The organism is Micromonospora sp. NPDC047557, from assembly GCF_043205095.1.
Lineage (GTDB): Bacteria > Actinomycetota > Actinomycetes > Mycobacteriales > Micromonosporaceae > Micromonospora.
The window spans coordinates 430,481-543,501 of sequence record NZ_JBIDDK010000002.1; the positions used below are offsets into that span (position 1 = coordinate 430,481).

General features: G+C 72.7%; 105 protein-coding genes and 1 riboswitch (1 of these 106 cut by a window edge). Of the genes, 87 read left to right on the forward strand and 18 right to left on the reverse strand.

The features are described from left to right. Positions 1 to 469, forward strand: the 3' portion of a protein-coding gene (locus ACGGAQ_RS09765; RefSeq protein ID WP_393046502.1) for an RBBP9/YdeN family alpha/beta hydrolase. It extends 68 nt beyond the left edge of the window; the window shows 469 of its 537 coding nt (coding positions 69–537); its start codon lies beyond the left edge, outside the window; the stop codon is at positions 467 to 469. 6 nt (positions 470 to 475) lie between these two features. On the opposite strand, the gene ACGGAQ_RS09770 is transcribed toward ACGGAQ_RS09765, so the two are convergent. Next, positions 476 to 1,213 (reverse strand): phosphotransferase family protein, encoded by a 738-nt coding sequence (locus ACGGAQ_RS09770; RefSeq protein WP_393046505.1) that lies wholly within the window; start codon positions 1,211 to 1,213, stop codon positions 476 to 478. A 131-nt stretch (positions 1,214 to 1,344) separates the two neighbouring features. Between ACGGAQ_RS09770 and ACGGAQ_RS09775 the strand changes: the two genes are divergently transcribed. The 4 genes from ACGGAQ_RS09775 (at position 1,345) to ACGGAQ_RS09790 (ending at position 5,256) form a co-directional block, all read left to right on the forward strand. Then, positions 1,345 to 1,710 (forward strand): PadR family transcriptional regulator, encoded by a 366-nt coding sequence (locus ACGGAQ_RS09775; protein WP_354856007.1) that lies wholly within the window; start codon positions 1,345 to 1,347, stop codon positions 1,708 to 1,710. Next, entirely contained in the window at positions 1,707 to 3,083 is a 1,377-nt protein-coding gene (locus ACGGAQ_RS09780) for a permease prefix domain 1-containing protein (protein WP_393046508.1), read from the forward strand. Before ACGGAQ_RS09775 ends, ACGGAQ_RS09780 begins: the two co-directional genes overlap by 4 nt. Positions 3,084 to 3,416: 333 nt before the next feature. Next, on the forward strand, positions 3,417 to 3,980 hold the full coding sequence (locus ACGGAQ_RS09785; protein ID WP_393046511.1) for a TetR/AcrR family transcriptional regulator: 564 nt from the start codon (positions 3,417 to 3,419) through the stop codon (positions 3,978 to 3,980). Then, positions 3,973 to 5,256: an FAD-dependent oxidoreductase gene (locus tag ACGGAQ_RS09790; RefSeq protein ID WP_393046513.1), complete on the forward strand. Its 1,284-nt coding sequence runs from the start codon at positions 3,973 to 3,975 to the stop codon at positions 5,254 to 5,256. Before ACGGAQ_RS09785 ends, ACGGAQ_RS09790 begins: the two co-directional genes overlap by 8 nt. Before the next feature lie 15 nt (positions 5,257 to 5,271). Here ACGGAQ_RS09790 and ACGGAQ_RS09795 read toward each other — a convergent pair whose 3' ends face one another. Then, positions 5,272 to 6,129 carry an SPFH domain-containing protein gene (locus ACGGAQ_RS09795; RefSeq protein WP_393046515.1) on the reverse strand — a complete coding sequence of 286 codons (858 nt, stop codon included), beginning with the start codon at positions 6,127 to 6,129 and terminating at the stop codon, positions 5,272 to 5,274. A 224-nt stretch (positions 6,130 to 6,353) separates the two neighbouring features. Between ACGGAQ_RS09795 and ACGGAQ_RS09800 the strand changes: the two genes are divergently transcribed. From ACGGAQ_RS09800 to ACGGAQ_RS09835, 8 genes are all read left to right on the forward strand, one after another. Beyond that, positions 6,354 to 7,115 (forward strand): ABC transporter ATP-binding protein, encoded by a 762-nt coding sequence (locus ACGGAQ_RS09800; protein WP_393046517.1) that lies wholly within the window; start codon positions 6,354 to 6,356, stop codon positions 7,113 to 7,115. Beyond that, positions 7,102 to 7,794, forward strand: coding sequence for an ABC transporter ATP-binding protein (locus ACGGAQ_RS09805; protein WP_393046520.1), 693 nt, complete (start codon positions 7,102 to 7,104; stop codon positions 7,792 to 7,794). Before ACGGAQ_RS09800 ends, ACGGAQ_RS09805 begins: the two co-directional genes overlap by 14 nt. A 51-nt stretch (positions 7,795 to 7,845) precedes the next feature. Next, positions 7,846 to 9,096: an ABC transporter substrate-binding protein gene (locus ACGGAQ_RS09810; protein ID WP_393046522.1), complete on the forward strand. Its 1,251-nt coding sequence runs from the start codon at positions 7,846 to 7,848 to the stop codon at positions 9,094 to 9,096. Continuing rightward, complete coding sequence (locus ACGGAQ_RS09815; protein WP_354856017.1) at positions 9,093 to 9,974, forward strand: branched-chain amino acid ABC transporter permease; 882 nt, start codon at positions 9,093 to 9,095, stop codon at positions 9,972 to 9,974. The genes ACGGAQ_RS09810 and ACGGAQ_RS09815 overlap by 4 nt, the downstream gene beginning before the upstream one ends. After that, entirely contained in the window at positions 9,971 to 10,984 is a 1,014-nt protein-coding gene (locus ACGGAQ_RS09820) for a branched-chain amino acid ABC transporter permease (RefSeq protein ID WP_355065744.1), read from the forward strand. Before ACGGAQ_RS09815 ends, ACGGAQ_RS09820 begins: the two co-directional genes overlap by 4 nt. A gap of 76 nt (positions 10,985 to 11,060) precedes the next feature. Next, positions 11,061 to 11,690 carry a transcriptional regulator gene (locus ACGGAQ_RS09825; protein ID WP_393046526.1) on the forward strand — a complete coding sequence of 210 codons (630 nt, stop codon included), beginning with the start codon at positions 11,061 to 11,063 and terminating at the stop codon, positions 11,688 to 11,690. 119 nt (positions 11,691 to 11,809) lie between these two features. Beyond that, positions 11,810 to 13,378, forward strand: a complete 1,569-nt coding sequence (locus ACGGAQ_RS09830) for an MFS transporter (protein ID WP_393046529.1) — start codon at positions 11,810 to 11,812, stop codon at positions 13,376 to 13,378. 11 nt (positions 13,379 to 13,389) lie between these two features. Further along, positions 13,390 to 13,998, forward strand: a complete 609-nt coding sequence (locus ACGGAQ_RS09835) for a TetR/AcrR family transcriptional regulator (protein ID WP_393046532.1) — start codon at positions 13,390 to 13,392, stop codon at positions 13,996 to 13,998. An 80-nt stretch (positions 13,999 to 14,078) separates the two neighbouring features. Here ACGGAQ_RS09835 and ACGGAQ_RS09840 read toward each other — a convergent pair whose 3' ends face one another. Together ACGGAQ_RS09840 and ACGGAQ_RS09845 are read right to left on the reverse strand one after the other, a co-directional pair. Continuing rightward, entirely contained in the window at positions 14,079 to 15,998 is a 1,920-nt protein-coding gene (locus ACGGAQ_RS09840; RefSeq protein WP_393046534.1) for a helix-turn-helix domain-containing protein, read from the reverse strand. Positions 15,999 to 16,012: 14 nt separating this feature from the next. Beyond that, the gene (locus tag ACGGAQ_RS09845) at positions 16,013 to 16,795 is read right to left on the reverse strand and encodes a 3-hydroxybutyrate dehydrogenase (RefSeq protein ID WP_354856023.1); all 783 of its coding nucleotides are present in this window, start codon (positions 16,793 to 16,795) and stop codon (positions 16,013 to 16,015) included. A 321-nt stretch (positions 16,796 to 17,116) separates the two neighbouring features. Here ACGGAQ_RS09845 and ruvC point away from each other — a divergent pair, with 321 nt between their 5' ends. The 8 genes from ruvC (at position 17,117) to ACGGAQ_RS09885 (ending at position 26,579) form a co-directional block, all read left to right on the forward strand. Then, positions 17,117 to 17,644: a crossover junction endodeoxyribonuclease RuvC gene (ruvC, locus tag ACGGAQ_RS09850; protein ID WP_234583505.1), complete on the forward strand. Its 528-nt coding sequence runs from the start codon at positions 17,117 to 17,119 to the stop codon at positions 17,642 to 17,644. Next, a complete protein-coding gene (gene ruvA, locus ACGGAQ_RS09855) occupies positions 17,641 to 18,243 on the forward strand; it encodes a Holliday junction branch migration protein RuvA (RefSeq protein WP_354856024.1) in 603 nt (200 codons plus the stop codon). Before ruvC ends, ruvA begins: the two co-directional genes overlap by 4 nt. Positions 18,244 to 18,271: 28 nt before the next feature. Next, positions 18,272 to 19,339 carry a Holliday junction branch migration DNA helicase RuvB gene (gene ruvB, locus ACGGAQ_RS09860; RefSeq protein ID WP_393046539.1) on the forward strand — a complete coding sequence of 356 codons (1,068 nt, stop codon included), beginning with the start codon at positions 18,272 to 18,274 and terminating at the stop codon, positions 19,337 to 19,339. Between the two features lie 138 nt (positions 19,340 to 19,477). Further along, a complete protein-coding gene (gene yajC / locus ACGGAQ_RS09865) occupies positions 19,478 to 19,816 on the forward strand; it encodes a preprotein translocase subunit YajC (protein ID WP_354856026.1) in 339 nt (112 codons plus the stop codon). Between the two features lie 278 nt (positions 19,817 to 20,094). After that, positions 20,095 to 22,014: a protein translocase subunit SecD gene (gene secD / locus ACGGAQ_RS09870; protein ID WP_393046542.1), complete on the forward strand. Its 1,920-nt coding sequence runs from the start codon at positions 20,095 to 20,097 to the stop codon at positions 22,012 to 22,014. 1 nt (position 22,015) lies between these two features. Further along, entirely contained in the window at positions 22,016 to 23,209 is a 1,194-nt protein-coding gene (gene secF / locus ACGGAQ_RS09875; RefSeq protein ID WP_393046544.1) for a protein translocase subunit SecF, read from the forward strand. A 105-nt stretch (positions 23,210 to 23,314) separates the two neighbouring features. Then, positions 23,315 to 23,881 (forward strand): adenine phosphoribosyltransferase, encoded by a 567-nt coding sequence (locus ACGGAQ_RS09880; RefSeq protein ID WP_354856029.1) that lies wholly within the window; start codon positions 23,315 to 23,317, stop codon positions 23,879 to 23,881. 169 nt (positions 23,882 to 24,050) lie between these two features. Continuing rightward, the gene (locus ACGGAQ_RS09885) at positions 24,051 to 26,579 is read left to right on the forward strand and encodes a RelA/SpoT family protein (RefSeq protein WP_393046547.1); all 2,529 of its coding nucleotides are present in this window, start codon (positions 24,051 to 24,053) and stop codon (positions 26,577 to 26,579) included. Between the two features lie 69 nt (positions 26,580 to 26,648). Here ACGGAQ_RS09885 and ACGGAQ_RS09890 read toward each other — a convergent pair whose 3' ends face one another. Further along, positions 26,649 to 27,488 carry a peptidylprolyl isomerase gene (locus tag ACGGAQ_RS09890; protein ID WP_393046550.1) on the reverse strand — a complete coding sequence of 280 codons (840 nt, stop codon included), beginning with the start codon at positions 27,486 to 27,488 and terminating at the stop codon, positions 26,649 to 26,651. A gap of 59 nt (positions 27,489 to 27,547) precedes the next feature. Then, positions 27,548 to 28,438 (reverse strand): peptidylprolyl isomerase, encoded by an 891-nt coding sequence (locus ACGGAQ_RS09895; protein WP_393046552.1) that lies wholly within the window; start codon positions 28,436 to 28,438, stop codon positions 27,548 to 27,550. 266 nt (positions 28,439 to 28,704) lie between these two features. Between ACGGAQ_RS09895 and ACGGAQ_RS09900 the strand changes: the two genes are divergently transcribed. From ACGGAQ_RS09900 to ACGGAQ_RS09910, 3 genes are all read left to right on the forward strand, one after another. Continuing rightward, positions 28,705 to 29,415, forward strand: coding sequence for an MBL fold metallo-hydrolase (locus ACGGAQ_RS09900; RefSeq protein WP_355065755.1), 711 nt, complete (start codon positions 28,705 to 28,707; stop codon positions 29,413 to 29,415). Positions 29,416 to 29,487: 72 nt separating this feature from the next. Then, entirely contained in the window at positions 29,488 to 30,816 is a 1,329-nt protein-coding gene (hisS, locus tag ACGGAQ_RS09905; protein ID WP_393046555.1) for a histidine--tRNA ligase, read from the forward strand. Between the two features lie 71 nt (positions 30,817 to 30,887). Then, positions 30,888 to 31,829 carry an acyl-ACP desaturase gene (locus ACGGAQ_RS09910; protein ID WP_393046559.1) on the forward strand — a complete coding sequence of 314 codons (942 nt, stop codon included), beginning with the start codon at positions 30,888 to 30,890 and terminating at the stop codon, positions 31,827 to 31,829. A 126-nt stretch (positions 31,830 to 31,955) separates the two neighbouring features. Here the strand turns inward: ACGGAQ_RS09910 and ACGGAQ_RS09915 are convergent, their stop codons facing one another. Beyond that, complete coding sequence (locus ACGGAQ_RS09915; protein WP_354856036.1) at positions 31,956 to 32,471, reverse strand: PaaI family thioesterase; 516 nt, start codon at positions 32,469 to 32,471, stop codon at positions 31,956 to 31,958. Between the two features lie 55 nt (positions 32,472 to 32,526). Between ACGGAQ_RS09915 and ACGGAQ_RS09920 the strand changes: the two genes are divergently transcribed. Both ACGGAQ_RS09920 and ACGGAQ_RS09925 read left to right on the forward strand, forming a co-directional pair. Continuing rightward, on the forward strand, positions 32,527 to 33,000 hold the full coding sequence (locus ACGGAQ_RS09920) for a winged helix-turn-helix transcriptional regulator (protein ID WP_393046562.1): 474 nt from the start codon (positions 32,527 to 32,529) through the stop codon (positions 32,998 to 33,000). Between the two features lie 277 nt (positions 33,001 to 33,277). Next, a complete protein-coding gene (locus ACGGAQ_RS09925; protein ID WP_393046565.1) occupies positions 33,278 to 34,321 on the forward strand; it encodes a S1 family peptidase in 1,044 nt (347 codons plus the stop codon). Between the two features lie 96 nt (positions 34,322 to 34,417). On the opposite strand, the gene ACGGAQ_RS09930 is transcribed toward ACGGAQ_RS09925, so the two are convergent. Continuing rightward, positions 34,418 to 35,134, reverse strand: a complete 717-nt coding sequence (locus ACGGAQ_RS09930) for a DUF998 domain-containing protein (protein ID WP_393046567.1) — start codon at positions 35,132 to 35,134, stop codon at positions 34,418 to 34,420. A gap of 185 nt (positions 35,135 to 35,319) precedes the next feature. Between ACGGAQ_RS09930 and aspS the strand changes: the two genes are divergently transcribed. The 4 genes from aspS to ACGGAQ_RS09950 all read left to right on the forward strand — a co-directional run bounded on the left by aspS (position 35,320) and on the right by ACGGAQ_RS09950 (position 40,059). Further along, on the forward strand, positions 35,320 to 37,125 hold the full coding sequence (gene aspS, locus ACGGAQ_RS09935) for an aspartate--tRNA ligase (protein WP_393046569.1): 1,806 nt from the start codon (positions 35,320 to 35,322) through the stop codon (positions 37,123 to 37,125). 103 nt (positions 37,126 to 37,228) lie between these two features. Continuing rightward, positions 37,229 to 38,038: an SDR family oxidoreductase gene (locus ACGGAQ_RS09940; protein ID WP_393046572.1), complete on the forward strand. Its 810-nt coding sequence runs from the start codon at positions 37,229 to 37,231 to the stop codon at positions 38,036 to 38,038. Positions 38,039 to 38,102: 64 nt separating this feature from the next. Next, on the forward strand, positions 38,103 to 38,720 hold the full coding sequence (locus ACGGAQ_RS09945; RefSeq protein WP_393046575.1) for an ArsR/SmtB family transcription factor: 618 nt from the start codon (positions 38,103 to 38,105) through the stop codon (positions 38,718 to 38,720). A 55-nt stretch (positions 38,721 to 38,775) separates the two neighbouring features. Beyond that, positions 38,776 to 40,059, forward strand: coding sequence for an MFS transporter (locus ACGGAQ_RS09950; protein WP_393046577.1), 1,284 nt, complete (start codon positions 38,776 to 38,778; stop codon positions 40,057 to 40,059). Between the two features lie 39 nt (positions 40,060 to 40,098). On the opposite strand, the gene ACGGAQ_RS09955 is transcribed toward ACGGAQ_RS09950, so the two are convergent. Further along, positions 40,099 to 40,839: a GNAT family N-acetyltransferase gene (locus ACGGAQ_RS09955; protein ID WP_393046579.1), complete on the reverse strand. Its 741-nt coding sequence runs from the start codon at positions 40,837 to 40,839 to the stop codon at positions 40,099 to 40,101. A 141-nt stretch (positions 40,840 to 40,980) separates the two neighbouring features. Here ACGGAQ_RS09955 and ACGGAQ_RS09960 point away from each other — a divergent pair, with 141 nt between their 5' ends. The 8 genes from ACGGAQ_RS09960 to mltG all read left to right on the forward strand — a co-directional run bounded on the left by ACGGAQ_RS09960 (position 40,981) and on the right by mltG (position 51,385). Next, positions 40,981 to 41,193 (forward strand): hypothetical protein, encoded by a 213-nt coding sequence (locus ACGGAQ_RS09960; RefSeq protein ID WP_007458297.1) that lies wholly within the window; start codon positions 40,981 to 40,983, stop codon positions 41,191 to 41,193. Positions 41,194 to 41,268: 75 nt separating this feature from the next. After that, positions 41,269 to 42,852, forward strand: coding sequence for an AAA family ATPase (locus ACGGAQ_RS09965; RefSeq protein WP_393046582.1), 1,584 nt, complete (start codon positions 41,269 to 41,271; stop codon positions 42,850 to 42,852). Positions 42,853 to 45,335: 2,483 nt separating this feature from the next. Further along, on the forward strand, positions 45,336 to 46,031 hold the full coding sequence (locus ACGGAQ_RS09970) for a hypothetical protein (RefSeq protein WP_354862952.1): 696 nt from the start codon (positions 45,336 to 45,338) through the stop codon (positions 46,029 to 46,031). 148 nt (positions 46,032 to 46,179) lie between these two features. Beyond that, positions 46,180 to 46,644, forward strand: a complete 465-nt coding sequence (locus ACGGAQ_RS09975) for a DUF948 domain-containing protein (RefSeq protein WP_354862941.1) — start codon at positions 46,180 to 46,182, stop codon at positions 46,642 to 46,644. Positions 46,645 to 46,673: 29 nt separating this feature from the next. Then, positions 46,674 to 46,979, forward strand: a complete 306-nt coding sequence (locus ACGGAQ_RS09980; protein ID WP_393046584.1) for a hypothetical protein — start codon at positions 46,674 to 46,676, stop codon at positions 46,977 to 46,979. Continuing rightward, entirely contained in the window at positions 46,976 to 49,654 is a 2,679-nt protein-coding gene (gene alaS, locus ACGGAQ_RS09985) for an alanine--tRNA ligase (protein WP_393046586.1), read from the forward strand. Before ACGGAQ_RS09980 ends, alaS begins: the two co-directional genes overlap by 4 nt. A gap of 73 nt (positions 49,655 to 49,727) precedes the next feature. Continuing rightward, positions 49,728 to 50,186, forward strand: coding sequence for a Holliday junction resolvase RuvX (gene ruvX, locus ACGGAQ_RS09990; protein WP_393046588.1), 459 nt, complete (start codon positions 49,728 to 49,730; stop codon positions 50,184 to 50,186). Then, the gene (gene mltG / locus ACGGAQ_RS09995) at positions 50,186 to 51,385 is read left to right on the forward strand and encodes an endolytic transglycosylase MltG (RefSeq protein WP_393046590.1); all 1,200 of its coding nucleotides are present in this window, start codon (positions 50,186 to 50,188) and stop codon (positions 51,383 to 51,385) included. Before ruvX ends, mltG begins: the two co-directional genes overlap by 1 nt. 88 nt (positions 51,386 to 51,473) lie before the next feature. On the opposite strand, the gene ACGGAQ_RS10000 is transcribed toward mltG, so the two are convergent. After that, entirely contained in the window at positions 51,474 to 51,905 is a 432-nt protein-coding gene (locus ACGGAQ_RS10000) for a peptidoglycan-binding protein (RefSeq protein ID WP_393046592.1), read from the reverse strand. A gap of 243 nt (positions 51,906 to 52,148) precedes the next feature. On the opposite strand from ACGGAQ_RS10000, the gene ACGGAQ_RS10005 reads away from it, so the two are divergent. From ACGGAQ_RS10005 to ACGGAQ_RS10070, 14 genes are all read left to right on the forward strand, one after another. Next, a complete protein-coding gene (locus ACGGAQ_RS10005; protein ID WP_393046594.1) occupies positions 52,149 to 52,991 on the forward strand; it encodes a shikimate dehydrogenase in 843 nt (280 codons plus the stop codon). A gap of 98 nt (positions 52,992 to 53,089) precedes the next feature. Next, positions 53,090 to 54,796, forward strand: coding sequence for a glycoside hydrolase family 26 protein (locus ACGGAQ_RS10010; protein WP_393046596.1), 1,707 nt, complete (start codon positions 53,090 to 53,092; stop codon positions 54,794 to 54,796). A 194-nt stretch (positions 54,797 to 54,990) separates the two neighbouring features. Continuing rightward, positions 54,991 to 56,958, forward strand: coding sequence for a hypothetical protein (locus tag ACGGAQ_RS10015; RefSeq protein WP_393046832.1), 1,968 nt, complete (start codon positions 54,991 to 54,993; stop codon positions 56,956 to 56,958). A gap of 95 nt (positions 56,959 to 57,053) precedes the next feature. After that, positions 57,054 to 57,605 carry an acyltransferase gene (locus tag ACGGAQ_RS10020; RefSeq protein ID WP_393046598.1) on the forward strand — a complete coding sequence of 184 codons (552 nt, stop codon included), beginning with the start codon at positions 57,054 to 57,056 and terminating at the stop codon, positions 57,603 to 57,605. Continuing rightward, complete coding sequence (locus tag ACGGAQ_RS10025) at positions 57,598 to 59,196, forward strand: lipopolysaccharide biosynthesis protein (RefSeq protein WP_393046600.1); 1,599 nt, start codon at positions 57,598 to 57,600, stop codon at positions 59,194 to 59,196. The genes ACGGAQ_RS10020 and ACGGAQ_RS10025 overlap by 8 nt, the downstream gene beginning before the upstream one ends. 2 nt (positions 59,197 to 59,198) lie before the next feature. After that, positions 59,199 to 60,560 carry an O-antigen ligase family protein gene (locus ACGGAQ_RS10030; protein ID WP_393046603.1) on the forward strand — a complete coding sequence of 454 codons (1,362 nt, stop codon included), beginning with the start codon at positions 59,199 to 59,201 and terminating at the stop codon, positions 60,558 to 60,560. Continuing rightward, the gene (locus ACGGAQ_RS10035; protein ID WP_393046606.1) at positions 60,557 to 62,182 is read left to right on the forward strand and encodes a lipopolysaccharide biosynthesis protein; all 1,626 of its coding nucleotides are present in this window, start codon (positions 60,557 to 60,559) and stop codon (positions 62,180 to 62,182) included. The genes ACGGAQ_RS10030 and ACGGAQ_RS10035 overlap by 4 nt, the downstream gene beginning before the upstream one ends. 8 nt (positions 62,183 to 62,190) lie before the next feature. Continuing rightward, positions 62,191 to 63,093 (forward strand): sulfotransferase domain-containing protein, encoded by a 903-nt coding sequence (locus tag ACGGAQ_RS10040; RefSeq protein WP_355067124.1) that lies wholly within the window; start codon positions 62,191 to 62,193, stop codon positions 63,091 to 63,093. Then, complete coding sequence (locus ACGGAQ_RS10045) at positions 63,090 to 64,352, forward strand: hypothetical protein (protein WP_393046610.1); 1,263 nt, start codon at positions 63,090 to 63,092, stop codon at positions 64,350 to 64,352. Before ACGGAQ_RS10040 ends, ACGGAQ_RS10045 begins: the two co-directional genes overlap by 4 nt. Positions 64,353 to 64,567: 215 nt before the next feature. After that, a complete protein-coding gene (locus ACGGAQ_RS10050; RefSeq protein WP_354863194.1) occupies positions 64,568 to 65,044 on the forward strand; it encodes a UDP-N-acetylglucosamine--LPS N-acetylglucosamine transferase in 477 nt (158 codons plus the stop codon). Then, positions 65,041 to 65,703 carry a glycosyltransferase gene (locus ACGGAQ_RS10055; protein WP_393046613.1) on the forward strand — a complete coding sequence of 221 codons (663 nt, stop codon included), beginning with the start codon at positions 65,041 to 65,043 and terminating at the stop codon, positions 65,701 to 65,703. The genes ACGGAQ_RS10050 and ACGGAQ_RS10055 overlap by 4 nt, the downstream gene beginning before the upstream one ends. Continuing rightward, positions 65,700 to 66,620 (forward strand): glycosyltransferase family 2 protein, encoded by a 921-nt coding sequence (locus ACGGAQ_RS10060; RefSeq protein WP_393046616.1) that lies wholly within the window; start codon positions 65,700 to 65,702, stop codon positions 66,618 to 66,620. Before ACGGAQ_RS10055 ends, ACGGAQ_RS10060 begins: the two co-directional genes overlap by 4 nt. Positions 66,621 to 66,723: 103 nt before the next feature. Then, positions 66,724 to 67,902 (forward strand): chorismate synthase, encoded by a 1,179-nt coding sequence (aroC, locus tag ACGGAQ_RS10065; RefSeq protein ID WP_393046619.1) that lies wholly within the window; start codon positions 66,724 to 66,726, stop codon positions 67,900 to 67,902. After that, positions 67,902 to 68,405, forward strand: a complete 504-nt coding sequence (locus ACGGAQ_RS10070) for a shikimate kinase (RefSeq protein ID WP_393046622.1) — start codon at positions 67,902 to 67,904, stop codon at positions 68,403 to 68,405. The genes aroC and ACGGAQ_RS10070 overlap by 1 nt, the downstream gene beginning before the upstream one ends. 69 nt (positions 68,406 to 68,474) lie before the next feature. On the opposite strand, the gene ACGGAQ_RS10075 is transcribed toward ACGGAQ_RS10070, so the two are convergent. Continuing rightward, on the reverse strand, positions 68,475 to 69,203 hold the full coding sequence (locus ACGGAQ_RS10075; protein WP_393046625.1) for an alpha/beta fold hydrolase: 729 nt from the start codon (positions 69,201 to 69,203) through the stop codon (positions 68,475 to 68,477). A gap of 79 nt (positions 69,204 to 69,282) precedes the next feature. On the opposite strand from ACGGAQ_RS10075, the gene ACGGAQ_RS10080 reads away from it, so the two are divergent. The 5 genes from ACGGAQ_RS10080 to nusB all read left to right on the forward strand — a co-directional run bounded on the left by ACGGAQ_RS10080 (position 69,283) and on the right by nusB (position 72,871). Then, positions 69,283 to 70,281 carry a helix-turn-helix transcriptional regulator gene (locus ACGGAQ_RS10080; RefSeq protein WP_393046628.1) on the forward strand — a complete coding sequence of 333 codons (999 nt, stop codon included), beginning with the start codon at positions 69,283 to 69,285 and terminating at the stop codon, positions 70,279 to 70,281. Between the two features lie 10 nt (positions 70,282 to 70,291). After that, entirely contained in the window at positions 70,292 to 71,371 is a 1,080-nt protein-coding gene (aroB, locus tag ACGGAQ_RS10085) for a 3-dehydroquinate synthase (protein WP_393046631.1), read from the forward strand. Continuing rightward, the gene (gene aroQ, locus ACGGAQ_RS10090) at positions 71,368 to 71,817 is read left to right on the forward strand and encodes a type II 3-dehydroquinate dehydratase (protein ID WP_387260709.1); all 450 of its coding nucleotides are present in this window, start codon (positions 71,368 to 71,370) and stop codon (positions 71,815 to 71,817) included. Before aroB ends, aroQ begins: the two co-directional genes overlap by 4 nt. Positions 71,818 to 71,879: 62 nt before the next feature. After that, on the forward strand, positions 71,880 to 72,437 hold the full coding sequence (gene efp, locus ACGGAQ_RS10095) for an elongation factor P (RefSeq protein ID WP_007458344.1): 558 nt from the start codon (positions 71,880 to 71,882) through the stop codon (positions 72,435 to 72,437). 23 nt (positions 72,438 to 72,460) lie between these two features. After that, a complete protein-coding gene (gene nusB / locus ACGGAQ_RS10100) occupies positions 72,461 to 72,871 on the forward strand; it encodes a transcription antitermination factor NusB (RefSeq protein WP_193376622.1) in 411 nt (136 codons plus the stop codon). A 74-nt stretch (positions 72,872 to 72,945) separates the two neighbouring features. Here the strand turns inward: nusB and ACGGAQ_RS10105 are convergent, their stop codons facing one another. After that, positions 72,946 to 73,434 carry a transcriptional regulator gene (locus ACGGAQ_RS10105; RefSeq protein WP_007458348.1) on the reverse strand — a complete coding sequence of 163 codons (489 nt, stop codon included), beginning with the start codon at positions 73,432 to 73,434 and terminating at the stop codon, positions 72,946 to 72,948. Between the two features lie 289 nt (positions 73,435 to 73,723). Here ACGGAQ_RS10105 and pyrR point away from each other — a divergent pair, with 289 nt between their 5' ends. The 15 genes from pyrR (at position 73,724) to ACGGAQ_RS10180 (ending at position 91,597) form a co-directional block, all read left to right on the forward strand. Then, positions 73,724 to 74,308 (forward strand): bifunctional pyr operon transcriptional regulator/uracil phosphoribosyltransferase PyrR, encoded by a 585-nt coding sequence (gene pyrR / locus ACGGAQ_RS10110; RefSeq protein ID WP_393046638.1) that lies wholly within the window; start codon positions 73,724 to 73,726, stop codon positions 74,306 to 74,308. Continuing rightward, on the forward strand, positions 74,305 to 75,231 hold the full coding sequence (locus ACGGAQ_RS10115; RefSeq protein WP_007458351.1) for an aspartate carbamoyltransferase catalytic subunit: 927 nt from the start codon (positions 74,305 to 74,307) through the stop codon (positions 75,229 to 75,231). The genes pyrR and ACGGAQ_RS10115 overlap by 4 nt, the downstream gene beginning before the upstream one ends. Next, complete coding sequence (locus ACGGAQ_RS10120; RefSeq protein WP_393046641.1) at positions 75,228 to 76,505, forward strand: dihydroorotase; 1,278 nt, start codon at positions 75,228 to 75,230, stop codon at positions 76,503 to 76,505. The genes ACGGAQ_RS10115 and ACGGAQ_RS10120 overlap by 4 nt, the downstream gene beginning before the upstream one ends. A 55-nt stretch (positions 76,506 to 76,560) precedes the next feature. Then, the gene (gene carA / locus ACGGAQ_RS10125) at positions 76,561 to 77,724 is read left to right on the forward strand and encodes a glutamine-hydrolyzing carbamoyl-phosphate synthase small subunit (RefSeq protein ID WP_393046644.1); all 1,164 of its coding nucleotides are present in this window, start codon (positions 76,561 to 76,563) and stop codon (positions 77,722 to 77,724) included. Then, a complete protein-coding gene (gene carB / locus ACGGAQ_RS10130; RefSeq protein ID WP_393046646.1) occupies positions 77,717 to 81,064 on the forward strand; it encodes a carbamoyl-phosphate synthase large subunit in 3,348 nt (1,115 codons plus the stop codon). Before carA ends, carB begins: the two co-directional genes overlap by 8 nt. Next, positions 81,061 to 82,119: a quinone-dependent dihydroorotate dehydrogenase gene (locus ACGGAQ_RS10135; protein ID WP_393046649.1), complete on the forward strand. Its 1,059-nt coding sequence runs from the start codon at positions 81,061 to 81,063 to the stop codon at positions 82,117 to 82,119. Before carB ends, ACGGAQ_RS10135 begins: the two co-directional genes overlap by 4 nt. A gap of 153 nt (positions 82,120 to 82,272) precedes the next feature. Then, positions 82,273 to 83,547: an adenosylmethionine--8-amino-7-oxononanoate transaminase gene (locus ACGGAQ_RS10140; RefSeq protein ID WP_393046652.1), complete on the forward strand. Its 1,275-nt coding sequence runs from the start codon at positions 82,273 to 82,275 to the stop codon at positions 83,545 to 83,547. Positions 83,548 to 83,615: 68 nt separating this feature from the next. Then, on the forward strand, positions 83,616 to 84,452 hold the full coding sequence (gene pyrF / locus ACGGAQ_RS10145; RefSeq protein WP_393046654.1) for an orotidine-5'-phosphate decarboxylase: 837 nt from the start codon (positions 83,616 to 83,618) through the stop codon (positions 84,450 to 84,452). A gap of 178 nt (positions 84,453 to 84,630) precedes the next feature. After that, positions 84,631 to 84,948, forward strand: coding sequence for an integration host factor, actinobacterial type (gene mihF / locus ACGGAQ_RS10150; protein ID WP_007458370.1), 318 nt, complete (start codon positions 84,631 to 84,633; stop codon positions 84,946 to 84,948). Positions 84,949 to 84,973: 25 nt separating this feature from the next. Continuing rightward, positions 84,974 to 85,507, forward strand: coding sequence for a guanylate kinase (locus tag ACGGAQ_RS10155; RefSeq protein ID WP_393046658.1), 534 nt, complete (start codon positions 84,974 to 84,976; stop codon positions 85,505 to 85,507). 64 nt (positions 85,508 to 85,571) lie between these two features. Then, positions 85,572 to 85,835, forward strand: coding sequence for a DNA-directed RNA polymerase subunit omega (gene rpoZ, locus ACGGAQ_RS10160; RefSeq protein WP_007075826.1), 264 nt, complete (start codon positions 85,572 to 85,574; stop codon positions 85,833 to 85,835). Between the two features lie 14 nt (positions 85,836 to 85,849). Next, positions 85,850 to 87,058, forward strand: a complete 1,209-nt coding sequence (coaBC, locus tag ACGGAQ_RS10165; RefSeq protein WP_393046661.1) for a bifunctional phosphopantothenoylcysteine decarboxylase/phosphopantothenate--cysteine ligase CoaBC — start codon at positions 85,850 to 85,852, stop codon at positions 87,056 to 87,058. 87 nt (positions 87,059 to 87,145) lie between these two features. Next, positions 87,146 to 88,339: a methionine adenosyltransferase gene (metK, locus tag ACGGAQ_RS10170; protein WP_354862956.1), complete on the forward strand. Its 1,194-nt coding sequence runs from the start codon at positions 87,146 to 87,148 to the stop codon at positions 88,337 to 88,339. A gap of 59 nt (positions 88,340 to 88,398) precedes the next feature. Then, positions 88,399 to 90,366, forward strand: a complete 1,968-nt coding sequence (locus ACGGAQ_RS10175; protein WP_393046665.1) for a primosomal protein N' — start codon at positions 88,399 to 88,401, stop codon at positions 90,364 to 90,366. A 247-nt stretch (positions 90,367 to 90,613) separates the two neighbouring features. Continuing rightward, positions 90,614 to 91,597: an AAA family ATPase gene (locus ACGGAQ_RS10180; protein WP_393046668.1), complete on the forward strand. Its 984-nt coding sequence runs from the start codon at positions 90,614 to 90,616 to the stop codon at positions 91,595 to 91,597. 79 nt (positions 91,598 to 91,676) lie between these two features. Here the strand turns inward: ACGGAQ_RS10180 and ACGGAQ_RS10185 are convergent, their stop codons facing one another. Next, entirely contained in the window at positions 91,677 to 92,957 is a 1,281-nt protein-coding gene (locus tag ACGGAQ_RS10185; protein ID WP_393046671.1) for a hypothetical protein, read from the reverse strand. A gap of 248 nt (positions 92,958 to 93,205) precedes the next feature. On the opposite strand from ACGGAQ_RS10185, the gene ACGGAQ_RS10190 reads away from it, so the two are divergent. From ACGGAQ_RS10190 to ACGGAQ_RS10210, 5 genes are all read left to right on the forward strand, one after another. After that, positions 93,206 to 95,689: an ATP-binding protein gene (locus tag ACGGAQ_RS10190; RefSeq protein WP_393046673.1), complete on the forward strand. Its 2,484-nt coding sequence runs from the start codon at positions 93,206 to 93,208 to the stop codon at positions 95,687 to 95,689. Positions 95,690 to 95,771: 82 nt separating this feature from the next. Next, a complete protein-coding gene (locus ACGGAQ_RS10195) occupies positions 95,772 to 97,040 on the forward strand; it encodes a cytochrome P450 (protein ID WP_393046675.1) in 1,269 nt (422 codons plus the stop codon). A gap of 45 nt (positions 97,041 to 97,085) precedes the next feature. Next, positions 97,086 to 97,643: a peptide deformylase gene (gene def / locus ACGGAQ_RS10200; RefSeq protein WP_393046678.1), complete on the forward strand. Its 558-nt coding sequence runs from the start codon at positions 97,086 to 97,088 to the stop codon at positions 97,641 to 97,643. Positions 97,644 to 97,648: 5 nt separating this feature from the next. Further along, positions 97,649 to 98,575 (forward strand): methionyl-tRNA formyltransferase, encoded by a 927-nt coding sequence (gene fmt, locus ACGGAQ_RS10205; RefSeq protein ID WP_393046681.1) that lies wholly within the window; start codon positions 97,649 to 97,651, stop codon positions 98,573 to 98,575. Continuing rightward, positions 98,530 to 100,008 carry an RsmB/NOP family class I SAM-dependent RNA methyltransferase gene (locus ACGGAQ_RS10210; RefSeq protein WP_393046836.1) on the forward strand — a complete coding sequence of 493 codons (1,479 nt, stop codon included), beginning with the start codon at positions 98,530 to 98,532 and terminating at the stop codon, positions 100,006 to 100,008. The genes fmt and ACGGAQ_RS10210 overlap by 46 nt, the downstream gene beginning before the upstream one ends. Positions 100,009 to 100,082: 74 nt before the next feature. Here the strand turns inward: ACGGAQ_RS10210 and ACGGAQ_RS10215 are convergent, their stop codons facing one another. Both ACGGAQ_RS10215 and ACGGAQ_RS10220 read right to left on the reverse strand, forming a co-directional pair. Next, positions 100,083 to 100,973 carry a septum formation family protein gene (locus ACGGAQ_RS10215; RefSeq protein ID WP_393046684.1) on the reverse strand — a complete coding sequence of 297 codons (891 nt, stop codon included), beginning with the start codon at positions 100,971 to 100,973 and terminating at the stop codon, positions 100,083 to 100,085. Positions 100,974 to 101,057: 84 nt separating this feature from the next. Next, a complete protein-coding gene (locus tag ACGGAQ_RS10220; protein WP_393046687.1) occupies positions 101,058 to 101,948 on the reverse strand; it encodes a septum formation family protein in 891 nt (296 codons plus the stop codon). A gap of 254 nt (positions 101,949 to 102,202) precedes the next feature. Here ACGGAQ_RS10220 and rpe point away from each other — a divergent pair, with 254 nt between their 5' ends. The 7 genes from rpe to ribH all read left to right on the forward strand — a co-directional run bounded on the left by rpe (position 102,203) and on the right by ribH (position 108,487). After that, entirely contained in the window at positions 102,203 to 102,883 is a 681-nt protein-coding gene (gene rpe / locus ACGGAQ_RS10225) for a ribulose-phosphate 3-epimerase (RefSeq protein ID WP_393046689.1), read from the forward strand. A 1-nt stretch (position 102,884) separates the two neighbouring features. Beyond that, entirely contained in the window at positions 102,885 to 103,841 is a 957-nt protein-coding gene (locus ACGGAQ_RS10230; RefSeq protein ID WP_393046692.1) for a response regulator, read from the forward strand. A gap of 78 nt (positions 103,842 to 103,919) precedes the next feature. Next, positions 103,920 to 104,090: riboswitch (FMN riboswitch) on the forward strand. A gap of 161 nt (positions 104,091 to 104,251) precedes the next feature. Continuing rightward, positions 104,252 to 105,313 (forward strand): bifunctional diaminohydroxyphosphoribosylaminopyrimidine deaminase/5-amino-6-(5-phosphoribosylamino)uracil reductase RibD, encoded by a 1,062-nt coding sequence (ribD, locus tag ACGGAQ_RS10235; protein ID WP_393046695.1) that lies wholly within the window; start codon positions 104,252 to 104,254, stop codon positions 105,311 to 105,313. A 1-nt stretch (position 105,314) separates the two neighbouring features. Further along, on the forward strand, positions 105,315 to 105,953 hold the full coding sequence (locus ACGGAQ_RS10240) for a riboflavin synthase (protein ID WP_393046698.1): 639 nt from the start codon (positions 105,315 to 105,317) through the stop codon (positions 105,951 to 105,953). Continuing rightward, positions 105,953 to 106,642 (forward strand): nicotinamide riboside transporter PnuC, encoded by a 690-nt coding sequence (gene pnuC, locus ACGGAQ_RS10245; RefSeq protein ID WP_354857812.1) that lies wholly within the window; start codon positions 105,953 to 105,955, stop codon positions 106,640 to 106,642. The genes ACGGAQ_RS10240 and pnuC overlap by 1 nt, the downstream gene beginning before the upstream one ends. A 76-nt stretch (positions 106,643 to 106,718) precedes the next feature. Next, positions 106,719 to 107,984 (forward strand): bifunctional 3,4-dihydroxy-2-butanone-4-phosphate synthase/GTP cyclohydrolase II, encoded by a 1,266-nt coding sequence (locus ACGGAQ_RS10250; RefSeq protein WP_393046701.1) that lies wholly within the window; start codon positions 106,719 to 106,721, stop codon positions 107,982 to 107,984. Between the two features lie 2 nt (positions 107,985 to 107,986). Beyond that, the gene (gene ribH, locus ACGGAQ_RS10255; protein WP_234589790.1) at positions 107,987 to 108,487 is read left to right on the forward strand and encodes a 6,7-dimethyl-8-ribityllumazine synthase; all 501 of its coding nucleotides are present in this window, start codon (positions 107,987 to 107,989) and stop codon (positions 108,485 to 108,487) included. Between the two features lie 137 nt (positions 108,488 to 108,624). On the opposite strand, the gene ACGGAQ_RS10260 is transcribed toward ribH, so the two are convergent. Genes ACGGAQ_RS10260 through ACGGAQ_RS10270 form a run of 3 tightly spaced genes read right to left on the reverse strand, consistent with a single transcriptional unit; the run spans position 108,625 to position 111,067 of the window. After that, positions 108,625 to 109,368 carry an amino acid ABC transporter ATP-binding protein gene (locus tag ACGGAQ_RS10260; protein ID WP_393046704.1) on the reverse strand — a complete coding sequence of 248 codons (744 nt, stop codon included), beginning with the start codon at positions 109,366 to 109,368 and terminating at the stop codon, positions 108,625 to 108,627. 2 nt (positions 109,369 to 109,370) lie between these two features. Further along, positions 109,371 to 110,216 carry an amino acid ABC transporter permease gene (locus tag ACGGAQ_RS10265; protein WP_393046706.1) on the reverse strand — a complete coding sequence of 282 codons (846 nt, stop codon included), beginning with the start codon at positions 110,214 to 110,216 and terminating at the stop codon, positions 109,371 to 109,373. After that, positions 110,213 to 111,067: a transporter substrate-binding domain-containing protein gene (locus ACGGAQ_RS10270; protein WP_393046709.1), complete on the reverse strand. Its 855-nt coding sequence runs from the start codon at positions 111,065 to 111,067 to the stop codon at positions 110,213 to 110,215. The genes ACGGAQ_RS10265 and ACGGAQ_RS10270 overlap by 4 nt, the downstream gene beginning before the upstream one ends. A gap of 133 nt (positions 111,068 to 111,200) precedes the next feature. On the opposite strand from ACGGAQ_RS10270, the gene ACGGAQ_RS10275 reads away from it, so the two are divergent. The 3 genes from ACGGAQ_RS10275 to ACGGAQ_RS10285 all read left to right on the forward strand — a co-directional run bounded on the left by ACGGAQ_RS10275 (position 111,201) and on the right by ACGGAQ_RS10285 (position 113,000). Then, positions 111,201 to 111,464 carry a phosphoribosyl-ATP diphosphatase gene (locus tag ACGGAQ_RS10275; RefSeq protein WP_030335709.1) on the forward strand — a complete coding sequence of 88 codons (264 nt, stop codon included), beginning with the start codon at positions 111,201 to 111,203 and terminating at the stop codon, positions 111,462 to 111,464. Positions 111,465 to 111,509: 45 nt separating this feature from the next. Further along, a complete protein-coding gene (gene hisG / locus ACGGAQ_RS10280) occupies positions 111,510 to 112,355 on the forward strand; it encodes an ATP phosphoribosyltransferase (RefSeq protein WP_393046714.1) in 846 nt (281 codons plus the stop codon). 171 nt (positions 112,356 to 112,526) lie between these two features. Then, on the forward strand, positions 112,527 to 113,000 hold the full coding sequence (locus tag ACGGAQ_RS10285; RefSeq protein ID WP_393046716.1) for a PH domain-containing protein: 474 nt from the start codon (positions 112,527 to 112,529) through the stop codon (positions 112,998 to 113,000). The last annotated feature ends 21 nt before the right edge of the window (positions 113,001 to 113,021 follow it).

The window sequence follows — 113,021 nt, forward strand, 5'->3', positions numbered from 1 at the left end:
GGCGCAGCGGCTCGAGGCTCGGGGCTACGCCGTCGAGGTTCCGCACCTCCCGGGCATCAACGTCGAGCCGATCGCGACGTTCCTGCCGACGGTGCTCGACGGGCACCGCTTCGACGAGGACACCGTCCTGGTGGGCCACTCCGGGGGCGCGGCCCTGCTGCTGGCGCTCCTGGAGCATGTCGAGGTGCCCGTCGCCCAGGCGATCCTGGTCGCCGGCTACTGCACCCGGCCCAACACCAGCGAGGAACCGGTCCTCCAGGAGAGCTACGACTGGGCCGCGATCCGGTCGCACGTGCGCGACATCGTCTTCATCAACTCCCGCGAGGATCCGTACGGCTGCGACGACCGACAGGGACGCGCCATGTTCGAGCGGCTCGGCGGCACCCAGATCGTGCGCGACGACGGGCACTTCGGCGACTACAACCAGCCGTACGAGCGGTTCGAGCTGCTTGACCGACTCATCCCCTGACGCTCGTCACATCCGCGCCCGCAGCACGTCGACCTCGCAGCCGGGCGCCGAGGGGTCGAAACCGTGCTCGGCCAGCCAACGGATCACCACCAGGCTGCGCCACGACCACCACGCCCGGATCACGTCGACGTCGACGTCGGCGCCGTAGCCGGCCACGACATCGCCGAGGTGGTCCTCGTGGCCGAGCGTCAACGTGGCGAGGTCGAACAGGGCGTCACCCCGGCCCGCCTCGGACCAGTCGAGCACGCCGGTGATCTCGTCACCGTCGACGAACACGTGGTCCACCTGTAGGTCCCCGTGCGTGAACACCGGTGTCCACGGCCGGAGCGCCGCCTCGGCGATCTGGCGGTTGCGGGTGACCAGGTCGGTGGGGAGAACGCCGTTCGCGACGAGCCACCCGCACTCGTGGTCGAGCCGCGTGGCCAGCTCGTCGAGGCTCCGACCGGGCCAGGGTGGCAGCGGCGCGTCGTGCAGCGTCCGTACGGCGGCGCCCGCCCCGGCCCACGCCGTCGGGGGCGCGGTCGACGGCTCGCCGAGGCGGCCGAGTGCCCTGCCGCGCAGGGCGGCGAGCGCGAGCACGGGCGGGTTGCGCCACAGGACCTCCGGAGTCGGCACGGGCGCCAGCGCCATTGCCGCGACCTCGACGTCCGCGTGACCCGGATCGGCGTCGATCTTGAGGAACACGTCGCCGACGCGCACGGTCGCCCGCTCCCGGTGGGCGACGACGACCTCGATCTCCTGCACGCCGGCGATTGTCGCGGGATCGACCACCGACCTGCCAGGGGTTTTCCGCGCACCCCCGGGGAGTCGTTGCGCCCGGGAAATACCTAGCAGTACTATGCCTTGTACTTCTAGGGTTGGGGGTGAGGGGCCTCGTGAAGGTCGCTAAGGATCTGGTGGCCGCGTCGGCCACACCGATGGTGCTCGGCATCCTGGCCGAGGGGGAGAGCTACGGCTACGCCATCCTGCGGCGGATCAACGAGCTGTCCGGAGGTGAGCTGGACTGGACCGAGGGGCTGTTGTATCCGCTGCTGCACCGGCTCGAGCGGCTGGCCTATGTGGAGGCGAGCTGGCAGTCGGTCGCCGGTGAGCGCAAACGCAAGTACTACCGGATCACCGACCGGGGCCTGGCCGAGCTGGCCGAGCAGCGCCGGCAGTGGGACACCGTCGTGGGCGCGCTCAAGGAGATCTGGCACGACCGTACGCCGCTGACGGTGCGCCCGCTGGGGGGCCTCGCATGACGGCGCACGACGGGCCGGAAGAGCTGGAGGCGCAGTTCGCGCAGTGGCGCCAATACGTGCTCCGGCGTCGGGAACTGCAGTCGGTGGACGCCGACGAGTTGGAAGACCACCTCCGCGGCTCGGTCGACGAGCTCGTCGCGGCGGGCCTGAGCCCGGACGAGGCGTTCCTGGTCGCGGTCAAGCGGATGGGCAGTCTCGACGAGCTCTCCCGCGAGTTCGCCCGGGAGCATTCGGAACGGCTGTGGAAGCAACTGGTGCTCACCGGTGACTCCGGCAACCCGGCCGCCGGCTCGCGTTCCCGGCGGGACCTGTGGGTCATGCTTGGCTGCGCGGCCGGCGCGGTGGCCTCGGTAAAGGTGCCCGCGCTGTTCGGGTTGACCTTCGACCACGACGGATCGTTCTACGCGCGCAACGCCACGCTGTTCGCGCTGCCCTGGCTGGCGGCGTTCCTGGCCTGGCGCCGGGGAGCCCGACCGGTGGTGATCGCGGTGCTGGCGGCGCTGTTCGCCCTCGGCGCCGTCGCGGCGAACGTCTACCCCCTGGCGGACGACTCGCAGTCCGTGGTCGTGACCGGCGTCCACCTTCCGATCGCCCTGTGGCTCGTGGTCGGTCTGGCCTACGTCGCCGACGACTGGCGCTCGTCGCGTCGACGCATGGACTTCATCCGCTTCACCGGCGAGTGGTTCATCTACTTCGTGCTGATGGCCCTCGGCGGTGGCGTGCTCGCCGCGTTCCTGTTCAACACCTTCGCGGCCATCGGGATCGTCCCGGAGGCGTTCATCTCGCAGTGGCTCCTGCCCTGCGGCGCCGCGGCCGCGGTCGTCGTGGCCGGGTGGCTCGTCGAGGCCAAGCAGAGCGTCGTCGAGAACATCGCGCCGGTCCTCACGCGACTGTTCACCCCGCTCTTCACCGCCGCCCTGCTCGCTTTCCTCGTCGCCGTCGTCTGGACCAGCCACGGCATCGACGTCGAGCGCGAGGCGCTGATCCTGTTCGACCTCCTGCTCGTCGTGGTGCTGGGGCTGCTGCTCTACTCGCTCTCGGCCCGCGATCCGCTGGCCCCGCCCGGCCCGTTCGACAAACTCCAGCTCGCCCTCGTGGTCAGCGCCTTGGCCATCGACGTGCTGGTGCTGGTGGAGATCACCGGGCGCATCACCGACAACTACGGCGGCACGCCCAACCGGGCGGCAGCGCTAGGCGAGAACGTGATCCTGCTGGTCAACCTCGCGTGGTCGGCGTGGCTCCTGCTGAGCTTCCTGCGTCGGCGTACGCCCTTCGCGGCGCTCGAACGGTGGCAGACCGGCTACCTGCCGGTGTACGCCGCGTGGGCCTGGATCGTGGTCCTCGTCTTCCCGCCGCTGTTCAGCTACGCCTAGACGAATAAGTCCCAACTCAAGACGGGGCTGAGGCTGCGGCGAAGGGCGCTGGTCCGCTGTGGCTGCCCGTCGTGTCGATGTGCTGTTGAGCGGTATTCCTCAGAGGTATGAATATGACTCTGAGGAATACCGCTTACCACCGCATCCGCCTCCACGGAGGTGAACGAGGGTCACTGCCGGCCGCCGGCTGCGTCCACCGCTTCAGCTCGCCGCTGTCATCCAGGTCGCAGTACCACCAGCCCGGACCGGGAGGTCATCCTCAACCATCTGGTTGACAGCTCGACACACAGATGCTGAACTATCAACCAACCACTTGGTTGGGGATGGTGGAGGATGACGGAACAGCTCGATCGTCGGCAGGCGCTGGTGCGCGCGGCCTTCTCGGCGATCGCCGAGGGTGGCTTCGAGGGGTTCCGGCTGCGGCCGATCGCCGCCGCTGCCGGCATCGATCACTCCACCCTGCACCACTACTTCCGGACCAAGGCCGACCTGATCGCCGCAGTGCTCGAGCACGTGACCAGCCAATTCGAGGCGACGATGCACGCCGACCTGGAACCCGCCGCCCGACTGCGGCAACACCTCAGCGAGATCGCCACCGCGGTCGCGCAACGGCCCGAATTGTTCATCGTGCTCGATGAGCTCGATCTTCGGGCTCGACGGGACGAGTCCACCGGGGCCGATATCGAGCGGGACGAACAGGGCTGGCGGGACGCGCTCGCGGCGATCTTCACCGAAGGCATCGCGCGACACGTCTGGTCGGTGGACCTCGACGTCGCTGCCAGCGTCGAGCTGGTGATCGCCACCGTCAAAGGCATTCGCCTGCGGCCCGACAAGGCCGAGTCGGTGGTCAACCAACTGTGCGACCTCTTCGCGCCAGAAAGTCTCTCCCATGACTGACGTGCTCATCGTCGGCGGTGGCATCGGCGGCCTCGCTCTCGCCCAGGGTCTGCGTCAACACGGCATCACCGTCGCCGTGTACGAGCGTGACCGACACCGCGACGACCGGGTGGACCGCTACCGGCTCGCGATCAACCCGGCGGGCAGCCGGTCGCTGCGTGCCTGCCTGCCCGACCGACACTGGCAGGCGTTCACCGACAGCGCGGGCCGGCCCGGCGGCGGTTTCGGCTTCCTGGGCACGGACCTGCGCACGCTGGTCCTGGTCGAGGACGCGGTCATGTATCCCGACGATCCCGACCCCGCCGAACGGGCCTACCCGGTCGACCGTCACACGCTGCGCGGCGTTCTCCTCGACGGACTCGACGACACCGTCCACTACGACAAGGCATTCGAGCGCTACGAACTCGCCGCTGACGGTCGCCCCACCGCGCGCTTCGCCGACGGGACGTCCGCCACCTGCGACGTCCTGGTCGGCGCGGACGGGATCAACTCCCGGGTGCGGGCGCAATATTTGCCGACCGCCACGCAGCGAGATGCCGGTGCGGTCGGCGTCGGGCTCAAGTTGCCGCTGAACGACGACACCCGAGCCTGGTTACCCGCCCGCCTGGCTGAGGGCATGAACCTCATCGTGACCGGTGCGCCGCACTTCCTGTTCACCTCCGTGTTCGAACGCCAGCAGCCGGTGGGGGACGACTATCTGCTGTGCGCGTTCGTCGCCCGCAGTGAGCTGTTCCCCTCGCGTCCGGAGCGCCTCGACGGCCCACAGTTGAAGGCCTACGTCGCCGGGCTGATCACCCACTGGCATCCGGCGCTCCGCCAACTGATCGACAGGTGCCCACCGAACGACCTGAGTGCGTTTCCGTTCCAGGCGTCCGACCGTCCGGCGCCCTGGGCGCCCTCGCGGGTCACCGTGCTCGGCGACGCCGTGCACGGCATGCCACCGGCCGGCGGCAACGGCGCGAACACCGCAGTGCGCGACGCTGCCCTGCTCACTCGCCAGTTGTCGCTGGCCGACGCCGGCCACCTGCCGCTGGTGCATGCGATCGGCGGATACGAGGCCGACATGCGCGAGTACGGATTCGACGCCGTCGAGCTGGCCATGAGGACCCTCCAGCAGGGCATGATGAGCAACCCGGTCAGCGTGGGTCTGACCCGTAGCTGGTTCAGCCTCTGCGGCATCGCGTCACCGCTGCGCCGGATGACGTTCGGCGCGAGCTGGGCCAAGATCAGCGCTCCCCGCCAGTGGGAGCGGTCCGCCCCCGATCTGACCAGCTGATCCATTCGGCGTCACTCACTTGCCGGTGACGATGCCCGGGTTGATGCACAGGCCCGGGTTGGCGCCGTTCTTCTCGGCGATCTCCAGGCAGCGGGTGACCTTGTCGACCTTCGCGTTGGTTTCGGTGATCTGCTTGGAGATCTCGGCGTTCTTGCGGTCCTGCTCCAGGTTGCGGGTCTGGGCCAGCTTGTCCTGGAACGCCTTGATGTTGCCCTCGGTCTTGTCGTCGTGGTTCACCCGGGTGATGGTCACCGAGAGGATGTCCACGTCGCTGGCGAGGCGGGTGTCCGCGCTGGTCTTGATGTTCGCCGCGAACGGCTTGAGGTCGACGTTGAGGTCACCGGTCCGGGCGTCGATCTTCTCCAGGGGGTTGTACGCGGCGAAGGCGTCGTTGACCGCGCTGTCGAGCTGCACACCCACCCGCTGGCCCCGGAAGCTGTCGAAGTCTCCCTTGTAGTCCATGAACTGCTTCGGCGCGTTCTCCGGCCTGACCTGCCACTCGATGAGCACCTCGACGCAGGCGTCGGCGAGCGTGCCGGTGCGGACGCGTACACAGTTGTTGCCGCCGATGTGGTCGTACTTCTGCCGGCCGGCGTCCCACTCGCCGACCTTCTGCCAGGGGGCGACCCACTTCAGGCCGGAGCCGGTCACCTTGCCGGTGGGCTTGCCGAAGCTGGTGACGATGCCGACCGAGCGGATGGGCACCGAGTGGGCGCTGGAGGTGACACCGACCAGCAGGGTGAGGGCGAGAAAGACGAGCGTCGCGAGGGCGGCCACCCGCTTCAGCGGCCGCGCGGGGGCGACGAGAGCCAGGACGGCGCTGACCGCCAGGGCGACGGCGAAGACGATCGCCATGGTGAAGCCGACGGGCATGGGGTGGGGACCTTCCGCTGGGCTGTGTGGATCATCAACCTAGGAGGTCCGGTCAAGTCGGCTGGACGGGGGAGTGGAGGCCGGGCACGTCCTCTGCCCGTCGAATATGGATGCGATCGACATGGCTCGACTCGCGCGAGCGGCCGTAGGTTTCCTCCACGCGACGGGCCTGTGACCGCGGTCACCGAATCGACCGTCGCCGCGACCGTGCGGAGGATGAGGCGATGGCCGGGCAAGCGCTCCTGTCGGCCCGCGGGCTGACCCGGGACTTCCGGGGCTTCCGGGCGGTCGACGAGGTCGACCTGGACGTCGCGCCGGAGAGTGTGCACGCGCTCGTCGGCCCGAACGGCGCCGGCAAGACCACCCTGTTCAACCTGCTCACCGGGTTCCTCGCGCCCAGCGGCGGGCGGATCGAACTGGCCGGGCGGGACATCACGGGGCTGCCGCCGGAGCGGGTCGCCCGGCTCGGCGTGGCCCGCTCGTTCCAGATCACCAGCCTCTTCCCGCAGCTGTCCGCCCGCGAGCACGTCGCGCTGGCGTTGCAGTCCTTTAGCGGGCTGGGCTGGCGGTTCTGGCGTTCGGCGAAGCTGCTGGACCGCTACACCGAACGGGCCGACGAGCTGTTGGCCATGGTGGGGTTGGCCGACCTGGCGCAGGCCCCGTCGGCGGCGCTGGCGTACGGCCGTAAGCGGGCCCTGGAGCTGGCCATCGCCCTCGCGCTGGACCCGAAGGTGCTGCTGCTCGACGAGCCGACCGCGGGGATGGGCCTGGAGGACGTCGACCGCACCGTCGAGCTGATCAGCCGGGTCCGGGCGGGCCGGACCGTGGTCATGGTCGAGCACAACATGAGCGTGGTCGGCCGGCTCGCCGACACCGTCACCGTCCTGCAGGCCGGCAGGGTCCTCGTCGAGGGCCCGTACGAGCAGGTCCGCGCCGACGAGCGCGTGATCACCGCCTACCTGGGAGCCGCTGATGCTGCGCATTGAGAACCTCTCCGCGTTCTACGGCGAGGCGCAGGTGCTGCGGGAGGTCGGCCTGGAGGTCGCCGCCGGCGAGGTGGTCACCCTCGTGGGCCGCAACGGCGCCGGCAAGTCCACTCTGCTGCGCTGCGTGATGGGGCTGCACTCCGGCCAGCGCGGCACGGTGGAGCTGGACGGGCGGGACATCACCAGGCTGCCCGCGCACCGCCGGGCCCGCCTCGGGCTGGGCTGGGTGCCCGACGACCGGGGCAGCTACGCCACCCTGACCGTCACCGAGAATCTCACCCTGCCGCCCACGGTCGGCCCCGACCCGTGGCCGCTGGAGCGGGTGTACGAGGCGTTCCCCGCTCTCTACACCCGGCGGGACTCGGCGGCCACCATGCTCTCCGGCGGCGAGCAGCAGATGCTGGCCCTGGCCCGGGTGCTGCGCATGGGCGCGCGGCTGCTGCTCTGCGACGAGCCCACCGAGGGGCTGTCACCGCTGCTCGTGCAGCAGGTCGGCGACCTGCTGCGGGAGGCCAAGCGCCACGGGGTGACCGTGCTGCTGGTCGAGCAGAACCTGCACTTCGCCACCGGCGTCGCCGACCGGCACTACCTGCTGGCCGAGGGACGTGTCGCGGAGGCGATGGACAACTCCGAGGTGCGCTCGCGCGAACGCGAGCTGCTCGCGTACCTCGGGATCTGAATCTTCTCAACGACGAGCCGCGCGACGGCGCGCGGAATGGATGGAGTGGGCATGCGCAGGACGGTGGGTGTGGCCGCGGCGTCGGCCGCGGTGGTGCTGGTCGCTGGTTGCGGCGGCGGTGGACCCCAGTCGGGCGGCGATCAGAAGCTGACCGGCGACAAGATCGTGCTGGGCGTGCTCAACGACCAGTCCGGGGCGTACTCGGAGTTGTCCGGCAAGAACTCGGTGACGGCGGTGGAGATGGCCATCGCCGACTTCACCGCGAAGTACGGCGACAAGGCGGTGACCAAGGACATCACCGTGGAGACCGCCGACCACCAGAACAAGCCGGACGTGGCCAACTCCAAGGCCCAGGAGATGTACGACCGCAAGGGCGTCGACCTGATCCTGGACGTGCCCACCTCGTCGGCGGCGCTGAAGGTCGCCGACGTGGCGAAGGAGAAGAAGAAGCTCTACTTCAACATCGGCGCGGCGACGACCGACCTGACCGGCAAGAGCTGCAACAAATACACGTTCCACTACGCCTACGACACGTACATGTTGGCCAACGGCACCGGGAAGACCACCACCGAGCAGATCGGCAAGAACTGGTACATCCTCTACCCGAACTACGCGTTCGGGCAGGACATGGAGAAGAGCTTCTCCACCGCCATCACGGCGGCCGGCGGGAAGGTCGTCGGGAAGGACGGGGCGCCGTTCCCGAACACCAGCGGCGACTTCTCCACCTTCCTGCTCAAGGCGCCGACGCTGAACCCGAAGCCGGACGTGCTGGGCACCATGCAGGCCGGCGCGGAGCTGGTCAACGTGGTGAAGCAGTACAACGAGTTCAAGCTGCGCGACAAGGGCGTCGGCCTCGCCGTGGGCCTGATGTTCCTCACCGACATCCACTCGCTCACCCCGGCGGCGCTGGCCGGCACCACGTACACCGACGCCTGGTACTGGAACTTCGACGCGAAGAACCGGGAGTTCGCCGACCGGTTCCAGCAGAAGACCGGCACCCGGCCGACGTTCGCGCACGCCGCCAACTACTCGGCGGCCCTGCAGTACCTGGAGGCGGTGCAGGCCGCCGGCACCGACGACGCGGACACCGTGGTCAAGGGCCTGGAGGGCAAGACGGTCGAGGACGTCTTCCTGCGCAACGGCAAGATCCGCGCCGAGGACCACCGGGTGGTGCACGACGCGTACCTGGCCCAGGTGAAGCCGCAGGCTGAGGTCACCGAGCCGTGGGACTACGTGAAGGTGCTCAAGACGATCCCCGCCGCGGAGGCGTTCCGCGCGCCGTCGGCGGACTGCAAGCTATGAGTGGTTTCGCGCAGAACACCTTCAACGGGCTGGTGAGCGGGGCGTTCTACGCCCTGCTCGCCCTCGGGCTCGCCGTCATCTTCGGCATGCTGCGGGTGGTCAACTTCGCGCACGGCGCGTTCTACATGCTCGGCGCGTTCGGCGCGTACGTGCTGCTCACCGAGGCGGGCGTGCCGTTCTGGGCGGCCCTGGTGATCATGCCGGTGGGGCTTGGTCTGCTCGGCATGGCCCTGGAGCGCGCGGTGATCCACCGGCTGACGAAGCTCGACCCGCTCTACAACTTCCTGCTCACCTTCGGTCTGACGCTGATCCTTCAGGACCTGGTGAAGCTGCGCTACGGCGTGCAGTCCAGCCCGTACGCCACTCCGGCGCTGTTGGACGGGACCGTGAACTTCGGCCTGTTCGACTTCCCGACGTACCGGGTGTTCATCCTCGGCTTCGCGGTGCTGCTCTGCGTGGCGGTGTGGTGGGTGCTCACCCGGACCCGGATCGGCATGGTCGTCCGCGCGGCCACCGAGCGGCCCGACCTGACCCGGGCGTTCGGGATCGACGTCGGGCGCTGGGTGACCCCGGTCTTCGGCTTCGGCATCGGCCTGGCCGGGCTCGCCGGTGTGTTGGCCGCGCCGATGCGCGCGGTCAACCCGCTGATGGGGGCCGACCTGATCATCGTGGTCTTCGCGGTGGTCGTGATCGGCGGTCTGGGTTCCATCTTCGGCTCGGTCGCCGCCGGCTTCGGCATCGGCCTGGTGCAGGCGTGGGGCGAGGCGTACCTGTCGAACTTCCCGATCGTGTCGCAGACGATCGTCTTCATCGTGATGGCCGGCGTCCTGCTCTGGCGTCCGGCCGGCCTGTTCGGTCGTGAGGAGGCCCCGGCATGACGAGCACCGTGGACACTCCCGCCGACGCGTCCCGCTCGACGCCGCCGTCCGGGCTGGTCGCCGTGGCCCACGCCCCCGGCTGGGTGCGGTACGCGCTGCTCGCCGTCGGGCTGGCCGTCGCGGCCTGGCTGCCCAACGGCCTCTACCCGGCCGTCGCGGTGGACATCCTCTGCTGGGCGCTGTTCGCTGTGGCGGTGGACCTGCTGCTCGGCTTCACCGGGCTGATGTCCTTCGGGCACGCCGCGTTCTGGGGCACCTCCGCGTACGTCACCGGGTTGGTGGCCATCCACGCCGGCCTGCCGTTCCCCCTGGCTGTGCTGGCCGGGGCTCTCGCCGCGGCCGTCCTCGCCGTGCCGATCGGCTATCTCGCGGTCAAGCGGACCGGCATCTACTTCGCCATGGTGACCCTCGCGTTCGCGCAGATGGTCTACTACGTGGCCAACGAGTGGCGCTCCGTGACGCAGGGGGAGAACGGCCTGCAGGGGGTGCCCCGTTCGTTCTTCGGCCTGGATCTGACCGACGACTACTACTTCTACTACGCGATCCTGCCGATCGTGCTGCTCGGGCTGGCCGCCGCCTGGCGGATCGTGCACTCGCCGTTCGGCCGGGTGCTCGTCGGCATCCGCGACAATCCGGCCCGCGCCCGTGCCCTGGGCTACCCGGTGCACCGCTACAAGCTCACCGCGTTCGTCCTGTCCGGGTTCATCGCCGGCCTCGGCGGCGGCCTGTTCGCGGTGGGGCACCGGTTCGTCTCGCTCGACGTGCTGCACTGGACCACCTCCGGCAAGGCGGTCATCGTGGTCGTGCTCGGCGGGATCGGAACGCTGTGGGGCGGGGTGCTCGGCGCCGCGGTCGTCGTACGCCTGGAGGACTGGTTGTCGTTCTCCGGATTCGAGGCGATCGGCCTGGTCACGGGCGGCATCTTCGTCCTCGTGGTGGTGCTCTTCCGGCGCGGCATCTGGGGCAGCGCCGCCGCGCTGGCCCGCCGGCTGGCGCTGCGCCGCCGGTAAATTCCCGCCGGGCGCATCCGCCGCGCGCGCTCGCGGCGAACCCCCGGGTAGAGAACGTCTACCCGGGGGTACGTCTGTGCTGACCGAGCCGATGCCGGCCGACGCCGTGCAGACCGCGCTCAAGCGGGTCTCGCTGGCGGCCGAGGACCTGGACGGTAACCGTGTCGCCGCGCTGACGCGGGAGTTGGCCGCCGAGTGGGGCGTGCCGGCGCTCTGGGAGCAGGTCTGTCGGCCGTTGCTGGGGCGGTTGTCGGGGCGTGGCGCCGCCGAGATCGCCGTCGAGCACGCCCTCGCCGAGGGTGTCCGGGTCGGACTGGACGTGTACCGCCGCGAGCCCGGCCGCTCGCTGCCCGTCGGCGGGGTGCTGCTGGCCGGGGCCGAGCAGGAGACCCACTGCCTCGGCCTGCACGCGCTCGCCGCCGCCCTGCGGGAGCAGGGCCGCGGCTGCCTGCACCTGGGGCCCGCGCTGCCCTGGCCCGCCCTGACCAGCGCGGTGCACCGGGCTCGCCCGCACACCGTCGTGCTCTGGTCGCAGACGCCGGTCACCGGCCGCGCGTACCGCCTCGTGCGCTTCGCCCGGGACTTTCCGCGCCTGCGGGTGTACGGCGCCGGGCCGGGCTGGATCGAGCCGCTGGCCGCGCCGGTGGGCTATCTGGGCGGGCTGCCGGCCGCCGTCGCCGCCTGTGTGGCGGCACAGCGGAGGTGATGCCCGCCACATACGATACGGATCGGTTCCGTATCGTTAATGCCCGCCCTTAGGCTGTCCGCAATACGAGTCTGGCTCGTATCGTATTGCGTGACGGTGCAACCAGGGGGGAACCGGGCATGGAACTGCACGAGAACACGGGACACCCGAGGAGGTGGGCGATCCTCGGGGTGCTGGTGATCAGCCTCCTCGTCGTCGTCCTCGACAACACGATCCTCAACGTCGCCCTGCGCACCCTGGCCGACCCGGTGCACGGCCTCGGGGCCAGCCAGGGCGAGCTGGAGTGGGCCATCAACTCCTACACGCTGGTCTTCGCCGGACTGCTGTTCACCTTCGGGGTGCTCGGCGACCGCGCCGGCCGCAAGCGCTTCCTGATGATCGGGCTGGCGCTGTTCGGCCTGGCGTCGCTGCTCTCCGCGTACGCTCACAGCCCCGCGCAGCTCATCGCGGCCCGCGCCCTGATGGGGGTCGGCGGCGCGGCCATCATGCCGGTGACGCTCTCGATCATCTCCAACGTGTTCGACCCGCGCGAGCGCGGCCGGGCCATCGGCGTCTGGGCCGGCGCGGTCGGCCTGGCCGTGGCGATCGGCCCGATCCTCGGCGGCACGCTGCTGGAGCACTTCTGGTGGGGCTCGGTCTTCCTGATCAACGTCCCGGTGGTCGTCGCCGGCGTTCTCCTGGTGGCGCTGCTCGTCCCCGAATCGCGTGACCCGCGCCCCGGCCGCGTCGACCTGCTCGGCGTCCTGCTCTCCGTCGTCGGCCTGGTGGCCCTCTCCTACGGCATCATCGACGGTGGCGAGCACGGCTTCGACCGTCCGGTGGCCTGGGGCTCGATCCTGGTGGGCCTCGCCGTGCTGGCCTGGTTCGTGCGGCACGAGCTGCGCTCCGACCACCCGTCGCTGGACGTCCGGCTGTTCAAGGTGCCGCGCTTCGCCGCGCCGGTGGCGATCGTCGGCCTGGTGTTCTTCGCCGCGATGGGCGTGATGTTCTTCAGCTCGTTCTACCTGCAGTTGGTCCGCGACTACAGCCCGCTGCAGACCGGCCTGCTCTTCCTGCCCTTCGCCGGCGCCCAGCTGATCTTCGCGCCGCGCAGCGCCGCGATGGTCCGCCGCTACGGCGGCCGGGCGGTCGCCGCCGTGGGGCTGGGGCTGACCGTGGTGGCGCTGGCCGCGTTCGCCTTCATCGGCGCGTCCACCCCGATCTGGATCGTGCTTGTCGTCTTCTTCATCCAGGGCGTCGGGATGGCCAACATCATGCCGCCGGCCACCGAGTCCATCATGTCGGCGCTGCCCCGCGAGAAGGCCGGCGTGGGCTCCGCGGTGAGCAACACCGTCCGCCAGGTGGCCGGCGCGCTCGGCGTGGCGGTCCTCGGCTCGGTGCTCTCCGCGGTCTACCGCAGTGACGTCGGCGACGCGTTGACCGGCCTGCCCGCCCAGGCCCAGGACGCGGCCAACGAGTCGATCTCCGGGGCGTACGCGGCGGCCGCGAAGCTCGGCCCGGCGGCGCCGACGCTGATCTCGGCGGCCAACGACGCCTTCGTCACCGCCATGCACTGGGCGGCGGCGCTGTCCGCGGTCGTCGCGGCCCTCGGCATGCTGGTGGTGCTGCGGTGGATGCCGGGTCGCGACGCGCTGGCTCCGGCGTCGGCGGCCCCCGCCGCCGAGCCCGAGCTGGCCGGGACGGCCTAGGTTCAGGGACAATGTCCGACATGACGTCCACCGCCGATGCTCCGCGGTCGCCCGGGCGACCGCGGAGCATCCGCGCCGACGAGGCGATCATCGAGGCGACCCTCGACCTGCTCGCCGAGGGCAGCACCATCGAGGCGCTCTCGATCGAGGCGATCGCCACCCGCGCCGGCGTCGGCAAGGCCACCATCTACCGCCGCTGGGCCGGCAAGGACGCGTTGCTGCTGGACGCGCTGCGCCGGCTCAAGGGCATCCTGCCGCAGCCGGAGGGGCACTCGCTCCGGGACGATCTGATCCTGCTGGTCGGCGCCATCGGCAAGAACGTCGACCCGCGGGCGTCGAAGATCATGCCGTGCCTGGTGCCGGAGGTGAATCGCAGCCCGGACCACTTCCGCCTGTACCAGAACATCATCTCCCCGCGCCGGCAGCTCATGCGGGAGGTGCTCCGACGGGGCATCAGCGAGGGGACGCTCCGGCCCGACATCGACATCGAGGTGACCATGGCGTTGCTCACCGGGCCGATGCTGATCCAGCGGGTGCTGCAGTGGAACCCGGAACTCGACGAGCAGGCCCTTCCGGAGCAGGTCGTCGACGCGGTGCTGGCGGGCATCCTGACCCGCTGACCCGGCCCACCTGGGGCGGACCGACCGGTCCGCGCCCGGTGGACCCGGGCTGGCGGGGGGCGGGCTGCGCCGACCCAAGGTCAGGCGCTCGATGCGCGCAGGCGGTGCAGGCGCAGCGCCAACTGCACCTCCAACGCCCGCTCGGGCCGCTGCCAGTCCGCGCCGAGCAGCTGCCCGACCCGCTCCAGCCGCTGGGTCACCGTGTTGACGTGCACGTGCAACTGCTCGGCGGCCCGGGCCAGGCTGCCGCCCACCCCGAAGTACGCCTCCAGCGTCTTCACCAGCGCCGTGCCGCGCCGCGCGTCGTAGTCGACCACCGGCCCGACCGTCGCGGTGAGGAACTGGGCCACGTCCCGCTCACCCCGGTCACCGACCGTGCCCAGCAGCAGCCCGACGAAGCCCAGCTCCGCGGTGCTGGCGCCCTGACCGGCGCGGCCCAGCGCGCCCAGCGCCGTCAGACAGCGGTCCGCCTCGTGGAACGTCCCGGCCAGCGTCCCCGGCCCGGTCGACGGGCCGCTCGCCCCGGCCGTCACCGGCCGGCCCGTCACCCGCGACAGGTCCCGCGCGACCGCGCGGGCGCTGCCACCGGCATCCTGGCCGGGCAGCATCAGGACCACCCGACCGTCGCGCGCCGCGGCCAGGCCACCGCGGGCCGAGGCGTACGTGGTGGCCCAGGAGAGCACCCGCTGCCGCGCCGAGCCGGTCGCCGCGATCGCGTCGTCGCCCACCGCCACCAGCACGTGCGGCGCGTCCAGGTCCACGCCGAGCCGGCGAGCCCTGCTGCGCAGCGCGTCGGTGTCGCGCAGCGGCCGGGCGATCAGGTCGTCCAGCAACTCGCCACGGACCCGCCCCTCCGCCTCGGCCACGGTCCGGCGGAACAACAGCAGCAGCGCGGTCACCAGCGCGGCCCGCTCCAGGATCCGCTGGTCGGCGTCGACCAACTCGTCGTCGGGACGCAGCACCAGCGCGCCCAGGTTCTCCGCGCCGGCCACGACCGCGGCGTACCAGAGCGGGCCGCGGCGCACGCTGCGTCCCTCCGTACGCGAGGCGGCCACCGCCTCGACGATGTCCGCCCGGTCCGGCTCGTCGATCTCGCCCACCCGGGCCAGCAACCGGCCCTGGGCGTCCAACGCCAGCAGCGCCCCGCCCAGCACCTCGGTCACCGCGGCGGCCACGTCCTCCACCCCGCCGCCGCGCAGCACCAGCGCCGTCATCCGGTCGTGCGCCGCCGCGGCCCGCTCCACCGAGCTGCTGTGCGCCCGGATGGTGGTGTTCGCCGCCGACAACTCCGCCAACGCCGAGCGGGTCTCGGCCAGCAGCCGGGCCGTGTCGATCGCCACCGCGGCGTGCGCGGCGAGGGAGACCAGCAGCGCCACCTCCTCGCGGGCGAACGGCCGGGCCGAGCGGTTGGCCGAGTAGAGCACCCCGATCGAGGTGGAGCCGAGCCGCAGCGGCACCCCGAGGATCGCCACCAGGCCCTCCTCGCCCACACCGGCGTCGATCTCCCCGGTGTGGTGAAAGCGCGCGTCCTCGCCGTAGTTGGCGGTCACGTACGGGGCGCCGGACTGGGCCACCAGGCCACCGAGGCCGGCGCCCATCGGCAGCCGCAGCCGCTGGAAGCGGGCCGAGACCGACCCGTCGGTCACCCGCATGTAGGTGTCGCCGCGCTCGTCGTCGTTGAGCGTCATGTACGCCACGTCAGCGCCGAGCAGGTGACGGGCCCGGTGCACGATCGCCCGCAGCACGTCGTCCAGGTCGCGCAGCCCGGCCAGGTCGCTGACCGTGTCGTACAGGCCGGACAACTCGGTCTCGCGACGGCGGCGGCGCTCCAGCAGCGCGCGAACCCGCAACGCCACCGTCTTGGCCTGCTCCAGCTCGGCCAGCCGGTCGGCGGGCATCCCGGCGGCGCGCGCGGCCACCAACGGGCCCTCGAACTCCACCGCGGCGGCCTCGCGAGCGAGCAGTTCGAGGAACTCCACCGGCGACGACATGGTCGACATTGTGCTCAGGCCCACTAGTTGGCCGTCCAGCCCCCGTCGAGCGCGATCGACGCGCCCGTGATGAAGGCCGCCGGCGGCGAACAGAGGTACGCCAACAGCTCGGCCACCTCCTCCGGCTCGATCAGCCGCTTGATGGCGGCCCGCGCCAGCATGACCTTCTCGATCACCTCGGCCTCGCCGATGCCGTGGCTGGCCGCCTGATCGGCGATCTGGCTCTCCACCAGGGCGGTTCGTACGTACGCCGGGTTGATGCAGTTGGCGGTCACCCCGTGCGCGGCCCCCTCCAGCGCCACCACCTTCGACAGCCCTTCGAGGGCGTGCTTCGCCGAGACGTAGGCCGCCTTGTACGGCGAGGCGCGCAGGCCGTGCACCGACGAGATGTTGACGATCCGGCCCCAGCCCCGGGCGTACATGTGCGGCAACGCGCGGCGGATCAGCAAAAACGGCGCCTCCACCATCACCCGCTGGATGTACTCGAAGCGCTCGACGGGGAAGTCCTGCAGCGGCGCCACGTGCTGGAGCCCGGCGTTGTTCACCACGATGTCCACGTCCACGTCGAGCGCGTCCACGGCCGCCGCGTCGGCCAGGTCCACGCCCTCGGCGCGTCCGCCGGCCTCGGCGGCCACCGCCTTGGCCGCCTCCAGGTTGCGGTCCACCACGAGCACCTTGGCGCCGGCCGCGCCCAACCGCAGGGCACAGGCCCGCCCGATGCCGCTGCCGCCCCCGGTGACCAGGGCGGTCCGACCAGCGAGGTCGACCTGTACGACGTGGGGGACCGCCACGGGTTCTGCCGTCATGGCGCAAGAAGTTACGAGCTGTGTGCCCTGCGGCACATGGGGCAGCGACACATACTCCGTACCCCTGCTGTGTGGCCCCCTGCCCCCATGGCCCGCGCCCGCCCCGCCGAGCCGCTCGCCGGAGATCGCGCAACCGCCAAGATCCGCGCAGTATCAGGGATGGTGCTGCCTCGCCGGGCGTCGGAGGCAGCAACATCCGGGAAGTTGCCCAGATCGTGGCGCGGGTGGGGTGGGGGAGGGCGTGTCCCGTGGGGCTGGTGGGAAGGCCGGCAGCTAGGGTGTCGAACACACGTACTGCTGACGGCTGGGGGAGGGGGCGGCGTGCGGGTGCTGGGGGTCGACCCGGGGTTGACGCGGTGTGGGGTGGGCGTCGTCGAGGGGGTGCCCGGTCGGCCGTGCACGCTCATCGCCTACTACGTGGTCTACACCGACCCGGCCGACGACCTGCCGCTGCGCCTGCTGCACCTGGACCGGTCGCTGACCAAGCTGGTCGCCGAGCACCAGCCGGAGAGCGTCGCCGTCGAGCGGGTGTTCAGCCAGCACAACGTCCGGACGGTGATGGGCACCGCGCAGGCCAGCGGCATCGCCGTGCTGGCCGGTGCGCGGGCGGGGCTGCCGGTGCAGACGTACACCCCGAGCGAGGTGAAAGCGGCCGTGACCGGTTCCGGTCAGGCCGACAAGGCGCAGGTGACCGCCATGGTGACCCGGCTGCTGCGGCTGGACGAGCCACCGAAGCCGGCCGACGCCGCCGACGCGCTCGCCCTGGCCATCTGCCACGTGTGGCGCGGCGGCACCCGTTCCAAGCTGGCCGCCGCGGCCGATCGGGCACGACGAGGAGGAGCACGATGATCGCCAGCGTGCGCGGCACGGTGACCGCGACAGGTCCGGATCTGGCCGTGATCGAGGTCGGCGGGGTCGGCCTGGCCGTGCACTGCGCGCCCGGGACCCTCGCCGAGCTGCGGGTGGGGCAGCCGGCGCGGCTGGCCACCAGCCTGGTGGTCCGGGAGGATTCGCTGACCCTCTACGGTTTCGCCGACGACGACGCCAAGGCGCTGTTCGAGCTGTTGCAGACCGCCAGCGGGGTCGGCCCACGGCTGGCCCAGGCGGTGCTGGCCGTGCACACGCCGGACGCGGTGCGAAAGGCCATCGCCAACGCCGACACCGCCGCGTTGACCCGGGTGCCCGGGATCGGCAAGAAGGGCGCCGAGCGCCTGGTGCTGGAATTGCGGGACCGGATCGGTCCGGTGTCGATCGGCGCCGACGGGGTGGGCGGCGTGACCGGCGGCGCCTGGCCCGATCAGGTACGGCAGGCGCTGGTCGGTCTGGGCTGGACGGCCGGGCAGGCCGACCAGGCGGTGGCCGCGGTGGCGGAGACCATCGACGGCGCCACCCCGCCGGTGCCGGTCCTGCTCAAGCAGGCCATCCGCCTGCTGGGTCGTACCCGATGACCGCCCAGGGGCGACGGGAGGCGGCACGGTGAGCGAGACCGACGGGCTCGTCTCGGCGTATGTCAGTGACGCCGACCGGGACGCGGAGGCCACCGTGCGGCCCCGGCGGCTGGCCGAGTTCATCGCCCAGGACCGGGTGCGCGATCAGCTCGACCTGTTGTTGCAGGGCGCCATGCGGCGGGGGTCGCCCCCGGATCACATCCTGCTCTCCGGCCCACCCGGGCTGGGCAAGACGAGTCTGGCCAACATCGTCGCCGCCGAGCTGGGCGCCGGCATCCGCGTGACCAGCGGCCCGGCGATCGAGCGTTCCGGTGATCTGGCGGCGATCCTGACCAGCCTCGCCGAGGGCGACGTGCTCTTCATCGACGAGATCCACCGGATCGCCCGGCCGGCGGAGGAGTTGCTCTACAGCGCGATGGAGGACTTCCGGGTCGACGTGGTGGTCGGCAAGGGGCCGGGCGCCACCGCGATCCCGCTGGACGTCGAGCCGTTCACGCTGGTCGGCGCGACCACCCGCTCGGGTCTGTTGACCGGGCCCATGCGGGACCGGTTCGGCTTCGTCGCGCACCTCGACTTCTACGCCCCGGCGGACCTGGAGACGCTGCTGCACCGTTCGGCGCGCATCCTCGGGGTGCCGATCACCGCCGACGGCGCCGCGGAGATCGCCGGCCGGTCCCGCGGCACCCCCCGGATCGCCAACCGGCTGCTGCGCCGGGTCCGCGACTACGCCGAGGTCCGGGCCGACGGCGTGGTCACCCTGGGCACCGCCCGCAAGGCCCTGAGGGTGTACGACGTCGACGCGCTGGGCCTGGATCGGTTGGACCGGGCGGTGCTGACCGCGCTGGTGGACTCGTTCCGGGGCGGCCCGGTCGGGTTGTCCACCCTCGCCGTGGCGGTGGGGGAGCAGCCGGACACGGTCGAGGAGGTCTGCGAGCCGTTCCTGGTGCGTGCCGGCTTGCTGGCGCGTACCCCACGGGGCCGGGTGGCCACGGAAGCCGCCTGGCGGCACCTGGGGCGTACTCCACCGAATGGTACATTTGGGATGGATGTCCCGTCTCCGCCCGATCTGTTCTCCTTGGACAGCGATCAGCCGTGATGTGAACGTGATCTGTGCCGCATTCGGTGTTCTCAGGTGCAGGGATTAGACTTCGCCGCGGTCTGTACAGGATGTGAGAATCCGCCTCCGCTCCGGCACTCCCGTGCCGGACAGGGGGCCAATGGGAAGGCAGTAACCGTGCAATACCTTGCAGCGGGTGGTGGGGCCGGCGGCTTCACGCCGATCCTGATGATCGTCCTGCTCTTCGGCGTCATGTACTTCATGATGATCCGTCCGCAGCAGAAGCGTCGCCGCGATGCGGAGGCCATGCAGTCCGCGTTGGGCCCGGGCGACGAGGTGGTCACCATCGGCGGGCTCTACGGCACGGTCACCGGCGTCGAGGACGACGCCGTGCTGCTCGAGATCGCTCCGGGCGTGCAGACCCGCTACGCCCGGCCGGCCATCGCCCGGGTGGTCACCCGCGCGGAGCTTCCGAGCGAGCCGGTCACCGAGGACGCGGACACCGTCAAGGAGTGACCCTCCCGCCGGGTTGACGGTTCCGGCGTACGGCCGGGTGACCGGATTCCCGGGCCACCGCGCCCAACGGGGCAGCGGACGTGACGTGAAAACTGGATAGTTGGGTCGACGCCGGGCGTCGGCACGTTCCCGTGGCCGTCGGCGTCCCCATGCCGGCGTGTCCGGCCACTGTGTCGGCACCCCGTCGGCCCAGGTCAGACCCGTTGGCCGGGACCCCCGGCCCGACACTCGCCGCCGCCGCGCGCAGCGGCGCGACCGTACAGGGAGACAGGACAACCGTGGCACCACCTCAGGGACAGATGCGACCCGGCCGGCAGCTCGCCGTGCTCGGGTTCATCTTCGTGGTCCTCTACCTTCTGGTGTTCTTCGCGGGCGGTGCCAGCGGCAGCTTCAAGGACCGGCTGGAGCCCAAGCTCGGCCTGGACCTGATCGGCGGCACCCGGATGACGCTGCAGGCGACCAACAGCGTCGATGGCAAGCCCCCGACGGCCCAAAACCTTGAGGAGGCCCGGCAGATCATCGAGAACCGGGTCAACGGGCTCGGCGTGGCCGAGGCCGAGGTGGTCACCGAGGGCAACCGGAACATCGTCATCTCCCTGCCCGGTGAGAACCGGAACCTCGACGAGGTGGGCAGCGCCGCCGAGCTGCGTTTCCGCAAGGTGCTCAAGGCCGCCGACGGCAGCGGGACGGCCGTCGCGCCGCCGGCCGCCACGGCGGCCCCTCCGGGCAGCGTCACCCCGTCCGGAGCCCCCTCGGCGACTTCGTCCGGTAGCGCCGCGCCGAAGGTGACCCCCAGCGGCGCGGCGAAGGTCAGCCCGTCGCCCAGCGGCGGGCAGGGTGGGATGGCGCCCGCGCCGAGCGCCACGCCGACCCCCTCCGCCCCGGCGAGTGCCGCCGCGCCGTCGGCGAGCGCCAGCGCCGAGCCGGTGCCGGCGAGCATCGAGGAGCAGCGCAAGGCCGTCGAGCAGAAGGTCGGCGCCGCCGCCTGGCAGGCCGCCAGCGGTCTGCAGGCCCCCGCCGACCTGAGCGCCGACCCGTCGCTGGGCGACAAGCTCAAGCCGTTCAGCACGCTGAGCCCGCAAGAGGTTGCCGTGCTGCCGGCGCAGATGCAGTTCAACGTGCCGACGATCGGCTGCGCCCAGCTCGACAAGCGCCCCCCGGCCTCGATCTCCGACCCGAAGCAGCAGGTCGTGTCCTGCGAGGACGGCGCCTCGAAGTACCTGCTCGACCAGGCCAAGGTGCTGGGCACCGACGTGGACGACGCCAACGCGGTGCTCGACCAGACCAACGCCTGGGTGGTCAGCCTCGACTTCACCGGCGACGGCCAGGGCAAGTGGACCGCGTTGACCCGTGAGGCGTTCAACAACGAGGGCCAGGCCTGCGACGCCACCGCCCTCGGCCAGGACGGCAAGTGCCGGGTGGCCGTCGTGCTGGACAACGAGATCGTCTCCTCCCCGGAGATCCAGGGCGTGCTGACCGGCAACTCCCAGATCACCGGCAACTTCACCCAGAAGGACGCCAGCGCGCTCGCCGGTCAGCTCCGGTACGGCGCGCTGCCGGTGACCTTCGAGCCGCAGGAGTCGCAGAACGTCACCGCGACCCTGGGTGCCAGCCACCTCCGCGCGGGTCTGCTCGCGGCCGGCATCGGCATGCTGCTGGTCATCATCTACGCGTTCTTCTACTACCGGCTGCTCGGCTCGGTGATCTTCCTGAGCCTGATCCTCTCCGCGCTGCTCGTCTTCGGCGCGCTGGTGGTGCTCGGTCGGCAGATCGGCTTCACGCTCACCCTCGCCGGCATCGCCGGCATGATCGTCTCGCTCGGTGTGGCGGCGGACTCGTTCGTCATCTACTTCGAACGACTCAAGGACGAGATCCGGGAGGGACGCAGCCCGCGTAGCGCGGTGCCCCGCGCCTGGGTCCGCGCCCGCCGGACGATCATCTCGGCCAACGCGATCACGCTGCTCTCCGCGGTGGTGCTCTACGTGGTCTCGGTCGGCACGGTCAAGGGCTTCGCGTTCGCCCTCGGCCTGGCCACGGTGCTGGACCTGGTCGTGGTCTTCCTCTTCCGGCACCCGATCATGACGATGTTCGCCCGGACCCGGGCGTTCCTGTCCCCGCGGGTCAGCGGCCTGGGTCGGGCACTCCCGGCCCGCAGCCAGCAGACTCAGCCCCGCAACCCGCGCGCCAAGGAGGCCTGAGATGGCTCAGAACGGTCTGGCGAGCCGCCTCTACAACGGCGAGGCCGGTCTCAACGTCGTCGGCCGGCGCAAGCTCTGGTTCGGCGTCGCCGGGATCCTGATCCTGATCGCGATTCTGAGCTTCTCGATCCGCGGGTTCAGCCTCGGCATCGAGTTCGCCGGCGGCAACTCGTTCCAGGTGCCGGCCAGCGTCGGCACCCTGAACCAGGCTGAGGAGCAGGTCGACGCCGCGCTCGCGGCCAAGGGCGGCGGCGCCGAGGTGGTGACCGCGCAGAAGGTCGGCGGCACGGGCGGCGACTCGTACGAGCTGCGTACCGGTCAGCTCAGCGCGGAGCAGGCCACCGCGGTCAAGGCCGACATCGCCCAGCGGTTCGGCCTCAACGCGGACCAGATCAGCGACAACCAGGTCAGCGAGGCGTGGGGCAGCCAGGTCACCTCGCGGGCCCTGCTCGGTCTGGTCATCTTCATCGCGTTGGTGATGGTCTACCTGATCCTGCGCTTCGAGTGGCGGATGGCGGTCGCCGCGGTGGCGTCGCTGTTCACGAACCTGATCCTCACCGCCGGCATCTACTCGCTCGTCGGCTTCGAGGTCACCCCATCGACGATCATCGGCTTCCTCACGATCCTGGGCTTCGCGCTCTACGACGTGGTGGTGGTCTTCGACAAGGTGCAGGAGAACACCCGGGGCATCACCGCCAACAACAACATGACGTACGGCGAGGCGGCCAACCTGGCCGTCAACCAGAGCCTCATGCGGTCGCTGAACACCTCCGTGGTGGCCCTGCTGCCCGTCGGTGGTCTGCTCTTCATCGGCGCCGGCCTGCTCGGCGCCGGCACGCTGAAGGACCTCGGCCTGGTGCTGTTCGTGGGTATGGCGGTGGCGTTCCTGACCTCCATCCTGGTGGCGACGCCGCTGCTGGCGCTGCTGAAGAACTACGACCCCCGCATCCAGGCGCACAACAAGCGGGTGCAGGCCCGTCGGGGTACGCCGGGCCGTGGCGAGGTCACCGGCAAGGGTGCCTCGGCCCCGGTCGAGGGCGAGGCGGCCGACGCGCCGCTCGATCCCGACTCCGCCGCGCTGGCCGGCGCCGCCCCGAAGGTGGGCGCGCGGCCGGCGGGCAAGCGGCCGACCGGCGCCCGGGGTGGTCGCCCCGGTGGCGGCGGTAACCGGCCCGGCGGCGCCAAGCGGCGCTGACCGGTCCCCGGGGCCGACCCGGGAGGAAACGCCCGAACGGCGTCCGGCATGCTGTGCGAGCAGCATGCCGGACGCCGTCGTCGTGGAAAGGGAAACGAGACAGCCGTGACGGAGACCCACAGCACCGCGGCACGCGGGGACAGCGGCCCGGAGGCCGCCCGGTTGGTGGCCAGCCGAGTGCTGGACGTGCCGGACTTTCCCCAGCCCGGTGTCCTGTTCAAGGACCTGATGCCGCTGTTCGCCGACGGGAAGGCGTTCCGCGAGGTGGTCGACGAGATCGTCGCGTACCACGGGCGGGACGGCTTCGACGTGGTGGTGGGCATCGAGGCGCGCGGCTTCGTCGTCGCGGCGGCTGTCGCGTACGCGGCCGGGGTGGGCGTGGTGCCCGTGCGCAAGGCCGGCAAGCTGCCCCGCCCGGCGCACTCGGTGTCGTACGCCCTCGAGTACGGCGAGGCCACCCTGGAGGTGCACGAGGACGCCTTCACCGCCGGCCACCGGGTGCTGGTCGTCGACGACGTGCTGGCCACCGGCGGCACCGCCGAGGCGACTCTCGACCTGGTCGAGCGGGCCGGTGGGACGGTCACCGGCTTCACCGTGCTGCTGGAGCTCGGCTTCCTGGGCGCGCGGGAACGGCTGGCGCCGCGTCCGGTCCATGCCCTGCTGACCGTTTGAACCCGGCCCGCCGGGCGGAGGTCGCGCCGACCGTCCGGCGGAGCGGCAGGGGACCGTCCGTGCGGGTAGCATTGCCCTTTGCTGACGCCGGCGGTACACCGTCCGGCGACGCGCGACCAGGCCGGCCGATGTTCGGCCGGTGTGTTTCCGGCGAGCGGTGAGGAGGCCGGTGTCCCACGATGTCGTCCCTCCGGCGGAGGGCACGGTGCACCCGACAGGCGACGCTGACGGCTCGGTGACCGACCGGAACGGCGACGCGCCGGCCCGGGTGACGGGCACCGACAACGGCTCCGGCAGGGCTCCTGCCGACGACGCGACGGCTCCGACCGGGGTCACGGCGAGCGTCACCACCGAGGCGTCCCCGGGCGCCGACGGGGTCGTGGTCCCGTTTCCGACCGACGCCGGCGTCGACCCGTCGCCGACCGGTGGCTTCGGGCTGTCCAACGCGCCCACCGGTCGGCGGGTGCGCGCCCGGCTGGCCCGGTTCAACGCGCCCTGGCAGACCTCGCAGGTCAGCGAGGTGCTGGAGCCGCTCATCGCGAGTCACCGGGAGAACCACCCGAAGGCCGACGCGCGGCTGCTCCAGCGCGCCTTCGACACGGCGGCGCGGTGGCACTCCGGGCAGTACCGCAAGTCCGGCGACCCGTACATCACCCACCCGCTCGCCGTCGCCACCATTCTCGGCAACCTGGGGATGGACACCACCACGCTGGTCGCCGCGCTGCTGCACGACACCATCGAGGACACCGAGTACACCCTCGACGCGATGCGCGCCGACTTCGGCGGCGAGGTCGCCCTGCTGGTCGACGGCGTCACCAAGCTGGACAAGGTCAAGCTGGGCGACGCCGCCAAGGCCGAGACGATCCGCAAGATGGTCGTGGCGATGGCCAAGGACCCGCGGGTGCTGGTGATCAAGCTGGCCGACCGGCTGCACAACATGCGCACCCTGACCTTCCTGCCCCGCCCCAAGCAGGAGCAGAAGGCCAAGGAGACGCTGGAGATCCTGGCGCCGCTGGCGCACCGGCTCGGTATGAACACGATCAAGTGGGAGCTGGAGGACCTGGCCTTCGGCACCCTGTTCCCGAAGCGCTACGAGGAGATCAACCGGCTGATCGGGGAGCACCAGCCGCAGCGGGAGTCGCTGCTGCGGCAGGTCACCCAGAAGGTCGGCACCGACCTGAAGGCCGCCAAGATCAAGGCGGAAACGACCGGGCGGCCGAAGCACCTCTACTCGATCTACCAGAAGATGATCGTGCGGGGTCGCGACTTCAACGACATCTACGACCTGGTCGGCGTCCGGATCCTGGTCGACACCGTGCGGGACTGCTACGCGGCGCTCGGCGTGATCCACGCCAACTGGCAGCCGGTGCCGGGGCGGTTCAAGGACTACATCGCGATGCCCAAGTTCAACATGTACCAGTCGTTGCACACGACTGTCATCGGGCCCACCGGCAAGCCGGTGGAGATGCAGATCCGCACGTACGCGATGCACCGCACCGCGGAGTTCGGCATCGCCGCGCACTGGAAGTACAAGGAGCACAAGGGCACCCAGATCGTCGGCCCGCCGGCGCACATCGACGAGATGACCTGGCTGCGGCAGCTGCTGGACTGGCAGCGGGAGGCGGCCGACCCGAGCGAGTTCCTGGACGCGCTGCGCTTCGACCTGTCCAGCCAGGAGGTGTACGTCTTCACCCCCAAGGGTGACGTCATCCCGCTGCCGACCGGGTCGACCCCGGTGGACTTCGCGTACGCGGTGCACACCGAGGTGGGCCACAAGTGCATCGGCGCGCGGGTCAACGGCAAGCTGGTGCCGCTGGAATCGACGCTGTCCAACGGCGACGTGATCGAGATCTTCACGTCGAAGTCCGAGACGGCCGGCCCCACGCAGGACTGGCTGGGCTTCGTCAAGAGCCCGCGCGCCCGCACGAAGATCCGCCAGTACTTCAACAAGGAGCGGCGTGAGGAGGCGATCGAGGCCGGCAAGGACGCGATCGTCAAGGCGATGCGCAAGCAGGGCATGCCCTTGCAGCGGATGCTCACCTCCGACGCGCTGATGTCGATCGCCCGGGACCTGCACCTCGCCGACGTGGCATCGTTGTACGCGGCGGTCGGCGACAGTCAGGTCTCCGCGCAGTCGGTGGTGCAGAAGCTGATGGCCGCGTATGGCGGCGAGGAGGGCGCGGCGGAGGACATCGCCGAGACCGCCGTCGCCACCCGGCCGCCGCGCAGCCGCCAGAGCAGCAGCGACCCCGGCGTGGTGGTCCGTGGCGTCAGCGACGTCTGGATCAAGCTGGCCCGCTGCTGCACCCCGGTCCCACCGGACTCGGTGTTCGGCTTCGTCACCCGCTCCGGCGGGGTGAGCGTGCACCGCGACGACTGCGCCAACGCCGAGGACCTGCGGGCCCAGGCCGAGCGGGTGGTCGAGGTGAGCTGGAAGCTCACGTCCGCCTCCACGTTCCTGGTGGCGATACAGGTCGAGGCATTGGACCGGCACAAGCTGCTCGCCGACGTCACCCGGGTGCTCTCCGACGAGCGGGTCAACATCCTGTCCGCCACCGTCACCACCACCCGCGACCGGGTGGCGGTGAGCCGGTTCAGCTTCGAGATGGCCGACCCGAAGCACCTGGGCCACCTGCTGGCCACCGTCCGCAAGGTCGACGGGGTCTTCGACGCGTACCGGGTCACCTCGGGCGCCTGAACCGCGTACCCCGCACACGAGAGCGCCCGCCGGCTCAGCCGGCGGGCGCTTCGTCGTCTCGTGCGGGTGTCAGCCCTGCGGCGCGCTCATCGTGAGGTCGGTGATCACGACCTCCTTCTTCGGGTGGCCGCCACCGGCCTGCTGCGCGAACGCCCCGTCGTCGCCGGCCTTGGCCACGTCCTTGACGATGTCCATGCCGCCGGTGACGGTGCCCAGCACCGTGTACGCCGGGTCCAGCGGCGAGTCGCCGTAGACGATGAAGAACTGGCTGCCGGTGCTGCCCGGCTGGCCGGAGTTGGCCATCGCGATGACGCCCTCCGGGTACGGCGGGCGCTTGTCGGTGGGCAGGTTCTCCTCCGGCAGCCGGAAGCTCGGGCCACCCGTGCCGTCGGTGTCCCGCCAGCCCTTGCCGGTGGCGCTCGGGTCACCGCACTGCAGCACCTTGATGCCCTCGGTCACCAGGCGGTGGCACTTGCTGTTGTCGAAGAAGTTCTTCTCCGCGAGGTAGGTGAAGGCGCCCGCCGTGCACGGCACCTGCGACCGGTCGACCTTGGCCGTGATCGGGCCCAGGTTGGTGGTGATCGTCATGGTCTGCACGCCCTTGGCGGACTGCTGGTTGCTGGGCACCCCGACGTCCCTGATCTGCGGGGGCCGCTGATCGGCGGGCATCGCGTTGTAGACGCACTCGCTGGCGCCGGGCGCCGAGGCGGTGGTGTCGCTCTTGTCGTCGTCGCCGCCGAGGGTCGTGGCCAGCCAGACGGTGCCGGCGACCACGAGCACCAGCACGGCCGCCGCGCCGACGATCGCCTGCGTCTGGCGGCGCTTGCGGGCCTTGGCCGAGCGCTCGGCCATCTCCTTTTCGAGTCGGGCGCGTGCCGCCGCGCGCTGCCGCTCTCTGGTGGACGTCACGCCTGGATCCTCCTGGCTGTTTGCTGCGGGGTGCCGCTCGGGTGGGGTGGGGCGACCGGTCAGCCGGCGCTCGGGCTGCTGGCCGGTGCACCGGACGGCGCACCGGACGACGCCGGTGCCGCGCCGGTGACCGGCTCGCCGACCGTGAGGCTCTGGATCAGCACGTCGGTCTTGGGCTTGACCTTGGCCCCGGTCCCATTGTCCACGGTCGGCAGGGCACCGATCTTCTCGACCACGTCGAGCCCACCGGTCACCTTGCCGATCACCGGGTACTTCGGGTCCGTGGTGGTGAAGTCCTTGAAGAAGATCAGGAACTGGCTGCCGTTGGTGCCGGGCGGGTTGGAGATCATCGCCACGGTCCCCTTGGGGTACGTCGGCGGCTGACCGGGCGCCGGGCTGGCCGACGGCGACGCCGACGGCACGGTCGGCACGTCCTCGTCGTAGAACGAGTAGGTCGGCCCGCCGAGGCCGGTGCCGCTGGGGTCACCGCAGCGCAGCGCGCCGTCGGCGGTGATCTCGTGGCACTTGGTGTTGTCGTAGAACGACCGGCTCGCCAGGTGGGCGATGCTCGCCGCGGCGCAGGGGGAGTTGGCGAGGTTCAGCTCGGCGGTGATCGGCGCACCCTGGTTGGTGGTGACCGTCATCGCCCGGGTGCCGTCGGTCGGCAGGCCCTTGGTCGCCGGCGTGCCGACGTCCTTGAGGTTGGTGTTGGCGGTCGCGTCCTGCGGCGTCCAGAGGCAGGTGTCCTCCGCGGCGGTGTTCTGCTTCGGATCGGAGTCGAACGCCCCGAGCGCCCAGGCCGAGCCGGCCACGATCACCGCGAGGACCAGGAAGGCGCCGACACCGGCCTGGATCTGCCGGCGGCGCCGCGTGGCGGCGGCCCGGCGAGCCATCTGCCGGTCGAGCTTGGCCCGCGCCAGTTTGCGCTGCCGGTCCCTGCTGGAAGCCACAGGTGCTCCCCTTTCCTCTGCCTGGTCGTCACCGGCGGCCGGGTACCCCGGCCCGTCCGGGCTCGCGTGTGCCACGCCACACGCCCGCCAGAGTGTACGGCTAGTGACTGGGAATGTGGTGTACGAGGTCCACCCCACCGCCAGCAGCCCATATCGTGCGATGTCACTGTGTCGGATGGGGCCTCGGGGGCGGACGCGGCAAACGCGCTCGCCCCGCCGGTTAGGCTGCTGAAAAGGACGACAGCTCGACGGAGAGGACAGCGCCCGTGCTCGTGGCCGGCTTTCCCGCGGACGCCTTCGGCACCAACTGCTATGTGGTGGCCACCGCGCCGGGGGAGCAGTGCGTGGTGGTCGATCCCGGCATCGGGGTGCTCGACCAGCTCGACGCGCTGCTCGCCGAGCACCGCCTGCATCCGGCCGCCGTGCTGCTCACCCACGGCCACCTGGATCACACGTTCTCGGTGGCGCCGGTCTGCGGTGCGCGCGGGATCACCGCGTACGTGCACCCCGGCGACCGGGAGATGCTCGCCGACCCGGCCAAGGGCCTGTCGACCGACCTGACCTCGCTCTTCGGTGGCCGGCTGAGCTACACCGAGCCGGAGGACGTGGCCGAGCTGACCGACGGCGCGACCCTCACGCTCGCCGGCCTGGAGATCGCCGTCGACCACGCCCCGGGCCATACCGGCGGGTCGGTGCTGTTCCGGCTGCCCGGCGCCGGGTCGGGCTGGGAGGCCGACGAGATCTGCCTCTCCGGCGACGTCCTCTTCGCCGGCTCGATCGGCCGCACCGACCTGCCCGGCGGCAGCATGCCGGCGATGCTCACCAGCCTGCGCGACAAGATCCTCCCGCTGGCCGACGACACCGTCGTGCTGCCCGGCCACGGCCCCAGCACCACCATCGGCCGCGAGCGCGCCAGCAACCCGTACCTCATCGAGGTGGCCGGCGCGGCGCCGGCCGCTCCCACCCGGGGCCTCTAGTTCTTCGTCCGCGCCGCGCGCGGACCCACGACACCACCGCGCCGCGGGCGCGGGATCGCAAGGAGTACGCCGATGAGCAAGCCCACGCCCATCTCCGGTTTCCCGGAGTGGACCCCCGGCCAGCGGATGATCGAGCAGTTCGTGCTCGGCAAGATCCAGGACACCTTCGAGCTGTACGGGTTCGCGCCGCTGGAGACCCGCGCCGTGGAGCCGCTGGACCAGCTGCTGCGCAAGGGCGAGACCTCCAAGGAGGTCTACGTGGTCCGGCGGCTGCACGCCGACGCCGAGGGATCCGGTGGCGACGACCAGCTCGGCCTGCACTTCGACCTGACCGTGCCGTTCGCCCGGTACGTGTTGGAGAACGCCGGCAAGCTGCACTTCCCGTTCCGCCGCTACCAGATCCAGAAGGTGTGGCGGGGTGAGCGGCCGCAGGAGGGCCGCTACCGGGAGTTCGTCCAGGCCGACATCGACATCATCGACCGGGACACCCTGGCCCCGCACCACGAGGCGGAGATGCCGCTGGTCATCGGGGACGCGCTGCGCGCCCTGCCCATCCCGCCGGTGACCATCCAGGTCAACAACCGCAAGATCTGGGAGGGCTTCTTCCGCGGCATCGGGGTGACCGACCCGGAGGCGGCGCTGCGCAGCGTCGACAAGCTCGACAAGATCGGCCCGGCGAAGGTGGCCGAGCTGCTGGCCCAGACCGCCGGGGCGAGCGAGGCGCAGGCCAAGGCGTGCCTGGCGCTTGCCGAGATCTCCGCCCCGGACGCCTCGTTCGCCGACGCCGTCCGGGCGCTCGGGGTGAGCGACCCGCTGCTCGACGAGGGCGTCGAGGAGCTGGTCCGGGTGGTGGACACCGCCGCCGAGCACTCGCCCGGCCTCTGCGTGGCGGACCTGCGCATCGCCCGTGGCCTGGATTACTACACGGGCACCGTCTACGAGACCCAGCTGCGTGGCTACGAGCGCTTCGGCTCGATCTGCTCCGGCGGCCGGTACGACAACCTGGCCAGCGCCGGCGCGACCTCGTACCCAGGGGTGGGCATCTCGATCGGCGTGACCCGGCTGCTCGGGCTGCTCTTCGGCGCGGGGGAGCTGTCGGTCTCCCGTTCGGTGCCCACCTGTGTCGTGGTGGCCGTGGCCGATGAGGAGCAGCGTCCGGCCAGTGGCCGGATCGCGTCGGCGCTGCGCGGGCGGGGTATCGCCACCGAGGTGTCGCCGAGCGCGGCGAAGTTCGGCAAGCAGATCCGCTACGCCGAGCGGCGCGGCATCCCGTACGTCTGGTTCCCGGGGGCCGACGGCGCTCCGGACGAGGTGAAGGACATCCGCTCGGGTGAGCAGGTCACGGCCGACGCCGGGGAGTGGGCGCCGCCCCGGGAGGACCTGAAGCCGAAGGTCGGTTGAGTGTCACGACTGGCGCTCACGGCCGCGGGGACCTACGGTAGCGTAAGTTACGCCACCGTAGGGAGTTACTCGTGACCGTGAGCACCACACTGAGCCAGACCGCCCTGCTCGTCGAGCTGGAGCCGGTCGTCGCGCGCAACCTGGACCGTCACCTCTCGCTGGCCAAAGAGTGGTTCCCGCACGAGTACGTGCCGTGGAGCGAGGGTCGCACGTTCGACGGGCCGCTGGGTGGTGAGGCGTGGTCGCCGACCGACTCGACCATCCCGGACGTCGCCCGCACCGCGCTGATCGTCAACCTGCTGACCGAGGACAACCTGCCCTCGTACCACCACGAGATCGCCACCCTGTTCGGCCGCGACGGCGCGTGGGGCACGTGGGTGCACCGGTGGACCGCGGAGGAGGGCCGGCACGGCACGGCCATCCGCGACTACCTGACCGTCACCCGGGCGGTCGACCCGGTGGCGCTGGAGCGCGCCCGGATGACCCACATGTCCGCGGGCTACGTCAACGTGCACGACGACGAGGTGCTGCACTCGCTGGCGTACGTCTCGTTCCAGGAGCTGGCCACCCGCATCTCGCACCGCAACACCGGCAAGGCCACCGGCGACCCCGCCTGCGAGGCGCTGCTGGCCCGGGTCGCCGCCGACGAGAACCTGCACATGGTCTTCTACCGCAACCTGCTCGCCGCCGCGTTCGAGCTGGCCCCGAGCCAGGCCATGCGGGCCGTCGCCGACGTGGTGGCCAACTTCCAGATGCCCGGCAACGGCATCGACGGCTTCGCCCGCAAGTCGGTGGCGATCGCCCTCGCCGGCATCTACGACCTGCGCCAGCACCGCGACGAGGTGTTGCAGCCGGTGCTGCGCCAGTGGGACGTCTTCAACGTGACCGGCCTCGACGCCGACGGCGAAGCCGCCCGCGAACAGCTCGCGGCCCAGCTGGAGGCCCTGGAGAACGCGGCGGCGCGCTTCGAAGAAAAGCGCGACGCCCGAGCAGCCCGCCTAGCCCTCCGCTAACCCACACCCCACCGCCCACCCCGTTGATCATGAAGTTATTGCCGCGACACGCCGACGAGGCGGGCAATAACTTCATGATCACCCGCCCGATCCGGGCCGTGGAGCGTGGTCAGGGGGGTCAGGGGGTCAGGGGGTTGGAGGGAGGGGGAACAGGAGGCAGGTGCTTGTCGCGTGGGCGATCAGGCGGGCGTTCGCGTCGGTGAGGCGGGCTTCGGCCAGGGCCGTGCGGCGACCGCGTTGCAGCACCGTGCCCTCGCAGCGCAGCGTGCCGCTGTCGACGGTGACCGGGCGCAGGAACTTCACGTTCAGGTCCAGCGAGGTGTAGCCGACCCCGGCGGGCAGCGTGGTGTGCACGGCACAGGCGGCGGCGGTGTCCAGCAGGGTCGAGATGACGCCACCGTGGACGGTGCCCAGCGGGTTGTAGTGGAACTCCTGGGGGACCAGCTCGACGGCGACCCGACCCTCGTCGGCCTCCATCCTCGCCATGTCGATCAGGTGCATCACCGGGGGTGCGGCCAGTTCTCCGGCGATCATCGCGCGGAGCAGGTCGATACCGCTGCGCCGACCGACCTGCGCGGCGTTGGCCGCCGGGTCGGACCAGGTGAAGGTGCGGCTGCGCGCCGGCTCCTGAGTCTGTGTCATGGACGCAGCGTCGCAGGACGTTGCTGAGTCTGTCAATGAGACCTAGCCTGGTCGGATGAGACCCGCGGCACTGGACTGGTCGGTGGAGAACTGCACCATCGCCCGCGCGATGGAGATCCTCGGCGAGCGGTGGACCATGGTGGTGCTGCGCGAGGTGTTCAGCGGCGTGCGGCGCTTCGACGACATGCGGGTCCGCACCGGTATTCCGCGGCAGGTTCTCACCAACCGGCTGGCCGTGCTCGTCGAGCGGGGTGTTCTGCGTCGTGAGCCGTACCGGGAGCCCGGCAGCCGGCTGCGCCACGAGTACCGGCTGACGGAGAAGGGTCTGGCCCTCTGGCCGGTGCTGGTCGCCGTGCTCGGGTGGGGTGACCGGTACCTGGCCGACGCCGAGGGCCCGCCGTTGAGCGTGGGGCACCGCGACTGCGGCGCCCCGGTACGCGTCGAGCTGCGCTGCGCCGAGGGGCACCCGGTGGATGATCGCGACGTGCTGCCCCGCCCCGGTCCGGGCGCGCGCCGCCGTACCCCCTGACGGGTTGTGGCGGCAACGGCGTCGGTCGACCGATGGTGTCCGAAACGGATCCGGCGGTCCTTCGGGGTGTGACGGCAGGTGCCCGCGAACGTGTCCGCGGTGTTGCGGCGGTGTGACCGGGGCGGGTCGACGAATTCGGGCGAAACCAGGTCTTGTCAATGATCTTAAGTATGTGAATACTTCTGTTCACTCGGCCGGTTTTCGCAGATCGGCCGGGTCGCCCTCGGGTCAGCCACCCCCGGCCAGACCCGTCTCCCCCGCCCAGGAGGTTTGTTACATGCGACCCACGAGGTCCTCATTCCGCGTTGCGGCAACTGTTGCCGTGAGCGGAACCCTGGTCGTCGGCTCGCTCATCGGCGCACCCGCCCAGGCCGCCCCCGCCGCCTCGCCCGACGCCGCCGCCGCCCTCTCCGCTCAGCTCGGCGACCGCTCCGCCGGCTCGTACATCGACGCCAGCGGCAAGACCGTCGTCACGGTGACCGACGCCGCCGCCGCGCGCACGGTCAGCAAGGCCGGAGCGAGCGTCAAGTACGTCACCCGCGGCGCCGCCGAGCTCAACCGGGCCACCGCCGAGCTGGAGCGCTCGGCGAAGATCCCGGGCACCGCCTGGTGGAGCGACCCGATCACCAACCAGGTGGTCGTGTCCGTCGACAGCACCGTCACCGGCGCCAAGCTGGAGCGGGTCAAGGCCGCAGCCGCGCGCGCCAACGGCGCGGTGCGGGTCGAGGCCGAGGCCGGCGTGCTCAGCACCCGGATCTCGGGTGGCCAGGCCATCTACACCGGCGGCTACCGCTGCTCGCTCGGCTTCAACGTGCGCAGCGGCAGCACCTACTACTTCCTGACCGCCGGGCACTGCACCAACCTCGGCACCAACTGGTACTCGAACTCCAGCCAGACGTCCCTGCTGGGCACCCGTGCCGGCACCAGCTTCCCGGGCAACGACTACGGCATCGTGCGGCACAGCAACTCCGCAAACGCCGCCGGTAACGTCTACCTCTACAACGGCAGCTACCGGGACATCACCGGCTCCGGCAACGCGTCGGTCGGCCAGTCGGTGCAGCGCTCCGGCAGCACCACCGGCCTGCGCAGCGGCACGGTGAGCGCGACCAACGCCACGGTGAACTACGCCGAGGGTTCGGTCTCCGGCCTGATCCGCACCAACGTCTGCGCCGAGGGTGGCGACAGCGGTGGCTCGCTCTTCTCCGGTAGCACGGCGCTCGGCCTGACCTCCGGCGGCAGCGGTAACTGCAGCAGCGGCGGGACGACCTACTTCCAGCCCGTCACCGAGGCCCTGAGCGTCTACGGCGTCAGCGTCTTCTGATCGATTCACCGCCCGCGGGTCGCCGGAATCCTCCGGCGGCCCGCGCCGCGCGTCCGGGGCCGGGCCGGGCCGTCCGACCCCGGCGCCCGCGGCGCCTCAGGCGAGGCGATCCGGCCCGTCCGTGGGAAGCAGGGGATCCGGGGGTACGACACCGGTCGTCGCCACGGCGGGTCCGAGCGGGACGCCGTCGGTGGCCCCGGCGAGGTGTGCCCGTCGGGCGGAGAGGACCGCCAGCAGCGGCCAGAGTGACACGCCCACCGCCGTCACCCGTTCGGCCAGGCCGGTCCGGGATCCGCTGGTCACCTCGAACGCGAACCAGCCGAAGAGGGCGAGCAGCACGATCGTGGCGCTCAGCGCCACGCCCCGCCGAAACGCCCAGGGCGGCTGCGGGGCTCGCGGATGTGCGGCGTCCGGGCCACGCGGCAGCCGCAGCGCCGACCCGGCCGGCCAGAGCGCCAGCGCCAGGACCGCGATCGTGGCCGCGACGCCGTGGCTGAGGGAGCCGCCGACCGCCGGCCGGGGAAAGGCGACAAGCGCGATGGTCGCCACGCCGCCGACGGCGAGCAGGAAACGGCTGGGCAGCCCGGCCGCGTGCAGCACCGCGGCGATCGCCAGGTAGCAGCAGCCGAGCAGCAGCAGACAAGTGATCATGATCCAGGAGTCGGTGGCGTCGTGCCCGGCCAGTTCGCTGATGGTGTCGCGGACCGGGTCGTACCCGGCCGGCTGGCGGGCGCCCGCGACCGTCCAACCGCCCACCAGCAGCACCGGCGCGGCCACCGCCGTGGCGACGCCCCAGTTCGGTACGGCGCGCATTCGGCCACGTTAACCGGCGCGACGGCCCGCCGAGCCGGGTTCGCCAGGCTGCCCACCGGCGCGGCGCGCGGCCTGCCGCCTGCCCACCTGCGAATCGTGCCCGCCTGCCGGGTGCCCCCGAGCGGGGCCGGCCACCCCTGACAGAATGCGGGTGAGGACTGTTCCACGATGAGGAGTTGCCAGCCGTGATCCGTACCCACAATGCCGGAAGCCTGCGCGCCGCGGACGCCGGCTCGACGGTGACGCTCGCCGGGTGGGTGGCCCGCCGGCGTGACCACGGCGGCGTCATCTTCGTCGACCTGCGCGACGGCTCCGGCGTGGTCCAGGTGGTGTTCCGCGAGGAGGACGCGCACGCGCTGCGCAACGAGTTCTGCGTGAAGGTCACCGGCGAGGTGACCCGCCGGCCGGCCGGCAACGAGAACCCGGAGCTGCCCACCGGCGACGTCGAGGTGACCGCCGTCGAGCTGGAGGTGCTCTCCGAGGCCGCGCCGCTGCCGCTCCCGGTGGACGACCAGGTCGAGGCCGGTGACGACCTCCGCCTGCGGTACCGCTACCTGGACCTGCGCCGCAGCGGCCCGGCGAACGCGCTGCGGCTGCGTTCGCGCGCCAGCCACCTCGCCCGGGGGGTGCTGCACGAGCGGGACTTCCTGGAGATCGAGACGCCGACGCTGACCCGCTCGACGCCCGAGGGCGCCCGCGACTTCCTGGTGCCCGTGCGACTCCAGCCCGGCAGCTGGTACGCGTTGCCGCAGTCGCCGCAGCTGTTCAAGCAGCTGCTGATGGTCGGCGGCATGGAGCGGTATTACCAGATCGCGCGCTGCTACCGCGACGAGGACTTCCGCGCCGACCGGCAGCCGGAGTTCACCCAGCTCGACATCGAGATGTCGTTCGTCACCGAGGACGACGTGATCGACCTCGGCGAGGCGATCGTCTCGGCGCTGTGGAAGGACCTGGCCGGGCACGAGATCAGCCGGCCGATCCCGCGGATCACCTGGCACGACGCGATGGCCCGGTACGGCTCGGACAAGCCGGACCTGCGCTACGGCGTGGAGCTGACCGAGCTGACCGACTACCTGCGCGGCACCGAGTTCCGGGTGTTCGCCGGGGCGATCGACGCGGGCGGCTACGTGGGCGCGGTGGTGATGCCCGGTGGCGCAGCGCAGAGCCGCAAGGAGCTGGACGGCTGGCAGGACTGGGCGAAGGCGCGCGGCGCGCGGGGCCTGGCGTACGTGGTGCTGGACGCCGAGACCGGCGAGGCGCGCGGCCCGGTGGCCAAGAACCTGTCCGCCGAGCACCTGGGCGGGCTCGCCGACGCGGTCGGCGCCAAGCCGGGCGACGCGGTCTTCTTCGCCGCCAGCGCCAACGCCCGCGAGGCGCAGGAGTTGCTGGGCGCGGCCCGCGTCGAGATCGCCAAGCGGGCCGGCCTGATCGACGAGAGCGCCTGGGCCTTCTGCTGGGTGGTCGACGCGCCGATGTTCGAGAAGACCGACGAGGGTGGCTGGACGGCGGTGCACCACCCGTTCACCTCGCCGAACGCGGAGTGGGTGGACCGGTTCGAGGAGGCGCCGGACCGCGCCCTGGCGTACGCGTACGACATCGTCTGCAACGGCAACGAGATCGGCGGCGGGTCGATCCGTATCCACCGGGGCGACGTGCAGAAGCGGGTGTTCGACCTGCTCGGCATCACCCCCGAGGAGGCGCAGGACAAGTTCGGCTTCCTGCTGGAGGCGTTCAAGTACGGCGCACCGCCGCACGGCGGCATCGCGTTCGGCTGGGACCGGGTCTGCATGCTGCTGGCCGGCGCGGACTCCATCCGTGAGGTCATCGCGTTCCCGAAGACCCGTGGCGGCTTCGACCCGCTGACCGGCGCGCCGACCCCGATCACCGCCCAGCAGCGCGCCGAGGCCGGCATCGACGCCAAGCCCAAGCCGGCACCGGCGGCCCACGCCGGCACGGCAGGCCCGGCAGCCCCGGTAGCCGACCCGGTCTGACCGCACCCCCCCGGCCCCTGCTTGGTTGATCAAGAGGTTTGCGTCATCATCGCCCCGCGAGATGACGCAAACCTCTTGATCATCGGTGGGGGAGTGGGCGGGGATGCGGGTGCTTGTTGTCGGGGGTAGCGGGTTTCTGGGTCGGGAGGTCTGTCGGCGGGGCGTCAGCGCCGGGTTCTCGGTGGTGGGGACATTTCACTCCGGCGTTCTCGGGGTGCCGGGTGTTGTGGGGCGGCGGCTGGACGTGACCGACCGCGCCGCCGTGCGCGCGCTGGTCGCCGAGGTGCGGCCGGACACCGTGGTCGCGACCCCCTATCGGTACGACGACTGGACGGTCACCGCCGACGGGGCCGCGCACGTGGCCCTCGCCGCCGCCGAGGTAGGGGCCCGGCTGGTGCACCTGTCCAGTGACGCGCTGCACGGCGGCCGTCCCACGCCGTACGCCGACGACGATCCGCCCAGCCCGATCAACGCGTACGGGGCGGCGAAGGCGGCGGCGGAGACCGCCGTACGAGCGATCGACCCCGGTGCGGCGCTGGTGCGTACCTCGCTGATCCTCGGGGAGGGCAGCAAGCAGATCGAGCTCTGCCGAGAGGCGCTGGCCGGTCGGGCCGTCCTGTTCACCGACGAGTTCCGCTGCCCGGTCGACGTCGGCGACCTGGCCGACGCCGTGCTGGAGCTGGCCTGCTCGTCGTATGCCGGACTGCTCAACGTGGCCGGCCCGGACGCGGTCAGCCGGGCCGAGCTGGGTCTGCTGGTGGCCGAGCGGTTCGGTCTGGACGCGACGGGCCTGAAGACCACCACGGCCGCCGCCGCTGGAGTGGTCCGCCCCAGCGACGTACGCCTCGACTCCGCCCGCGCCGCCGGTCTGCTGCGGACGCGGCTGCGCGGGGTGCGGGAACTCCTGGCCTGACATCCTGCACACTTCCTGTGCACAGCTATTGTGCATAGGAAGTGTGCAGAGGTAGTGTGCAGTCATGGCCAATGACGAAGCGACCCCGCGGCCCGCCCCGCGGGAGGTGCGGATCGACAAACGGCAGGTCCGGGTGCTCGCGCACCCACTGCGGATGCGGCTGGTCGGTGCCCTGCGGGTGAACGGGCCCGCCACCGCCACCACCCTCGCCGAGCTGCTCGGCACCAACACCGGCGCGACCAGCTACCACCTGCGCCAACTCGCCGAGGTCGGGCTGGTCACCGAGGATCCCGACCGGGGCAGCGGACGGCAGCGCTGGTGGCAGGCCGCGCACGACGTCACGAGCTGGGAGCCGAGCGACTTCGACGACGACCCCGACGCCCGTGCCGCGATCGAGTGGATCCAGGGCGACCAGGTGCGCCTCCTCGTCGAACACGCCGACCGCTGGTTCGCCACCCAGCACGAGTGGTCCCCCGCCTGGCGGGACGCCTTCGGCATGGGCGACGTCTTCCTGACCATCCCGCCGGAGCGGCTGGAGGCGCTCAAGGCGGAGGTGTGGCAGGTGCTGCAGCGGTACCACCGGGAGGCCGAGCCGGTGGACACGGCCGAGCCGGTCGACCCGCAGGCCCGCCCGGTGCAGGTCTTCCTGGCCGCCTACCCGCTGCTGGACGGTCCCCGATGAGCGCGAGGAGTGAGCCGGGTTTGCGAGCCCCGCGGTCGCGAATGGAGGTGGCGTCGTGAGCGCGCTGACCGTACGCCAGGTCCGGCGTCGTTACCTCACCCTCTACGGCCTGCGCTGGCTGCCCACGGGGTTGATGATCCCGGTGATGATCCTGCTGATGCAGGAGCGCGGCCTGTCGCTGCCGCAGATCGGCCTGGTCGGCACCGCGCAAGGGCTGCTGGTGCTGGCGCTGGAGCTGCCCACCGGCGGCCTCGCCGACGCACTCGGGCGCCGACCCGTCCTGCTCGCCGCCGGAGCGCTCAACCTCGCCTCGCTGGCGCTCTTCGCGGTGGCCGACTCGTTCGCGCTGTTCTTCCTGGTCTGGGCGTTGCAGGGCGTCTACCGGGCACTGGACAGCGGCCCGCTGGAATCCTGGTACGTCGACGCCACCCTGGCCGCCGACCCGCAGGCCGAGTACGAGCGGGGCCTCGGGTACGCCGGCACCGTCATCGGCGGGGCCATCGGCGGCGGCGCGCTGCTCAGCGGTGGCCTGGTCGCGCTGGGCCCGCTCGGGCCGGTCAGCGCGCTCACCGTGCCGGTGCTGGCCGCGATCGTCGCCCAGGCGGCGGCGCTCGGCGCCTTGCTGTTCCTGCTGGTCGAGGAGCGGCCAGCCACCGGGGTCGCGGCGGTGCGCGCATCGGTGGTCCAGGCGCCCCGGATGATCGGCCAGGCGGTCGGCCTGCTGCGGCGGTCCCGGGTGCTGCTCGCCCTGGTGGCGGTGGAGCTGTTCTGGGGCTTCGGCATGGTCACCTTCGAGTCGCTGCTGCCGGTGCGGCTCGCCGAGGTGATCGGCAACCCGGAACGGGCCGCCGCGCTGCTCGGGCCGGCCAGTTCGGCGGCCTGGATCGCGAGTGCGGCCGGCGCGGCACTGACTCCGCTGCTGCTGCGCTGGTTCGGGGCGGCTCCCGGCGCAGCTCTGCTGCGCATCCTGCAGGGCGTCACGGTGGTCGGGATGGGGCTGTTCGCGGGGCCGGTCGGAGTGCTGGTGGCCTACCTGGCCTGCTACGCCGTGCACGGCGCGTCGAATCCACTGCACAGTGGTCTGTTGCACCGCCAGGTCGACGGCCCGTACCGGACCAGCGTCCTCTCGCTGAACTCGATGATGGCGCAGCCGGCCGCCGCCCTCGGCGGGGTGGTCCTGACCGCGATCGCCGCCGCCGCCAGCGTCAGCGCCGCGATGGTGGTCGGCGCGGTGGTGCTGGCCGTCGCCGCGCCGCTCTACCTGCCCGCCTGGCTGGCCGACCGTCGGCCCGCTCCCTCCAGCGAGCCGACCGTGGTCCCCGTACCCGCCGACCGGTAGGCAGGGCCGCTCATCGACGCCCGGTGTCGATGAGCGGTCTCAGCCGAGGCGGATCGCGGTGCGGGACAGGGTGTCGGTGAAGCCGAGCCGGCGGTAGAGCCGCACCGCCCCGACGTTGTCCGGGTAGACGCCGAGCCCGACGGTGTCGTGCCGGGCCAGCAGCGCCCGGGTCATGCCGGCGGTCAGCGCCGCGCCCAGCCCTCGGCCGCGCTGGTCGGGGGCCACGGTCAGGCCGGCCAGGAACCCGACGTCGCCCCGGCTGCGGTCCGCGCCGCACGCCACCAGCCGGTCGCCGGCCCGGATGCCGTACCAGTCGATGACCCGCGGATCGTCCGGGTGCGTGGTGGTGTCCGGGAACGCCTCGTCGACAAGCGCCGCAAGCGCCGGGCGGTCGGCGTCGGTGAGTCGTACGACCCGCTGCTCGTCCGGCTGCGTCGGCGGCGCGACGGTGGTCCAGTGGAAGTCCCAGTCGACGAACTCGGCCACCGCTAGCCGGCCCGCCACCTGGGCGGGGTCGAGCCGGGGCAGGTGCATTCGGTGCCCCGGGCGCAGCACCCCGTCGGCGACCAGCGCGGCGCAGATCTCCAGCACCGGCTCGGTGGGGCCGATGGCGTCCGCGCCCAGCCCGCGCTCGGGCGGCAGCAACCACAGCACGGCGCCGTCGCGCCGGTAGCCGCGCGCCGGCACCCCCGGCGAGAGCGAGTGCCGGACGAACGGGTGGTCACCGGCGGCGGCCAGGATGGCGGCCCGGTCGTGGATCGCCTGGTCGTCGATGATCATGACGGTCAGCCTAGGAGCCGCCGTACGGCCGACCGCGCCGGGTCCGGCAGCCCGCGTGCCGATCCACGGTGGAGATTGACGAGTCGACCGATTGGGTACATCACGCGCCGACCTACTGGGAACCCCCACCGGAGGACCGACATGCTCGCCATTCTCGCGGCCATCGTCTTTGGCTTCGCCCTGCTGCTCGACCTGCTCAACACCGACTTCGGCGCCCCCGACCTGTTCAACTGGAACACCCTCGTGCTCATCGGCCTGCTCCTGCTCTCGCTCTACCTGGCCGGCGTCGGCAGCGGCCCGCGCGGCGGTGGCGGCGGCCGCTGGTACCGGGGCCGTCGTCCCGGCCGTGGCTGACCGAGACCGATCAGCGGTAGCCCGGCCCGCAGCGCGATTCCGGCGTCGCGGGTCGGGCCCGGTACTGTCTTCGTGATGGAGTCCGACGCTCTCTTCTCCCTCGGTGCCCCCACCGGGCCGCGCAGCGCGCCCGAGGGCCCCGCCGGTGTCGACGGCTTCACTCCGGTAGCGGACGATTCGCCCCTACCCGTCCGCATGCGGCCCGCGAGCCTGGACGAGCTGATCGGGCAGGACCACCTGCTCGCTCCCGGCGCGCCGCTGCGGCAACTGGTCTCCGGCGGTGCCGGAATGTCGGTCATCCTCTGGGGGCCGCCCGGCAGCGGCAAGACCACCATCGCGCACCTGGTGGCCGGCGCCACCGACCGCCGCTTCGTCGCCTTGTCGGCGCTCTCGGCCGGGGTCAAGGACGTCCGGGCGGTGATCGAGGCGGCCCGTCGCCAGCGCCGCTCGGGCGGCCCGCAGACGGTGCTGTTCATCGACGAGGTGCACCGGTTCAGCAAGACCCAGCAGGATTCGCTGCTCGCCGCCGTCGAGGACCGCACGGTCACGCTGCTCGCGGCGACCACCGAAAACCCGTACTTCTCGGTCATCTCACCCCTGCTGTCGCGGTGCGTGCTGCTCACCCTGCAACCGCTCGACGACGACGCCGTACGCGGCCTGCTGCGCCGCGCGGTCACCGACGAGCGCGGCCTGGGCGGCGCGCTCGCCCTGACCACCGACGCCGAGGACCACCTGGTCCGGCTCGCCGCCGGTGACGTCCGCAAGGCGCTGACCGCGCTGGAGGCGGCGGCGGCCTCGGCCACGGCGCTCGGCGCCGGGCGCATCGACCTGGCCACCGCCGAGCAGGCGGTCGACGTGGCGGCGGTGCGCTACGACCGCGACGGCGACGCCCACTACGACGTGGTCAGCGCGTTCATCAAGAGCATGCGCGGCTCGGACGTGGACGCCGCCGTGCACTGGCTGGCCCGGATGCTGGTGGCCGGGGAGGACGCCCGGTTCATCGCCCGACGGCTGGTCATCTTCGCCAGCGAGGACGTGGGCATGGCCGACCCCACCGCGCTGAGCGTGGCCACCGCCGCCGCGCACGCCGTGGAGTACGTCGGTCTGCCCGAAGCGCAGCTCAACCTGGCGCAGGCGGTGATCCACCTGGCCACCGCACCGAAGTCGAACTCGGCCACCACCGCGATCGGCGCGGCCATCGCCGACGTGCGGGCCGGCCGGGGTGGTTCGGTGCCCCGTGGGCTGCGGGACGCGCACTACGCCGGCGCCCGAGGGCTGGGCCACGGCACCGGGTACCGCTACCCGCACGACGACCAGCGCGGCGTGGTCACCCAGCAGTACGTCCCGGACGACCTGGTGGGCGTCGACTACTACCAGCCCAGCCCGCACGGGGCGGAACGGTCGGTGTCGACGCGGCTGCCGGTGCTGCGCCGGATCGTCCGCGGGCTGCCGGCCCCGCCCGCCCGCCCGGAAACCCCGACCGCCTCCTCGCCCGCGACAGCGGGCCCGTCGGTGGCGGCCCCGACCGCCGGGTCACCGGTAACAGCGCAGCCCGCCCCGGCGCTTGTCGGTCGGAACGGCAAGCCGGCCACGGACGCGGGCGGTCCCCGCACGAAGCAGGACAGCGGCACGGACGCCGCAGGAGAGGGTCAACAGTGAGATCGCGTGGTGCGGACCGTCCCGACGAGGGCCCGGACGAGCGGCGTGATCCCCGCGCGAAGGGCCGCCGCTGGGGTCGAGGCCGAGCCGAGTCCGAGCCGGAGGAGCCGGTGGCCGGCGAGGAGTTCGGCTGGATCGACGACCTGCGCTCGGCCAAGCAGCAACGCGGCGAGCTGGGCCCGGACGGGGCCCCGGCCGAGCCCGTGCCGCCGCGCTCGGGCGCGTCGGCGCCGCCGGACGCGCCGCCCGGCCCACGCCGCCCGGACGCGGAGGCCGCCGGAGCGCGCCGCCCGGTCGACGGCCCCTGGCCGGGAGAGGCGCCCCCGCCGGGTCGCCGCCCGGACGCCCGCCCGCCCGCCGACCGCGAGCACTCCGACCGTCCACCTGCCGACCGCGTCCGGGCCACCGGGCCCGCCGGCGCCGTCGCGGGCCCGCCGGCGGCGCGTGGCGCCCAGCCGGTTCCTGGCACCGGCCCTCGCGCCGCCGTGCCGCCCCTCGCGCCTCCCGCCGCTCGCCCGGGAGGCGGTGACCCGGCGAGCCCTCCCGGGCCCCGCACGTCCAGCGGCGCTCCGGCTCGACCGCGTCCGACCGTGGGACCGCCCGGCCCGCCCGGAGGGCCAGCGGATGCCGCCGCCCCGGCCGGCCGGGCGGAAGCGATGCCGCCACTGCGCCGGCCGGACGCCGTGCCGCCGGCCCGCCGACCCCGGCCCGACCCGACCGAGAGCGGCCGGCCACTGACCGGTGACGGCCTGGCCGCCGGCCGACGTACGACGGGGCCCGTTCCCGATCCGGCGCGACAGGCCGGGCCACCCACCGCGGCCGGTCCGGGCCGGTTCGACGGGCCGCCGCCCGGCGTGGCGCCGCAGGTTGCCGACGGGCTGCGAGCCGACCCCGCGATCGACAACGACCCGCGTACGGCCCGGCGTCGTCCCGGCCCGGTCGACCCGGGAGCGCCGGAGCCCGCGGGTCGCGCCCGCCCGGCCGGGGGTGGTCGCCGCCGTGCCGCCGAGCCGGACGCGCCGGTGGTGCCCCGCTCGGGCAACGCCCCACCGATGCCGGAGGCGTCCACCGGGCCCACCAGCGTCGGGCCCACCAGCGCCGGGCCCACCAGCGTCGGGCCTGCCAGCGCCGGGTCCGCCAGCGTCACGTCCACCGACGGCACCGGCCGCCGTCGAGCGGTCCCCGACGACCAGGGCCGACGCGTGCCGACCGGCGGTGAGCCGCGGGCGGACCGCCCGGAGCGGCCGGCCGACTGGCTGCGTCAGGCCGGCCGGCTGCCGCACACCGACCCCGGCCTGCCGGTGGTCAACCGCCGAGGCGGTGATGCGCAGGCCCCGACCGCGAACCGCCCCGTCGGCCGCCGCACCGCCCCGCCGCCCGCCGGTGACCTGACCGATCGCTCCGGTGGTCCACTCGCCGTACCCGATCCCGCCGCGGAACGCACCGCCGGCCGCCGTCCCGTCGGGCCACCGGCCGACCCGGGCGCGGACGCTCCCACCGGCCGCCGGGCCGCCCGGCCCGGTGGGCCAGATTCCACCGGAGAGCAGCCGAGCGGGCCCGTGCCTCATCCGCCGGTCACCGGTGAGCGGCCCGTCGGCCGTCGGGCCGCTCCGGGGACCGCCGCGGATCCGATCAACCGACGCCGCCGCCCGCCGGCCGACTCCGCCCCCGACGGACCCACCGGTCGTCCCGGGCCGGCCGACGACCGCGGCGACGACCCGTATGCCGGCCCCGCCGGCGGCGGGCGGCCCGCGCCCGTCCGAGGCGCCCGCTCCGCCCCGACCGGGGGGCGGGCCCGACCCGCGCCCGGCGAGGCGCCGGTCTCCGGCGCCGGTCGCCGTGGTCCCGACGGTCCACCCCGTCCCGGCGTCGGCATGCCCGAGCGGGGTGCCGCTCGCCCCGACGGCCCGGCTCGTGCGGCCGTGCCGCCGGGTGCCGGTCCGGACGGTCCGCCCCGGCCGCGCCCCGACGGCTCGGCTCGCGCCGCCGTGCCCCCAGGTGCCGGCCCGGACGCCCCGGCCCGTGCCGCCGGGCCGCCGGGCGTCGATCCGGATCGTCCCGCTCGTGCGGCGGTGCGCCCGGGCGTCGGCCCGGACGCCCCGCCCCGGCCCGGCTCGGCCCGGCCCCGTCCGGACGGTCCGGCCCGTGCGGCCGTCCCGCCGGGCGCCGGTCCGGACGGTCCGGCTCGCGCCGCCGTCCGCCCGCCGGGCGTCGGGCAGCCGCCCGTCGGCGACGACCGGGCGGGCGCCGAGCACGCCGGCCCCGGGTCACCCGTGGCCGCGCGTGCCGCAGCCCCGCGACCGGCGGACCGCGCCGCGGGCCGTGCCCTGCCGCCGCCGCGCGAGGCCGGCCGGCCCGAGCCCAGTGGTGTCGCTCCCGTGCCACCGTCCGGCCGGCCCGGCGAGCCGGTCGGTGTGGCCCGCGCCGCCGTCGTGGTGCCCACCGCGACCGCGCCGGTCGCCGAACCGGCCGACGGGCCCGCACTGCGCGCGGCCGGCCAGGACGCGTCCGCCGACGACGACGCCCCGGGCGCCCGTTCCGAGGTACGCCGGCAGTCGCGCGAACGACGGCGGCTGCGGGTGGCCGTCCTGGCACTGGTCAGCGTCGTGCTGCTCGGCGCGGTACCGCTCTTCTTCGGCGTCCGCACGCTGAGCCGGGACCCGGTCTTCGACAACCTGGACCAGCTCGCGGTGCCCGCGTGGGCCGCGACGAAGACCGTCGACGACGTCAGCGGCAGCCGCTGGTGCCTGCTCGACTGCCGGCTGCGCGAGCGCACCGTCACCTCGGAGAAGTCGCCGGAGGAGACGGCGAAGGTCTACGAGGACGCGCTGCGCCAGGACGGCTGGCGACCGTGGAAGGTGAGCCGCTGCCCGGAGCAGGAGACGAAGGGCAGCTACACGTGCTGGCGTCAGGACGAGCTGACCCTCGACCTGTGGGTACGGGCGCCGGCCTGCGTACCGCCGCCGGTCGACGGGGAGCCGGCGATCGTGCCGTCTCCGGAGCCGTCGGCCGCTGCGGGGGAGTGCACCGGCTCGTTGGTGTCGGTGAAGGTGCGCAACGCGATCGACGACGAGCGGACCAGGCCGCAGCCCAGCACCGATCCGTCACTGACCGGAGAGGACCCGTTCCCGACGGTCAGCGGAGATCCGCTGGGCGACGTGACACCCTCACCGTCCTGAGCCGCTCTCCATCACGGACGGTAGGGTCTGGGGCTGGCGGGCCCGCCCGTACCCGGCGACCGGCGACGGCTCGGTGGGTTCGGTGGGCACCAGGTTGTGCGTTCCGGGGACGTCGGGTCCGGCGGAAATCTGCTTGAGGAGGACACGCGTGGGCGACATTTTAGAGGTCGCGGCGCTGATCGCGGCGTGCGCGTTCGCGGTGCTGGTGCTCATCCTGACGCTGCCGATCCTGCGGCTGCGGCACACGGTGGACGCCACCACGCGCATGATCAACGACCTCAACGATCGGACGGCGCCGCTGCTCGGCGACGTGAACACCACGGTGAAGAACGTCAACGTCGCCCTGGAGCAGGTGCAGACCTCGCTCGACGGCGTGAACCTGCAGCTGGCGAAGGTCGACACGATGACCAGCCACGCCCAGAACGTCACCGCAAACGTCGCCAACCTGGCCACCGTGGTCTCCGCCGCGGCCGCGAACCCGCTGGTCAAGGTGGCCGCGTTCGGCTACGGCGTGCGCAAGGCCGCCGCCGGCCGCCGGCACGCCGAGACCGAGCGCGAGGTGCGCGACACCATCAAGCAGCAGCGGCGGGCCGCCCGGCGCGGCAACCGCTGACCGGCCGGGCCAGCAGGAGGTAGCAAGACATGAGGCGGTTGTTCTGGCTCGGCATCGGCGTGGCCGTCGGCGTGATCGTGGTCCGCAAGGCGACCCGGACCGCGCAGGCGTACACCCCGGCCGGCATCGCCAGCACGTTGTCGGAATCCGCTGGCGGCCTGGTGGAATCGCTGCGTAGCTTCGTAGAGGACGTCCGGATCGGGATGGCCGAACGCGAGCAGGAGATCCACCAGGCGTTCGCCCAGGGCGAGGCGTTCGACGACCAGTTCGCCGAGTTGCGGGAGTCCCCGCGGATCGGCGATCGAGACATTTTTCCGGAGGAACACCAGCGATGAAGACGGCGGAGATCAAGCGGCGGTACCTCGCGCACTTCGAGGCGAACGGCCACGCCGTGGTGCCGTCCGCTCCGCTGCCCGCCATCAGCGACCCGAACCTGCTGTTCGTCAACGCCGGCATGGTGCAGTTCGTGCCCTACTTCCTGGGCCAGCAGACCCCGCCGTACCGGCGGGCGGTCAGCGTGCAGAAGTGCATCCGCACCCCGGACATCGACGAGGTCGGCAAGACCAGCCGGCACGGCACGTTCTTCCAGATGAACGGCAACTTCTCCTTCGGTGACTACTTCAAGGCCGGCGCGATCCCGCTGGCGTGGGAGTTGTCCACGAAGCCGATCGCCGAGGGTGGTTACGGGCTGGATCCGGAGCGGATCTGGCCGACGATCTACCTCGACGACGACGAGGCGTTCGAGATCTGGCGGTCGGTGGGTGTGCCGGCCGAGCGGATCGTCCGCCGGGGCAAGGCGGACAACTTCTGGTCGATGGGCATTCCCGGGCCGTGCGGTCCGTCGTCCGAGCTGTTCTACGACCGGGGCCCGGAGTACGGCCGCGAGGGCGGCCCGGCGGTCGACGAGGACCGCTACATGGAGTACTGGAACCTCGTGTTCATGCAGTTCGAGCGCGGTCCGGGCACCACCAAGGAGGACTACCCGATCCTGGGTGACCTGCCGGCGAAGAACATCGACACCGGCATGGGCCTGGAGCGGATGGCCTCGATCCTGCAGGGCGTCGACAACCTCTACGAGATCGACGAGGTTCGGCCGATCCTCGCCCGGGCGGCCGAGCTGACCGGCAAGCGCTACGGCGCGCACTCCGGGCACGTGGCCAGCGAGTCGCACCCGGACGACATCCGGCTGCGGGTGGTCGCCGACCACGTACGGACCGCGCTGATGCTGATCGGCGACGGCGTGACCCCGAGCAACGAGGGCCGTGGCTACGTGCTGCGCCGGATCATGCGCCGGGCGATCCGGTCGATCCGACTGCTCGGCTGGCAGGATCGGGCGCTGCCGGAGCTGCTGCCGGTCGCGCGGGACTGCATGGCGCCGTCGTACCCGGAGCTGGCGACCGACTTCGACCGGATCGCGCAGTACGCGTACGCCGAGGAGGAAGCCTTCCTGTCGACGCTGCGCGCCGGGACGACGATCCTGGACACCGCGATCGCCGAGACCCGCACGGCGGGCGGCACGGCGCTGTCCGGTGCGAAGGCGTTCCAGCTGCACGACACGTACGGCTTCCCGATCGACCTGACCCTGGAGATCGCGGCGGAGCAGGGCCTCACGGTCGACGACGAGGGCTTCCGTCGGCTGATGGCCGACCAGCGGACCCGGGCGAAGGCGGACGCGCAGGCCCGCAAGACGGGGCACACCGACGTGTCGGCGTACCGGTCGGTGCTCGACGCGGGTGGCCCGGTGACGTTCACCGGCTACAGCGAGGTGGCCCGCGAGTCGCGGGTGCGGGCTCTGCTGGGCGCCGACGGCCCGCGTCAGGCGGCGACCGAGGGTGAGACCGTCGAGCTGGTGCTCGACACGACCCCGTTCTACGCCGAGGGTGGTGGCCAGCAGCCCGACCACGGCATCATCACCGTCGGCGACGGGCAGGTCGAGGTGCTCGACGTGCAGCAGCCGGTGCCCGGCCTGATCGTGCATCGGGCCCGGGTCATCCGGGGCGAGGTGCACCCCGGCGACACCGGCTACGCCGAGATCGACACCACTCGGCGGCGGGCGATCTCCCGGTCGCACACCGCCACCCACCTGGTGCACCAGACCATGCGCAACTTCCTCGGCGAGTCGGCCACCCAGGCGGGTTCGCTGAACGCGCCGGGCCGGCTGCGGTTCGACTTCAACACCCCGACGGGTGTGTCGCCGACCGTTCTGCGCGATGTGGAGCAGCAGGTCAACGAGGTGCTCCTGGCCGACCTGGAGGTGCACGCCTTCATCACCTCGCTGGACGAGGCGCGGCGGATCGGCGCGATGGCGCTGTTCGGCGAGAAGTACGGCGAGGAGGTGCGGGTCGTCGAGGTGGGCGACTACGCCCGCGAGCTGTGCGGCGGCACGCACGTGGCCCGCTCGGCCCAGCTCGGCCTCGTGAAGATCCTCTCCGAGTCGTCCATCGGCTCCGGTGTCCGCCGGGTCGAGGCGCTGGTCGGGATGGACGCCTTCGGCTTCCTGGCCAAGGAGCACCTGCTGGTCTCCCGGCTGGCCGAGCTGTACCGGGTGCCCAACGACCAGGTCGCCGACCGGGTGGAGCAGACGGTCACCCAGCTGCGGGACGCGGAGAAGGAGCTGGAGAAGTTGCGCGCCCAGTTGGTGCTGGGTGGCGCGGCGGCGCTCGCGGCGCAGGCCAAGGATGTGCGCGGGGTGGCGTACGTGGGTACCGAGGCGCCGGAGGGCGCGGCCGGTAACGACGTACGGACCCTGGCGCAGGAGATTCGCGGCAAGATCGACCCGGCGCGGCCGGCGGTGGTCGCGGTGGCGGCCCGCGCGAACGGCAAGGCGTCGCTGGTGGTGGCGGTCAACGCGGCCGCTCGCAGTCGGGGCCTGGCCGCCTCGGACCTGGTGAAGGCGGCGTTCTCCGGGCGCGGCGGGGGCAGCCCCGACCTGGCCCAGGGCGGCGGCCTGCCGGCGGCCGAGGCGCCGAACCTGCTGCTCACCGTCGAGAAGGCGATCACCGAGGCGTGATGGAGGGTCATAGTCGACCAGGGCGGGCCGATCGGTCCGCCCTGGTTCGTCGGCAGCCGAGGGGTGACCATCGGTGAGCGGCTTCACACGGGGCGTTCGCATTGGCGTGGACGTGGGTCAGGTGCGGGTCGGGGTGTCCCGCTCGGATCCGGACGGGGTGCTGGCCACGCCGCTGGTCACCCTCGCCCGCGATCTCACCGCCGCGCCGGACGCCGTGCCGAGCGACCTTGCCCAGCTCGCGGCGCTGGTGGCCGAACATGAAGCGGTAGAGGTTGTCGTCGGCCTTCCGGTCAACTTGGCCGGCAAACACGGCCCGGCAGCGGTCGGTGTGAAGGCGTACGCTGACCGACTGGTCGATGTGATAGCGCCCGTACCGGTAACGCTTACCGACGAGAGGATGTCGACCGTGGTCGCTTCTCGTAGGCTTGCCGAGCGTGGCGTCCGAGGTAAACGTCAACGTGCGGTTGTCGACCAGGCGGCCGCGGTGGAGATCCTGCAGAGCTGGCTGGACGCGCAGCGGAGGCGGACGTAATGATCGACGATCTGGATCTTGGATTTGACGAGCCGGAGCGGGGTGAGAAGGGCCGGCACCGGCGCAGCTTCGTCCGTAAACGCAACGGCGGCTCCAGCTCCGGGGGTCGCGGCAAGACCTTCCTGGCGCTGCTGATGGCCCTGCTCCTGTTGGGCGGTATCGGTGGCGGCGCGTTCTACGGGTTCGACCGGATCCAGAACTACTTCGTCACCCCCGACTACGACGGCGCCGGGTCCGGTGAGATCACTGTCGAGATCAAGAACGGCGCGCTGATCGCCGACATGGCCGACACCCTGGTGGCCGCCGACGTGGTCAAGAGCCAGAAGGCGTTCATCGAGGCGGCCGAGGCCAACTCACGCAGCAAGAACATCCAGCCGGGCACGTACAAGCTGCGCAAGCAGATGAGCGGCGCGAGCGCCGTGACGGCCATGCTCGACCTGAAGAACAAGATCGTCAACGGGCTGACCATCCCCGAGGGCCGCACCAGCAAGAACATCTACAAGCTGCTCTCGGACAAGACCAAGATCCCGGTCAAGGAGTTCGAGGCCGCCGCGAAGAACCCGGAGGCGCTCGGCGTCCCGGACTGGTGGTTCAAGCGCGACGACGGCAAGAAGGTCGTCAAGTCCATCGAGGGCTTCCTCTACCCGGACACGTACGAGATCCCGCCGAAGGCCACGGCCGAGAGCATCCTCAAGCTGATGGTGGACAACTTCCTCTCGGTGACCGGCGAGATGAAGTTCGCCGACCGGGTGCAGAAGGAACGCAAGGTCAGCCCGTACGAGGCGCTGATCGTGGCGTCGCTCGCGCAGGCCGAGGCCGGAAACAAGGACGACCTCGGCAAGGTCGCCCGGGTGGCCTACAACCGGGCGTACGGCGAGTTCCCGTGCAACTGCCTGGAGATGGACGTCACGGTCAACTACTACCTGGAGTCGATCGGCAAGCCGACGAAGTCGTCCAAGCAGATGACGGCGGCCGAGTTGGACGACCCGAAGAACCCGTACAACCGCAAGCTGCCCGGCATGATCCCCACCCCGATCAACAACCCGGGCAAGGAGGCCCTGGACGGGGCGATGGACACGCCGGTCGGTAAGTGGCTCTACTTCGTGGCGATCGACAAGCAGGGCCACTCCGCCTTCGCCGATACGTATCCCGAGCACCAGCGCAACGAGGCCAGGGCCCGCGAGGCCGGCATCATCTGACGATTTCCCGACCACCGAAAAGGCTCCCTTCCCGACCTGGGAAGGGAGCCTTTTCGTCAGCTGTGAAACACCATTGACGGTGTCATTGTCAGTGGCTTGTGCCGGTCCATGAGCCGGTGCGCGGGTTCAGGAACGTCCACACCCCGTTGCTGTTCTGCTTCCGCAGCGCGAACGTGCGGTTGTAGCCGTAGTAGAAGTAGCCGGTCTGGGTGCTCGTGTCGTAGCCGGTGTTGCGGTTGACCGCGCCGTACGCCTTGCCCCAGGTCTGCGGCCCGACCGACCCGTCGATGCCGATGTTCATCACGTCCTGCCAGGTCCTGGTCTTGGCGGCGGTGTTGGAGCCGAACTCCCCGTCGATGAAGCTGGTGCCGACCGTGCCGCTGAGGTCGTCGGCCCAGATGATGGCCTGCCAGAGGCGCACGATGTTGCCGGCGCGCACGCACGAGCTGGACGCGCACAGCTCGTGATTGTCCGACCAGCTGCCCGCCGCGCTGTCCGCACGTGCGGGTGCGGCGGCCATCAACGAAATGCTGAAGGCCGCGGCAATCGCGATGAGGGTGCGGAGAATGCGTTTGTTCAAAGGTTTCCCCTTTGTCGATCGACCGTCCCGTCGCAGGAATGCTTTCACTGGTGTCGATGGCCGTCAAGCGATTGACCATCGTCGCAGCCCCGACGGGTAGTGCGGTGGCCGGTGCGCTGGGTAGGGTCGAGCCGACACGTGGAAAGGGGCGGAGATGACGCGGACCGTGGCAGGTGCCCGGCGGTGACCGAGCCGACCCGTCGCGCCGCGGTGCTGGGCAAGCCCATCGCGCACTCCCTCTCCCCGGTGATCCACACCGCCGGCTACGCCGCCGCCGGGCTGACCGGGTGGTCGTACACCCGGGTCGAGTGCGCGGCCGCGGAGCTGCCGGCCCTGGTCGCCGGCCTGGGCCCGGAGTGGGCCGGGCTGTCGGTGACCATGCCGGGCAAGGAGGCCGCGCTCGCCGTGGCCGACGCCGCGTCGCCGGTCGCCGTCGCGGTCGGCGCGGCCAACACGTTGGTACGCCGCCCGGACGGCTCCTGGTACGCGGACAACACCGACGTCGGCGGCATGGTCGAGGTGCTCACCGGGGCCGGGGTGGCGCCCGGCGCCGCCCTGACCGTCCTCGGCGCGGGGGGAACGGCCCGCGCCGCGCTCGCCGCCGCCGCACGGCTGGCGTGCTCCTCGGTGACGGTGGTGGCCCGCCGGGCCGAGGCCATCGACGAGCTGCGCCCGGTCGCCGACGCCCTCGACGTGGCGCTGACCGGTGGCGCCTGGGCCGACGCGCCCCGACACCTCGCCGTCGCCGACGTGGTCGTCTCCACGGTGCCCAAGGGCGTCGCCGACCCGCTCGCCGGCGTGGCGACGTGGCGATCGGGTGGGGTGTATTTCGACGCGCTGTACGACCCGTGGCCGACCCCGCTGGCCGCGTCCGCCCGCGCGGCCGGTCTGCGGGTGGTGTCCGGATTGGACCTGCTGCTGGCGCAGGCGGTCGGCCAGTTCGAGCAGTTCACCGGCGTTGCCGCGCCGGTCGAGGCGATGCGGGAGGCGCTGATGGCGGCCCGTCGGGGCGCCTTCCTTAGCTGACGGTTAAGACGCGCTTACGGGAAACTGTCCTGCCCACGACATCCCCTGGTCGTCGATACGCTGCTCACGGTTACCGCAGCAGACACAGGGAGTTCTCCTTGACCAGGCATGGACTGCACCGCATCACCCGGCTCCGCAACGGTCCCCGGCGCAAGGCGATCGCCATCGGCGTGGTCGGCGGTGCGGTGGTGGCCGGAATCGTGGCGACCATGATGCCGCTGCTGGCCAGCGACGACCTGTCGATCCGCGCGGTGGCGGACACCACCGCGACGATGGTGACGCAGGACGGCGACAACGCCACCAAGACGACCCTGGCGACCTGCCCGGCGCGCTGCGACGGCAACCCGCGCGGTGGCCGCGAGGCGGTCGTCGAGTTCGCCGTGACCAGCGTGCCGGCCGCCGCGGTCAACGTCCGGGCGACTCTGCGCATGCACGCCTGGCAGCAGTTCGCCGCCACGGTGACCGCGCACGCCTCGTCGTTGAGCGCCCGCGAGACGCGCCCGGCCCCGGCGGCGGCGAGCCCCGCGCTGGACACCGTCGCCGGCGTGGCCAAGGGCGTCAACGAGTGGGACGTCTCCAAGCTGGTCACCGGCAACGGCACCTGGACGGTGTCGCTCGCCCAGACCGGCCTGGAGACCCGCGTCTACTGGGCGTCGGTCGAGAACCGCAATCCGGAGCTGCGACCCAGCCTGGTGATCAGCTACGACCTCGGCAGCGGGCCGACGTCCGCGCCGACCACCCGACCGGCGCCGCCGCCCTCGCCGACTGTCGCGCCGACGACCGCCGCGCCCCGGCCCACGCCGACGGTCGCGCCGACTCGTACGCCGACCCCGACCCAGAGCCCCACCCTCCCGTCCGGCAAGTGCGGCCAGGTGTCCGACACGCTCGTGCCGTCCTGCGGCGCCTGGTGGGGGATGTACTCACCGGCCAACGCGGGCAGCGGCTGGGACCACGGCAAGGCGATCACCGACGTCGAGGCGCAGGTCGGGCGCAAGTTCGACATCGTGCACCGCTACCACGACTTCTCCAACGCCGGCAGCAACGGCGCCTTCCCCGACGCGTACGAGACCCAGCAGATGCGCGAGGGCCGGCTGATGTTCTTCGCCTGGGAGTCCCGCGACTTCTCCGCAGGCACGACGTTGAAGTGGTCCGAGATCTACAGTGGCCGGCAGGATGCCACCATCGACGCGGTCGCCGGTCGCATCCGCGACGCCAAGGTGCCGGTGTTCCTGGGCTTCGACCACGAGCCGGAGGACGAGCCGGGCAAGGGCAGCGACGCCGACTTCGTCCGGGCCTGGAAGTACGTGTACGAGCGGTTCGCCAAGGCCGGCGCGGACAACGCCGTCTGGGTCTGGACGATGATGGGCTGGTCCGGGCACTACTCCCGGTACGCCGGCCTCTACCCCGGCGACCGGTACGTCGACTGGGTGGCCTACGACCCGTACAACTTCCACGTCTGCAACGGCAGCACCGTGTGGAAGAGCCCGAGCACCACTGTGGACGGCTTCTACCGCTGGCTCGACGAGAACGGCATCGGGGCCGGCAAGCCGCGGATGCTCGCCGAGTTCGGCACGAACTTCGACGCCAAGGACCCGGGGGCCAAGCAGCGCTGGTTCCAGGAGTTCCCAGCGGCCCTGAAGGCCCATCCGAAGATCAAGGCTGCCATCTACTTCAACTCGCCGGGCATGACCAGCCGCACGGCGACCTGTGACATGACGATGAACCACGACGCCTCCGCGGTGGCCGGCTTCACCCAGGCCGGCAAGGACGCGTACCTGCGGCAGCCCACCGGAGGTAGCCGCTGACGAGATGACGACACCGTGACGACGCACGCCGTTCATCGAGGGTCAGCCAACTGATCCTCCGGCGTTCTGTCGGCTAGCAGATTCAGGCACCGCCCAATCGGCGGATGCGCCTACCAGGCTGGGCGAGGCACGCTACCTCGGGTTCTCATCCATCTTGGAGGCGCAGCGTGCCCAAACTCTCGCACTTGTGGCGTTTGTCAGTACGACGTCGTACTCGGGCGGGGGTGGTCGCTCTGGCGGTCGTCGCCGCGGTGCTCAGCGTGCCCTCGGTGTCCTCGGCGGCGGTGGTGCCGGTCCCCGGGACCGCGACCCTGGTGTCCGCGAATCCCAGCGACACGACACCGCACGCCCGCGACGGCGAGACCCGCGCCTTCGCGCAGGTCGGCAACACCGTCTTCGTCGGCGGCAGCTTCACCCAGCTGCGACAGACCGCCAGCTCCGCGTGGATCACGCAGCGCTACCTCTTCGCGTACGACCGGACCACCGGCACCATGTCCACGAGCTTCCTGCCGGTGCTCGACGGCGCGGTCAACACGTTGCTCGCCGGCCCCGGCGGCACGCTGATCGTCGGCGGCGCCTTCAAGAACGTCAACGGCGTCTCCCGCAAGAACCTGGTCGCGCTGAACCCCGCGACCGGCGCGATCATCGACAGCTGGGTCGGGCGCTCCGACGGCGGCACCGTCCGCGACCTGGTCCTGTCGGGCAACTCGCTCTACGTGGCCGGCGCGTTCAACTGGCTCAACGGCACCGCGCACGCCGGTCTCGGCCGGCTCAACGCGACGACCGGCGCGATCGACCCGACGTTCGCCGTCGACGCCACCGTCGGGCGGCACGGCACCACGTCGTACGTGTGGACGATCGACGTCACGCCGGACGGCGGCACCCTGGTCCTGGGTGGCAACTTCACGCTCGTCAACGATCTGCCGCGTAACCAGATCGCGCTTGTCGACCTCACCGGCACCCCGACGGTGCTGGACTGGAGCACCGAGAAGTACGTGCCGCCGTGCGCGGCCCCGGCGACGTTCGTGCACTACGTGCAGGACGTGCGGTTCGGCGAGGACGGCAGCTGGTTCGTGGTCGGCTCCAACGGCGGCGGCGGTTGGCCGACCGCCTACTGCGACGCCCTGGCCCGTTTCGAGACCCCCGCCCGGGGTGCCGGCCAGCTCGCCACCTGGATCGACTTCACCGGCAACGACACCATCACCTCGGTCGAGGTGGCCGACAACGTCATCTACCTCGGCGGGCACTTCCGGTGGCTGAACAACCCGAACGCCAGCGACACCGCCGGCAACGGCGCGATCGACCGGCTCGGCATCGGCGCGGTCACCCCGGCCACCGGCCTGCCGGTGAACTGGAACCCGCGCCGCAGCGGCAGCGCCTCGATGCCCGCCGGCACCACCGCCTGGGGTTCCGCGGTGCCGGTGCTCTGGCGCGGCTCGGACGGCCTCTACTTCGGGCACAACTCCGACGGCATGGGCGAGGAGTATCACGGGCGGCTCGGCATGTTCCCGCTCGCCGGCGGGCGTACGTTCACCGCGAAGAACCCGCCGTCGGCGACCACCGGCAACCTCTACCTGGGCACCGCCCCGGGCACCGTGACCAAGGTGCCGTTCGACGGCGCCGCGCTGGGCACCTCGACCGCGGTCAGCCAGCCCGCCTACACCGCCGCCGGCGCGACCTGGCGGGTCGACGACCGGATCTACTGGGCGCACACCGTCGCGGGAACGCCCACCGGCAGCCGGATCGACGTCTCGCTGTTCAACGGCGGCGCGATCGGGTCGCCGTGGGAGGCGTCCGGCTACAACGACTGGTTCAACCCGGCGCTGCTGACCGGGGCCTTCTACCTCGACGGCCGGCTCTACTACACCCGGACCGGCACCAACACCCTCTACTACCGCTACTTCGAGATCGACGGCAACTATCTGGGCGCCACCGAGTTCGCGCTGCCCACCACCGGCGTCACCTGGTCGGGTGTGCGCGGCATGGCCTGGGTCGGCGGTCGAATCGTCTACGGTGCCACCGACGGCACGCTGCGCAGCGTGCCGTTCGACCCGACGGCCGCGCCGACCGCCGTGGTCAACGGCGCCACGGCGACGGTCATCGCCACGGCGACGCCCGGGTTGTCCTGGTCTACCCCCTCGATGTTCTTCTCCGTGCAGTAAGGGTCAACCGTTGGTAACGGAGCATCGGTAGATTGTTCGCGTTGGGTCGGCGGCGGGACCACCGCCGCCGACTCCACGACGTGGGGGAGGGGTCGTTGGTCGGCGCCGCTGGCATCCGCGCGAAACGCGTCGTGCACCTGGTCTTCGCGCTCAAACGCGCGTGGTACAGGCTGCGCTACCGCCGGCTCACGCTCGGCCGGGACGTGGAGATTCGAGGGCGGATCCGGCTGCGCCGGGGCGTACGGGTCAGCATCGGCGACCGGAGCCGACTCAACAAACTGGTCCGTTTCGCCGGCCCCGGCGAGGTGCGCGTCGGCGCCGACTGTCTGCTCAACGCCACCTGGATCGGCACCTGGACGTCGGTGACGGTGGGAGACCGGTGCCTCCTGTCCGACTGCGAACTCCTCGACAACGACTTTCACAACCTGCCGCCCGGAGAGCGGCACGCCCCGCCCGGCCCGGCCACACGCGCCCCGATCGTCCTCGAGGACAACGTGTGGATCGGCGCGCACGCCCTGGTCCTCAAGGGGGTCCGGGTCGGCCGGAACAGCGTCGTGGGCGCCGCGACGGTGGTGCGTGCGGACGTGCCACCGGGCGTCGTCGTCGTCGGCAATCCTCAACAGACGGTGAAGAAGTTCCATGACTGACCCGACGCCCGCCTCCTGGCCGACGGACGGCTCGTCCGCCGGCACCGCCCGTGCCGTCACGCTCACCGACCTGCTGCGGGTGCCGATGCACCGGCTGCGGCTGGTGGTCGCGGTGGCCCTGCTCGGCCTGCTCGCCGCCCTCGGCTACGTGCTGCTCGTCCCGGCGGCGGTGACCGCGAGCGCTGTGGTGGCGGTCCGCCCGGTGGTCACCGACGCCTTCACCCCCAGCGGTGCGGGCGCCGACCGCGCCGTCAACATGAACGTGGAGAGCGGTCTCGCCACCGGCACCCAGGTGGTCCAACGTCTCGCCGACGCCGCCGGCGGCGACCCGCGCGAGATCCGCAACGCCCTTGAGGTCGAGGTCCCCACCGGCGGGCAGATCCTGCGCTTCAGCTACCAGGCGCCCGACGCGCAGCGGGCGGTGCAGGGCGCCAACCTCGCCGCGCAGGCGTACCTCGACGTGCGGCGCACCATGTACGAGCAGCAGCGCGCCGAGATGCTGCGCTCCTACGACGCCAGCATCACCAAGGTCGCCGCCCAGCAGGTCGCCGTCCAGAAGCGGGTGAGCAGCGCCAAGGGCACCGCCGCCGGCGACGCCGCGCTTGCCGAACTGTCCGGCATCAACAACCAGCTCACCCAGCTCAACGCCGCCCGTACCGAGATCGCCGCGGTCGACGTCAACCCCGGCTGGGTCACCCAGACCGCCGAGCGGGCACTGGCCACCTCCGCCGGGCACCGGCCGCTCTACCTGGTCGCCGGCCTGCTCGGCGGCGCGCTGATCGGCGTCGTGCTGGCGTACGCCTGGGAGTCGACCGACCGGCGGGTCCGCTCGGTCAACGACGGTCGGGACGCCAGCGGCCTGCCGCTGCTCGGCACGGTGCGGCGGCCGGCTTTTCGGGGCAGCCCTCGGGCCGTCGACGCGGACATCCGCTACGTGGCGATGGCGGTCGCCGAGCGGGTCCGCCAACCGGCCCGGGTCGCGCTGGTCACCGCCCGCGAAGACGCCACGGCACTCACCGCCGGGCTGGCCGTGGCGCTCGCCGCCGACGGCCGGGAGGTCTTCGTCGCCGACGACAGCGGACGCGTCGAGCGCCTGCGCGCCGCAGTCCTCGCCGACCGCGGGCGGCTGCCCGTCGATCCGTCCCGGCCGCTGGTGCCCAAGCCCCGCCCGGCCGGCGCTCCGAGCCCGGCCGGCGCCAACGCGGAGGGCCCGGCGCCTCGGCGGCCCTCCCCGCACCCGCCCGGCGCCCGTCCGTCCACCGACCCGGACGCCACGCTGACCCTGCCCCGGGTGGCGTCCGGCCACGCCGAGAACGGCCGGCCGACGTCGGCGGACGAGGTGACCGTGGGGGTGGGCAGCGTCCGCTTCGGCACCTGGCGGCAGGGCGCGGACCACGGGCTGGTGCTGTTCAACGCCCCACCGGCGGAGTCCGACGAGCGTGGCGTGGCGGTGGCCCGGCAGGGCAGCGCCGTGGTGGTCATCGAGCGGGACCGCACCCGGCAGAGTGACCTGCGGCGGCTCGTCGAGCGGCTGCGCGCCGCCGGGGTCACCCCGCTGGGCTTCGTGCTCACCCGCAACGGCCGGGTCTGACCGTGTCGCTCACCCGCGCCCCGGCGACCGAGCCGCCACCCGGCGACGCCGCCGCCCCCCTCGGGCCGGCGCCCCCGCCCCCGCCGCCCGCCCGGCTGCCGCTCTGGCCGCTGGCGCTGATGTTCGGGCTGGTGCCGCTCTGGTGGTCGCTCGGGGCCTTCTACCTGGGCTGGCCGCTGCTGGGCGCGCTGCTGCTCGCGTTGCTGCTCGCCCGGGGGCGGGTGCCGCTGCCGCCGGCCGCCGGCAGTTGGCTGCTGTTCCTGGCCATCGTGGTCGTCAGCGCCACCCGACTGTCCTCGCCGGCCTCGCTGCTGACGTTCGCCCTGCGGTTGGCCTTCTACCTGACCGCGCTGGTGGTCGGGGTCTACGTCTACGCCGCCGCTCGGGAACGCGCCGACCTGGTGGCGGTGCTCACCCCGCTCTGCGCGTTCTGGTTCGCGCTCGTGGTGCTGGGCTGGCTCGGGGTGCTGGTGCCCCGGCTGGGGATGACCACACCGATGGAGGTGCTGCTGCCCGGCGGCGTGGCCCGTACCCCCTTCATTCGGGACATGGTGCACCTGAGGACCGCGGAGTACAGCGAGCGCTCGCTCAACCCGATCTACCGGCCGGCCGCGCCGTTCTCGTACACCAACAACTACGGCAGCGCGTACGCCATGACCCTGCCCTGTGTGGTGGCGTACACCATGCTGCGCCGTCGGGGTTTGCTGCGCTGGGTGCTGCTGGCGTCGCTGCCGCTGTCGCTGGCGCCGGCGTTCCTCACGCTGAATCGGGCGATGTTCCTCAGCCTGGGCGCCGGGCTCGCGGTGCTCGGGGTGCGGGCCAGCATGCGCGGCAACGTCCGGGTCGCCGCGTCCATCGTCGGCGTGGTCGTGATCGGCGCGCTGGCCACCCTGGTCATCCCGATCACCGACCTGATCAGCCAGCGGGTCGAAACCAGTGACACCAACACGGACCGCCTGTCGCTCTACACGGAGGTGATCCGCCGCGTGCAGGATTCGCCGTTGCTGGGCTACGGCGCTCCGGTGAACGTGGACACGGTCTCCGCGGCCGCGCCGATCGGCACCCAGGGGCAGCTGTGGATGGTGCTGTTCAGCCACGGCGTACCGGCGCTTGTGTGTTTTCTGGCCTGGTTCGTCGCCGCCGCGGTGATCTGCGCGCGGGCGACCTCGGCGGCCGGGCAGTGGCTGGCGGTGGTGCCGGTGGTCTGCCTCGTGCAGGTCCCGTTCTACGGCATGGCCAACCAGAACCTGTCGGTCGCGTTCTTCGCGGTCGCCTTCGCCATGGCGCTCGCCGAACGGGAACGGCTGGCGAGCGCGCAGCGCCAACGCCCGCCGCGCCCGCCGGGTCCGGCGGTGCCGGCATGACCGCCGCCACCCGGCCGCCGGCCGGCGTCGGCCCCGACGGCCCGCACCGCTCGGGCGCGGGCGCCGCCGGCGCGGTCGACATCGGCGCGGCGGAGACGCGCCGCAGCGCCCGCAGCGGCGTGGCCGGGCTGCTCGGCGCCGCCACCAGCGGACTGTTCGGCTTCGTGCTGGCCGTGGTGATCACCCGGGGCTACGGAACGGCCGGCGCGGGCGCGTTCTTCGCCGCCATCGGCGTGGTCACCGTGGCCACCGCGGTCTGCACGCTGGGCGCGGAGACCGGTCTGATGTGGGCGCTGCCCCGGCGTCGTCTCGGAGTCCGGGGGGACGCGGCCCGGGTGCTTCCGGTGGCGCTGATCCCCCCGCTGCTGGCCGGGCTCGTGGTCGCCGGCGTCGGAGCGCTGAGCGCCGACGCGCTCGCCCCCCGACTGCTGCGGGGCTCCGGCGACGGCGGCGACGCGTTGCTGACGCTCACCTTCGCCGCCGTGCCGGTGGTGGTGGCGATGACCCTGCTGCTGGCCGCGCTGCGCTGCGTACGACCCATCCGCGCGTACGTCGGCGTGCAGTTCCTCCTGCTGCCGGTGGCCCGCCCGGCGCTGGTCGGCGCGGCCGCGCTGGCCGGCGGCGGCCTGCTCGCCGGAATGACCGGCTGGCTGGTGCCGGCGGCGCTGGCGCTGCTGGCCTGCCTGTCCCTGGTGGCCGGCCCGCTCGGCCTCGGTCGGGGCGCGGCGCTGCGACCGGGCCGGGCCGACTGGTCGACGTTCTGGCGTTTCGCGCTGCCCCGGGCCGCCTCGGCGGCCATCGACGCGGGCAGCATGTGGGTGGGGGTGCTGCTGACGTCGGTGCTGGCCGGGCCGGCCGACGCGGGCGTGTTCGGCGCGGTCGGCCGGTACGTGCTGGCCGGCCAGCTCGCCATGCAGGGGTTGCGGGTGGCGGTGTCACCGCAGCTGTCCCGGCTGCTGGGGCGTGGTGAGCGGGCCGCCGCGGCGGCCGTGCACCGGCAGTTGACCACCTGGGGGTTGGTGCTGTCCTGGCCGGTGTACCTGCTGCTCGCGGTGTTCGCGCTCGCGTTCCTGCAACTGTTCGGCCCGGAGTTCACCGCCGGCGTGCCGGCGATGACGGTGCTCGCGCTGGCGATGCTGGTGAACACCGGCGTGGGCAACGTGCAGAGCCTGCTGCTGATGGGCGGGCGCAGCGGGCTGCACCTGATGTCCACTCTGGCCGGGCTCACCGTGACCGTCTCGCTCGGGCTCTGGCTGATTCCCGGGCACGGCGCGACGGGCGCCGCGCTCGCCTGGGCCGCCGGCATCGCCACCGAGAACCTCACCGCCGCCGCGTTCGCCCGTGCGGTGGTCGCCGAGCCGCTTGTCGACGCCGCGACGCTGCGCGCGGCGGCGGCCACCCTCGGCGGTGTGGGCCTCGCGGCGGGGATCGGCGTGCTGGCCGGGGGCCGCGGCCTGCCGGGCCTGGCGGTGTCGCTGGGCGTGCTGCTGGCCGGTTGCGTCGGCTTGTTGACGTTGCCCCGGGTGCGCGCCGGCATCCGGGTGACCATGAGGCAGATCCGTGGATCCGACGACGCGGCCACGGCCGCCGGGGTCGGCCCGGAATCGACGAGAGGCAGGTGAGGGCCATCGTGGCGTCCATCCGCGACCGGGTCAAGCAGTTGGTGCCGACCCAGGTGACCACCCGGGTGAAAGAGTCCCTGGTCGACTACGGGGTGCGCACCAGTGATCGGCGACCCCTGCCGGACTTCCTGATCATCGGCACCAAGCGGGGCGGCACCACCTCGCTGTGGAACTACCTCATCCAGCACCCCCTGGTGCCCCGGCTCTTTCCCGCGTGGAACACCAAGTCGGCGCACTACTTCGAGGAGCACTGGGGTCGGGGCGAGGCGTGGTACCGCTCGCACTTCCCGACCGAGCGGCAGCGCGAGGCCCTCGCGAAGCGGCACGGCGGGCCGGTCCGGGTCGGCGAGGCCGCCCCGCTCTACATGTTCCACCCGCTCGCCGCGCAGCGGGTCGCCGCTCTGCTGCCGACCGTGAAGCTGATCGTGCTGCTGCGCGACCCGGTCGAGCGGGCGTACTCGCACTGGAAGGAGCGCCGCACCCACGGCATTGAGCCGCTGGACTTCGCCGCCGCGCTGGCCGCCGAGCCGGAGCGCACCGCGGGGGAGCGGGAGCGGCTCATCGCCGAGCCGGAGGCGTTCAGCGAGGCGTACGACTGGTACACGTACCGGGCCCGGGGGCGTTACCTGGAGCACCTGGAACCGTGGCTGGAACGCTTCGACTCCGAGCAGATTCTCTTCCTGCCCAGCGAGGACCTGTACCGCGACTCCCGCGCCACCTACCGGCGCACCCTCGACTTCCTCGGGCTGCCCCCGTACGACCTGCCGAACTTCAAGGTCTACAACGACCGGCGCTCCGCGCCGCTGGAGCCGGCGGTCCGCGCCGAGCTGACCGACTACTACCGCCCGTACAACGACGCGCTGCGCGAGCGGCTCGGGTTGGACCTCGACTGGGCGGACCGGGCGGCGTGACGACCGGGGTCACCCCGGCCACCGATCCCCGGTCCCGGGTGGACGGGCTGGGCTGGGTGAGCCGCGCGGTGTTCCCGGACGACCGGGTCGGCCTGACGGTGGGTGGCGCGCTGCCGGCCGGGCATCGGGCGGTGGCCCGATACGCGGTGGTGCCGTCGGTGGCCCGGGCCCGGTTCCTCGTGCCGCTGGGCGCACCCCGCGCCGGCGCGGCGTCGTTGCTGGCGTACAACGCGTTGCGGCCGCCGAAGGTGCGGGCGCTGCGGGCCGCGCTCGGTGGGCTGGCCCGGTTCGGTGGGGCGGGTCTGGCGCCGTTTCCGACGTTGACGGTCTCGGTGCCGGTGGGGGCGCCCGTGACCGAGCTGCTGCTGACCGAGCGGCTCGCCGCCGCGCTGGGCGGTACGCCGCTGCTGGCCGCGTGCGGTGTCCGTCCGCCGGACCCGAACGTCAAACCCACCCTGCAACTGTTCACCGTCGACGGTCGTCCGCGCGGCTACGCGAAGATCGGCTGGAACGACGCCACCCGGGCGCTGGTCACCGCCGAGGCCAGCGCGCTGCGGGCGTTGCGCGCGGTGACCGGCGTCGTCGACCATCCGGTGCCGCCGGGGCTGCTCACCGAGACGGCGTGGGCCGGCCAGGCGGTCGCGGTGATCGAACCGCTGCCACCGGACGTACGCGGCCTACCGGCCGACGACCCGCCCCGGATCGCGGCGTTGCTCGCGGTCGCCCGCCGCGGGGCACCGGCCAGGGCGCCACGACCGCTGGCCTCCTCGACGTTCCTGACCCGGTTGGTCGCCCAGGCCGAGCGGGCCGCCGCGGCCGGGCCGGCCGGGGCGCGGGCGGTCGCCGCGGTCGCCGCGCTGGCCCGTCGGCACGGCGAGACGGCCGTCGAGTTCGGCCACTGGCACGGCGACTGGGTGCCGTGGAACCTGGGCACGCACGACGGCCGGCTGGTGGCCTGGGACTGGGAGCACAGTGGTCCGGACGTGCCGGTCGGCTTCGACCTGGCGCACGACGCCTTCCAGCGTTCGCTGGTGCTGCGCGCCGAACCGGCCGCGGTGGCCGCCGTGGCGGTGGACGGGCAACTGGGCCGGCATGGTGCACGGCTCGGCCTGGGCCCGGCGCAGTGCCGGCTGGTGGCCGACGCGTACCTGCTGGAGATGTGGCTGCGGACGTGGCGGCTGGCGGACGCCGGTGCCGGGTGGAACGACGCGCTGCATCCCGCTCTGTTGGACGTCATCGAGAAACGACATAGCGACTGAACTGGAGACAGCGCGACGCCGGGTGCGCGTCGTAGAGTGACCACATAATTGCAGGTCGTGATGACGGTCGATGGGCTGCGGGGCCGGCAGCGGCTCTGACCACGCCCAGTGGAGATCGTCGCCTCGTCCGGTCGCGCTATTCAACGACCGGGAAACCTGTGATCTGCTTCTGCCTGGCGTGAATCGGAATTCCAAGCGAACTTGTGGGGAGTCGCATGGACACGAACAACGACGATGAGCCGCCGGTGTTGCTGCTGGTGGGATCCAGCGGCGGCCACCTGGCCCAACTACTTGCCCTGCGGCCCTGGTACGAACGGTGGCGGCGCTGCTGGGTCACCTTCGACACCCCGGAGGCGGTGTCGCTGCTGGCCGGCGAGGATCTGGTGCCGGCGCACCACCCGACCACCCGCAACGTGCCGAACCTGCTGCGCAACGCGCGACTGGCCTGGCGGGTGCTGCGGGGCCGGCGGGTCGCCGCCGTGGTCACCACCGGCGCCGGGGTGGCCGTGCCGTTCGTGGTGCTGGCCCGCCTGCGTCGCATCCCGACCGTCTACATCGAGGTGTACGACCGGATCGACACCCCGACGCTGACCGCCCGGCTCTGCCGGCCGTTTTTGTCCGCGATGCTCGTGCAGTGGGACGAGCAGCGCCGGCAGTACCCGGAGGCCACCGTCGTCGGGACCCTGCTGTGAGCGGGGAGACGGGCACGGCCCGCCGCGACACCGTCGCCGACTCGTCCCGGCTGCCGCGCCAGCGCGACACCACCGACGTCGAGCAGACCCGGCTGCTCGTCGCGGTCGGCACCGACAAGCACCCCTTCGACCGGCTCGTGGACTGGTTGACGCAGTGGCACGCGCAGGCCGGCCCGGTCGGGTTGACCCTGCAGCACGGCCACACCACGGCGCCGCCCCTGCCGGGCGCGGTGCCCTTCCTCGGTCACGACGCGCTGCAACAGGCGATGGCCGACGCGGACCTGGTGGTGTGTCACGGCGGCCCGGCGACGATCCTGGAGGCCCGCCGGCACGGGCACCTGCCCATCGTGGTGCCCCGCGACCCGTCGCGCGGTGAGCACGTCGACGACCACCAGCAGCTCTTCGCGCGTCGGCTCGGCGCGGCCGGGCTGGTGGCGCTCTGCGAGACCCGGGAGGCGCTGCACGACGCGCTCGCCGCCGGGCAGGCCGACCCGTCCCGGTACGCGGTGGCCGCCGACCCGGCGGCGCACGAGGCCCGGCGCGCGGCCGTCGCCCGGGTGGGGCAGATCGTGGATGACCTGGTGGCCCGGTCGGCCAGGCGCCGACCCCGCTGGCGGAGAGGGCCGCGACCTGGCCAGGGTGCGGAGGAGACCCGATGACCGGACAGCCGAGCGTCAGCGTGGTGGTGCCCACCCGGGACCGCCCCGAGCTGCTGCGCGCCGCCCTCGCGGCGATCCTCGCCCAGGAGTACCCGGGCCGGATCGAGGCGGTCGTCGTGTTCGACCAGTCGACGCCCGACGAGTCGCTGACGGCCCTGGCCGGGCCGGACCGGGCGGTGCGGGTCATCGGCAACGGGCGCGCGCCGGGGCTGGCCGGGGCGCGCAACAGCGGCACCCTCGCCGCCGAAGGTGAGCTGATCGCCTTCTGCGACGACGACGACGAGTGGCTGCCGGGCAAGCTGGCCGCCCAGGTCGACGCCCTGGCCGCCGACCCGGCGGCCGAGTTCGTCTGCTGCGGCATCCGCGTCAGCTACGACGGGAACACCGTCGACCGGGTGCTCGACAAGGACCGGATCACCCTCGACGACCTCCTGCGGGACCGGTTGACCGAGCTGCACCCGTCCACCTTCCTGATCCGCGCGACGGCGCTGCGCGAGGGCTTCGGCCTGGTCGACGAGGAGATTCCGGGCAGTTACGCGGAGGACTACGAATTTCTGCTGCGGGCCGCCCGCAGCGCGCCGCTGATCAACCTGCCGACGCCGTCGGTGCTGGTGCGCTGGCACAAGCGCTCGTACTTCGCGCAGCGCTGGGACACCATCTCCGAGGCGTTGCAGTGGCTGCTGCTGCGCTACCCGGAGTTCGCCACCCAGCCGGCCGGTGCGGCCCGCGTCGCCGGGCAGATCGCGTTCGCCCAGGCCGCCTCCGGTGATCGCCGGGGCGCGCTGCGCTGGGCGCGACGCACCCTGCGCAGCAATCCCCGCGAGCCGCGCGCCTACCTGGCGCTCGCGGTCGCCGGTCGGGTGGTCCGGGCCGACGCGGTGCTGCGCACCCTGCACAAACGCGGCCGGGGCATCTGATCCGTCGCGCGGAGCCGCCCTGCGGACGGTCCCGGCCGTCCGCAGGGCGGGACGAGGCGGGCAGCGCGACGCGCCCGTCGCGCGCCGTGACAGACTGACCGCTGTGTTGCGCTGGCTGACTGCAGGTGAATCGCACGGTCCCGCCCTCGTCGCGCTGATGGAGGGGGTGCCGGCCGGCATCGAGGTGACCACCACCGAGATCGCGGGCGAGCTCGCCCGCCGTCGGCTGGGCTACGGCCGTGGCGCCCGGATGTCGTTCGAGCAGGACGAGGTCGAGGTGATCGGCGGGCTGCGGCACGGCGTGACCCTGGGCAGTCCGGTGGCGATCCGGGTGGCCAACTCCGAGTGGCCGAAGTGGCGCACGGTGATGGCCGCCGATCCCGTCGACCCCGACGAGCTGGCCCGGCAGGCCCGCAACGCGCCGCTGACCCGCCCCCGGCCCGGCCACGCCGACCTGGCCGGCATGCAGAAGTACGGCCACCACGACGCCCGGCCCATCCTGGAGCGCGCCAGCGCCCGGGAGACCGCCGCGCGGGTGGCCGTCGGCGCCGTCGCCAAGGCGCTGATCCGGCAGGCCCTGGGCATCGAGATCGTCTCGCACGTCGTCGAGCTGGGGCCGGTGGCCGCGAAGCCCGGGCTGCGCCCGACCCCGTCCGACGCCGACCGCATCGACGCCGACCCGCTGCGCTGCCTCGACCCGGAGGCCAGCGCCCTGATGGTCGCCGAGGTGGACGCCGCGAAGAAGGCCGCCGACACCCTCGGCGGCGTGGTGGAGGTGCTGGCGTACGGGGTGCCGCCGGGTCTGGGCAGTCATGTGCAGTGGGACCGCAAACTCGACGCCCGGTTGGCCACGGCGCTGATGTCGATCCAGGCGATCAAGGGGGTGGAGATCGGCGACGGGTGGCAGCAGGCCCGCTCCCGCGGCTCCGAGGCGCACGACGAGATCATCCCGTCGGCCACCGGCGTCCGCCGCGTCACCGACCGGGCCGGCGGGCTGGAGGGCGGCATCACCACCGGCGAGCCGCTGCGGGTGCGCGCCGCCATGAAGCCGATCTCCTCGCTGAACCGTGCGCTGGCCACCGTGGATGTCGTCACGGGCGAGCCGGCGACCGCCATCAACCAGCGCTCCGACGTCTGCGCGGTGCCCGCCGCCGCGGTCGTCGCCGAGGCGATGGTGGCGCTCGTGCTGGCGGAGGCGGCCACCGAGAAGTTCGGCGGCGACTCGGTCGCCGAGATCCGCCGCAACGTCGCCGGCTACCTCGACGCGTTGGTCATCCGCTGATGGCGCCGGTCGTCGTCCTGGTCGGGGTGCCCGGCTGCGGCAAGACCACCGTGGGGCAGGCGCTCGCCGCCGCCCTCGGCGTGGAGTTCCGAGACACCGACGCCGACATCGAGCGGTTGGCCGGCAAGAGCATCCCGGAGATCTTCATCGACGAGGGTGAGGACCACTTCCGGGCCCTGGAGCGGGCCGCCGTGGCGGCGGCGCTCGCCGCCGGCACCGGTGTGCTCGCCCTCGGCGGCGGCGCCGTGCTGGCCGAGGAGACCCGGGCGGCCCTGGTGGGGCATCGGGTCGTGCACCTCTCGGTGGAGCTGCCCGACGCGGTGAAGCGGGTCGGGCTCGGCGCGGGCCGGCCGCTGCTGGCGATCAATCCGCGCGCCACCCTCAAGCACCTGATGGATCAGCGCCGGCCGCTCTACGCCGAGGTGGCCACCGAGACGGTGATCACCGACGGCCGGACCCCGGCGGCGGTCGTCGCCGAGATCGCCGCCCTGCTTCCGCGCTGACGCCGGACCGCCGGGGACCGGCCCCCCGGGCGGCGGTCGGTGCGTTCGCCGCCCGGTGCGGGCCTCCGCTCAGGTGCGAGCGACCAGGTCGAGGACGTCGGCCAGCCCCTTCGGCTCGCTGAGCATCGGCCAGTGCCCGGTGGGCAGTTCGTGCAGTTGGCCGTCGGCCAGGCCGGTGAAGAACGGGTGCCCCTCGTCGATCATCTGCCGCACCACCGCCAGCGGGAAGGTGCTCGCCACCAGCGCGGTCGGCGCCGGGCGGCCACCCGTGCGGCGTACCGGATCGGTCGCCGTGCGCAGGGGCTGCGCGGTGGAGCGCTCGCGCAGGAGGGACAGCGTCGGCTCGTCCAGGCCGGCCAGGTTGGTCGGGTCGGCCGCCGGGTCCCAGGCCGGCGGTGGCAGCAGGTGCCCGTCGCCGATCGCCGCGCGCAGCCGCTGCTGCTCCGGCGGCGGCACCGTGTCGAACTGCGCCGTGCCGTCCGGCAGCGGGCCGCTCTCCACGTAGACCACCCGGGCGATGCGGTCCGGGATGAGGTCGGCCGCCTGGGCCACCGGCATGCCGCCGCCCGAGTGCCCGACCAGCAGGACGTCGCGCAGATCCTCGACCTCGATCAGCCGGACGATATCGGTGGTGTGCGTCTGCAGGGTCACCTGCGGCCCGGCGAGGTGGTGGCGCTCGGCCACCCCGGTCAGCGTCATCGGGTGGACGTCGTGGCCCTGCGCGCGCAGCAGGCCGGTCACCTCCCGCCACGCCCAGGCGCCCAACCAGAACCCGGGCACCAGTACGAACGTCGCCATCTGTCACTCCTTCTCTCGGTTACCGACCGACCGTAGGATCGAAACCGGACAGATTCCGCCCGGTTTGAAGGAGTGGCCCGTGTCTCATCCCGCCGGTCGGGTGCTGGCCCTGCTCGAGCTGCTCCAGGCCCGGCACCGGGCGACGGCTGGCGAGCTCGCCAGCCGGCTCGGTGTGGACGAACGGACGGTGCGCCGCTACGCGGCCACCCTGGTCGAGCTGGGCATCCCGGTGCTCGCCGACCGGGGCCGGCACGGCGGCTACCGACTGCATCCCGGGTTCAAGCTGCCGCCGCTGATGCTCACCGACGACGAGGCGGTGGCCGTGCTGCTCGGCCTGGTCGTCGCCGAACGGGTCGGGCTGGCCACCGAGCTGCCGGCCACGGCGACCGCGCTGGCGAAGATCCGCCGGGTGCTGCCGGCGGCGCTCGCCGACCGGCTGACCGCCGTGCAGGAGCACCTCGGCTTCACCCTGCGGCGGCCCGAGCCCCAGGCGCGACCGGCGTCGGGCACCCTGCTGGCCCTGGCCGCGGCCGCCCGGCACCGGCAGCGGGTGAGCCTGGACTACCGCTCGTGGCGCGGTGAGCTGTCGCATCGTGACCTCGACCCGTACGGGCTGGTCTTCCACGCCGGCCGCTGGTACGTCACCGGCCACGACCACCGGCGCGGAGAGGTGCGCACGTTCCGACTGGACCGGATCGGCGCCGTGACGCCCGGCGCGGCGACGTTCACGGTGCCGGACGGCTTCGACGCGGTGGCGTGGCTGACCCGGTCGCTGGCGGGCGTGCCCTACCGGCACGAGGTCGAGGTGCTGCTGGAGACCGACCTGGTCGCCGCCCGGCGGCGCATCCCGGCCAGTGTGGCCGAGCTGACCGCCAGCGGCGACGGGGTGCTGCTGCGGGCCCGGGCGGAGAGCCTTCCCGGTATGGCGGCGCTGCTCGCCGGGCTGGGCTGCGCGTTCACCGTGCGCCACCCGGACGCGTTGCGTACCGCCGTGGCCGAGCACGCGCGCCGGCTGGCCGACTGGGCCGCCCGGCCAGCAGGTGGACAGACGCCGTCGCCACACCGTCCGCTGGACTAGGCTGCCGGCGATGGACGAGGTGACCCGGATTCCGGTCGGCGGCGAACGGCCGTACGACGTGCTGGTCGGGCGCGACCTGCTGGACGCGCTGCCCGGGCTGCTGCCCGGCGCGACCCGGGCGGCGGTGCTGCACACGCCCCCGCTCAAGGCCCTGGCCGACGCGATCGGCGAACGGCTGCGCGCGGCCGGCGTCGAGCCGCTGCCGATCGAGGTGCCCGACGCCGAGTCGGGCAAGCAGATCGAGGTGGCGGCCGCCTGCTGGGACCGGCTGGGCGCGGCCGGATTCACCCGTACCGACGCGGTGGTCGGCGTCGGCGGCGGCGCGGTGACCGACCTGGCCGGCTTCGTCGCGGCCTGCTGGCTGCGTGGCGTGCGCTGGGTGCCGGTGGCCACTTCGCTGCTGGGCATGGTGGACGCCGCCGTGGGCGGCAAGACCGGGATCAACACCGCCGCCGGCAAGAACCTGGTCGGCGCGTTCCACCCGCCGGTCGGCGTGCTGGCCGACCTGGCCACCCTGGACAGCCTGCCCGCCGTCGACCTGGCCGCCGGGCTGGCCGAGGTGGTCAAGTGCGGCTTCATCGCCGACCCGGTGATCCTGGATCTCGTCGAGCGTGACCCGGCGGCGGCCACCGACCCGCGCGGGCCGGTGACCCGGGAGCTGATCGAGCGGGCCATCCGGGTCAAGGCCGACGTGGTCGCCGGCGACCTGCGCGAGTCGGGCCTGCGGGAGGTGCTCAACTACGGCCACACCCTGGCCCACGCCATCGAGCAGGTCGAGGGTTACCGCTGGCGGCACGGCCACGCCGTGGCCGTGGGCCTGGTGTACGCCGCCACGCTGGCCCGGCTCGCCGGCCGGCTGGACGCGTCGACCGCCGATCGGCACCGCCGCACCCTGTCCGCGCTCGGCCTGCCGGTGAGCTACCCCGCCGACGCCTGGGAGCGGCTGCTGGCCGTGATGCGCGTGGACAAGAAGGCCCGGGGCAGCCGGTTACGGTTCGTGGTGCTGGACGCGCTGGCCCGCCCGGCGATGCTGGAAGGGCCGGACGACGCGCTGCTGGAGGCCGCCTACCGCGAGGTGAGCAACGCGTGAAGGTGTACGTGTTGAACGGGCCGAACCTGGGCCGCCTCGGCACCCGGGAGCCCGCCGTGTACGGCTCGACCAGCTATGCCGACCTGGTGACGCTCTGCGAGGCCACCGGCCGGGACCTGGGGCTCGACGTGACGGTCCGGCAGACCGACGCCGAGCACGAGCTGCTCGGCTGGCTGCACGCCGCCGCCGACGAGGGCGCCGCCGTGGTGCTCAACCCGGCCGCCTGGTCGCACTACTCTTACGCGGTGCGCGACGCCTGCGCCATGCTGCGCGGGCCGCTGGTGGAGGTGCACCTCTCCAACATCCACGCCCGCGAGGAGTTCCGGCACCACTCGGTGGTCTCGGCGGTGGCGACCGGGGTGATCTGCGGTCTCGGCATCGACGGCTACCGTCTCGCCCTGCACCATCTGGCCACCCGCGCAGGGGTCGTCCCGAGCGGGGACTGAGCGATTCGACGCAGCTAGTAGACTCCTAGGGTCTGTCCGCCAATTGATGATCAAGGCAGGAAATGGCCTCCACCAACGACCTCAAAAACGGCCTGGTACTCAACCTGGACGGCGAGCTCTGGGCCGTCGTCGAGTTCCAGCACGTCAAGCCCGGTAAGGGTGGCGCGTTCGTGCGCACCACGCTGAAGAACGTGCTGTCCGGGAAGGTGGTCGACAAGACCTTCAACGCGGGCACCAAGGTCGAAACCGCGACCGTGGACAAGCGCACGATGCAGTATTTGTACGCCGACGGCGAAGACTTCGTCTTCATGGATCTGGAGACCTTCGACCAGATCACCGTGCCCGGCGGCACCGTCGGCGAGGCAGCCAACTACCTGCTGCCCGAGGCGGAGGCGACCGTCGCCCAGCACGAGGGTGTGCCGCTCTACATCGAGCTGCCCACCAGCGTCGTGCTGGAGGTGACCTACACCGAGCCCGGCCTGCAGGGCGACCGTTCGACCGGCGGCACCAAGCCGGCGACCGTGGAGACCGGCGCCACCGTGCCGGTTCCGCTGTTCATCACCACCGGTGAGAAGATCAAGGTCGACACCCGCGACGGCCGTTACCTCGGCCGCGCCTGATGGCTGAGGGTCCCAAGCAGCAGATGCCGGCGCGCCGCAAGGCGCGCAAGCGGGCGCTGGACGTCCTCTACGAGGCCGACCTGCGGGATCGGCCGCCCGTCGAGGTCCTGGCCGGCTACCTCCAGCGCATCGAACAGCCCCGCCCGGAGCACCTGGGTTACGCGGTGGGTCTGATCGAGGGGGTCGCCGAGCACCTCAACCGCATCGACGAGCTGATCGCCAGCTACGCCGAGGGTTGGACGCTGGAGCGGATGCCGGTGGTCGATCGCAACCTGGCCCGGATCGCCGTCTACGAGTTGCTCTACGTCGACGAGATCGACGACGCGGTGGCGATCAGCGAGGCCGTCGAGTTGGCCCGGCAGATGTCCACCGACGATTCGCCGCGGTTCCTCAACGGCGTGCTCGGCCGCATCGCCGAGTACGCCACCCGCTGAGCGGCCGCGTACCCCGCACGACAAGAAGGGCCCGTGCCATCCGGCACGGGCCCTTCTTTCGGTGCAGCGACTGCTCAGGAGGCGAAGAACGCCCGGGGGTCGGCCACCAGCACGCCGTGCTCGGTGAGCCGCTCGATCAGACCCGACGGTGAGGCGTCGTAGACGATCGCGAGCGCCCGCAGGTCGTCGGCGCGGATGGAGAGCACCCGGCCGTTGTAGTCACCACGCTGCTGCTGGATGGCGCGGGCGTAGCGGGCGACGTAGGCCAGGTCCTCGGAGGCCTCGTCGTAGAGCCGCTCCAGGTCCAGAACGATCTTGCTGGTGGGCTCGTGCCGGACACCGCTGCCGTCCGGCAGCAGTTCCGAGACGGGAACACGGTAGAACTCGGCCAGCTCGGCCAGACGGGACACCGTCACGGCCCGGTCGCCACGCTCGTACGAGCCGACCACCACGGCCTTCCACCGCCCGTTCGACTTCTCCTCCACACCCTGCAGGGAGAGGCCCTGCTGCTGGCGGATGGAGCGCAGGCGTGCGCCCAGAGATTTGGCGTATTCAGAGGGCATTCGGACACTCCCAGTGCTGCTCGGGGTTCTCCCGTCGATCGCTACGGAGCGTGACGGTACGGGGAATGCGACACGTGGTCAAGTGGTCGTGACCTTACCGTTGGGGAGCAGCGAGGGAGTTATCCCCATTTCGTCGGCCTGATCCGGTGGTCAGCGGCCGCCGTCCGTCGGCCCGGTGACCACTGGTAACGTGGCGTGAAGCCCCGGTCGGGTTCGCTCGCGCTCGCCGGCCGGAGGTGCCCGACATCCTTTAACGACCCGTCCCGTGAGGCGGGGAAGGAGGTCCGCCGTGGCATACCCACCGGCTGCCCGTTCGTCACCACCGCGACAACCCTCGGTGAAGGTGATCCTCGCCAGCGCCGACGTGCAGCGCGTGGTCGACCGCATCGCCCACCAGATCCTGGAGAAGACCCAGGGCGCCGCCGACACCGTGCTGCTCGGGATTCCCACCCGGGGTGCGCCCCTCGCGCGGCGGCTCGCCTCCCGGATCAGCACCTTCGAGGACGTCGTCGTTCCGGTCGGTGTGCTCGACATCACCCTCTACCGCGACGACCTGCGCCGGCACGCCACCCGCGCGATAGGCCCGACCCAGGTGCCCAGCGGCGGCATCGACGGCAAGCGGGTGATCCTCGTCGACGACGTGCTCTTTTCCGGGCGTACCGTGCGCGCCGCGCTCGACGCGCTCAACGACGTGGGCCGCCCGGCGTCGGTCCAGCTCGCCGTCCTGGTGGACCGCGGCCACCGCGAGTTGCCGATCCGCGCCGACTACGTCGGCAAGAACATCCCGACGGCGCTCGCCGAGAGCGTCAAGGTGACGCTCGCCGAGACCGACGGCGCCGACGAGGTCAAGTTGTACGGGGGAGCCAACTCATGATCAGGCACCTGCTCTCCGGCGCGGACCTGGACGCCGACACCGCCACCGAGATCCTGGACACCGCCGCCGAGATGGCCACGGTCGCGGGCCGCGAGATCAAGAAGCTGCCCGCGCTGCGTGGCCGGACGGTAGTCAACCTCTTCTACGAGGACTCCACCCGCACCCGGATCTCGTTCGAGGCGGCGGCGAAGCGGCTCAGCGCCGACGTGATCAACTTTTCTGCGAAGGGGTCCAGCGTCGCCAAGGGCGAGAGCCTCAAGGACACCGCGCTGACCCTGCAGGCCATGGGCGCCGACGCGGTGGTCGTGCGGCACCCCGCCTCCGGCGCCCCGCACCGGCTCGCCAACTGGGTGGACGGGTCGGTGGTCAACGCCGGCGACGGCACCCACGAGCACCCCACCCAGGCGCTGCTCGACGCGTACACCATGCGGGCCCGGCTGGGCCGGCTGGCCGGCCTGTCGGTCGCGGTGGTCGGCGACGTGCTGCACTCCCGGGTGGCCCGCTCCAACGTCCTGCTGCTGTCCACCCTCGGCGCGAAGGTCACCCTGGTCGGTCCGCCCACCCTCATCCCCGTCGACATCGCCGGCGCGCTCGCCCCGGGCACCGACGTGTCCTACGACCTCGACGCCGTGCTGCCCGACGTCGACGTGGTGATGATGCTGCGGGTGCAGCGGGAGCGGATGAAGGACTCCTACTTCCCCTCCGCGCGCGAGTACTCCCGCCGTTACGGGCTGGACGGCCCGCGGATGCGCCGCCTGCCCGAGCACGCGATCGTCATGCACCCGGGCCCGATGAACCGGGGGATGGAGATCACCCCCGAGGTGGCCGACTCACCCCGCTCCACCATCGTCGAACAGGTCACCAACGGGGTCTCCGTGCGGATGGCTGTTCTGTACCTGCTGCTCGGAGGGAACAACCGGTGACCGCGTACCTCATCACCAGCGTGAGCATCGTCGGCGCCGCGCCGACCGACCTGCTGATCCGCGACGGCGTCGTCGCCGAGGTCGGTGCGGGGCTGTCCGCGCCGGACGCCGTGGTGGTCGACGGCGCCGGGCTGGTCGCCCTGCCGGGCCTGGTCGACCTGCACACCCACCTGCGCGAGCCCGGCCGGGAGGACGCCGAGACCGTCGAGTCCGGGTCCCGGGCGGCGGCGCTGGGCGGCTACACGGCGGTCTGCGCGATGGCGAACACCTCGCCGGTCGCGGACACCGCCGGCGTCGTCGAGCAGGTCTGGCGGCTCGGCCGGGAGGCCGCTCTGGTCGACGTGCAGCCGGTCGGCGCGGTCACCGTCGGGCTGGCCGGCGAGCGCCTGGCCGAGCTGGGCGCCATGGCCGACTCCGCGGCCCGGGTGCGGATCTTCTCCGACGACGGGCACTGCGTCGCCGACCCGTTGCTGATGCGCCGGGCCCTGGAGTACGTCAAGGCGTTCGACGGGATCATCGCCCAGCACGCCGAGGAGCCCCGCCTCACCGAGGGCGCCCAGATGCACGAGGGTGAGGTCTCCACCCGGCTGGGGCTGATCGGCTGGCCGGCGGTCGCCGAGGAGGCGATCATCGCCCGGGACGTGCTGCTGGCCGAGCACGTGGGCAGCCGTCTGCACGTCTGCCACGTCTCCACCGCCGGCAGCGTCGAGGTGCTGCGCCAGGCCAAGGCCCGTGGCGTACGCGTCACCGCCGAGGTCACCCCGCACCACCTGCTGCTCACCGACGAGCGCGCGGCGACCTACGACCCGGTCTTCAAGGTGAACCCGCCGCTGCGTACGGCCGCGGACATCACCGCCCTGCGGTCCGCGCTCGCCGACGGCGTCATCGACGTCATCGCCACCGACCACGCCCCGCACGCCGTGGAGGACAAGGAGTGCGAGTGGGCGTACGCCCGGCCGGGGATGCTCGGCCTGGAGACGGCCCTGTCCATCGCGCTCGACGTGCTCGGCCCCGAGTGGGACCTGATCGCCGAGCGGATGTCGCGCACCCCCGCCCGGATCGCGGGGCTGACCGGGCACGGCGTCGACCCGGCGCCCGGTGTGCCGGCCAACCTGACCCTGATCGACCCGGCCGCCCGCCGCACCATCGAGCCGGCGGAACTGGCCAGTCGCAGTCGCAACACCCCGTACGCCCGCATGACGCTGCCGGGTCGCATCGTGGCGACCTTCCTGCGCGGCGAGCCGACGGTCCTGGACGGAAAGGCAGTTCGGTGAGCGCGAGGAATGCAGCGAAGCGGAGTCCCGCAGTCGCGAACGAAAGGCCGGCACAGTGACCCGTAGACGTTCCGCGATCCTCGTCCTCGAGGACGGGCGCACGTTCCCCGGCGAGGCGTACGGCAGCGTCGGTGAGACCTTCGGCGAGGCGGTCTTCAACACCGGGATGACCGGTTACCAGGAGACGCTTACCGATCCGTCCTACCACCGGCAGGTGGTGGTGCAGACCGCGCCACACATCGGCAACACCGGCGTCAACGGCGAGGACGACGAGTCCGGCCGGATCTGGGTGGCCGGCTACGTCGTCCGCGACCCGGCCCGGATCGGCTCGAACTGGCGGGCCACCGGCAGCCTGGAGGACCGGCTCGCCACCGAGGGCGTGGTGGGCATCAGCGGCGTGGACACCCGGGCGTTGACCCGGCACCTGCGCGAGCGGGGCGCCATGCGGGTGGGCATCTCCAGCGTCGAGAAGGACCCGCAGAGCCTGCTGGCCCGGGTCCGCCAGTCACCGCAGATGGTCGGCGCGGACCTGTCCGCCGAGGTGACCACCGCGCAGCCGTACGTCGTCGAGGCGGTCGGCGAGCACCGGTTCACCGTGGCGGCGCTGGACCTGGGCATCAAGCGCAACGTGCCGCGGCGGCTGGCCGCGCGCGGGGTGACCACCCACGTGCTGCCGGCCTCGTCGGGCATCGAGGACCTGCTGGCCACCGGCGCCGACGCGATCTTCCTGTCGCCCGGCCCCGGCGACCCGGCGACGGCCGACGGCCCGGTGGCGCTGGCCCGGGAGGCGCTGCGGCGCCAGGTGCCGCTCTTCGGCATCTGCTTCGGCAGCCAGATCCTCGGCCGGGCGCTCGGCTTCGGCACCTACAAGCTGGGCTACGGCCACCGGGGGATCAACCAGCCGGTGCTCGACCGGGCCACCGGCAAGGTGGAGGTGACCAGCCACAACCACGGCTTCGCGGTCCGGGTGCCCGGTGCGGGGTCGGGCGCGGTCGTTCCCGACCAGGTGATCGACACCGACTTCGGCGGGGTGCGGGTGTCGCACGTCTGCCTCAATGACAACGTGGTCGAGGGGCTGCGGGCCGTGGACGTCCCCGCCTTCACCGTGCAGTACCACCCGGAGGCGGCAGCCGGCCCGCACGACGCCGACTACCTCTTCGACCGATTCGCGGAACTGATCGAGGGCCGGACCCACAGCAAGGGGCGTAGCAATGCCTAAGCGGACCGATCTCCAGCACATCCTCGTGATCGGCTCCGGGCCGATCGTCATCGGGCAGGCCTGCGAGTTCGACTACTCCGGCACGCAGGCGTGCCGGGTGCTGCGCAGCGAGGGCATCCGGGTCAGCCTGGTCAACTCCAACCCCGCCACGATCATGACGGACCCCGAGTTCGCCGACGCCACGTACGTCGAGCCGATCACCCCGGAGTTCGTCGAGCTGGTCATCGCCAAGGAGCGCCCGGACGCGATCCTGGCCACCCTCGGCGGGCAGACCGCGCTGAACACGGCCGTCGCCCTGCACGAGGCCGGCGTCCTGGACAAGTACGGCGTCGAGCTGATCGGCGCGAACATCGACGCCATCAACCGGGGCGAGGACCGCCAGCTGTTCAAGGAGATCGTGGCGAAGGCCGGCGTACGCCTGGGCGTCGACGACCCGGCCGCCCTGGTGCCCCGCTCCCGGGTGTGCCACTCCATGGACGAGGTCGAGGCGACCGTCGCCGAGTTGGGCCTGCCGGTGGTGATCCGGCCGTCGTTCACCATGGGTGGCCTGGGCTCCGGCATGGCGCACACCCCGGAGGACCTGGCCCGCATCGCCGGCGACGGCCTGACCGCCAGCCCGGTGCACGAGGTGCTCATCGAGGAGAGCGTGCTCGGCTGGAAGGAGTACGAGCTGGAGCTGATGCGCGACCGGCACGACAATGTGGTGGTCGTCTGCTCGATCGAGAACCTGGACCCGATGGGCGTGCACACCGGCGACAGCGTCACCGTGGCCCCGGCCATGACGCTCACCGACCGGGAGTACCAGCGCCTGCGCGACCTGGGCATCGCGGTGCTGCGCGAGGTCGGGGTGGACACCGGCGGCTGCAACATCCAGTTCGCGGTCAACCCGGTCGACGGCCGGATCGTCGTGATCGAGATGAACCCCCGGGTGTCGCGCTCCTCGGCGCTGGCGTCCAAGGCGACCGGCTTCCCGATCGCGAAGATCGCCGCGAAGCTGGCCATCGGCTACACGCTCGACGAGATCCCCAACGACATCACCCTGAAGACCCCGGCGGCGTTCGAGCCCACCCTCGACTACGTGGTGGTGAAGATCCCCCGGTTCGCGTTCGAGAAGTTCCCCGGCGCGGACCCGGAGCTGACCACCACCATGAAGTCGGTGGGCGAGGCGATGAGCCTCGGGCGCAACTTCACCGAGGCGCTGAACAAGGCGATGCGCTCGATGGAGACCAAATCAGCGGGTTTCTGGACGCAGCCCGACCCGACGGGCGCCACGCTCGAGGACACCCTCGCCGCGCTGCGCATCCCGCACGACGGCCGGCTCTACACGGTGGAGCGGGCGCTGCGCCTCGGCGCGTCGATCGCCGAGGTCGCCGAGGCGTCCGGCGGGATCGACCCCTGGTTCCTGGACCAGATCGCCGCGCTGATCGAGTTGCGCGCCGAGATCGTCGACGCGCCGGTGCTCGACGTCGAGCTGCTGCGTCGCGCCAAGCGGGCCGGCCTGTCCGACCGGCAGCTCGCCGCGCTGCGTCCGGAGCTGGCGGCCGAGGACGGCGTACGGACCCTGCGCCACCGCCTCGACGTGCGCCCGGTCTACAAGACCGTGGACACCTGCGCGGCCGAGTTCGAGGCCACCACGCCCTACCACTACTCCACCTACGACCTGGAGACCGAGGTCGTGCCGTCGGGCCGGCCGAAGGTGCTGATCCTGGGCTCCGGCCCGAACCGGATCGGGCAGGGCATCGAGTTCGACTACTCGTGCGTGCACGCGGTGCAGGCGCTGCGGTCGGCCGGCTACGAGACCGTGATGGTCAACTGCAACCCCGAGACAGTCTCCACCGACTACGACACCGCCGACCGGCTCTACTTCGAACCGCTGACCTTCGAGGACGTCCTGGAGGTCTGGCACGCGGAGGACTCCTCCGGCCGGGCCGCCGGCGGGCCGGGCGTGGTCGGCGTGGTCGTGCAGCTCGGCGGGCAGACCCCGCTGGGGTTGGCGCAGCGGCTCAAGAACGCCGGGGTGCCGATCGTCGGCACCTCCCCGGAGTCGATCCACCTGGCCGAGGAGCGGGGCGCGTTCGGCGCGGTGCTGGCCCGTGCCGGGCTGCGCGCGCCCGCGCACGGCATGGCCACGTCCTACGACGAGGCCAAGGCGATCGCCGACGAGATCGGCTACCCGGTGCTGGTCCGACCGTCGTACGTGCTGGGCGGGCGGGGCATGGAGATCGTCTACGACGACCCGACGCTGCGCGACTACATCGGTCGGGCCACCGACATCTCCGGCGACCACCCGGTGCTGGTGGACCGGTTCCTCGACGACGCCATCGAGATCGACGTGGACGCCCTGTGCGACGCCGACGGCGCGGTCTACATCGGTGGCGTGATGGAGCACATCGAGGAGGCCGGGATCCACTCCGGCGACTCGTCCTGCGCGCTGCCGCCGATCACCCTCGCGGGGTCGCACCTGGCCGAGGTCCGCCGCTACACCGAGGCGATCGCCCGCGGTGTCGGCGTGCGCGGTCTGCTCAACGTGCAGTACGCGCTCAAGGACGACGTGCTCTACGTCCTGGAGGCCAACCCGCGCGCGTCGCGGACCGTGCCGTTCGTCTCGAAGGCGACGGCCGTTCCGCTGGCCAAGGCGGCCGCCCGGATCGCGCTCGGCGCGACAATCGCCGAGCTGCGCGCCGAGGGCCTGCTCCCAGCGACGGGCGACGGCGGCACGATGCCCGCCGACGCGCCGATCGCGGTCAAGGAGGCGGTGCTGCCGTTCAAGCGCTTCCGGACCCGGGCCGGCAAGGGGATCGACTCGCTGCTCGGCCCGGAGATGAAGTCGACCGGCGAGGTGATGGGCATCGACACCAACTTCGGGCACGCCTTCGCCAAGAGCCAGTCCGCCGCGTACGGGTCGCTGCCGACCGCCGGGAAGATCTTCGTGTCGGTGGCCAACCGGGACAAGCGCGGCATGATCTTCCCGATCAAGCGGCTGGCCGACCTGGGCTTCGAGATCGTGGCGACCACCGGCACCGCCGAGGTGCTGCGCCGGCACGGCATCGCCTGCGAGCAGATCCGCAAGCACTACCAGGCGGGCGAGGGAGACGACGCGGTGTCGCTGATCCTCGGCGGCGACGTGGCTCTGGTGATCAACACGCCGCAGGGCTCGGGCGCCAGCGCCCGCTCGGACGGCTACGAGATCCGCAGCGCCGCCGTCACCGCCGACATCCCCTGCATCACCACCGTTCCGGGCGCGGCGGCGGCGGTCATGGGCATCGAGGCGCGCATCCGGGGCGACATGCAGGTGCGTCCCCTGCAGGACCTGCACGCCACCCTCCGGGCGGCCCAGTGACCCTGTTCGAGCGGGTCGTGCGGCCGGGGTTGTTCCGCCTCGGCGGCGGCGATGCCGAGGCCGCGCACGAGTGGACACTGCGGCGGTTGGCCGGGCTGTCGCGGCGTCCGGTGGCCCTCGCCGCCCTGCGGGCCCGCTACGCCGTCCAGGCGCCGCGCACGGTGTTCGGCGTGCGGTTCCCCAACCCGGTCGGGCTGGCCGCCGGCATGGACAAGGACGGCGCCGCGCTGGCGGCCTGGCCGGCGCTCGGCTTCGGCTTCGTCGAGGTCGGCACGGTGACGGCGCACGCCCAGCCGGGCAACCCCCGGCCACGGCTGTTCCGGCTGCCGGCCAGCGAGGCCGTGGTCAACCGGATGGGCTTCAACAACGCCGGGGCCGCCGCGCTGGCCGCCCGGCTGGACGCGCTGCCGCGCCCCATCGGGGTGCCGCTGGGGATCTCGCTGGGCAAGTCCAAGGTGACCCCGCTGGACGAGGCGGTCGAGGACTACTGCGCCTCGTACCGGGCGCTGCGCGGGCACGGCGACTACTTCGCGGTCAACGTGTCCTCGCCGAACACCCCGGGCCTGCGCTCCTTGCAGGACCGCGCGCATCTGGACGCCCTGCTGGCCGCACTGGTGGGGGAGAAGCCGGTCCTGGTCAAGATCGCACCGGATCTGACCGAGGCGGCGATCGCCGAGCTGCTGGAGGTGTGCCTGGCCCGCGGCGCCGCCGGGGTGATCGCCACCAACACCACCCTGGCCCGCGACGGTCTGGCCCCGGCCGACTCCGAACGCGGCGCCCAGGCCGGTGGCCTGTCCGGCCGGCCACTGACCGGCCGCGCCCGGGACGTGGTCGCGTTCGTCCATCGGGAGACCGCCGGCGCCCTGCCGATCATCGGCGTCGGCGGGGTGCTGGACCCGGACGACGCGGCGCGGATGGTCGACGCCGGCGCCGCCCTGGTGCAGCTCTACACCGGCTTCATCTACCGGGGGCCGGCCCTGGTCCGCGCCTCCGTCCGTGCCGCCGCCCGCGCGGCGGCCACAGCGGGGGCGCCGGACCCGGTCGCCGGGCGTTGACCGGCCCGGGTCCGGTGCGGACCCCGCCCCGCGCCGCGCCGGCTCTGCGGCGGGGGTTCCACCCCCTCCGCGAGGCCAAAGGATGAGAAGGAACGGCCCGACCGGCGGCCTGACCACCGCCGCCTGGCCCGCCGGGGCCTGGAAGGAGCACGCGTGACGCCCGAGGAGATCCTGGCCACCGACCGGGCGCACGTCTGGCACCCGTACGCCGCACTGCCACCGGCGAATCCGCCGTACGTGGTGCGGAGCGCCGAGGGCGTACGGCTGACCCTGGCCGACGGCCGGGAGCTGGTGGACGGCATGTCGTCCTGGTGGGCGGCGATCCACGGCTACCGGCACCCGGTGCTGGACGCCGCCGTGACCGACCAGCTCGGCCGGATGAGCCACGTGATGTTCGGCGGGCTCACCCACGAGCCCGCGGCGCAGCTCGCGCGGACCCTCGTCGAGCTGGCCCCGGAGGGTCTGGAGCAGGTGTTCCTGGCCGACTCCGGCTCGGTAAGCGTCGAGGTGGCGGCGAAGATGTGCCTGCAGTACCAGCGGGCCGTCGGGCGGCCACAGCGGCGCCGGCTGGCGACCTGGCGGGGTGGCTACCACGGCGACACGTTCCACCCGATGAGCGTCTGCGACCCGGAGGGCGGGATGCACCACCTCTGGGGCGACGTGCTGCCCCGGCAGATCTTCGCCCCGGTGCCGCCCGGCGGCTTCACCGACCCGCCCGACGAGGCGTACGTGGCGGCGCTGGTCGACACCGTCGAGCGGCACGCCGACGAGCTGGCCGCGGTGATCGTCGAGCCCGTCGTCCAGGGCGCCGGCGGGATGCGGTTCCACCATCCGGGTTACCTGCGGGTGCTGCGCGAGGTGACCCGCGCGCACGGGGTGCTGCTGATCTTCGACGAGATCGCGACCGGGTTCGGCCGTACCGGCGCGATGTTCGCCGCCGAGCACGCCGGGGTGGCCCCGGACGTGATGTGCGTGGGCAAGGCGCTCACCGGGGGCTACCTGACCCTGGCCGCGACGCTGTGCACCGCCCAGATCGCCCAGGGCATCTCCGCCGACGGCGTGCTGGCGCACGGGCCCACCTTCATGGGCAACCCGCTGGCCTGCGCGGTCGCCAACGCCTCCATCGGGCTGCTGCGGGCCGGGGACTGGGCGGCGCAGGTGTCCAGGGTCAGCGCCGGCCTGCGCGCCGGCCTGGAGCCGCTGCGCGCCGCCCCGGGCGTGGCCGATGTCCGGGTGCTCGGGGCGATCGGGGTGGTCCAGCTCGACCACGAGGTCGACCTCGGCGCGGCCACCGCGGCGGCCGTCGACCGGGGCGTCTGGCTGCGGCCGTTCCGCGACCTGATCTACACCATGCCGCCGTACGTCACCGACGACGCCGACCTGGCCCGCATCGCGGCCGGGGTGGCGGCGGCGGTGGCGGCCGGCTGAGCGGTCCCGGTCAACGAGTACGCACCGAGGCGGTCCGCCGCCCGGACGAGTAGAGGAGAAGCGCACAGATGGAGAGCTTCGGCACCCGACTGCACCGGGCCGTCACCGAGCGCGGGCCGCTCTGTGTGGGCATCGACCCGCATCCCGGTCTGCTGGCCCGATGGGGCCTCGCGGACGACGTCGACGGCCTCGAACGGTTCTCCCGGACCGTGGTGGACGCCCTCGGTGACCGGGTTGCGGTGGTCAAGCCTCAGTCGGCCTTTTTCGAGCGATTCGGATCCCGCGGTGTGGCGATCCTTGAGTCAACTATCCGACAGTTACGAGAAGCCGGTTCGCTCGTTCTTCTGGACGTCAAGCGTGGCGACATCGGCTCAACGGTCAGCGCGTACGCCTCCGCGTACCTTGATCCATCCAGCCCGCTGTATGTCGACGCGGTCACGGCCAGTCCCTACCTGGGAGTAGGTTCGCTGGCGCCGATGTTCGAGTTGGCCGCTCAGCACGGCGGCGGGGTCTTCGTGCTGGCCCTCACCTCGAACCCCGAGGGCGCGGCCGTGCAGCGGGCCCGTACGGCCGACGGGCGGACCGTCGCGCAGACCGTGATCGACGAGATTTCCCAGCTCAACCGGGGTGCGGACCCCCTCGGCAGCTTCGGTCTGGTGGTCGGCGCGACCATCGGTGACACCGGTCATGACCTCTCCGGCGTAGGGGGTCCGCTGCTCGCTCCGGGGCTCGGCGCGCAGGGTGCGGGTGCCGCCGATCTGCGCACCGTCTTCGGTTCCAGCCTCGCTTCGGTGCTCCCGTCGTACTCCCGGGAGGTCCTGTCGGCGGGACCGGACGCGGACGCCCTGCGGGCCGCCGCGGACCGGGTGGCGGGCGAGTGCCGGGCCGTTCTGGCTGCCCGGTGACTGACTGACGGCTCGGTCACTTTGCGATGATCATCGCGCGCCCACGTTGCCGAAAGCTCCGTTGACCGCTAGTTTTCCCCGCGCTGGGAACCACGGACCCCTTGGTTCACAGCGACACCACGTTTCACAGATGCGGCGGTGCGCCCCGCCCGCCGCGATAGGGACCTGAGGAGAACTGGTGCCGCTCCCGTCACTGACCCCCGAACAGCGCGCTGCCGCGCTCGAGAAGGCCGCGGAGATCCGCAAGGCCCGTGCCGAGCTGAAGGAGCAGCTCAAGCAGGGCAAGACCACCCTCGGTGCCGTCCTCGAGCGGGCCGAGAGCGACGACGTCGTGGGCAAGCTCAAGGTTTCGGCCGTCCTGCAGGCGATGCCGGGCATCGGCAAGATCCGGGCTACCCAGATCATGGAGAAGCTCAAGATCGCTGACAGCCGTCGCCTGCGTGGCCTCGGCGAGCAGCAGCGCAAGGCACTGCTTGGAGAGTTCGCCGCCAACTGAACCTGGCAGCGTGTAGAAACAAGCAGTGAGCACGGATGACGAGGCGCGCCCGGCGGCTCGGCTCACTGTCCTGGCTGGACCTTCGGGTTCCGGCAGGGAGAGTGTCGTCGAGCTCGTTCGGGCGCGTTTCCCGTCCGTGTGGATCCCGGTGCCGGCAACGACCAGGCCGCGCCGGGAACCGGAGACCGACGGCGAGCAGCGGGTCTTCCTCGCCCCGGCCGAGTTCGAACGCCGGGTGGCCACCGGAGACCTGCTGGAGTGGTCCCGGATCGGCGCGTACCACCGGGGCACCCTCGACCCGCCGCTGCGCGCCCGGCTCGACGCCGGGCAGCCGGTCCTGCTCCCGCTCGACGTCGCCGGGGCCCGGCTGGTGCGGGCGCGAGTGCCCGCCGCGCGGCTGGTGCTGCTGATCCCGCCCGGGCATCGGCCCGACGCCGCCGTGGCCGCCGCCTTCGCGCACACCCTGACGCACGACCACACCGATCGGGTCGCCGACGAGCTGGTAGGCTTACTCGGTTCTTCTTATCCGGATCCGGCCTGGTCGCGTGTACGCGGCTGACGGCCGGCCGCCGTTGAGACTCAGCACCGCGTCCGCGCGGCTCGAAAGACGCAGAGGTTAATTCGTGGGATCCATCGCCAACCCCGAAGGCATCACCAACCCGCCGATCGACGAGCTCCTTGAGAAGACGACGTCGAAGTACGCGCTGGTCATCTTCGCCGCCAAGCGCGCGCGCCAGGTCAACGCCTACTACAGCCAGCTCGGTGAGGGCCTCCTGGAGTACGTCGGTCCGCTCGTCGAGACGACCCCGCAGGAGAAGCCCCTCTCCATCGCCATGCGCGAGATCAACGCGGGCCTGCTCACCGCCGAGCCGACCGACCAGCCGTAAGCCCGCACCCGTCGATGTCCGCCTCGATCGTCCTCGGGGTCGGCGGCGGCATCGCCGCCTACAAGGCGTGTGAGCTGCTGCGACTCTTCACCGAGTCGGGCCATCGGGTCCGGGTGGTGCCGACCGCGTCGGCGCTGAAGTTCGTCGGGGCGCCGACCTGGGCGGCGCTCTCCGGTCAACCGGTCGCCGACGACGTCTGGTCCGACGTGCACGAGGTGCCGCACGTCCGCCTCGGCAAGCAGGCCGACCTGGTGGTGGTCGCGCCGACCACCACCGACCTGCTCGCCAAGGCCGCCCACGGGCTCGCCGACGACCTACTGACCAACACGCTGCTGACCGCCCGCTGCCCGGTCGTGCTGGCTCCGGCCATGCACACCGAGATGTGGGAGCATCCCGCCACCGTCGCCAACGTCGCCACGCTGCGGGCCCGGGGCGTCCGGGTCATCGAGCCGGCCGTCGGGCGGCTCACCGGCGCCGACACCGGCAAGGGTCGACTGCCCGACCCGGCGGAGATCTTCGCGGTCGCCCGCCAGATCCTCGCCCGGGGCGTGTCCGCCCCCGCCGACCTGGCCGGCCGCCGGGTGGTGGTCACCGCCGGCGGCACCCGTGAGCCGCTGGACCCGGTCCGCTTCCTCGGCAACCGCTCCTCCGGCAAGCAGGGCTACGCCTTCGCCCGGTCGGCGGTCGCCCGGGGCGCGCAGGTCACGCTGATCGCGGCCAACGTCTCCCTCGCCGACCCCGCCGGGGTCGACCTGGTCCGCGTCGGCACGACCGCCGAGCTGCGCGAGGCGACCCTCAAGGCCGCCGCCGAGGCCGATGCGGTCGTGATGGCGGCGGCTCCGGCCGATTTCCGCCCGGCGACGTACGCGCCTGGCAAAATCAAGAAGTCGGACGACCGTGTCGCTCCCACCATCGAGCTCGTCACGAACCCGGACATCGCGGCGGAGCTCGGCCAGCGCAAGCGACCGGAGCAGGTGCTGGTGGTGTTCGCCGCCGAGACCGGCGACGCGGAGGCCAACGGCCGGGCGAAACTCGCCCGGAAGCGGGCCGACCTGATCGTGGTCAACGAGGTCGGTCCGGACCGGGTGTTCGGCGCCGACACCAACACGGTGACGGTCATCGGCGCGGACGGCTCGGTGAGCCGTCTGCCGGAGCAGGCCAAGGAGGCCGTGGCCGACACCGTATGGGACCTCGTCGTGACGCGGCTGGCCAACCGCTCCTGACGGGTGGAACAGCGCGCGACCGATCCCGACACCGGCCGCAGCGGTGACTAGACTGCCGCGGAACGACCTCACACGCTTAGGAGTGCCGTGACACGCCGCCTCTTCACGTCCGAATCGGTCACGGAAGGCCACCCGGACAAGATCGCCGACCAGATCAGCGACGGCATCCTCGATGCGCTGCTCGCCGAGGACCCGCACAGCCGGGTCGCGGTCGAGACCATGATCACCACCGGCCAGGTCCACATCGCCGGTGAGGTCACCACGAAGGCGTACGCCGACATCCCCACCATCGTCCGGCGCACCATCCTCGACATCGGCTACGACTCGTCGAAGAAGGGTTTCGACGGCGCGTCCTGCGGGGTCAGCGTCTCCATCGGCGCCCAGTCCGAGGACATCGCGCAGGGCGTGGACAACGCCTTCGAGCTGCGTACCGGCGCGTCGGAGAGCGCGCTGGACGCGCAGGGCGCCGGCGACCAGGGCATGATGTTCGGCTTCGCCTGCTCGGAGACCCCCGAGCTGATGCCGCTGCCCATCGCCCTGGCCCACCGGCTGGCCCGCCGGCTCGCCGCGGTGCGCAAGGACGGGACGATCCCGTACCTGCGCCCGGACGGCAAGACCCAGGTCACCATCGAGTACGAGGGGCTGCGCCCGGTCCGCCTGAACACCGTTGTGGTGTCCAGCCAGCACGCCGCGGACATCTCGCTGGAGTCGCTGCTCACCCCCGACGTGCGCGACTCCGTCATCGCGCCCGAGCTGGAGAGCCTCGGTCTGGATACCGACGGCTACCGGCTGCTGGTCAACCCGACCGGCCGGTTCGAGATCGGCGGCCCGATGGGTGACGCCGGCCTGACCGGCCGCAAGATCATCGTCGACACCTACGGCGGGTACGCCCGGCACGGCGGCGGCGCGTTCTCCGGCAAGGACCCGTCCAAGGTGGACCGCTCGGCCGCGTACGCGATGCGCTGGGTGGCCAAGAACGTGGTCGCCGCCGGCCTGGCCGAGCGGTGCGAGGCGCAGGTCGCCTACGCCATCGGCAAGGCGCACCCGGTGAGCCTGTTCATCGAGACGTTCGGCACCGAGACCGTGCCGGTGGCCTCGATCGAGAAGGCCGTCTCCGAGGTGTTCGACCTGCGCCCGGCCGCGATCATCCGGGACCTCAACCTGCTCCGCCCGATCTACCAGCAGACCGCCGCGTACGGCCACTTCGGCCGGGAGCTGCCGGACCTGTCGTGGGAGAGCACCGACCGGGCCGCCGACCTCAAGTCGGCCGCGGGAGCCTGACCGCCACCAGGCGTAACGACCGGCGACCCGCGGACGGGTCGCCGGTCGCGCGCGTCTGCGTGGACGTTCCGCTGGCGCACCTGGACCGGCCGTTCGACTACCTGGTGCCGGCCGAACTCGACGACGTGGCGGTGCCCGGCACCCGGGTGAAGGTGCGCTTCGCGGGGCAGTTGGTCGACGGCTGGCTGCTGGCCCGGGCGGACGACTCCGGGCACACCGGCCGGCTCGCCTACCTGGAGAAGGTCGTCTCGCCCGAGCCGGTGCTGGCCCCCGAGATCGCCCGGTTGGCCCGGGCGGTCGCCGACCGGTACGCGGGCAACCTGGCCGACGTGCTCCGGCTCGCCGTGCCACCCCGGCACGCCCGGGTCGAGAAGGAACCCCACGACGAGCACCCCACCCCGGCGGCCGAGTCCGGCGCTGCCGGCGACGCGGTTGGCCCCGTCGTGCCGGGGGAGCCCGTCGGGCCGGGGGAGGCCGTCGACCCGAGGGGGTGGCGGGACTACCCGACCGGGCCGGCGCTGCTGCGGGCGCTCACCGACGGCCGGGCGCCCCGCGCGGTCTGGTCCGCGCTGCCCGGCGAGGACTGGGCCGCCCGCTACGCCGACGCGGTGGCCGCCACCGTCGCCGGTGGGCGGGGCGCCGTTGTCGTGGTGCCCGACGCCCGCGACCTCGACCGCCTCGACGCCGCGCTGACCGGCGTGCTGGGCCCGGGGCGGCACGTCAGCCTCTCCGCCGCCCTCGGGCCGGCCCGGCGCTACCGGGCGTTCCTCGCCGCCCGGCGCGGCCGGGTGCCGGTGGTCATCGGGACCCGGGCCGCGATGTTCGCCCCGGTGCCCCGGCTCGGTCTCGTCGCCGTCTGGGACGACGGGGACGACCTGCACTCCGAACCCCGGGCGCCCTATCCGCACGCCCGCGACGTGCTGCTCACCCGGGCGCAGCTCGGCGAGGCCGGCGCGCTGGTCGGCGGGTACGCCCGTACGGCCGAGGCGCAACTGCTGTTGGAGACCGGCTGGGCCCGGGAGGTGGTCGCCGACCGGGCGACGGTACGGGCCCGGATACCGGCCATCGCGCCGACCGGTGACGACCCACAGCTCGCCCGTGATCCCGGCGCGGCCACCGCGCGGCTGCCCAGCCTCGCCTGGACGGCCGCCCGCGATGCCCTCCGGGCGGACCTGCCGGTGCTCGTGCAGGTGCCCCGGCGGGGCTACCTGCCCTCGGTCTCCTGCGCCGACTGTCGTACCCCGGCGCGCTGTGCGCACTGCGCCGGCCCGCTCGCGCTGCCGTCGGCCGGCGGCACCCCCGCCTGCCGGTGGTGCGCCCGGGTCGCCGCCGCGTACGCCTGCCCGCAGTGCGGCGGGCGGCGGCTGCGCGCCGCGGTGACCGGTGCCCGACGGACCGCCGAGGAGTTGGGCCGGGCCTTTCCCGACGTGCCGGTGCGGACCTCGGGACGGGAGGAGGTGCTGACCGACGTGCCCGGCGGTGCGGCGCTGGTGGTCGCCACCCCCGGCGCCGAGCCGGTCGCCGAGGGCGGCTACGGCGCGGTGCTGCTGCTCGACTCGTGGGCCCTGCTGACCCGGGCCGACCTGCGTGCCGGCGAGGAGGCGCTGCGCCGGTGGCTGGCCGCGACAGCCCTGGCCCGTCCGGCGCCGGCCGGCCGGGTGGTGGTGGTCGCCGACGGCGCGCTCGCCCCGGTGCAGGCGCTGCTGCGCTGGGATGCCGCCTGGTTCGCCGGCCGGGAACTGGCCGAGCGCCGCGAGCTGGGTTTCCCGCCGGCGGTGCGGATGGCCAGCGTCACCGGCCCGGCCGAGGCGGTGGCCGACCTGCTCGCCGCGGCCCGGCTGCCCGGTGACGCCGAGGTGCTCGGGCCGGTGCCGGCCGACGAGGGGCGCGAGCGGATGCTGGTCCGGGTGCCCCGGGCGCGGGCCGCCGCGCTCGCCGAGGCCCTGCACTCGGCCGCCGGGGTGCGCACCGCCCGCAAGGCCGCCGATCCGGTTCGTCTCCAGGTCGATCCGCTGAGCCTGTTCTGACCGTTTTCCCAGGGCACGGTCGCTTTCCCGGGGGGCGCGGCCGGCGGGCGGAGGCCGGCCCGACGGGTGGCGCCCGCACACCGCGTCCGGCAAAGCGCTGGCGCCGAGGTGGTAGCATCGCCCGTCATGCTCGGGCGTACGACGGCCCCAGGTCACGGCACCGCCCGAAGACGGGCGGGCCGGGAACGCGTCGGTCGGACGCGATGTCGATGATGTCAGGAAGCCGGTTATCAGGGGTGGACCAGTCGTGACCGTTCGACAATCGATCGTCTTCAACGGCGACCTCGGCAGCGGCAAGAGCACCGTGTCGGTGGAGATCGCCAAGCGGCTCGGCATGCGCCGGGTCAGCGTGGGTGACCTCTACCGGGAGATGGCGCAGCAGCGGCAGATGACCGCCCTGCAGCTCAATCTGCACGCCGAGCTGGACCAGGCCGTCGACGGTTACGTCGACCAGCTCCAGCGCGACATCGCCGCCTCCGGCGAGCATCTGATCATGGATTCGCGGCTGGCCTGGCACTTCTTCACCGACGCGCTCAAGGTGCACATGATCACCGAGCCGGCGGAGGCGGCCCGTCGGGTGCTGGCCCGCCCGTCCGGCCCGGCGGAGAGCTACGCCTCGCTGGAGGAGGCGAAGGCCAAGCTCCGCGAGCGCAGCGAGAGCGAGCGCAGCCGGTTCATCGTCCGCTACGGGGTGGACAAGGCGCGGTTGCGCAACTATGACCTGATCTGCGACACGACCCGGGCCTCCGCCGCCGAGGTGGTCGAGCACATCATCGCCGCGTACGAGGGCACGCTCGGCGCCGACGTGCTGCGCGACGGCCCGCCGCTGCTGCTGCTCGACCCGGCGCGGATCTACCCGACCGAGGACATCGCGAGCCTGCGTGGGCTCTGGGACAGCGAGTTCGTCGGCGACGTGGCCGAGGCCGGCGACGAGTCCCTGGAGCCGCTGAAGATCGGCTTCACCGGCGAGTACTTCTTCGTCGTCGACGGTCACCGTCGGCTCAGCGCCGCCGTCCAGAACGGTTTCTCCCTGGTCCCGGCCCAACTGGTCGCCGAGGTCGACGAGCCGGTGGTGGGCGGGATGAGCGCCGTGGACTACTTCGCCGCGCAGGTGCGCCCCGACCTGGTCTACGACTGGGAGGCGGCCCACAAGATCCAGTTGCCGCTGCCCGAGCCGGCGCTGCTCGGCGGCGACGCCGTGCTCGCCGCGGACCGGGGCGTCGGCGCCTGAGCCCAGCGCGGAACCGGACCGGCGCGCGGGGTGCGCGCCGGCCCGGCCGCCGGGTCGACCGACGGAACGTCCCGAGGCGTCAGCCCAGGACCACACCCGAGGCGCCGACGCCGGCCATGCCGGAGAAGATGTCCTCGTAGTAGAACCGCCAGGCGCACACCCGCCCGGTGGGGACGTAGCCGGTACACGCCGTCGCGGTGTTGGTGTCGTCGATGGCGGTGTTGGTGCCGGTCGCCCACACCTGGAGAGTGTTCGCCGCATTCACGATCTCCACCGGGCCGCCGCTGTCACCCTGACCGACGCCGTTGGTGCGGGTGCTGTTCTCGGCCTGCACCTGCCCGCAGACCGTGCCGAAGTTGCGCACGTTGATGCACAGGTTGCGGGCCTTCACCTGGATCGAGCACCGGGTGCCGGAGTACGCGCCCGAGCTGCACACCCAGTTGCCGACCTGGCTGGCCTGCGCGCCGATCACCTGGTTGCTGAACTCGCTGACCACCGCGCCGGCCGCGTCGGTGCTGTTGTTGAAGACCCTGCCGCCGGAACTGCCCGCGATCAGCAGGGTGTCGCTGCTGACGTTGCGGCTGGTGACGGTGCCGATGGTCTGCCCGGTCGGGTCGGCCGCCACCACGTTCAGGTTGGCGCAGTGCGCGGCGGAGAGCACCCGCGACACCCCGCCCTGGAAGACCCCGAAGCCGGTCGAGCAGCCGCTACCGGTGGCGGTGTTGCGCCACGCGGCGCCACCCCACCAGGGCGGACTGTCGTCCCACCGGGTGGCGGGAGCGGCGGCGACGCCGGTCTGCACGGTCACCGGGACGCCGGCCAGAGCCGTCGCCCCGAGCAGCCCGCTCTGCGTACCGACGAGCAGGCCGGCGCCGTCGGCGCGCGGTCCCACCGTGGTGATCTTGTCGCCGGCCGAGGCCCGCAGCCGGTCGGCCGCGACCATCAGCTCCCGCTGTGAGTACGCGGCGGGCAGCACCGTCGTCGCGACGGTGGCCCGGGCGTTGGCCACCAGGCGGGCCGGCGGCTCGCCCTTCCAGTAGACCTGGAGTTGACGGGTGGTGGGGTCGGCGACGATACCGGCGAAGCCGGAGTTCGCGCTGCGCTGCGCCGCGTTGGTGATCTGGGCGGCGGCGGTGTTCATCCGCTGCTGCAACCCGAGCAGCTCGGACCAGGAGGCGAAGCCGCCGGGCACGGCCGTGCTGTCGACGAACGATCCGGTGGTGGTGGCCTTGCCTTTCGGCCCGGCGGTGGCCGGTGCGGCGCTCACGCCCGCGACGAGCAGCGTGAGGCCGCACGCGGCGACGGCGATGCGACGCAGCATCGTCGTGGACCGTCGGACGGTCGGGTGTGGACGGATCATCTGGTACCCCTTCCCCAGGGTTTCGTGGCGCGGGCCGAACCCGCACCAGGGACGGTGGCACGAGACGTCGGTTCAGCACGGCGATCCTGGACGGGACTGGACACCGTCGGACACCGCCGGACGGGGCAGAGGTCCGATGTGGAACTGTCAGACATCGGCCGCCTCCTATCTAGCGGTGTGTGACCGCAACTAACCTGCCCGTGTCGGCACCCGGGGCGGCCGGGTGACCGGTAGGGGGTGGGGGCCGCATGTCCGACCAACGGGTACCGTCCGGCGTTCGTCGAGCACCGCAGGGGCCACCCGCGGCGTTCGACGTGGCCCGCGGCGGCGTCGAGGCGCAGACCCTGCCGGAGCTGGCCGGCCTGCTGCGCCAGCTGCGCCGCCGCGAAGCCCGGCAGCAGGGGGAGACCCGGTTGACGTACCGGCAGTTGGCGGCGAAGACCGGCTGGTCGCGCGGGATCATCGGGGAGTACTTCGCCGGCAACATCCTGCCCCCGCCGGAGCGGTTCGACGCGCTCATCCGGCTGCTCGGGGCGACCCCCACCGAGCAGGGAGTGCTGGCCACCGCGCGGGACCGGATCGAGGAGCGACGTCGACGTCCGACGCGGGACCACACGGCCACCGGCCGGGCGGGCGCCGGGGCCGTACGGGCCCGCAGCGGCGGCACCCGGGCCGCCCCGGCACCGACCCGCTTCCCCGTCCCCCGCCAACTGCCCCCGGCGCTGCCCGGATTCGTCGGACGTGCCGCCCAGCTCGCCCAGCTCGATGTCGCCTGCGCCGGCCCGGACACCTCCGGCGACGGCGACCGGGCGCCGGCCACCGTGGTGACGCTGTCCGGCACGGCCGGGGTGGGCAAGACGACGCTTGCGGTGTACTGGGGGCACCGGGTCGCCGACCGCTTCCCGGACGGTCAGCTCTACGTCGACCTGCGCGGATTCGACTCCACCGGAACTGTGGTGACGACCGTCGAGGCGGTACGCGGTTTCCTGGAGGCCCTTGAGGTGCCGCCCGAACGGATCCCCACCCACCTGCCCGCGCAGGTGGGTCTCTACCGCAGCCTGCTCGCCGGTCGCCGGATGCTGGTGCTGCTGGACAACGCCCGCGACGCCGACCAGGTTCGCCCGCTGCTGGTCGGCAGCTCGACCTGCCTGGTCCTGGTCACCAGCCGCAACCGGTTGGCCGGCCTGGTCGCCACCGAGGGCGCCCGGCCGGTCGGCGTCGACCTGCTCAGCGCCGCCGAGGCCTGGCAGCTGTTGGCCCGGCGGCTCGGCGCCGACCGGTTGGCGGTCGAGCCGCAGGCCGTGGACGAGATTATCGAGCGATGCGCGCGGCTGCCGCTGGCCCTGGCGGTGCTCGCCGCGAGGAGTGCGGCGAATCCCGCGTTCTCCCTGGCCACCCTCGCCGCCGAGTTGCGCGCGGCGCCGCGTCCGCTGGATTCCTTCGACGGTGGCGACGCCGGCACCGACGTGCAGGCCGTCTTCTCCTGGTCGTACCGGAGCCTCACGCCCGCGGCGGCACGGCTGTTCCGGCTGTTCGGCTGTCACTCCGGCCCGGACATCGGAGTCGCCGCGGCGGCCAGCCTGGCGGGGCTGCCCCGGGAGCAGGTGCCCCGGCTGCTGGCGGAGCTGGCCCACGCCCATCTCGTCAGCGAGCATGCCCCCGGCCGGTTCGGCGCGCACGACCTGCTCCGGGCGTACGCCGCCGAGCAGGCCGACCGACTCGAGCCGGCCGAGGCGCGGCGGGCCGCGATCCGGCGCGGACTGGACCACTACCTGCACACCGCGCACGCGGCCGCGCTGCTGCTGCAGCCGGGTCGTGATCCGGTCACCCTGGCGGCGGCCCCACCGGGTGTGGCGCCCGAGGAGATCACCGACCACGCGCAGGCGCTCGACTGGTTCACCATCGAGTACCCGGTGCTGCTGGCGGCGGTCGCGCACGCGAAACGTGCCGGTTTCGACGGCCACGCCTGGCAGCTCGCCTGGACGCTTGTGGACTTCCTGCAACGCCGGGGGCGGTGGCCGGACCTGGCCGTCGCCCAGCGGACCGCCCTGGCCGGGGCGCGGCGGGCGGGGGACCGACTCGGGCAGGCGAACGCCCACCGCGACCTCGCCCGGGTGCTGTCCCGGCTGGGCCGGGTGGACGAGGCGGCGAGCAACTACCGGCAGGCCCTGGCGCTCTTCGCAGCGCTGGGTGACCACACCGGGCAGGCGCGTACCCACCGGGCGTTCGGCGCGATGCTCGACGGCCTCGGCCGGTACGCCGAGGCGCTGGACCACGTGCGACGGGCTCTCGCGCTGTACCGCGACGCCGGCCATCTGGCGGGGGAGGCCAGCGCCCGCAACGCGGTGGGTTGGGCGCACGCCCAGCTCGGCCAGTACCGCCCGGCGCTCGCCCACTGCGAGCAGGCGTTGGCGCTGCTGCGCCGGACCGGCGACCGGCACGGTGAGGCGAACACCTGGGACAGCCTCGGCTTCATCCACGCGCGGCTGGGCGACCACCGGGAGGCGATCCGCTGCTACGGGCGGGCGCTGCGGCTGTATCGGCGGATCAGCGACCGCTACGACGAGGCGGACACCCTCTCCCGGCTCGGCGAGAGCCGGCACGCGGCGGGGGACCCGGCCGGCGCGGCGCGTACCTGGCGGCGTGCCCTGGGCATCCTCGACGACCTCGGTCACCCCGACGGCGAGCGGGTCCGCGCCCTGCTGAGCCGGGCGGCAACCGCCCCGGGCTGACGCACGTGCCGGGAGGGGGATGCCGGCAGCCGGCGGCACCGGGATGATGGAGCCTCCGACGCATCGACGGGGGAGGCCAGCCATGGATGCTGCCGAGGCGCTCACACTGCTCATGTCGCCGCAGGGACGCGTCGATCCGTACCCGACGTACGAACGGCTGCGCTCGCACGGCCCGGTGGTGCAGGCGTTGCCCGGCATGTACGTGGTGACCGGCTACCCGGAGGTCGACGAGCTGCTGCGCGACCCCCGGCTCGGGGTGCTCGACGACGCGCTGCGGGACCAGATCTGGCCGAACTGGCGGCAGAGCCCGGCGATCACGTCGATCGCCCGGTCCATGCTGCGCACCAACCCGCCCGATCACAGCCGTATGCGCCGACTCGCCGCCGGCGCGTTCAGCCCGCGTCGGATCGCCGGGATGCGCGACGTGGTGCACGCCCAGGCCGAGGAACTGCTCGACGCGATAATTGCCCGCGCCTCTGACGGCGAGCCGATCGACCTGCTGGCCGACTTCGCGTACCCGCTGCCGGTCGGGGTGATCTGCGCGCTGCTCGGCGTGCCGGCGCAGGACCGGCCGCTGTTCCGCCGCTGGGCCGGCGACCTGACCGGGGTGCTGGAGCCGGAGATCACCACCGAGGAACTGGCCGTCGCCGACGCGGGCGCCGCCGAGCTGCGCGACTACTTCGTCGAGCTGATCGTCGCCCGACGCCGGGCACCGGCCGATGATCTGACCACCGCGCTGGTCCAGGTGCACGACGCCGACGGCGCCCGGCTCGCCGGCGACGAACTGTTGGCCAACCTGGTCGTGCTGCTGGTCGCCGGCTTCGAGACCACCACCAACCTGCTCGGCAACGGCCTGGTGGTGCTGCTGCGCCACCCCGAGGCCGCCTCGGCGCTGCGCGCCGACCCCGGGCTCGCCCCGGCGTACGTCGAGGAGCTGCTGCGCTACGACTCCCCGGTGCAGCTGACCACCCGGACGAGCACCGCGCCGGTGCGCTGCGGCGGGCTCGACCTGCCGGCCGGCAGTACGGCGCTGCTGCTGCTCGGCGCGGCCAACCGCGACCCGCGCCGGTTCCCCGACCCGGGACGCTTCGATCCGACCCGCGACCAGGCGCACCCGCTGTCCTTCGGTGCCGGCCCGCACTACTGCCTCGGCGCCGGCCTGGCCCGGCTGGAGGCGCAGCTGGCGTTCCCGATGCTGCTGCGCCGCCTGCCCGAGCTGGCCCTGGCGGGGCCGCCTCGGCACCGGACCCGCCTGACCCTGCGCGGCTACGAGAGCCTGCCGGTGACGCTGGGCACACCGGCGCCTGCCGATCGAGGTACGCCGGCCGGGGCGCTCGGGAGCACTCCGTAGACTGGTACGGCACCGCTCGCCCGCCTGATGAAGGAGCCGTCCCGCGTGACCGTCCAGCCCATCCGTCTGTTTGGGGATCCGGTGCTGCGCACGCCGGCCGATCCGGTTGTCGACTTCGACGCCGAGCTACGTCGGCTCGTCGCCGACCTCACCGACACGATGCGGGGGCAAAACGGCGCCGGCCTGGCCGCGCCGCAGCTCGGTGTGAGCCTGCGGGTGTTCACCTTCGACGTCGACGACGTCCTCGGGCACCTGATCAACCCGGTGCTGGAGTTCCCCGACGAGGAGGAGCAGGACGGCCCCGAGGGCTGCCTGTCCATCCCCGGGCTCTACTTCGACACGAAGCGCCGGCAGAACGTCGTCGCCAAGGGCTTCAGCTCGTTCGGTGATCCGATGCAGATCGTCGGCACCGGCCTGATGGCCCGCTGCCTGCAGCACGAGACCGACCACCTCGACGGGGTGCTCTTCCTGGACCGACTGGATACGGAGGGGCGCAAGGAAGCCATGAAGGCGATCCGCCAGGCCGAGTGGTACGACGCGGCGGCCCCGCCCACGGTCAAGCTCAGCCCGCACATCAGCGACCCCTTCGGTCTGGGGCGCTGACCCGGATGCGCGTGATCTTCGCCGGTACGCCGGCCGTCGCCGTACCCGCCCTTGCCGCCGTCGCGGCCTCCCGGCACGAGCTGGTCGCCGTGGTCACCCGGCCCGACGCGCCCGCCGGGCGGGGGCGTGGCCTGTCCCGCTCCCCGGTCGGCGCGTGGGCCGACGAGCACGGCGTCGAGGTGCTGACGCCGGCCCGCCCCCGCGACCCGGAGTTCCTCGACCGGCTGCGCGAGCTGTCCCCGGACTGCGTGCCGGTGGTCGCCTACGGCGCGCTGGTGCCGCCGGCAGCCCTGGAGATCCCCCGGTACGGCTGGATCAACCTGCACTTCTCGCTGCTGCCCGCCTGGCGGGGCGCCGCGCCCGTGCAGCACGCGGTGCTGCACGGCGACGAGCTGACCGGCGCCAGCGTCTTCCAACTGGAGCAGGGCCTGGACACCGGGCCCGTCTTCGGCACCCTGACCGACGAGATCCGCCCCGGCGACACCTCCGGCGACCTGCTGGAGCGGCTCGCCGACTCCGGCGCCGGGCTGCTGGTGGCGGTGCTCGACGCGATCGCCGACGGCACCGCGCGTGCCGAGCCGCAGCCCGCCGACGGGGTGTCGCTGGCGCCGAAGCTGACCGTGGAGGACGCCCGGGTGCGCTGGAGTGACCCCGCCTTCGCGGTGGACCGGCGGATCCGCGCCTGCACGCCGGCCCCGGGCCCGTGGACGACCTTCCGGGACGAGCGGGTGAAGCTCGGCCCGGTCGCTCCGGTGGCCGACGGCCCGGACCTGAAACCGGGGGAGCTGTTGGTGGAGAAGACCCGGGTGCTGGCCGGCACGGCCACCGTGCCGGTGCGCCTCGGTGAGGTCCGCGCCGCGGGCAAGCGGGCCATGGCGGCCACCGACTGGGCGCGCGGCGTCCGCGTCAACGCCGGCGAGGGTCTCGCGTGACGACCCCGGAGGGGACGCGTCCGTTCCGAGGCGGTTCGTCCGCCGGCCGCGGCGGCGACCGCCGGCCGACCCGGCCGCCACTGGACCGGCCACGACGCGTGGCGTACGAGGCGGTGGCCGCCGTGCACCGCGACGACGCCTTCGCCAACCTGGTGCTGCCCGCCATCCTGCGCGAGGAGGGGCTGTACGGCCGCGACGCGGCGTTCGCCACCGAGCTGACCTACGGCACCCTGCGCCACCTCGGCACGCTCGACGCGATCCTCAGCGACGCGTCCGGGCGGGACGTGGCCCGCATCGACCCGCCGGCGCGCGACGCGCTGCGGATCGGGGCGTACCAGCTGCTGCACACCCGGGTGCCCCCGCACGCCGCCGTGTCGTCGACCGTGGACCTGGTCCGCTCGGTCGCGCCGGGCGCCGCCGGGTTCGCCAACGCGGTGCTGCGCGAGGTGTCCACCCGCGACATCGACGGGTGGGTGGCCAAGCTCGCCCCGCCGATCGAGACCGACCCGGTCGGGCACCTGGCGCTGGCGTACAGCCACCCGCAGTGGATCGTGCGGGCCTTCTCCGAGGCGCTCGACGGCGACCTGGGCGAGACCGCCCGGCTCCTGATCGAGGACAACGAGCGTCCCCCGGTGCACCTGTGCGCCCGCCCCGGCCTGATCGACCCGATCGAGCTGGCCGACCAGGTCGGCGGCGCGCCCGGCGCCTTCTCGCCGTACGCCGTCTATCTGCCCGGCGGCGCGCCGGGCGACGTGCCGGCGGTGGTCGACGGTCGCGCCCACGTCCAGGACGAGGGCTCCCAGCTCGTGGCCGCCGCGCTCGCCGACGCGCCGCTGGACGGCCCAGACGGGCGCTGGCTGGACCTGTGCGCCGGTCCGGGCGGCAAGGCCGGCCTGCTCGGCGCGTTGGCCGCGCAGCGCGGCGCCCACCTGACCGCCGTGGAGGTGGCCGAGCACCGGGCTCGGCTGGTGTCCCAGGCGACAAGGGGTCTGCCGGTGACCGTGGTGGCCACCGACGGTCGTGAGGTCGGCGCGGACCCGAAGCTGCCGGAGGGCCACTTCGACCGGGTGCTGGTGGACGCCCCGTGCACCGGGCTGGGCTCGCTGCGTCGCCGGCCCGAGTCGCGCTGGCGCCGCCAGCCCTCCGACCTGCCCCCGTTGACCCGGCTGCAGCGGGAGTTGCTGGGCGCGGCGCTGCGGGCGGTCCGACCGGGCGGGCTGGTCGCCTACGTCACCTGCTCGCCGCACACCGTCGAGACGCACGTCACCGTCACCGAGGCGGCTCGCCGCAGCGGCGTGTCGGTGGACTTCGTCGACGCCCGACCGCTGCTGCCGGCCGGCATGCCCGGCCTGGGCGACGGCCCCACCGTGCAGCTCTGGCCGCACCGCCACGGCACCGACGCGATGTTCCTCGCCGTCCTGCGCAAGGGCTGACAGCCGTCCTGCCCGAGGGCTGAACGCGACACCGCACCCGGCCGAGCCGGCCGGGTGCGGTCGTGCGGCCGGGGTCAGGTGACCGGAAGGCCCTTGGTGCCGGCGTTCTTCAGCGAGCGGGTCAGGTTCCGGTCGCTGATCCAGAGGAAGCACTGCACGCCGCGGTTGCCGTTGCGCCACTCCTGCTCGTACGGCTGGTAGTAGATCGTTCCGGCGCGGAAGTCGAGCTGCGAGTTGTCGGGCACCTTGGCGTACTTGGCCGTCACCGACTGGCACGCCCGGTGGGTGCGCTTGGTGGTGCGGTTGAACTCGGCGTAGCTGATGTCCGGGGCCTGCCAGATACCGACGAACTCGGCGTGGTGCTTGGCGGTGCAGGACACCGCCACCATCTCCTCGATCTTGTCCTTGTCCAGCTTGGGGTTGAAGCAGCGGTACGCCAGCGGCGACGCGCCGGTCAGGGCACCCCGCAGGCTGCCGGTGCGCAGGTCGACGGCGGTGTCGTCGATGCTGGCGATCTCGGTGACGTCACAGCGGTACCAGCGGGCCCCGCCGGCCCAGGCGGCCGGCGAGGGCAGCACGACGGCGAGCCCGAGGCGCCCCGAGCGCCAGTCGCCGCCGACGGCCTTGTTGACCTCCGTCTCGCAGCCGGCCTGCGCGGCCCGCATGCCTACCGAGCCGGGTGGCGGAGGTGTGCCGCGTTCGGTGCCGGGGCCGGTGAGCGTACCGACGTGCAGGGTCTCCACCCGGTGCGACTCGGCGCACTCCATCGGGTTGTAGCCGCTGAGGAAGCCGACCTGCTGGGAGGAGTGGTGGCAGACGCCGGCGGTGGGGACGAACTGCTGCGCCGCCACGGGCGCCGGCCAGTCGTCGATGAGGTCACGGTCGACTCCGGCGGGTGCGCCACAGCCGGTGAGCGCCAGCGCCACCACCGCGCCCCCGGCAATCGCCGTCAACCACCGTCGCATCGTCGACCTCCCGCCGCTGGTGACCTCCGGACGGCCCCCAGCCGGCCGGTAGCGCCACGGCGCAGCAGCATACGGCACCGTGACTCAGATCGCGGGCAGTCCCTCGGGGCCGGCGCCGCGCATCGAACGGGTGAGTTTGCGGTCGTCGCTCCACAGGAAACAGCGCACTCCACGGTCGCCCTCCTCCCATTCCCGCTGCGACGGTGGGTAGTAGATGGACCCGGCCCGGTACGGCAGGTCGCTGTTGTTCGGCACGGCCGCGTACGTGGCGATCAGCGCCATGCAGCGCCGGTGCGCCTGCTCACCCGCGCGGGTGAACTCGGCCCAGCTCATGTCCCGTTCCTCGTAGACGCCGACGAACTCGGCGCGGTGCGGCTCCGTGCAGAGCACCGGGGCCATGTAGTTGAGGTTGTCGCCGATCAGCTTGGGGTCGAAGCAGCCGTGGGTCAGCGGGGTGTCGCCGATCAACGCGCCGCGCAGGCTGCCGACGCGGTTCACCGGCCGGGTGTTGTCGATGCTGTCGGTCTCGCTGAGGTCGCAGCGGAACCAGCGTGCGCCGCCGGTCCAGGCTGGGCCGCTGGGCAGCGAGAGCGTCAGGGTGAGCCGGGCGGTGTGCCAGTCGCCGCCGAGCACCTCCCGGGCCCGCTGGTCGCACTCGGAGCGGGCCGCGCGCAGCGCGGTCGAGCCCGGGCCCGGTCGGGTGCTGGCCTGCGCGGCCGTGCCGGTGAACGTGCCGACGTGGATCGCCTCGGCGAGGTGGCTGCGGGCGCAGTCGACAGTCTCGTACGTGCTGGCCTGCACGACCGAGGTGATCCGGGGCAGGCAGGTGTCGGTGGCGGGGGTGAACGGTCTCGGAACCCGCAGTGCCGGCCAGTCGTCGGTGAGGTCACCGTCCGCGCCTCGCGCCGGCCCGCAGCCGGCCAGCAGCATCGTCGTGATGCCGACCAGCGCCAGCGCTGGAAGCCACCGTCGCATCGTCCGCCCTCCCGGGAGCTGGCGACCGGTCCTCGCGCCCCGCGGCGCGACCCCGGCGGGCGTGCAGCCTACGGCACCGTCCCGGTTGGAGTGTCGTCGCGTTTGGGTCGATCGGCCAGCCACTGATGTCTGTTCGTCCGGAATCGATGGCCCGGACCGGCCTATTCTGCACTACTGGTCACTGCTGGATCACAGCGTGTCGGAGTTGGTGCCGTGCTGCGGGCGGTGGGTGGCCGCGTTCGTACACTGGCCCCGTGACCGTACCGCCGCCGATCGTCGCGCCGAGCATCCTGGCCGCCGATTTCGCCCGCCTCGCCGAAGAGGTCCGTGCCGTCGAGGACGCCGCGGACTGGTTGCACGTGGACGTGATGGACAACCATTTCGTGCCCAATCTGACCATCGGGCTGCCCGTGGTGCAGAGCCTGCGAGCCGCCACCACGATGCCGTTCGACGTGCACCTGATGATCTCCGATCCGCGGCGGTGGGCCCCCGGCTACGCCGACGCCGGGGCGTACAACGTCACGTTCCACGCCGAGGCGGCCGACGACCCGGTGGCGCTCGCCAAGGACCTGCGCTCGGCCGGCGCGAAGGCGGGGCTGGCCATCGACCGGGACACTCCGATCGAGCCGTACCTGGAGCTGCTGCCCAGCTTCGACACCCTGCTGATCATGACGATCAAGGCGGGCTTCGGCGGGCAGCGGTTCATCCCGCAAATGCTGGACAAGGTCCGCGCCGCCCGTCGGCACGTCGACGCCGGCCACCTGGAGCTGCGCATCGAGGTGGACGGCGGGATCGCCGCCGACACCATCGAGCAGGCGTCCGCCGCCGGGGCGGACGCGTTCGTGGCCGGCACCGCCGTCTACGGCGCCGCCGACCCGGCCGAGGCGGTCCGGCGCCTGCGGGCCCTGGCGGAGCGCGCGGCGCCCGGGGCCTGAGGTGGAGCCCGAGGCCGACCGCAAGGACATCATCCTCGTCGTCGACGACGACGCGGACATCGCTCGGTTCGTCGAGTTCAACCTGCGGTTGCACGGCTTCGAGGTGATCCACGCCAGTGACGGCCAGGAGGCCCTGGAGGTCATCGAGCGGCAACGGCCGGACCTGGCGGTGGTCGACCTCATGATGCCCCGCATCGACGGGCTGGAGCTGACCCGACGGCTGCGCGCCGACCCGATGACCTCCGCCATTCCGGTGATCATGCTGACGGCCAAGGGGATGACCGTGGACAAGGTCCACGGGCTCAGCGCCGGCGCGGACGACTACCTGGTCAAGCCGTTCGACACCGCCGAGCTGGTGGCCCGGGTCTCCTCGACGCTGCGGCGCAACAAGGAGTTCCGGGAGGTCTCCCCGCTGACCGGCCTGCCCGGCAACAGCCGGATCCGGCGGGAGATCAGCGACCGGGTCCGACAAGGAGTGGACTACGCGGTCGGCTACATCGACATCGACCGGTTCAAGAGCGTCAACGACCGGTACGGCTTCGTGCGCGGCGACGACTTCATCTCCGCGCTGGCCCGCAGCCTGCACCGGGCGGTGGTGGCGGTGGGTCTGCCGCCGGCCTTCCTCGGCCACGTCGGCGGCGACGACTTCGTGATCGTCTGCGCGCCGGACCAGGTCCGCCCGCTGACCTCCCGGGCGGTGGTCGACTTCGAGAAGTCCGCCGACACCCTCTACGACCCGACCGACCGTGAGCGCGGGTTCGTCGAGCTGAAGGACCGGCGCGGCACCATCCGCCGGGCCGCCCTGGTTACCCTCTCCATCGGGGTCTCCCTCTCCGACGCCGGCAAGCGGTTCACCGACCCCCTGGAGGCGATCGCGGTCGCCTCGGAGATGAAGACCGTCGCTAAGAGCCAGCCCGGGTCGTACGTGGCGGTGGACCGGCGGCGCGGCGTCACCTGACGCGTGATCCCGCTGTGAACTAGCTCGCCTCGATAAGGACACACCGCGTTCGGCGTGTAAGACTGCGGAGTACCCACCACGCGCTGGCGGGACTCGGTGAAATTCCGAACCGGCGGTGATCCACGGTCCAACCGTGGTCAGCCCGCGACCCGGACGGCTCTGCCGCCCGGTGGACCTGGTGAAAATCCGGGGCCGACGGTTGGGGGCGGTTCGTCCGCGCCCAGACAGTCCGGATGGGAGACAGCGCGCGGGACGGACGGGTCTTCAGCCGGCCGCTGGCGTCAGCGTGCCGTGCCGCCCATCCGGGTCGGCTGTGCCGTACCCGGAATCCGCCGCCGCCTGCCCGCGGTCCATGCCGCCTCCCTGACCGCCCGCGCGCGGACCGGCGAGTGAGAGGGCAGAACAGGGCGATGGCCAGCGTCTCCGTCGATGAGGCGATGCGGCGTGCGATCGAGCTGGCGGCTCGCGGGCTGGGCACCACCAGCCCCAACCCGGTGGTCGGGTGCGTGCTGCTCGACGCCGACGGCGAGGTCGTGGGGGAGGGCTTCCACGCCTACGCCGGTGGGCCGCACGCCGAGATCGTCGCGCTGGCCCAGGCCGGCCCGCGCGCCGAGGGCGGCACCGCGGTCGTCACTCTGGAACCCTGCGACCACACCGGCCGCACCGGCCCCTGCAGCACCGCGCTCGTCCAGGCCGGGGTGGCCCGCGTGGTCATCGCGGTGCCCGATCCGAACCCGGTGGCCTCCGGCGGCGCCGCCACGTTGCGCGCCGCCGGGGTCCAGGTGGATCTGGGCGTACGCGGCGACGAGGCCGAGGCCGGCAACGTCGCGTGGTTGACCTCGATGCGCCGGGGCTGGCCGTACGTCATCTGGAAGTACGCCGCCACCGTCGACGGCCGGTCCGCCGCCGCGGACGGCACCAGCATGTGGATCACCTCGGAGGCGGCCCGGATCGACGTGCACGCGCTGCGCGGCACTGTCGACGCGGTCGTCGCCGGGGTGGGCACCGTGCTCGCCGACGATCCCCGGTTGACGGCCCGCAACCTGCGCGACGGCAGCCTGGCCATCCGGCAGCCGCTGCGGGTGGTGGTGGACAGCTCGGGGCGTACCCCCCTCGACGCCCGGGTCCGCGACGGCGCCGCGCGGACGTGGATCGCGACCGCGACCGAGGTGGGCGCGGGCCCGGACGGCCGGGTCGACCTGTCGGCGCTGCTCGCGGCGCTGCACCAGCGCGGGGTCCGCGCGGTGCTGCTGGAGGGCGGCCCCCGGCTGGCCGGCGCGTTCCTGGCCGCCGGCCTGGTCGACAAGATCGTCGGGTACGTCGCGCCCCGGCTGCTCGGCGCCGGCCCCACCGCCCTGGTCGACGCGGGAGTGACGACCATCGCTGAGGCCATCGATCTGGAGTTCGTCGACGTTACGCAGATCGGTCCGGATCTCCGGATCACCGCTTTGCCCCGCAAAAGGGAGGGCTGACATGTTCACCGGCATTGTCGAGGAGTTGGGGGAGATCGTCCGGGTCACGGCCACGGCGGGCGATTCGGCGCTGATCGCCGTGCGCGGCCCGTTGGTCACCTCGGACGCCCGCCACGGTGATTCCATCGCCGTCAACGGCGTCTGCCTGACGGTGGTGGACGCGGCCGACGGCGTCTTCACCGCCGACGTCATGGGCGAGACCCTGCGCCGGTCCGCGCTGGGCGCGCTGCGTCCCGGCGACCCGGTCAACCTGGAACGGGCGGCGGCGCTGGGCAGCCGCCTCGGCGGGCACCTCGTGCAGGGCCACGTCGACGGCGTCGGCGAACTGATCTCCCGGGAACCGGCCGAGCAGTGGGAGACGGTGCGGTTCCGGCTGCCCGCCGCCCTGGCCCGGTACGTGGTGGAGAAGGGCTCGATCACCATCGACGGCGTGTCGCTGACCGTGGCCGAGGTGGGCGCGGACGAGTTCTCCGTCGGACTGATCCCCACCACCCTGAAGCTGACCACGCTCGGCGCGAAGGGCGTCGGCGACCCGGTCAACCTGGAGGTCGATGTGCTGGCCAAGTACGTCGAGCGGCTGCTCGGCGCCCGGCTCACCGACGCGTCCGGGGCGACCCCGAGCACGGGCGGGGTGGCCTGATGGGTCCCCTCGGCTGGCTGCTCGACGCCCAGGTGCAGGTGGCCGGCTCGCCGGTGCTGGCCCGGGAGATCGTCGGCAACGTGTTCGGGCTGGTCTCCGCGCTGCTCGGGTTGCGCCGGCTGGTCTGGGCGTGGCCGGTCGGCATGATCGGCAACGCGCTGCTGTTCACCGTCTTCCTCGGCGGGGTGTTCGCCACCCCGCAGGCGCACGACCTGTACGGGCAGGCCGGCCGGCAGGTGTTCTTCTTCGCGGTCAGCGTCTACGGCTGGTGGCGGTGGCGCCGCAACAGCCGCGTCGACGCCGACCACGCCGCGGTGCTGCCGCGCTGGGCCACCGGGCGGGAGCGGCTCGTGCTGCTGCTGGCCGCCGTCGTCGGCACCGCCGCCGCGTACCCGGTGCTCAAGGCGCTGGGCTCCTGGGGTCCGCTGCCGGACGCCTGGATCCTCACCGGCAGCCTGCTGGCCACCTACGGCATGGCCCGCGGCTGGGTCGAGTTCTGGCTGGTGTGGATCGCGGTGGACGCGGTGGGCGTGCCGCTGCTGCTGCGCGGCGGGTTCTACCCGTCCGCGGCCATGTACCTGGTCTACGGCGCCTTCTGCGCCTGGGGCTTCGCCGCCTGGTGGCGCACCTCGCGCGCCACCCGGCCGGCCGCAGCCCTCCCGCCCACCTACACGGAGGCCGTCGCATGAGCGAGCGCAGCGAGCGAATCATCAGGTGCAGTCCGATGGTGCCTGGTGACGCCATGGAGCGAAGCGGAGTGGCGGCATGAGCAGCTTCGCGGATATCGACGAGGCGATCGCCGAGATCGCCGCCGGGCGGCCGGTCGTCGTGGTCGACGACGCCGATCGGGAGAACGAGGGCGACCTGATCTTCGCGGCCGAGCGGGCCACGCCGGAGCTGATGGCGTTCATGGTGCGCCACACCTCCGGGTACGTCTGCGTGGCGTTGACCGAGAGCGAGGCCGACCGGCTCGACCTGCCGCCGATGCACCACACCAACCAGGATCGGCGCGGCACCGCGTACACGGTGACCGTGGACGCCCGGGAGGGGATCAGCACCGGCATCTCGGCGGCCGACCGCGCGCACACCAGCCGGCTGCTCGCCGGCGCGGCGACCGACCCGACCGACCTGGCCCGGCCCGGGCACGTGGTGCCGCTGCGCGCCCGCGAGGGCGGGGTGCTGCGCCGACCCGGGCACACCGAGGCGGCGATCGACCTGACCCGGCTCGCCGGGCTGCGCCCGGCCGGCGTGCTCTGCGAGCTGGTCAACGACGACGGCACCATGATGCGGTTGCCGGACCTGGAGAAGTTCGCCGCCGAGCACGGCCTCATGCTGATCACCATCGCCGACCTGATCGCCTACCGGCGGCGTACCGAGAAGCAGGTCGAGCTGGTCGCCGACGCCCGGATGCCGACCCGGCACGGGGTGTTCCGGGCGCTCGGCTACCGCGCCGAGCACGACCCGGCCGAGCACGTCGCGATGGTGCTCGGTGACCTCGGCGACGGTCAGGACGTGCTGGTCCGGGTCCACTCCGAGTGCCTGACCGGGGACGTGTTCGGCTCGCTGCGCTGCGACTGCGGGCCGCAGCTGGACGCCGCGCTGGCCCGGGTCGCCCGCGAGGGCCGGGGCGTGGTGCTCTACGTGCGCGGGCACGAGGGCCGCGGCATCGGCCTGCTGCACAAGCTGCAGGCGTACCAGTTGCAGGACCAGGGTCGCGACACCGTGGACGCCAACCTCGACCTGGGTCTGCCGGCCGACGCCCGCGACTACGGCACCGGCGCGCAGATCCTGTACGACCTGGGCGTGCGCTCGATGCGGCTGCTCACCAACAACCCGGCGAAGCGGGCCGGGCTGGAAGGCTACGGGCTCACCGTCACCGGCCGCGAGAGCCTGCCGGCCGGCGCGCACCCGGAGAACCTGCGCTACCTGCGCACCAAGCGGGACCGGATGGGTCACCTGCTGGACGAGTTGGACGAGGTGTCCGAGGCGCCGCTGGGGCGTCCGGTCGCCGACGACGAGATCGGAGCATGACGATGGCGGGTTTCGGCGAGCCGGGAGTCGAGGCGGTCGACGCCGCGGGGTTGACCGTCGGGGTGGTGGCCGCACGCTGGCACGGCGACCTGACCGACCACATGCTGGAGCGCGCGGTCGCCGCCGCCGAGGCGTGCGGGGCGCGGTCCGTGGTGGCGCGGGTCGCCGGCTCCGTCGAGCTGCCGGTCGTCGCCCAGGCCCTCGCCCGCCGCTGCGACGTGGTGGTCGCGCTCGGCGTGGTCGTGCGGGGCGCCACCGCCCACTTCGACTACGTGTGCCGGTCGGTCACCGACGGGCTGACCCGGGTGGCGCTGGACGAGGGCAAACCGGTGGCGCACGGCGTGCTCACCGTGGAGACCATCGAGCAGGCCCGGGACCGCGCCGGGCTGCCCGGCTCGGCGGAGGACAAGGGCTGGGCGGCGACCGTGGCGGCGCTCGACGCGGCGCTGGCCGTCCGGACCGTGGCCGCCGGCAACGCGCAGCGGGTCGGCTTCGGCGGCTGACGCCGCCTCCGGCCCTGCTCGGCTTCGGTGCCGGCCGGCTTCGGAGCCTGCGCGGCCTCGGAGTCGGCCGGCTTCGGTGTCGGCTGGCCTCAGAGTCGGCCGGCCTCAGAGTCGGCTGGCCTCGGAGCCGGCTGGCCTCAGAGTCGGCCGGCCTCGATGATGCGGCGCAGGAACTGGCGGGTCCGGGCCTGGGTCGGCTCGCCGAGCACCTGCTCCGGTGGGCCGCTCTCGACGACGCGCCCCGCGTCGAGGAAGCACACCTCGTCGGCGACCTCCCGGGCGAAACCCATCTCGTGGGTGGCCAGCACCATGGTCATCCCGTCGGCCTTCAGGTCCCGGATCATCGTGAGCACCTCGCCGACGAGTTCCGGGTCCAGGGCCGAGGTGACCTCGTCGAGCAGCATCAGGCGGGGCGAGTTCGCCAGCGCCCGGACGATCGCCACCCGCTGCTGCTGCCCGCCGGAGAGCGCGTCCGGGTAGGCGTGCGCCTTCGCGCCCAGCCCCACCCGGTCGAGCAGGTCGCGGGCCTGGGCCTCGGCCTCGGCGCGGGACCGCCCGTGCACGCGCCGGGGCGCGAGGGTGATGTTGTCCAGCACGCTCAGGTGCGGAAACAGGTTGTACGCCTGGAACACCATGCCGATCCGCCGGCGAACCCGGTCGGCGTCCACCCGGGGGTCGGAGATGTCCTCCCCGTCCAGCTCGATGGTGCCGTCGTCCACCTCCTCCAGGAGGTTCACGCACCGCAGCAGGGTGGACTTGCCCGACCCGGACGCCCCGATCAGGGCCACCACCCGATGCTCGGCGACCGTCAGGTCGAGCCGGTCCAGCACGATGTGGCCGGCGAACTCCTTGCGCAGACCCCGGCAGCGCAGCAGCGCCATGGTCAGCCTCCCGACTGGCGACGGGCCGAGCGCAGCGTCACCCAGTCGGTGACGGCGATCAGCGGGATCGCGAGCAGCACGAACAGCACTCCGGCCACGACGTACGGGGTGTAGTTGAACGACTGGGCGGTGGCGATCTGGGCGGCGCGGACCGCGTCGATCGGGCCGGCGAGCGAGACCAGCCCGACGTCCTTCTGCAGGGCCACCACGTCGTTGAGCAGCGGTGGCGCCACCCGGCGCACGGCCTGCGGCAGCACCACGTGCCGCATCGTCTGCCGGTAGGTCAGGCCCAGCGAGCGGGCCGCGGCGAGCTGGCTGGGGTGCACCGACTCGATGCCGGCCCGGAACACCTCGGCCAGGTAGCCGCCGTAGGTGAGCACCAGCGCGAGCCCGCCGAGCACCAGCACCGACGGCATGCCCCGCAGCCGTAGCCCGGGGACGCCGAGGGTGAGCAGGTACAGCACGATGATCAGCGGCAGACCCCGGAAGGTGTACGTGTAGCCGGCGGCCAGCGCCCGTACCGGAAAGAAGACCGGGCCGCGCAGTGTCCGCAGCACGGCGATCGCCAGCCCGAGCAGCAGCGCGCCGGCCGCGCAGCAGACCAGCAGCCGGACGTTGAGCCAGAGCCCGTCCAGCACGGCCGGCAGCGCGTCGGCCCCGATCTGCGGGTCGAAGAACGACTGCCGGACCCGGTCCCAGCCCGGAGCGCCGGTCACGGCGACGACCAGCAACGTGCCGAGCGCCGCCGTGGAGAAGGCCGCGATCAGCACGCTGTGCACGCTCTGCCGACGCCGGTACGCCGACCGCCGCAGCTGCGCCGCGGAGGGGGTGTGTTCCCGCGGCGTCACTTCAGCTCGGCCGCTCCCGCCACCTGCGCGAGCCACTTCTGCTCCAGTTCGGTCAGCGTGCCGGCCTCGCTGAGCTGACCGACCGCGCCGCTCACGCAGCGGGTCAGCGGCGAGTTCTTGTCCAGCAGCAGCCCGAACGCCTCCGGCACGCCCACCTGCGGCACCTGCCCGACGATCGTCGCGTCGGTGATCTCCGCGCCGGTGATGTAGAAGGCGGTCGGCAGGTCCACCACGAGCCCGTCGATCTGCCCGTTCTGCAGGGCCTTCTTGGCGTCGTCGTTGCTGTTGTAGACCTGCGGCTTCGCGGACGGCTTGATGACGTCCGTGATCGCCTGGTAGCTGGTCGTGCCGACCTGGGCGCCGAGCCGGGCGCCGCGCAGGTCGGCCAGCGAGGTCTTGCCGGCGATCTTCGAGGACTTCAGCGCGATGACGGTCTGCCGCACCAGGTAGTACGGCGCCGAGAAGTCCACCGCCTGCTTGCGCTCCTCGGTGACGGAGAACTGGTTGATGTCGAAGTCGAAGTTCTTCTCCCCGGGCGCGATCGCGGTGTCGAACTTGACCCGGGTCCAGGTGACGTCGCCCCGGGCGTAGCCGAGCTTGTCGGCCACCGCGTACGCGACGGCGGCCTCGAAGCCCTCGCCGTTGTCCGGCTTGTCCTGCCGGAACCACGGCTCGTACGCCGGCTGGTCGGTGGCGATGGTGAGCTTGCCCGGCGTACGGGTGGGCAGGCTGTCCTTCGTGCAGGACGGCGAGGCGGTCGGTGTCGGTTCCTCGTCCTGTGGCGCGCATCCGGCGGTGGCGACGACGACGCCGGCGAGGGTGAGCGCGAAGAGGCGTGAGCGGCTGGCCATGGCGGACAGCGTAGAGGTCCATGGGCGTCGATCGAAGATTTTCCCACCATGTTGATAGGGAATTGTCCGCCTGCTGGGTCGCGGTGGACCCGGACTCGGGGCGCCGGCCCGGCGGCTGGAAGAATCGTTCCCCGTGAAGACGTTCGAGGAGTTGTTCGCCGAGCTGCAGGCCAAGGCCGCCGCCGGCACCCCGGGCTCGGGCACCGTCGCCGCCCTGGACAAGGGCGTGCACTTCATCGGCAAGAAGGTTGTCGAGGAGGCGGCCGAGTCGTGGATGGCCGCCGAGCACGAGGGCCCGGAGCGCACCGCCGAGGAGATCTCCCAGCTGCTCTACCAGGTCCAGGTGCTGATGCTCGCCAGCGGCCTCGAGCTGAAGGACGTCTACCGACATCTGTGAGTGCGCCCCGTCGTTGATCAGATCCGATCGAAGGAGCACTCCGTCATGTTGCGTGTCGCCATCCCCAACAAGGGCACCCTGGCCGAGCCGGCCGCCCAGATGCTGCGCGAGGCGGGCTACCGCCAGCGCACCGACCCCAAGGACCTCGTCTGCCGCGACGAGGCCAACGATGTCGAATTCTTCTACCTGCGTCCCAAGGACATCGCCACCTACGTCGGCTCCGGTGACCTCGACCTCGGCATCACCGGCCGGGACCTGTTGATCGACTCGGCCGCGCCGGCCGAGGAGGTCGTCGACCTCGCCTTCGGCAAGGCCACCTTCCGCTTCGCCGCCCGCCCCGACGACATCGCCTCCGTGCAGGAGCTGGGCGGGCACCGGATCGCCACCGCGTACCCGGGGCTTGTCGAGCGGCACCTCAGCGAGGCGGGCGTCAAGGCCGACGTGATCCGCCTCGACGGTGCCGTGGAGAACGCCGTACGCCTCGGTGTCGCCGACGTGATCGCGGACGTGGTGGAGACCGGTGCCACCCTGCGCCAGGCGGGCCTGGTGGTCTTCGGTGAGCCGCTGCTGCGCTCGTCGGCGGTGCTGGTCCGTCGGGCCGGCGCGCCGGCGCAGGCGCAGGCCGAGCAGTTGCTGCGCCGCCTGCACGGCGTGCTGGTGGCCCGCCGCTACGTGATGCTCGCCTACGACGTGCCGGCCGGTCTGCTGGACCGCGCCAGCGGGCTCACCCCGGGCATCGAGTCGCCCACCGTGTCGCCGCTGCACCGCGAGGGCTGGGTGGCCGTAGAGGCGATGGTGCTCCGCGACGACGTGCACCGGATCATGGACGAGCTGTACGAACTGGGCGCCCGCGCCATCCTGGTGACGAACATCCACGCCTGTCGCCTCTGAGCGTCTACCCGATCGCGGAAACGGGGGTGTCCGCCCGCGCGGGACACCCCCGTTTCGCTGATCTCGAGTGGATCAACCGGGCTGCGCCGGCCCTGGTGCGCCGCGGGGCGCTGAGTGGTGGCTCGGCGGGTGGTGCGTCTGTGGGGCGGATACGGGTGGCAGACTGGTGGGGTGAGTGACACCGAGCTGGTCCGTCTCAAGCCCCGCCGCATCCGGGTGGTGTGCTGGTCGGCGGCGGTCGCGCTGGTGGTGGTGTTCGCCCTGGTCGCCACCTCGCTGAGCGGGCCGACCGGCGACGGCTACGGCAGCTTCCAGCGCGGCGATCAGATCGCCATGATCGGTCTGGGCATCTTCGGGGCGCTGGGTTTCCTGCTGTTCACCCGCCCGCGGGTGGAGGCGGACGCGCGGGGCATCCGGGTGCGCAACGTCATCAGCTCGTACGAGCTGCCCTGGGAGGTTGTCCGGGGTGTCCGTTTCGACCGGGGCGCGCCGTGGGCGAGCCTGGAGCTGCACGACGACGACCTGCTGCCGATGGTCGCCCTGCAGGCGGCCGACAAGGAGCTGGCGGTCGACGGGGTCCGCGCCCTGCGCCGGCTGCACGAGGCCCACCTGAACCGCCTCGCCCAGCGCGCCGCCGGCAGCTGACCCGCCGCGCGGCGACCCGGG

What these genes read in the sequence shown, in the direction of transcription:
- ACGGAQ_RS10025 (WP_393046600.1), top strand. Translation starts at nt 57,598, where the DNA reads ATGACTGACCCGACGCCCGCCTCCTGGCCGACGGACGGCTCGTCCGCC.
- ACGGAQ_RS09960 (WP_007458297.1), top strand. Translation starts at nt 40,981, where the DNA reads ATGCTCGCCATTCTCGCGGCCATCGTCTTTGGCTTCGCCCTGCTGCTC.
- ACGGAQ_RS09955 (WP_393046579.1), bottom strand. Translation starts at nt 40,839, where the DNA reads ATGATCATCGACGACCAGGCGATCCACGACCGGGCCGCCATCCTGGCC.
- ACGGAQ_RS09790 (WP_393046513.1), top strand. Translation starts at nt 3,973, where the DNA reads ATGACTGACGTGCTCATCGTCGGCGGTGGCATCGGCGGCCTCGCTCTC.
- ACGGAQ_RS09815 (WP_354856017.1), top strand. Translation starts at nt 9,093, where the DNA reads ATGAGTGGTTTCGCGCAGAACACCTTCAACGGGCTGGTGAGCGGGGCG.
- ACGGAQ_RS10220 (WP_393046687.1), bottom strand. Translation starts at nt 101,948, where the DNA reads ATGCGACGGTGGCTTCCAGCGCTGGCGCTGGTCGGCATCACGACGATG.
- ACGGAQ_RS10035 (WP_393046606.1), top strand. Translation starts at nt 60,557, where the DNA reads ATGACCGCCGCCACCCGGCCGCCGGCCGGCGTCGGCCCCGACGGCCCG.
- ACGGAQ_RS09945 (WP_393046575.1), top strand. Translation starts at nt 38,103, where the DNA reads ATGGCCAATGACGAAGCGACCCCGCGGCCCGCCCCGCGGGAGGTGCGG.
- ACGGAQ_RS09940 (WP_393046572.1), top strand. Translation starts at nt 37,229, where the DNA reads ATGCGGGTGCTTGTTGTCGGGGGTAGCGGGTTTCTGGGTCGGGAGGTC.
- nusB (WP_193376622.1), top strand. Translation starts at nt 72,461, where the DNA reads ATGCCGGCGCGCCGCAAGGCGCGCAAGCGGGCGCTGGACGTCCTCTAC.
- ACGGAQ_RS10075 (WP_393046625.1), bottom strand. Translation starts at nt 69,203, where the DNA reads ATGGCGACGTTCGTACTGGTGCCCGGGTTCTGGTTGGGCGCCTGGGCG.
- ACGGAQ_RS09795 (WP_393046515.1), bottom strand. Translation starts at nt 6,129, where the DNA reads ATGCCCGTCGGCTTCACCATGGCGATCGTCTTCGCCGTCGCCCTGGCG.
- ACGGAQ_RS09820 (WP_355065744.1), top strand. Translation starts at nt 9,971, where the DNA reads ATGACGAGCACCGTGGACACTCCCGCCGACGCGTCCCGCTCGACGCCG.
- ACGGAQ_RS10215 (WP_393046684.1), bottom strand. Translation starts at nt 100,973, where the DNA reads ATGCGACGGTGGTTGACGGCGATTGCCGGGGGCGCGGTGGTGGCGCTG.
- ACGGAQ_RS09805 (WP_393046520.1), top strand. Translation starts at nt 7,102, where the DNA reads ATGCTGCGCATTGAGAACCTCTCCGCGTTCTACGGCGAGGCGCAGGTG.
- ruvA (WP_354856024.1), top strand. Translation starts at nt 17,641, where the DNA reads ATGATCGCCAGCGTGCGCGGCACGGTGACCGCGACAGGTCCGGATCTG.
- alaS (WP_393046586.1), top strand. Translation starts at nt 46,976, where the DNA reads ATGAAGACGGCGGAGATCAAGCGGCGGTACCTCGCGCACTTCGAGGCG.
- ACGGAQ_RS09800 (WP_393046517.1), top strand. Translation starts at nt 6,354, where the DNA reads ATGGCCGGGCAAGCGCTCCTGTCGGCCCGCGGGCTGACCCGGGACTTC.
- ACGGAQ_RS10270 (WP_393046709.1), bottom strand. Translation starts at nt 111,067, where the DNA reads ATGGCCAGCCGCTCACGCCTCTTCGCGCTCACCCTCGCCGGCGTCGTC.
- ACGGAQ_RS09835 (WP_393046532.1), top strand. Translation starts at nt 13,390, where the DNA reads ATGTCCGACATGACGTCCACCGCCGATGCTCCGCGGTCGCCCGGGCGA.
- hisG (WP_393046714.1), top strand. Translation starts at nt 111,510, where the DNA reads ATGTTGCGTGTCGCCATCCCCAACAAGGGCACCCTGGCCGAGCCGGCC.
- ACGGAQ_RS09845 (WP_354856023.1), bottom strand. Translation starts at nt 16,795, where the DNA reads ATGACGGCAGAACCCGTGGCGGTCCCCCACGTCGTACAGGTCGACCTC.
- ACGGAQ_RS10105 (WP_007458348.1), bottom strand. Translation starts at nt 73,434, where the DNA reads ATGCCCTCTGAATACGCCAAATCTCTGGGCGCACGCCTGCGCTCCATC.
- ACGGAQ_RS09840 (WP_393046534.1), bottom strand. Translation starts at nt 15,998, where the DNA reads ATGTCGACCATGTCGTCGCCGGTGGAGTTCCTCGAACTGCTCGCTCGC.
- hisS (WP_393046555.1), top strand. Translation starts at nt 29,488, where the DNA reads ATGAGCAAGCCCACGCCCATCTCCGGTTTCCCGGAGTGGACCCCCGGC.
- ACGGAQ_RS10250 (WP_393046701.1), top strand. Translation starts at nt 106,719, where the DNA reads ATGAGCAGCTTCGCGGATATCGACGAGGCGATCGCCGAGATCGCCGCC.
- fmt (WP_393046681.1), top strand. Translation starts at nt 97,649, where the DNA reads ATGCGCGTGATCTTCGCCGGTACGCCGGCCGTCGCCGTACCCGCCCTT.
- secF (WP_393046544.1), top strand. Translation starts at nt 22,016, where the DNA reads ATGGCTCAGAACGGTCTGGCGAGCCGCCTCTACAACGGCGAGGCCGGT.
- ACGGAQ_RS09785 (WP_393046511.1), top strand. Translation starts at nt 3,417, where the DNA reads ATGACGGAACAGCTCGATCGTCGGCAGGCGCTGGTGCGCGCGGCCTTC.
- ACGGAQ_RS09780 (WP_393046508.1), top strand. Translation starts at nt 1,707, where the DNA reads ATGACGGCGCACGACGGGCCGGAAGAGCTGGAGGCGCAGTTCGCGCAG.
- ACGGAQ_RS10070 (WP_393046622.1), top strand. Translation starts at nt 67,902, where the DNA reads ATGGCGCCGGTCGTCGTCCTGGTCGGGGTGCCCGGCTGCGGCAAGACC.
- pnuC (WP_354857812.1), top strand. Translation starts at nt 105,953, where the DNA reads ATGGGTCCCCTCGGCTGGCTGCTCGACGCCCAGGTGCAGGTGGCCGGC.
- ribH (WP_234589790.1), top strand. Translation starts at nt 107,987, where the DNA reads ATGGCGGGTTTCGGCGAGCCGGGAGTCGAGGCGGTCGACGCCGCGGGG.
- ACGGAQ_RS10195 (WP_393046675.1), top strand. Translation starts at nt 95,772, where the DNA reads ATGGATGCTGCCGAGGCGCTCACACTGCTCATGTCGCCGCAGGGACGC.
- ACGGAQ_RS10000 (WP_393046592.1), bottom strand. Translation starts at nt 51,905, where the DNA reads ATGGCCGCCGCACCCGCACGTGCGGACAGCGCGGCGGGCAGCTGGTCG.
- ACGGAQ_RS10190 (WP_393046673.1), top strand. Translation starts at nt 93,206, where the DNA reads ATGTCCGACCAACGGGTACCGTCCGGCGTTCGTCGAGCACCGCAGGGG.
- ACGGAQ_RS09930 (WP_393046567.1), bottom strand. Translation starts at nt 35,134, where the DNA reads ATGCGCGCCGTACCGAACTGGGGCGTCGCCACGGCGGTGGCCGCGCCG.
- ACGGAQ_RS09980 (WP_393046584.1), top strand. Translation starts at nt 46,674, where the DNA reads ATGAGGCGGTTGTTCTGGCTCGGCATCGGCGTGGCCGTCGGCGTGATC.
- ACGGAQ_RS10050 (WP_354863194.1), top strand. Translation starts at nt 64,568, where the DNA reads ATGGACACGAACAACGACGATGAGCCGCCGGTGTTGCTGCTGGTGGGA.
- mltG (WP_393046590.1), top strand. Translation starts at nt 50,186, where the DNA reads ATGATCGACGATCTGGATCTTGGATTTGACGAGCCGGAGCGGGGTGAG.
- carB (WP_393046646.1), top strand. Translation starts at nt 77,717, where the DNA reads ATGCCTAAGCGGACCGATCTCCAGCACATCCTCGTGATCGGCTCCGGG.
- ACGGAQ_RS09915 (WP_354856036.1), bottom strand. Translation starts at nt 32,471, where the DNA reads ATGACACAGACTCAGGAGCCGGCGCGCAGCCGCACCTTCACCTGGTCC.
- efp (WP_007458344.1), top strand. Translation starts at nt 71,880, where the DNA reads ATGGCCTCCACCAACGACCTCAAAAACGGCCTGGTACTCAACCTGGAC.
- ACGGAQ_RS10260 (WP_393046704.1), bottom strand. Translation starts at nt 109,368, where the DNA reads ATGGCGCTGCTGCGCTGCCGGGGTCTGCGCAAGGAGTTCGCCGGCCAC.
- ACGGAQ_RS09810 (WP_393046522.1), top strand. Translation starts at nt 7,846, where the DNA reads ATGCGCAGGACGGTGGGTGTGGCCGCGGCGTCGGCCGCGGTGGTGCTG.
- ribD (WP_393046695.1), top strand. Translation starts at nt 104,252, where the DNA reads ATGGCCAGCGTCTCCGTCGATGAGGCGATGCGGCGTGCGATCGAGCTG.
- aroB (WP_393046631.1), top strand. Translation starts at nt 70,292, where the DNA reads ATGGACGAGGTGACCCGGATTCCGGTCGGCGGCGAACGGCCGTACGAC.
- ACGGAQ_RS09965 (WP_393046582.1), top strand. Translation starts at nt 41,269, where the DNA reads ATGGAGTCCGACGCTCTCTTCTCCCTCGGTGCCCCCACCGGGCCGCGC.
- ACGGAQ_RS10060 (WP_393046616.1), top strand. Translation starts at nt 65,700, where the DNA reads ATGACCGGACAGCCGAGCGTCAGCGTGGTGGTGCCCACCCGGGACCGC.
- ACGGAQ_RS10240 (WP_393046698.1), top strand. Translation starts at nt 105,315, where the DNA reads ATGTTCACCGGCATTGTCGAGGAGTTGGGGGAGATCGTCCGGGTCACG.
- coaBC (WP_393046661.1), top strand. Translation starts at nt 85,850, where the DNA reads ATGTCCGCCTCGATCGTCCTCGGGGTCGGCGGCGGCATCGCCGCCTAC.
- ACGGAQ_RS10185 (WP_393046671.1), bottom strand. Translation starts at nt 92,957, where the DNA reads ATGATCCGTCCACACCCGACCGTCCGACGGTCCACGACGATGCTGCGT.
- ACGGAQ_RS09925 (WP_393046565.1), top strand. Translation starts at nt 33,278, where the DNA reads ATGCGACCCACGAGGTCCTCATTCCGCGTTGCGGCAACTGTTGCCGTG.
- pyrF (WP_393046654.1), top strand. Translation starts at nt 83,616, where the DNA reads ATGGAGAGCTTCGGCACCCGACTGCACCGGGCCGTCACCGAGCGCGGG.
- ACGGAQ_RS10115 (WP_007458351.1), top strand. Translation starts at nt 74,305, where the DNA reads ATGATCAGGCACCTGCTCTCCGGCGCGGACCTGGACGCCGACACCGCC.
- ACGGAQ_RS09920 (WP_393046562.1), top strand. Translation starts at nt 32,527, where the DNA reads ATGAGACCCGCGGCACTGGACTGGTCGGTGGAGAACTGCACCATCGCC.
- ACGGAQ_RS09830 (WP_393046529.1), top strand. Translation starts at nt 11,810, where the DNA reads ATGGAACTGCACGAGAACACGGGACACCCGAGGAGGTGGGCGATCCTC.